Raw genomic sequence first — 115,343 nt, 5'->3', positions numbered from 1 at the left:
ACCGTGCGCGTGTTGTTGAACGTGATCTGGATGACCACCAGGTCGTCGCTGCGCTGGACGCCGAGGTACTGCCGGTCGAATACGAAGTTAGCTTCGTCGTGCTCGTTGATGAGCATGAAAATGTCGTCCGCCGGCACGTTGCATGTGTCGATCAGTGCGCGCTGGATGCCTTGCGTCAGCGCCTTGCGGTATTCGGCCGGCTTGCCGGTACGGAGTGCGATTCGGGTGAGCGGCATGAGAAATCTCCATCGGGAAAAAGTTTACGTAGCCAGAATAGGCCTCATGGACAATAATCAATAGATATCAATGCATATATCATTAATTTTCAATTGAAATGAAGGTTCTCGACCTCGATGCCGTGCGGGCGTTCGTGCTGGTGGCCGACCTGAGCAGCTTCACCCGCGCCGCCGACGCGCTCGATACCACCCAATCCGCCGTCAGCCTCAAGCTGAAACGGCTGGAAGCACATCTCGGCAAGCAGCTTCTTGACCGCACGCCTCGGCTGGTGCGCCTGTCCGGCGAGGGTCAGGCATTCCTCAAGGCCGCACGCGATCTGCTGAACGCCCATGAGCGGGCGCTGGGCTCGCTGTCGGTCGGAAATCGGCGGCTGGCGTTGGGTCTGAGCGAGCATGTGGCTGGACCGAACCTGCCCGACCTGCTCGCGAGACTAAAGGCGTACGATCCGGCGCTGGTACTGGAGTTGCATCTTGGCATGTCGGCGGCCTTGCTGGAGCAATTCGACGAGCGGCGGCTCGACGCCGTGATCATCCGCAACGAGCCAGAAGAAACCTCGCGCCACGACGGAGAAGCGCTTTTCACCGAACCGATCGCATGGCTGGCCACGCCTGACTGGCTGCCGCGCGTGAACGAACCGTTGCCGCTTGCGCTGCTCGCCCCACCCTGCGCCGTCCGCGCGGCGGCGCTGCGGGCGCTGAATGAAGCCGGTATCGCGTGGAACGAGGCGTTTATCGGTGGCGGGGTGGCCGCCGTCGGCGCTGCGGCGGCGGCGGGAATTGCGGTTTCACCGCTGGCGCGGCGGGTGGCGCCGCGCGGCTTGGTCGACGTCGGCGCAAGGCTTGGATTGCCTGCGTTGCCCGCGTCCCGTGTGACGCTGCATTCGCGAGTGCGCGACGCGCGCTCGCTGGAGACGTTGAAGCTGGTGGTGAACGGCCTGGAAAGCGCTTGAGCCGCCTGACGCGCGGCGCTAGCCGGCGTCAGCGCAGGATCGGCGGCAACTCGCGGCCGGACGCGGAAGGTGTCGTCCTGACGCTGGCGGAGCCCGATGTGTCGGCGACCTTTGTCGTCGCTTGCGGGCGGCTGCTTTTCGCTGCGAAGCTTTGAGCTTTCGGCTGACGTTGCTGTGCGTCTTTCGACGGCACCATCACAACAGAAACCCGCCGCGGTTTGGGCTTTTCTGGTGCCGGTTTCGATGCAACTTTAAGCGTTTTTTTGTGCACCCCGCCGGCCTCGCACTGCGCCAACTGCCTCCGCGTTTGCGTGACGTCATGCTTCGGCGCCTTGACGACCGGCTTCCGCTTCTTCACGTTCATCGAATGCTGACTGGTTTCAGGCGGATTCCAGACTTCGATGTACTGGCCCGCCGCCATCGCCGCACTGGAAAACAAGCCGACGGCCACTGCTACCATGACTGCTCGCACACCCATCTCCTGATCTTCGATTGAATGTCGGGGCGCGATTATACCCACGGCGGAAATTGAAACGGACAACTCATCAAGCTCGAATCTCGTCGAAATAGCGTCGCACCCACCGGCCACGGCCGCCGGCCTGCCCGTCGAAAAAGCGCGCGCGCATGTACCATGACATCTGAACCGTCCCTCCCGACCAGCCATGCACCCGGCAGCCAGTGAACCGACCCGTACCTACGGGATGCCCGAACGCAGCGACCGCCTCGATTTCTATATCCGCGATCAGACGACGCGCCCGGCGATCACCGAGCCGCACCGTCACGACTACTTCCAGATCCAGATCAACCTCGGCGGCGACACGGTGCAACGGATCGGCGGCGCAAGGCGCCCGTTTCCGCGCGGCGCAGTCGCCTTTATCCTGCCGTACCGGCTGCATCTGATCCCGCATCCGCCGGAATCGCGCTTCATGGTCATCAACTTCTCGCAGCAGTTCCTGCGTGCCGACCTGGAAGACGATCCACTCGATCTCGAAGACGTATCCGTGCATCGCGCCGTCGAACTCGCACCGTTCCGCTTCCAGGAGTACCTCGATTTCGTGCTGACGGACGCAGATCTGGCCGAAGTGCGTCAACTGCTTGCGCGCATGCTCGAAGTCGACGGCGCGCGCGGTTTCGGCGCCACGGCGCTGCTGCGCGGCTATCTGCTGCAATTGATCGGTATCGTCTGCGCGCGACACGCCGAACCGCTGCAGCGCCTCGCCGACAGCGAAAAGCAGCGCACCGGCCGGCGCGATGCGCTGGCCCGCGTGATGCGGCACATTCGCGCGCAGATCGCGAGCGACGAGCTTTCGCTGACCAGCGCGGCCGCCGCCGCGTTCCTGTCGCCGAACTATCTCGCGCATCTGATCAAGAAGGAAACCGGCCGGACCTTCACGGAACTCGTCACCGACCGGCGAATGGCGCTCGCGCAATCGCTGCTTGCGCACAGCACCAAACGGGTGGGCGAGATCGCCCAGGCGGTCGGATTTCGCGACGAAGCCTATTTTTCCCGGCGTTTCCGGCGAACCACGGGCATGTCGCCGAGCGACTACCGCAACGCGCACCATGCGACGGCCGATACGCAGCCATCGACGGCGGCAAACCCGGCAAATGCGGCACATCCGGCGAGGCGGGACCCGCCGGCGAGGCCAGCGCCACGTCGGGCGCGAGCGTAATCCAGTCCAGAAAATCCACACATCCTTCGCCGGTCGGCGGGCGATGGGCTGCTATCTTTGTCTCATGGACGTGCCGGTTGCCGCCACGCATGCCAGCACGCGTCGTTCATCCCAATCGAGACCAGAAGATGACTGCTTACGTCGTACCTCAACCCGAACAGCCTTCCGTCGAAGTCGCCGGCTCGTCGAGCCGATTTCCCGTGCGCCGGGTCTTCTGCGTGGGCCGCAACTATGCCGACCACGCCCGCGAAATGGGCGCGGACCCGGACCGCGAACCGCCGTTCTTCTTCACCAAGCCCGCTGACGCAGTCGTCGCGGCAAGCGGCGTGGTTCCCTATCCGCCGCTGACGTCGGACCTGCATCACGAAATCGAACTGGTCGTCGCGATCGGCAAGGGCGGACAGTCGATTTCGCCTGACAAGGCGCTGGATCACGTCTGGGGTTACGGCGTCGGCGTCGACCTGACGCGCCGCGACCTGCAGGCCATCGCCAAGAAACAGAGCCGTCCGTGGGACTGGGCCAAGGGCTTCGACGCGTCGGGTCCGGTTACGCCGCTGCTTCCGGTTGAGAAAACCGGCCATCCGGGCACGGGCCGCATCTGGTTGTCGGTCAATGGCGAAGTCCGTCAGCAAGGCGATCTCAACGAAATGATCTGGCCGGTGGCCGACATTATCAGCTACGTTTCGCAGTCGGTGGCGCTCAAGCCTGGCGACCTGATTTTCACGGGTACGCCCGCTGGCGTCGGCGCTCTCCAACCGGGCGACAAAGTGACGGGCGGCGTGGACGGCGTGACGGAATTCGCGTTCGAAGTAGGCGCTGCACCGCACTAAGGCGGGGCCGGCAACAGGAAGACAGAAAACCGGGGGCGCGGCCAGCACACCGCGCCCGGTTCGTGCCGGTGCAAAACCGCCCCGTAGACCCGCAAGTGATTCCGTCAATCCTTGCATAAATCCATAAATGGACTAATATTGGCCTAGAGTTCAATTAAGGACTAAAGCCATGTCCAACGCTGCCCGCGCCCTTCCCAACGAGCGACCGCTACCACGACCCGCTGGAGAGCCGTCGCTGACCGAAATGTCGGCGGCCGGCCTGCGCGCCTTCTTCAGGATCGCGCGCGACTGGGATCTGAGCGCCGACGAGCAGATCGTCCTGCTAGGGTCGCCCGGCCGCTCCACCTTCTTCAAATGGAAAGCCGAACCGCAGACGGCGCGGCTTGGCCGCGACACGCTCGAACGCCTGTCGCTGCTGCTGGGTATCTACAAGGCGCTGCAAATTCTGCTGCCGCAGCCGTCCGCAGCCGATACCTGGATCAAGCGCCCGAATAGCGCGCCGCCGTTTGGCGGCCGGCGCGCGCTCGACCGCATGCTGGCAGGCAATATCAGCGATCTCGTGGCCGTGCGCCAGTATCTCGACGCCATGCGAGGCGGCTGGGCGTGACTTCTCCGCACTGGCAGGCCCGCTGGCGCGCCGCGCCGCTCGACTGGTCGCCCGCGTATCGGGTGATTCCCACACGTTTTCCGGCTGTAAACCTGTTCGACCGCGTCGCATCGCCGGACGATTTCGAGGCGCTCTATGCGCTCGAAGCAATGACCAACGACCGGCTGCGCACCGAAGTCGGCGAACTGGATCTCGTGCCGCCCGAAGAGCGACGCTTCGGCCCCGGCTGGGGGCCCATCATGGCGGCGTTCACGCATCTGAATCCGCTCGGCAGCCGCTTTTCCGACGGCACGTATGGGGTGTTCTATTGCGCCCGGTCGCGCGCGACGGCGATCGCCGAAACCCGCTATCACACGGGCAACTTCCTCGCGGCGACGAACGAACCGCCACTGCGGCAACAGATGCGTCTGTACACGGTGATCGCACGCGGGGAAGTGGCCGATCTGCGCGACGACCCGTCGCTCGATCCTGCGGTGCTGTCGCCGGAAGACTATGTCGCCGGGCAGTCGCTGGGCCGCGCGGTGCGAACGGCGGGCGTAGCGGGCATCGTGTACCCGTCGGTACGAGACAGCGAAGGCGAGTGTCTCGCTGCGTTCAGGACGACGCTGCTGCGCGACTGCCGTCATGCGGCGTATCTGGAATACAACTGGAACGGCAGCGCCGTCGACATGGTCTTCGAACTGAATCAGGTCGGCTGAACGCCACCTCTCGCACAGCCGAAAGGACGGAACAGGTCAGGGCAGCGCCAGCGCAGCCGCGCCTTCGGCACGCGCGGCATCGACCGTCACCTGCCAGCGACGGGACCTGCGCGCTTCGACGATGGTCAGCTTGCCACCCGGCCCGAACGCGCCGGTGTCGATGAACACCTGCGAGCCGATCTGCTGCAATTCGCGCATCGGCGTGTGACCGCAATAGGTGAGCGAGAGCCCGCGCTGCCGCTCGGGGTCGCCATTGCCGATCGCCAGTTCGCGGCCCCACAACAGTCTTTGGCGAGCCTCGTCGGAAAAGACGCCCGCGTCGAGATCGGCATCGGAGCCGAAGAACTCCGCATGCAGAACATTGAAGCGCTCACTACCACTGCCGACCACCCGCGCGAGCGGCAACGTGCGCAACTTCTCCGCGTAGTGCCGCAACCGTTCGTCAGGCAGCGCTGCAGCCCACGAGCCGCCGATTCCATACCACCATTGCCGCCGCAAGCGGCCTTCGGCGACCGCGATCAGTGTGTCCTCGTGATTGCCGAGCACCGCGTGGAACCATGGCTTCTCGAGCAGCGCCAGCGCCTCCTCGGACTGCGCGCCACGGTCGACCAGGTCGCCCACTGAGAACAGACGGTCACGCGCCGGATCGAATTCGATTTCGTGCAGCAGATAGCGCAACGCATCGACGCAGCCATGCAGATCGCCAACGATAAAGTCGCGACCCGTCCGGTTGGTCGAGTGATGGCAAACGTCAGTGACGAGTGTTGAGTCCATAGCACAATGATAGTGCCATGAGCAATTCCCGTATGCGCGTTGCCTATCGTTCCAGATCTGCGCACAGCCGCTGAACATCGTTGCGGCAAAGGATTCGTAAGCGGCCCGCGAGCCGGACGGAAGTCATCCAGCAATCTCTACCCGACGCTCGCGCATCAAAGGTCATTGTGGCGCTGCACGCAGCTTCGAAACCTGATCGACGGTGACCGTCGACTGCGGATTGCCGAACTGTTTCGTCACATAATTCGTGATCGCTGCCACCTGATCATCGGTGAGTTCACCGGCGAATGATGGCATCAGCACATCGGCGGTTTTCGTCGTACGACTGACGCCATGCAGGATGACCATCGCGAGGTTATTCGCGGTCGCCGCGCCCACCGTGCTGTTGTGGATCAACGATGGATACGCACCCGGCGCACTCGCTCCAATCCCCTGGCCGGTCCAGTGATGACACGTCGCGCAGTTTGCGACGAACAGTTGTGCTCCGTTGACGCCGCTGATCTTTGTGCCGCGCAGGCTGATGACGTCGTTGGCGGGCTGCCCCCACGTATCGCGCCGACGCACTTCGCCGCCGCTGATCGCGGGCACCGATCGCATGTAGATAGCAATCGAGCGAAGGTCTTCGGCGTTCAGGTATTGCGTACTATCCGCGACAACGTCCGCCATTGGCCCAGCCGCGCCCGCCCGTCCCGGTACAACGCCGGCGGACAGGTAGCTGACCAGATCGGCATCGCTCCAGTTGCCGATGCCGCCCGTCTTGTCAGACGTGATATTGAAGGCATGCCAGCCGGCCTGCGTCGCACCCGCAAAGCGCTCGCTCGTCTTCAATCCCTGGGTGAAATTGCGCGGCGTGTGACATTCCTCACAATGCGCGAGCCCCTGAACCAGATACGCGCCGCGATTCCATTGAGCGCTCTCTTTCGGATCGGGAACGAAGCGCCCTTCGGTGAAGTTGAACAGATTCCAGAACAGCATCAGCCAGCGCTGATTGAACGGAAACTTCAGGTCATTGCGCGGGGGCGTGTAGTGGACCGGTACGAGCGTATTCAGATACGCACGGATGGCGAGCACGTCATCCTCGGTGACCCTGGTGTATTCCGCATAAGGAAACGCCGGATACAGCCGTTCGCCGCCCTTGCCGATGCCTTCATGCATCGCGCGCAGGAAATCGGCATCCGTCCAGCGGCCGATACCCGTGTCCGGATCGGGCGTGATGTTCGGCGTGTAGATCGTGCCGAACGGCGTGTTGATCGGCAGTCCGCCCGCAAACGGGCGGCTCCTGTCTGACGTGTGACAGGCGATGCAGTCGCCTGCGCGTGCAAGATATTCGCCGCGCTTCACGAGACCCGGCGAAGCGAACGCCGCGCCGCCCTGCGATGCATCCTGCGCGAACACAGCCGTGACCGATGCTTCACGTTGCTCATCCGGATCGTTCGATGCATGCCACGCGAGGTATAAGGCAAACACAGAGAAAACAGCAGCCAGCGAAGCGATGCGCAAGCGGTCGCGACGCTGAATCTGGATTTGCATCTGCGCACCCGGCCCGGCCGGCTGCACGCGAGACGTTTTTTTCGTCATGGTGGCTCTCCGTCGGGGTTGGGTCAGATTTCGCGCTTCAACTTGTCGGCAAGCCTCAACGACAGCGCCGCGATCGTCAGCGTGCAGTTCACCGACGCCGCAGTGGGCATCACCGCACTGCTCGCGATGAACAGATTCGGGTGATCGTGCGTGCGGCAATCCGCGTCGACGACCGAATCCGCTGCGTCGCTGCCCATGATCGTCGTACCCATGATGTGATTGTTGGGCGCGAAAGTATCGTCGAACGACACTTCAGTGCCACCGAAGAGGTTCGCGATCTGCGCGTAAAGTTCGTGCGTGTTCGCCGCGCTCTTCTTCACGTAATCGTTGATCGAGTAATAGATCTCCGGCTGCGGAATGCCGAGCGGGTCCTTGTGATCGGCCGACGGAACGATGCGGTTTTGCGGCTCCGCAAGATGCTCATGGAAGCTGTTGATGTTCAACGTGCGTGATGCCCGGTCGCGAATCTGCCGGTCGAGTTCGGCGCCCGTCAGACCTTTCTGCAGCAGGTCGGCGGTGACGGACATCGTCGGCACACCGTTCGACAGGTGCAGTTTCTTCGCTGCGTAATTCGAGCGGAACGCGCCGTCGCGGAAGTTGACGATCGACGTCATCTCCATCGGCCCGCGCCCTGGCCACAACGGCTCATTGGAGAGGAAGGTCACGCCGGTACCCGGATGATCCATCAGGTTGCGGCCGACCTGGTCGGAGCTGTTGCCGACACCATGGGGAAATTTGTCCGACGTGGACATCAGCATCAGTTTCGGCGTCTCGATGCCGTTTGCCGCCAGCACGAACAGCTTGCCCGTCACGCGCGTGCTGTTGCCGTTCGGATCCTTGTAGTGCACTGCCGTAACAAGCCCCTTCTCGTCCGACTCGATCCGGTACACGACCGCCTGCGGAATCAGTTTCGCGCCGGCCTGCTCGGCCTTTTCCGCATGCACGACGCCGTTGTACATCGCCGCGATCGGGCAGATCGGCATGCAATTGTTGTTGCCGCAACAGGTCGGGCGCGCATCGTACGGACGGCTGTTGCGCGCGACCGGCTCGGGTACAACCTTGAAGCCCTGCGGGTTCAGCACGTCGGAGAAACGCTGGTCCATATACGACAGCGGCAACTGACTCATCGGATAGGGCTTCGAGCGCGGCGAGCCCAGATCGATCGACGTCTCAGGACCGGACACACCCAGTTGCACCTCGGCTGCGAAGTACCACGGCTCAAGCGCTTCGTACGGGATCGGCCAGTCGCGGCCGACGCCGTACAGGCTCTTCAGCCTGAAGTCCGAGGGCAACAGGCGCCACGCCGCCGCGGCCCAGTGCCACGTCGTGCCACCGACGAGCCGCACGTACTGCGAGTTGTAGGGGTAGTCGCCTTTCTGGATCAGATAGTTGTTCGCGGGGGCGTACTCGGGATGCGGCGCGTAAGGGGTCGAGGGATAGGGCGTTGCGAAATCGGACTTCGTGGGGGAGTTGCGGAAGTTCTCGACGATCTGCCAGCGCGGGATGCGCGGCCCCGCCTCCAGCAGGACGACCGACGCACCAGCGAGCGCCAGTTGATGCGCGACGAGACCGCCCGCCACGCCTGAGCCGACCACGACGATGTCAGCGGAAACTGAATTTGCCATTGCTATCCTTTACTGCTGGCTGATCGACTCAGGCATTGCCAGGCTTTTGCGCCCAGTAGAACGGCACGTCGCGGCAATACGACGGGATCGTCAGCACGTCCTTCACCGGATCGAACATCAGCGCGCGTTCGTACGCCACCACCTGCACGTGAGGCATGTCGCCCACGAGGCCGAGATACCACGCCCGCATGATCGCGCCGACCGCTTTCGCAAGCGGCGGCTGATCGACCTGCAAGGCTTGAATGACGGTATCGGAGGGCACGCCGCCGTGGGTTTGCAACCAACTGTTGAGCGCGGCGACGTTCTGCGGAAACTGGCTGTCGGCTTTCGACAGGGTGCCGTAGACACGCTGGCCCAGCACTGGGTCGAAGCTGCTGCGACCGGTCAGGTGCTGCGACAGCGCGAGAAAGGCATCGAGGCCGCCGCCAGCAGGGGCGTCGGCAAACGCGGGAGAAATGCCCGGCATCCCGAACGGCTGGCCGAAGCGGCCTGCCGTCGTGAAGGTGAGCGCAGCAGCACCTGCGCATGCACCGAGGACCCAGGCGCGGCGCTTCGCCGATAGCGGTGCTGCAGGTGCGTCGTTCTGACGAACATCTGTCATGGGGGCTCCAGATGATGTTTATGTGTCAGCCTGCAACGCGGCAGCGGTCCGGTCACCGCCACTGCTGCCATCCTGCAGGCCGCCTGCCCCAAACCCGGTCCGCGCCGCTTTTTTTTGCGGTCTATGGTTTTGTGGTCGCATGACGCGCACATGTCACCGACATCGAACAGACATCGAACAGACATCGAACGCGCGGTGGGCGAGAGGCGCCCCGCCTGCAACCCGATCCATCTCTCATCCCTGACACTGGCCTTTCAGTCGAAAGGCCAGTGTCAGGCCGACGCGAAAGACTATAGCTGTCGCGTGACCATTCGACAAATCGCGTCCGAACATAACGGTAGAATCGACCACCCGTTCAACGCCTGCTGCCGACACGCGAATCCTTCGCAGACAACCTCTTACATCAATGCAAATGAACCTTTATCCGCAGGTGCTTCGCAACCGGCCACGCATGGTCATCGGACTGATCGTGGGTGTGCTCGGCGCGTTGCTGATACCCATGACGATGCGCCCCACGGTTCGTGTGCTCGTCGCCTGGGACCTTGCCGTATGGACCTATCTCGCGCTCATCTGGTTCCACATGGCCTTCGCCGAGCACAGCAGCCTACGCGATCTCGCCGCGCGCGAAGACGAGAATGCGGGCGTCGTGCTGATCGTGATCTGCGTCGCGACGATCGCTAGCATCGCCGCGATCGTGCTGGAACTCGCGACGGTCAAAAGCGTGAAGGGCGGCCTCGGTGTGTTGCACTACCTGCTGACCGGCATGACGCTGATGGGCGCGTGGTTCATGATTCCGACCATCTTCACGCAGCACTATGCCCGGCTCTATTACGGCCCCGGACAGACGGAGACGCCGCTCCGCTTCCCCGACCACAAGCTCGAACCGGATTACTGGGACTTCCTGTACTTCTCGTTCACGATCGCCGTGGCCTCGCAAACCTCGGACGTCGTGCTGCGCTCGCGCTCGATACGGCGCGCGGCGCTCGCGCAGTCGATCCTGTCGTTCTATTTCAACGTCGCGGTGCTCGGCCTGTGCATCAATATCGCCGCCGGGCTGCTTGGCTCGTGATAACCTGACCTGACGTAAAGGCGCGGCATCGTGGCCGCCGCGATTGTTCAAGCGGCGGTGCCCCCGCTCATTTCCCGGTATCCGTGTAAAAGCCGCGCATCGACCGCAGGTTTTACACGCTCCCCCTCCCGCCCCATCTCCGTCACACTCGCAGGCAAATCAGGCACTTACCAAGGGGTTCGGAACAGCAGGTCGAAGGCATGGCCGCATACGCGCTGCGCTTCCCGACTCTGGTCTACACCCGCCGCATTGCACCCCTTGATGCGTCGGGCATTTTTCATATTCCTTCCCGCGCGCTATCAAACAGTCGGCGACGAATTCTTGACATTGATTTACACCTACCTTTCCGCCTTCCGTGTTTGTATACGCCTTCTTTCCGTAGGGAATCGTTAACCAACCATTCAACAGAGGGCGCAAACCAGCATGCCTATTCCTGCATACATGTGGCTTAAGGACGACGGCGGAGCAGATATCAAAGGCTCCGTTACGGTTCAGGGACGTGAGGGAAGTATCGAAGTAATCGGATTCGGTCACGGCGTGAATCTCCCGGTCGATAACAAATCCGGGGAGATTACCGGCTCTCGCACCCATTCCCCGATGTACCTCGAAAAGGAGTTCGACGCCTCCAGTCCTTACCTGTATAAGGCCGTATCCAGAGGGCAATCGTTGCAATCGGCAGAGCTGAAGTGGTATCGAATTAACGACGCTGGCCAGGAGGAACTGTATTTCGTCATGCTGATGGAGAGTGTGAAGGTGGTCGGAGTGAATCCCGGAATGGCAAACACCAAGCTCGCCGGAATGTCACAACTCAATCATACCGAGTCGGTCTCGCTAATGTATGAGCGCATTACATGGCACTACACCGACGGCAACATCAAGTTCACGGACAGTTGGAGCGAGCGGTCCTGATCATGGCGCTACAAGGGAAATTCGTAGTCGATAATACTCCGACCTTGACGTTAGTTATGTTTGGTGTAGGGAGATTCCCAGCTTTCTCGGGTGACGGCATTTACCGCAACCGGGGTGGATGTACGGCCCTCCAAGATAACGGCCCAATACCGTCCGGGAAATACTGGATCGTTGATCGACCAAGCGGCGCCTTTCGATCTCAAACAGAAGCGCTTGTCAAAGATACATGGAATAGCGTGTGGGGAGCACCGACACATCATGACGAGTGGTTTGCGCTGTACCACGATGGTAAGAAAATTGACGACTATATGTGGATCAACGGAGTCAGACGCGGAAATTTTCGACTTCATCCAGCAGGCGGTCAAGGACGTTCATTGGGTTGTATCACGCTACCGAGCAAGGCAGATTTTCAAAAGATCCGGACGGCACTGTTACATACGAGTAAGATTTCTGTCGGCACTTCCGGACTGAAATCATATGGCTGGATTGAGGTTGTCACATATGGTAACTCTTGCCCGTAGATCATTTAAAAGCATTGCATTTATTATAATTTTATTGTTCTCCATAAGGTTTATATATGCCCCTTTGTCACTCATTCCTATATGGAACGAGCATTACTCACTCATTGTCTCCGAATTATTAGGATTTCATGATATTGAGATGTTCGATGTTATATTTGGAATGTCCATAAGTCTGCTTATTGCCATCTCTATCTATATTTCACTAATGAAATTATATCAGCGCCATCTAGCAAAACGCAAAAATGCATCCATACCATAAATGAGAAGTCCAGCCCCTTTCCCGAGCTGAGTCGCCATGCAATTGACGACACTTGCCTGCAGACTTTGCAAGCTACTTCTCCTTTTCGCATTGTTTTTGCTATCAGTGCGATATGTCCACACTTACCCATCATCCATGACGCTGGAGCAGCAGCAATTATTGATCGAAATTTCCGACAAACTCGGAGTGACCGATTACGAGCTGCTTTATATCGGAGCAGTGATAACCATAGACCTCATTGTGGCGATCGTTCTCTATGTGATGATCATGAAAATCTGGCGCCGTTGCAGGTCAAAGAGCCGACGAGCGTTGGAACACTAACATTCATTTCTGGCCAGGATTCGCGCAGCAGATCATTCACGAGTACGACGAGCAGTTTCGGTCTTCAGGTCGTTCAGGAATATCTGCAAGGTAGTGCGAGCACGCGAACGCTGGCCGCGCGTCACGGGGTTGGGCGCACGGTGATCCGGCGCTGGGCGTCGAGCTACCGGGAACATGGCCTGGCCGGACTGCGCAGGAAAGTCAGCGACTACGACGCCCGGTTCAAGCCGCTCCGCTTCCCCGACCACAAGCTCGAACCGGATTACTGGGACTTCCTGTACTTCTCGTTCACGATCGCCGTGGCCTCGCAGACCTCGGACGTCGTGCTGCACTCGCGCTCGATACGGCGCGCGGCGCGCGCGCAGTCGATCCTGTCTTTCTATTTCAACGTCGCGGTGCTCGGCCTGTGCATCAATATCGCCGCCGGGCTGCTTGGCTCGTGACAACCTGACCTGACGTAAAGGCGCGGCATCGTGGCCGCCGCGATTGTTCAAGCGGCGGTGCCCCCGCTCATTTCCCTGCATCCGTGTAAAAGCCGCGCATCGACCGCAGGTTTTACACGGACCCACTCCCGCCCCATCCGCGCCATACTCACAGGCGCGGCTTTCTCCCGTCTCTCCCGGTTGGCACAGCGTTTGCTGGAGACCTTTGGTCGACCCAGGCCGGACCCGCGCCACCGCCGTCCAGCATGGCCTTGCGAATTCCTGTCAGGCGACATGTCGATCTTTGCACTACATTGACCTGTACGCGCCCTCGCCTGACGCATCCCGGTCAGGCGAAGACACGGCATCCGGCCCTGGAAGCCCAACGAGCGATGTGATCGCACAGCACGTGCATCCACAGCGCAGCAGGACGAACCTGGAACACGACCGATGGAAACTCCACACGCTTCCCTTGCGTATGCGCCGCGGATCTATTTCCTTCACCCCCTTCTCGTCGGGCCGATCGAGGCCTGGGCCGCCCAGTTCGGGCATGCTGCGTCGCTCGGCTTCGATCATGTGCTGATTGGCGCGCCGTTCCAGCCCGGGCGGGCTGGTCACGGTCAGATCGTCGCGGATCATGACCGCCTGCATCCGGTCTTCGACACGCAGCAACCGGCAAGCGAAGCGCTGCACGAGCTTGCCGAAGCTGCCCGCGAGCACGGTCTCAAGCTGCTGCTCGACATCGTGCCCGATCGCGTCGCCGCCGATGGCAAGCTCTTCAGCGAGCATCGAGACTGGTTTCACCCGTTTGAGCCCGAAGAAGCCCGGCTCGACCCGCGCCACGGGCACCGGGAAGACAACGTCGCGTATGCGAATTTCGCGGCCGATGGACCCGGGGCGCGACTGGTCGACTGGTGGACGCAGAAGCTGGTGTCGCTGGCGGCGGCTGGTGTCGGCGGTTTTCGCTTCGATTCGCCGCATAGCGTGCCCGCCGCCCTGTGGCAGCGGCTCGGCAGCGCCGTGCGCACGCAGCATCCCGGTGTGCGTTTTCTGGCCGCCACGCCCGGCCTTGCCCGCAACGATCTGCTGGCGCTCGAAGGCGCGGGCTTCGACAGCGTGTTCTCGTCGGTACGCTGGTGGGACTTCCGCGCCGCCTGGCTCACCGAAGAACACGCGACGCTCACCCGCATCGCCGCCCCCATCGCGTTCCCCGAACCGCCGTACGGCACGCGGCTCGTGGCCGATCTCGCCGATATACACGATGCGGGCGCCGTCGAGCGGACGTACCGACGCGCCCTGAATACCTCGGCGGCGGTCGGCACCGGCTGGCTGATGCCGATGGGTTTCGAATACGGCCTCGCGCTGCCGATGTCGTACACGCGCGGCAGCGAAGCCGACTACGCGGCCGCGCGGCAGTCGGCACGCTTTGACCTGTCGAAGAACGTCACACACGCGAACGCGCTCCAGCGCAACGTAGAGCCGCTCGCCACCGTCGGCGAACTGCGCGCGCTGAGCGGCCCCGGCGCGCCGGCCACCGTGCTGCTGCGCGGCAACCGCGCCGATCTGCGCGACGCCAGCGAGGCCGTGCTGATCGTCGTCAATCCCGATCGCGACATCCCGGTGCATGTCGACCCGGCGGGTTTCCTCGACGGCGTACCGGGAAGCTTCACCCGCTTCGTCCCGCTCGACACGGATGCCCGCAGCGTACCCGGCTCGCTGCAGCCGTTCACGCTGAAGCCCGGCGCGTGCCGCCTCTTCGGCGCGACGCCGGAGAACCCTGTCGTGCTCGCCCCGCCCATCGACAAGGCGACCAACAAGCTTAGCGGCCACAAATCGGTGCTGGACGCGATCGCCGCGCCGCGCGTGGCGATCGAAAGCGTGAGCCCGTCGTGCGACGGCGGGCACTTCCCGGTCAAGCGGGTGGTGGGCGAACGCGTCGAGGTGAAAGCGGCGATCTTCGCCGAAGGCCACGACAAGATCGCGGCCGCCGTGATCTGGCGCGCCGCCGACGAAACCGCCTGGCAAGAAGCGCCCATGCACCCGGCAGAGCCTCCCGGCCTCGATCTGTGGGCCGCACGCATTCCACTCGAACGCGTCGGCCGCCACGAATTCACGGTGATCGCGTGGCGCGACGACTACGCATCGCTCGTCGAGCACGTGCAGAAAAAGCTCAAAGCCGGGCAAACCGTCGAACTCGAAATCGAGGAGGCGAGCCATCTGTTCGCGCTCGTCCTGGCGGAGGTCGAGACGGCAGAAGGCGCGCTCACCGAGCCGCTCGCGCATCTCGTCAAGGAGTTCGCCAAGACCGATGCAGCCGGCCGCGTCGAACTGCTGCTCGCGCCCGCCACAGCGCGTGCGGTCATGGCCGCGCGTCATCGGCCGTTTCTCGGGCGCGATCCGGTCGTCTACCGGATCGAAGCCGAGCGGACCGCGGCCCGCTTTGCGAGCTGGTATGAGATCTTCCCGCGCTCGATGAGCGACGATCCGAACCGGCACGGCACCATCGCGGACGTCATCGCCAAACTGCCGCGCATCCGCGACATGGGCTTCGACGTGCTCTATTTCCCGCCGATCCACCCGATCGGCGTCACGAACCGCAAGGGCCGCAACAACACGCTGAACGCCCAGCCTGGCGACGTGGGCAGCCCGTACGCGATCGGCGGCAAGGAAGGCGGCTACACCGCGGTGCACCCGGAACTGGGCACGCTCGACGACTTCAGGACGATGCTTGCCGCCGCGCATGAGCACGGTCTCGAGATCGCGCTGGACTTCGCCATTCAATGCTCCCCCGACCACCCGTGGCTGAAGGAGCATCCGACATGGTTCGCGTGGCGCCCCGACGGCACGCTGCGCTACGCGGAAAATCCGCCGAAGAAGTATCAGGACATCGTGAACCCGGATTTCTACGCACACGACGCGAAGCCGGGCCTGTGGCTTGCGTTGCGCGACGTGATCCTGTTCTGGATCGAAGCGGGCGTGCGGATCTTCCGCGTCGACAATCCGCACACGAAGCCGCTGCCGTTCTGGGAGTGGATGATCGCCGACGTGCGCGCGCGCCACCCCGACACGATCTTCCTGTCGGAAGCGTTCACACGGCCGCGCATGATGTATCGCCTCGCGAAGGTCGGTTTCTCGCAGTCGTACACCTATTTCACGTGGCGCGAATCGAAGCGCGATTTCACCGACTATCTGACCGAACTGACGCAGAGCAACGCGCGCGAGGTGTACCGGCCGAATTTCTTCGTCAATACGCCGGACATCAATCCGCGTCATCTGCAGTCGTCGGGGCGCGCGGGCTTCGTGATTCGCGCGGCGCTCGCCGCAACGCTGTCTGGCCTGTGGGGTGTCTACAGCGGTTTTGAACTTTGCGAGGCGGCAGCGCTGCCGAACAGCGAGGAATATCTCGACTCCGAGAAGTACCAGCTGCGTGCGTGGGACTGGCACCGGCCAGGCAACATCATCGGAGAGATTACGGCGCTCAACCGTATCCGCCGCGCGAACCCCGCACTGCACACCCATTTGAATATCACGTTCCTGCCCGCGCACAATGAACATATCCTGTTCTTCGAGAAAGCGACCGAAGCGCGCGACAACGTGATCATCGTCGCGGTCAACCTCGATCCGTTCAACGAACAGGGCGCGGATATCGAGCTGTCATGGGCGACGTTCGCGCACTGGCATCTGCACGATCAGGCGGCGATCGAAGTCGTCGACCAGATGACCGGCGAGCGTTTCGAATGGTACGGCCGATGGCAGCACATACGGCTCGACCCCGGTGTGCGGCCGTTTGCGATCTGGCGCATCGCCCCCACCGGCGGGCTGCCACGCCCTGGTCCCGAGCCCGCCAGCGAGACGGACAGCGGGTTCGACTTCCCGAATGAAGGTGCGACATGAAACGCGACGATTCTCCCGAAGGCACCTCGCACGCGCACACGAGCGCCGCGACGTCTGGCGGCAGCGCCAGAGCGGGCAAAAGCACCGCGCGGCGCGGCAAACCGTCGGCCCTGCACGACGATCCGCTCTGGTACAAGGACGCGATCATCTATCAGGTGCACATCAAATCGTTCTTCGACGCGAATAACGACGGCGTCGGCGATTTTCCGGGGCTGATTGCGAAGCTCGACTACATCGCCGAACTCGGTGTCGATGCGATCTGGCTGCTGCCGTTCTATCCGTCGCCGCGCCGCGACGACGGCTACGACATCGCCGACTACCGCAATGTGCATCCGGATTACGGCAGCCTGTCCGACGTCAAGCACTTCATCCAGGAAGCTCATGCGCGTGGCCTTCGCGTGATCACGGAACTGGTCATCAACCACACGTCGGATCAGCATCCGTGGTTTCAGCGCGCGCGGCGCGCGAAACCCGGTTCGAACCAGCGCAACTACTACGTGTGGTCCGACACCGACCAGAAATACACCGAGACGCGGATCATCTTCATCGACTCGGAGCCGTCGAACTGGACCCACGATCCCGTCGCGGGCGCGTACTACTGGCACCGCTTCTACTCGCATCAGCCCGACCTGAATTTCGATAATCCCGCCGTGCTGCGCGAGGTATTGCACGTCATGCGCTTCTGGCTCGACATGGGCATCGACGGGCTGCGGCTCGATGCGGTGCCGTATCTCGTCGAACGTGAAGGCACGAACAACGAGAACCTGCCGGAGACGCATGCCGTCCTCAAGAAAATCCGCGCGACCATCGACGCGGAATATCCGAACCGGATGCTGCTCGCCGAAGCGAACCAGTGGCCGGAAGACGTGAAGGAATATTTCGGCGACGAAGACGAATGCCATATGGCGTTCCACTTCCCGCTGATGCCGCGCATCTACATGTCGATCGCGAGCGAAGACCGCTTCCCGATCACCGACATCATGCGGCAGACGCCGGACCTCGCCGAATCCAACCAGTGGGCGATTTTCCTGCGCAATCACGATGAACTCACGCTCGAGATGGTCACCGATTCCGAGCGCGACTATCTGTGGAATACCTACGCAAGCGATCGCCGCGCACGGCTGAACCTCGGTATTCGCCGCCGCCTTGCGCCCTTGATGGAGCGCGACCGTCGCCGGATCGAACTGATCAATTCGCTGCTGCTGTCGATGCCCGGTACGCCCGTCATCTATTACGGCGACGAACTCGGCATGGGCGACAACATCCACCTCGGCGACCGCGATGGGGTGCGCACGCCGATGCAATGGTCGTCGGACCGCAACGGCGGTTTTTCGCGCGCCGATCCCGAACAGCTCGTTCTGCCGCCTGTGATGGGTGCGCTGTATGGCTTCGATGCGGTCAATGTCGAAGCGCAAAGCCGCGATCCGCATTCGTTGCTGAACTGGACGCGCCGCATGCTCGCCACCCGTCGCGCGAAACAGGCGTTCGGTCGTGGCGGCATCCGCTTCCTGAAGCCGGAAAACCGCAAGATCCTCGCGTATCTGCGCGAAATGCCGGGCGAACCGGCAATCCTGTGCGTCGCCAATCTGTCGCGTGCGCCGCAGGCCGTCGAACTCGATCTGTCGGAATTCGCCGGTGCGGTGCCGATCGAGATGACAGCCGACTCCGTCTTTCCCGCGATCGGCCAGCTGACCTATCTGCTGACGTTCCCGCCGTACGGCTTCCTGTGGTTTCTGCTCTGCTCGGGTGGCCAGCGCCCGACATGGAGCCAGGCGCACTCCGAGCCGCTGCCCGAATTCGTCACGATCGTGATCCGCGAAGGGCAAACCGGGCCGACGCCCGAAAACGTCCGCCTGCTCGAATCGGAAGTGCTGCCGTCCTGGCTGAGCCGCCGCCGCTGGTTTGCATCGAAAGACCAGAAGATGCGCGCCGTGCGCCTTGCCGCGCTGACCACGATCCCCAACGGGGGCTTTGCGTTCACCGAAATCGAGGTGGACGTCGGCGACCATACCGAGCGTTACGTGGTGCCCATTGCGATTACATGGGGCACCGACACCACGACGCCGCTCTTCATGCAGCTCGCGCTCGCGCGCGTGCGCCGCGGCCGCAACGTCGGGCACCTGACGGACGCGTTCTCACTGCCGCTGTTCGCACACGGCGTGCTGCGCAAGATGCGTGAGCGCGCGGCCGTCCCGACCGTGCAGAAGAGCGAAATCCGCTTCGTGCCGACCGAGCGCTTCGACGAACTCCGCGAGCTGGGCGAAATGCCTGAAATCCGCTGGCTTGCCGCCGAGCAGAGCAACAGTTCGCTCGTGATCGCGGATGCGGCCGTGCTGAAGCTGGTGCGCCGGCTGGTCGACGGCGTCCATCCGGAAACGGAAATGAGCCGCTATCTGACGGAGATCGGCTATCAGAACACCGCCCCGCTCTACGGCGAAGTCGTGCGCGTCGATCCGGCGGGCGTGCCGCATACGCTGGCGATCCTGCAAGGCTTCATCGACAACCAGGGCGACGCGTGGAACTGGGCGCTCGACTATCTGCGCCGCTCGGTCGATGAACTCGCGCTGGCGGTCGACGGCAGCGAAGCGTCGTCGGACCGCGCTAACGAGGAAGAAGCCATCGAAGGCTATCGCACGTTTGCCGGCATCATCGGCAAACGGCTCGGCGAACTGCACGTCGCGCTGGCGTCGCCCTCGGACAAATCCGCGTTCGCCCCTGAGGAGGCAACGGCGGAACAGGTCAAGGCATGGACGGACGGCACGCAGTCGATGCTCGCCGCTGCGCTCGACGTCCTGAGCGAACGGCTCGACCCTCTCGATAACGACACCCGCGAACTCGCGAAGAGCCTGCTCGACCGCCGCACCGCGTTGACGGCCGCAGTCGCGCAACTCGTGCCGCCGGAGGCGAATGCGCTGCGCATCCGCATTCACGGCGATTTCCATCTGGGCCAGGTGCTGGTGGCGCAGGGCGACGCCTACCTGATCGACTTCGAAGGCGAACCGGCGCGCACGCTCGAAGAGCGGCGCATGAAGTCGAGTCCGCTGCGCGATGTCGCGGGCCTGTTGCGCTCGCTGTCGTATGCAAGTGCCGCGGCGCAATCCACCACCGAAAACGCGCCGCAGCAAACCGCCGATCGCAAACGTGCCCTTTTCGACCGCTTCCGCGGCTTTGCCGGCGAGGCGTTCCTCGACCAATACCGGACAGCGGTGGCGGACTCCCCGCAACCACTCGTGGCACCCGACTTCGAGGAAGCCTTGCTCAACCTGTTCCTGATCGAAAAAGCCGCCTACGAAATCCGCTATGAAGCGGCCAACCGGCCCACCTGGCTCGGCCTGCCGATACGCGGACTGGCCTCGCTCGCGAGCCGTCTGCTCGGCGACACGGGCACGCCGCACGACGCACCGGCAGCTGGCCCGAAGGCCGGAGGCGACGATGAATGACCGCGACCCGACCATCGGTCTGAGCCCGCTCGACATCGATGCGCTCATCGAAGCCCGCCATCCCGATCCGTTCTCGCAACTCGGCCTGCACCACACCGACGCCGGGCCGGTCGTGCGCGTTCTGCTGCCGAACGCATCGCACGTCACGGTGATCGCGCGCGACGACGGCCGCGCGCTCGGCGAACTCGCGCAGATCCGCTACGGGCTCTTCGCGGGCTTCGTCACCGAAGCGGTGCCGTACCGGCTGCGCGTCGACTGGCACGGCACACCGCAGGAAATCGAAGACACCTACTCGTTCGGCAACGTCCTATCCGACGAAGCATTGACGCGGCTGTCGCATGGCGATCCGTACGCAGTGCTCGAATGTCTCGGGTCGCGGCCGGTCACGCACGACGGCGTGCCGGGCGTGCGTTTCGCGGTATGGGCGCCGAATGCGCGGCGGGTCTCGGTGGTGGGCGACTTCAATGCCTGGGACGGACGCCGCCATCCGATGCGTCTGCGTCATCATGGGGGCGTGTGGGAACTGTTCGTGCCGCGCATCGGCGCGGGCACACGCTACAAGTACGAAATGCTGACGCGCGATGGCCACCCGCTGCCGCTGAAGGCCGATCCCTGTGCGATGCAGACCGAGCGGCCGCCCGCAACAGCGTCCGTCGTCGCGCACGTCGACGAGGTCGAACAGTTCGTATGGACCGACGGCGCATGGATGCAGTCGCGCGCGGGCAAGCAGACCCCGCAGTCGCCGATCTCGGTCTACGAAGTGCATGCGGAGTCGTGGCTGCGCGTCGCGGAAGAAGGCCGGCGCGGCCTGACCTGGTCCGAACTGGCGGACCGGCTGATTCCGTACGCGAAGGGTATGGGTTTCACGCACCTCGAATTCATGCCGATCGCCGAACATCCGTTTGGCGGCTCGTGGGGCTATCAGCCGCTCTCGCAGTTCGCGCCCTCGGCTCGCTTCGGCCGGCCAGAAGCATTCGCCGACTTCGTGAACCGCGCGCACGAAGCGGGGCTTGGCGTCATCCTCGACTGGGTGCCCGCGCACTTTCCGAACGACGCTCACGGGCTCGTCGAATTCGACGGCACACCGCTTTACGAGCATGCCGATCCGCGCGAAGGCTATCACCAGGACTGGAACACGATGATCTACAACCTCGGCCGCAACGAGGTGAGCGCGTTCCTGGTGGCATCGGCGCTGGCGTGGTTGAAGCGCTATCACGTAGATGGTCTGCGCGTCGATGCGGTTGCGTCGATGCTGTACCGCGACTATTCGCGCGCCGCCGGCGAGTGGGTGCCGAATATCTACGGCGGCCGGGAAAATCTCGAATCGATCGCCTTTCTGAAGCGCCTGAATCATGAGGTCCGCCACATGCCCGACGTGCATGGCGCAATCACGATCGCGGAAGAATCGACGGCATGGCCTGGCGTCACGGCGCGCGTCGAAGACGGAGGCCTGGGGTTCGACTTCAAGTGGAACATGGGCTGGATGCACGACACGCTCCACTACATGCACGAGGATCCGGTCCACCGGAAGTACCACCATCACAACATGACGTTCGGCATGGTCTACGCGTATTCGGAGCGCTTCGTGCTGCCGCTTTCGCACGACGAAGTCGTGCACGGCAAGGGGTCGCTCCTTGGCAAGATGCCGGGCGACCGCTGGCAGCGCTTCGCGAATCTGCGTGCGTACTTCGGTTTCATGTGGACGCATCCGGGCAAGAAGCTTCTCTTCATGGGCGGCGAATTCGGACAGATGGCCGAGTTCGATCACGATCAGTCGCCGCACTGGCATCTGCTCGACGACCCGCTGCATCACGGCGTGCAGAAGGTCGTGCACGACCTGAACCGCCTCTACGACGAAGAGCCCGCGCTGCACATGCTCGATAGCGACCCCGGCGGCTTCGAATGGCTGATCGGCGACGATAGCGGCAACAGTGTGTTCGCGTACCGGCGCGTCGATGGCGCGGGGCGCGAACTCGTGGCGGTGTGCAACTTCACGCCGGTGCCGCGGCTCGGTTATCGCATCGGCATGCCGCGAGCCGGACGCTGGAGCGAAGTGTTCAACAGCGACGCGAGCGTGTATGGCGGCTCCAACCTCGGCAACAGCGGGCTCATTTATACGGAGGAAGTCGCGAGTCACGGCAAACCGCAATCGGCCGCTCTGGTGCTGCCGCCGCTCGCCACGATCATCCTGCGGGCGGACTGATGCCGCCCGCCAGGCGCCGCGCGCGGCGCGGCTCGGGTGCGTGCCCGCCGGGACTTCCCGATAGCGAACGAATCAGAACAAGGAACGGGAAACATGTCGCATGCATTGCCCGACCGGTTGTCGCCGGGCTCACCCTATCCGCTCGGCGCAAGCTGGGACGGTCTCGGTGTGAACTTCGCCGTGTTCTCGGCGCACGCGCATCGGATGCAACTGTGTCTGTTCGATCCCACCGGTCGCAAAGAACTGACCCGCTTCGACCTGCCCGAAAATACCGACGAGGTGTGGCACGGCTATCTGCCCGGCGCGCATCCGGGCACCGTCTACGGGTTTCGCGCGGACGGTCATTATCAGCCGCAGCACGGCCACCGCTTCAATCCGCACAAGCTCCTGCTCGATCCGTACGCCCGCAAGCTCGTCGGCCAGTTCCGCTGGTCGGATGCGCTGTTCGGGTACCGCGTGCATTCGAACCGGCTCGACCTGTCGATCGACCGTCGTGATTCCGCGCCGGCGATGCCGAAATGCGTCGTGATCGACGAAGCTTTCGACTGGTCGCACGATGTGCGGCCGAATACCCCCTGGGGGGAATCGATCGTCTACGAAGCGCATCTGCGCGGCGTCTCGATGCTGCGCCCCGGGCTTCGCCAGCACGAACGCGGCACGTTCGCCGCGCTCACCTCCCCCGAGTTCATCGACCATCTGTTGAGGCTCGGCGTCACCGCTGTCGAATTGCTGCCGGTGCACGCATTCCTCAACGACCGCTTTCTCGTGAGCCGCGGCCTGCGTAACTACTGGGGCTACAACACGGCCTCGTTCTTCGCGCCAGAGCCGTCGTATCTGTCGGTGCATCGTCTCGACGAAATGCGCATCGCCGTGCGTCAGCTACATGCGGCGGGGATCGAGGTGATACTCGACGTCGTCTACAACCACACCTGCGAAGGCAACGAACTCGGCCCGACCGTCTCGTGGCGCGGCCTCGACAACGCCAGCTACTATCGCCTGATTCCGGGCGACGAACGGCATCACATCAACGACACCGGCTGCGGCAACACGCTGAACTTGCCCCATCCGCGTGTGCTGCAGATGGTGATGGATTCGCTGCGTTACTGGTCGACGGCGTTCAACATCGACGGCTTCCGTTTCGATCTCGGCGTGACGCTCGGCCGCGAGTACAGCGGCTTCGATCCCGGCTCCGGCTTTTTCGATGCGATCCGCCAGGACCCGGTGCTGTCGCACCGCAAGCTGATTTCCGAACCGTGGGACATCGGCCCGGGCGGCTACCAGCTCGGCAACCATCCCCCGGGCTTCTCCGAATGGAACGACCGTTTCCGTGACACGGTGCGCCGATTCTGGCGCGGCGACGCCGGCCTGCGTCCCGATCTCGCGGCGCGCCTGACCGGTTCCGCCGACCTCTTCAACCGGCGCAGCAGAAAGCCTTGGGCGTCGGTGAATTTCGTGGCGTCACACGACGGCTTTACGCTGGCCGATCTGGTCTCGCACGAGCAGAAGCACAACGAGATAAACGGCGAAGACAACAACGACGGCCACAACGAGAACTGCAGTTCGAACTGGGGTGTTGAAGGTCCGACCGACGATCCGGACATCGTCGAAACGCGCGCCCGCGTGGCGCGCTCGATGGTCGCGACGCTCTTCACGGCGCTCGGCACACCGATGTTTCCGGCTGGCGACGAATTCGGCCGCACGCAGCAGGGCAACAACAACGCCTACTGTCAGGACAACGAGATCTCCTGGCTCGACTGGGAGCGCGCGACGTTGCCGAGCGGCGCGCGGATGACGGAGTTCGTCGCGCGCGTGATTGCGCTGCGCAAGCAGCATCCGCTGCTGCGCGAGACGCGCTTTCTGTCCGGCGACCACGAAGTGCTGCCCGGTCTCTACGATGTGGGCTGGTTCGATGAACGCGGCGAGCCGTTGACGATCGAAGCGTGGCAGGACCCGGAAGGACGCGCGCTCACGTTGCGGCGCGCGGGTCCGGATCTGAGTGACCAAACGGAAGTATTGTTGTTGATGTTGAACGCGAGCGGCGAGGCGCTGACGTTTACCCCGCCTCCGCCGCACCTGGAATGGAATGTGCTCCTCGACACGGCTAATCCGGACGCGCCGCCGCGTCCGTTGACGACCCCCGTGCTGGATTTGGCCGCCCACGCGCTCGTCATACTGGCTGCGCTGCCTGTCGGTGATGCGGACTGGCAGGCTGGCTGGCGCGCGGGCGCGCAGTACGGCCCGCGCCTCCTGACCGCGCTGCCGCCCGACCCCGGCACGCAGACGCACGATTGAGGCGGAGCGCAGACACCGCGTGAGAGGCCCGATGGCGGGGCCCGGTTGTCCAACCGAATGGTGATGAATCATGTCTCAAATTCCTGTCGACCCGCATACGCACCATCATGCGCACTGCCTGCCATTTGGCGCCCAGCTGCTCGGCGCCGGCCGCGCGAAGGCGCGCACGCGCTTTCGCTTCTGGGCGCCATCCTGCAAGGCGGTGACGGTCGAGATCGAGGGTGGGGCGCCGTCTGCATCGGTTGAGATGACGTCGAGCTGCAATGGCTGGTTCGAAACGGAGATCGCGTGCGGCGCGGGCACACTGTATCGCTACAAACTCGACAACGGGGTCCGCGTGCCCGATCCCGCCTCGCGCTTTCAGCCGCAGGATGTGCATGGTCCGAGCGAAGTGATCGATCCGCGTGCGTACCGCTGGCAGCACACGCACTGGCACGGCCGGCCATGGGAAGAGACTGTGCTGTACGAGCTGCATGTCGGCGCGCTGGGCGGCTATGCGGGGGTGATGGAGCGCCTGCCGGCGCTCGTCGAGCTGGGTGTCACCGCCATCGAGCTGATGCCGCTGAACGATTTTCCCGGCAGCCGCAACTGGGGTTACGACGGCGTGCTGCCCTACGCACCCGATTCATCGTACGGCCGGCCGGACGAACTGAAAGCATTGATCGACACGGCCCACGGCTTGGGCCTGCAGGTGTTTCTCGATGTGGTCTATAACCACTTCGGTCCGGACGGCAACTATCTGCATCAATATGCCGGGTCGTTCTTTCGCGAAGGCACGCATACGCCGTGGGGTCCCGCAATCGATTTCGCGCGTGTCGAAGTCAGTGAATTCTTCTGCGACAACGCGCAATACTGGATCAACGAATACCGCTTCGACGGCCTGCGTCTCGACGCGGTGCACGCAATCGACAACGACGCCTGGCTGCGCGATTTTTCCGATCACGTGCGCGCCTCGGTTCAGCACGGCCGGCATGTGCATCTGGTGCTGGAAAACGAGCGCAACACGGCCAGCCTGCTCGACACGCATTTCACCGCGCAATGGAATGACGACGCGCACAACGCGCTGCACGTGCTCTTGACCGCCGAACACGAAGGTTACTATCGCGCGTACGCCGACCGGCCGATCGAGCGTCTCGCGCGCGTGCTCGGCGAAGGCTTCGGCTACCAGGGCGACCCGTCGCCGATTCACGACGGCCGGCCGCGCGGCGAGCCGAGTGGCCATCTGCCGCCGACGTCGTTCGTGATGTTCCTGCAGAATCACGACCAGATCGGCAATCGCGCGCTCGGTGAGCGGCTCCGTTCGCTGTGTCCGCCCGACGCGCTGCGCGCCGCGACGGGTCTGTTGCTGCTGTCTCCGCAGATCCCGCTGCTGTTCATGGAAGAAGAATACGGTTCGGAGCAGCCGTTCCTGTTCTTTACCGACCATACGGGCGAACTCGCCGACGCCGTACGCGAAGGACGTCGGCGCGAGTTCGCGCGCTTCTCCGCATTCAGCGATGAGAGCCGTCGCGCGCACATTCCTGATCCGAACGATGCGCGAACGTTTGCGTCATCGTCGCCACCGAGGGCAACAGAGCCTGCGCCCGATGCAGACGAACGGCTCGAATGGATGCACTTCTATAAATCGGCGCTCGCCGTGCGCGGAAAACTGATCACACCGCGCCTTGCCCACGCGAAACCGCTCGGCGCGAGCGTGCTGTCCGCGCAAAATGGCGCACACGCCGATGCGCTCGTCGCACGCTGGCGGCTCGGCGACGGCCAGACGCTTTCGATTGCGCTCAACCTGTCGAGCAACAGCGTGCCGCTCACCGAAGCGCCTGCCGGCAAGGTCGTTTTCGAAACGCCGCCGCGGGTACGCGATTCCATTGCAGCCGGGGAATTGCCGTCGTTCTCGTTCGTCGCATGGCTGACGGGCGACATCAGCGAATACGCGATTGGGCACGATGCGCGCAAGGTCGCCAAACGGGAGCCCCACGCGTGAACGCCTCCAGACGATCCGGTGATACGGTCGAAAGCCTCGCCGCGCATGCGGGTTTCGAAGTCGAGTGGCACAACGCGCACGGCGAGATAGCACGTGTCCCCGAGCGCACGCTCACCGCACTGCTCGAACGCATGGGCCTGCCATGCAGCAACCCGGCGCAGTTAAGGCATAGCGTGACCATGCTCGACGCCGAAACCTCGGGACGCCGGCTCCCGCCGCTGATGACGGCCGAATGCGAACGCGGCATCGCCCTGCCGGCTGCGGCGGTGAAATCGGGTAGCCGCTACCGGATCGAACTCGAAAGCGGCTCGTTGATCGACGGACGGTTCACGGCGCCCAAAGGCGAAGCAGCATTGCTGTCACCGATCAGCGAAACGGGCTATCACACGCTCATCATCAATGAACAGCGCGTCACACTCGCTGTGGCTCCCGCGCGCAGTTATACCGTCGCCGATGCATGGCGCGCCCTGCACGAAGATGCCGCCGGCACGCCGCCTCTATGGGGCATTGCGGCTCAGCTCTACGGGCTGCGCCGCGTGGGCGATGGCGGTATCGGCGACTATTCGGCGCTCGCGACGCTGGCGATCGAAAGCGCAAGACGCGGCGCGCATGCGCTCGCGATCAGCCCGACGCACGCGATGTTCAGCGCACAGCCGCAGCGCTTCAGTCCGTATTCGCCATCCTCGCGTCTGTGGCTGAACGTCACGCACATCGATCCCGCCGCCGTGTTCGGCACAGAGGCCGTGCACGCAGCGCTGGAAGCGGCGCACGCAAGCGAAGCGTGGTCCCGGCTCGAAACGTTGCCGCTGATCGACTGGCCCCAGGCTGTGCCGCTGAAACTCAAGGTGCTGCGCACGCTGTTCGAGCAGTTCTGCGTCCACGACCGCGCCCAGGACCTGCCGCGCGCGCTCGAATTTCACGGCTTCTGCACGCGGGGCGGACGCGCACTCGAAGATCACGCACGCTTCGAAGCCTTGCAGGCGGCCCAGCTCGCGCAAGCGGAAGGCGACGGCCACTGGCGCAACTGGCCTGAAGCCTTGCGCGACCCGCGCAGTCCCGAGGTCGAAGCGTTTGCGCTCGAGCATCGTCATGAAGTCGAATTTCATCTGTTCCTGCAGTGGCTCGCAGCGAAGGGACTGTCGCATGCCCAACATGCGGCCCGTGATGCCGGGATGGCAGTCGGCCTGATCGCGGACCTCGCAGTCGGTTGCGACAGTGCCGGGAGTCACGCGTGGTCGTATCGCGACGAGATGCTGACGGGCGTCTCGGTCGGCGCGCCGCCCGACCTGTTCAATCAGGCGGGTCAGGCGTGGGGCCTCACCACCTTCTCTCCGCGCGCGATGCGCACACAGGGTTTCGCCGCGTTCATCGACATGCTGCGCGCGGCGTTCGTCCACGCGGGCGGCGTACGCATCGATCACATCCTCGGCCTGCGACGCCTGTGGCTCGTGCCGGAAGGCGAGCCCGCGCGCAACGGCGCGTATCTGCGCTATCCGCTCGAAGACCTGCTGCGCCTGATCGCCCTCGAATCGTGGCGGCATCGTTCGATCGTCATCGGTGAAGATCTCGGCACGGTGCCGCCGGGTTTCCGCGAGCGTCTCTCCGAACATGGGCTCTCCGGCATCCGCGTGCTGTGGTTCGAACGCAGCGGCTGGGGCGGAGGATTCAAGGCCCCGCGGGATTGGGACCGTAATGTGGTGTCGACCACCACGACGCACGATCTGCCGACCGTCACCGGCTGGTGGCGTGGCGAGGATATCGACTGGCGCAACCGCATCGGACAGACGGCCTTGCGTGCCGACGGCCGCGATCCTGTGGCGCTCGCGCAAGCGGAGCGCGCCGCTGATCGCGATGCGTTGTGGCGGGCCTTTCAGCAGGCCGGCGTCGCCGCAGCCGATGTGCCCGCGCCTTCGACAGACAATGCGCCCGTCGATGAAGCACTGGCGTTTGTGGCGGCGACACCCGCTACGCTCGTCACGTTCCCGCTGGAAGACCTGCTCGGGCTTGCGGATTCGCCGAACCTGCCCGGCTCGATCGACGAACATCCGAACTGGCGCCGCCGCGTCGCACAGAGCATGGACGAACTGTTTCGCGACGCGACCTTCTGCGACCGCCTGCTCGCGGTCGGCGAGGTGCGCGCCCCTTCGTCCGGCGCTTCCTCCTCCTCTCCATCGCCCGACACGCCATGACCGTTCCCCGCGCCACGCTCAGACTTCAGTTTCACAAGGACTTCACGTTCGACGATGCACTCGCGCACGTCGGGTACTTCGCTGCGCTCGGAATCAGTCATCTGTACGCGTCGCCGGTTACCACCGCTGTACCCGGTTCGACACACGGCTATGACACGGTCGATTACAGCAAGGTCAGCGCGGAACTGGGCGGCGAGGCGGGCCTCAAGCGTCTGGTCGATAAGCTGCACGCGCACGACATGGGGTTGATTGTCGACGTGGTGCCGAATCACATGGGCGTCGGTGGCTCGCACAATACCTGGTGGCTCGACATCCTCGAATGGGGACGGCATAGCGCGTATGCGCGGTACTTCGACGTCGACTGGCATTCGCCGGATCCGGCCTTGCGCGGCAAGGTGCTCGCGCCGGTGCTCGGCGCATCGTACGGTGACGAACTCGCCGCGGGCCAGATCGCGCTGCGTTTTTCGGCAGACAGCGGGCGTTTCGTCATCGCGTACCACGATCATGTGTTCCCGGTCTGCCCGATCGAGTACGCGAACATCCTGAAGGGTGCGGACCGCGCCGATCTCAGCGCGCTCGGCGAGCGCTTTGAAGGGCTGACCACCCAGCCCGCCGATCAGCCGCGCGCGGCTGAGGCCCGCGCGGCGCTGTGTGAGTTCGTCGCGCAGAACGGCGCGCCGGCCATCGAGTTCGCTCTGGAAACTTTCGATCCCCGCGACCCGGTCACGCGCGACCGTCTGCATCGTTTGCTCGAACGGCAGCACTACCGGCTGGCCTGGTGGCGCACCGCCGCCGATGAAGTGAACTGGCGGCGCTTCTTCGACATCAGCGCACTGGCGGGCTTACGTGTCGAGCGTCTGGAAGTGTTCGACGCGGTCCATGCGCTGATTTTCCGGCTGTATGCCGAAGGAGTCATCGACGGTGTGCGCATCGATCATGTCGATGGGCTCGCCGAGCCGCGCGAATACTGTCAGCGCTTGCGTCAGCGGTTGAGCGAATTGCGCGAAGGCAATCCCTATCTCGTCGTCGAGAAAATCCTTGGGCGCGGCGAGCCTTTGCGCGACGACTGGCCCGTCGACGGCACGACCGGCTATGACTTCATGAATGACGTCGGCGCGCTGCTGCACGATCCGGCGGGCGCGGAAACACTGGCGGCGACGTGGTCGGAACTGACCGGCCGCAGTGCGTCGTTCGCCGATGAAGCCTTGCAGGCGCGGCGCAAGATCCTCGCGGAGAACCTGCCCGCGGAACTGGATCGCGCAGCCCGTGCGTTGCATCGCATCGCGCGCGATCAGCTCTCGACGCGCGACTTCACGTTCACGGCGATCCGTCGCGTGCTTGGCGAACTCGTCGCGCATTTTCCGGTGTATCGCATCTATCCGCAGAACGGCATGCGCAGCGAGGTCGATAACCTCTACTTCGCACAGGCCTTCGATGCCGCGAAGCAGACGCTGTCACGCGCCGACCACGGGATACTGGAGCGGATCGGCGAGTGGCTGGGCGGGCCGCCGTCCGATGATAGTGGCGCAGGACGGCCACAAGCCGCGCCGCAATCGCACAACGGCGGCAATACGGCCAACTCTGCGGCCAACTCCGCGCCCAACCATGCAGGCTCGTCGCGACGCACTGCGCAAACGCTTTTCTCGCAGCTCACCGCGCCGGTTGCCGCCAAGGCCATCGAAGATACGGCGTGCTACCGCTACGGCCGCCTGCTGTCACGCAATGAAGTCGGCGCCGATCCGGGCGAATTCGCGCTGACGGTCGAGCAGTTTCATGCAGGCAACCTCGAACGGGCGCGCCGCTTCCCGCACGCGATGCTGGCCACCGCGACGCACGATCACAAACGCGGCGAAGACGTGCGTGCGCGCCTCGCCGTCCTGAGCGAGATCGCCGAGGACTGGAGCGCGACGTTGCACGCGTGGTCGACGCTCAACGCACCGCATCGTCGTCGCGTGCCCGACGACAACGCTCGCAACTGGGCGCCCGGCCCTGACGCAGAGGCGATGCTGTATCAGACACTGGTGGGCTGCTGGCCGCCGGGCCTCGCGCCGGATGACGCGGACGGCGTGAAGGCGCTGGCCGAACGCGTCGCACGGTGGCAACTGAAGGCGCTGCGTGAAGCGAAACTGCGCACGAACTGGCTTGCGCCGGATGAGGCCTTCGAGACCGCCTGCCGCGATTTTCTGTTCGATATCGTCGCGCCGCGGCGGCGTGACGGCTTCCTGCGCGAACTGCATGCGTTCGTCGAACGGATCAGCCGGGCCGGGGCGATCAACAGCCTGCAGCAGACCGTGCTGCGGCTGTCGTCACCGGGCGTGCCCGATCTGTATCAGGGCACCGAGTTGTGGGATTTCAGCCTGGTCGACCCAGACAACCGCCGGCCTGTCGATTTCGCGAGACGCCAGGAATGGCTCGTCACGACGCCTCCGTCGGAACAGCTTGCCAACTGGCGCGATGGACACGTGAAGCTCGCCGTCGTGCAGCGGCTGCTCGCTTTGCGGCAGCTCCAGCCGGCGCTGCTCGGCAACGGCGTGTATCTGCCGCTCAAGGTACGCGGCCGCCAGGCCGCACATGTGATCGCGTTCGCGCGCCGCTATGGAAATGCCTACGCCGTCGTGATCGCGACGCGTCTCGCGGCTTCGTTGCTCGACGCACGCAGCGAGCTGCCGCTAGTCGACACCGCCCGGTGGGAGGACACCGCCATCGAAATGCCGGAGGCACTCGCCTCGCGCGCCCTGTTCGACTGCCTGAGTCCTGCCGCGCCCAAGGTCGACGACTCAGGGCTGCTGCATCTGCACGACGCACTCACGACCCTGCCTGTCGCCGTGCTGGTCGAAGAAGGCGTGCCGCCCGTATAAGGCTTCTGACAACTGCACACGCCCGACCCTGATAAGTCTGTCCCCCAACGCTGCGGGGCTGCCTTGGCCTCGACGCACAGGCAATCCGTCCTGCCACGGCCTCTCGGGCTGCCTTGCCGGGCGCCGCGATAGCACAGATGCACCTGAATGACGCTCGTCAGTGCCCGTTGCAGAACACGGCCGTCAGCACGAGCGGGACGACCGGCCGGATGGCGGCGTCGCTGCCCGCCTGACGTGCGCGCGCCTCCACTGTTTCGGAAGGACCGAAGATGACGACGCCATACGCCGAGTCCCCAACCGGCTGACCGCTGCCCCGCCTGAACATCTCGTCGTCGTGCTGGTATCCGAGAACGGCGTAGACCCGATAACCAAATGCCGTCAGATCGCTGCCGCGCACCGGCCGAAATACATTGACCGAGTTCGCCTCGACGCGCATCGGATTCGGGTCGATATATTGATCATCCAGAAGCGCGGCGACAAATGCGTGCGCGGACGATTTGCAGTCGAGCTGATCATCGAGCGCATAGGCATGACACAGCAATGGCGTGAGACCTGCAGTGATTGCAGCAAGCATGCCACGCGTGTTGAGGGCGGCCCTGGTCATGATGGCTGTGCAAAAGGTTCCGACCCGGCTCACCGTATCACGTCTGTATGAGAATGTCTTTACACCGGCGGGCACGCCCTGCGGCTCGCGGCGGCGGCCCGCGGCGATCTACCGGGCGTGCCGGCGTCGCGGCAGCGGCCGCACCGGTTAACGATTTCTTCATGATGCGTCCATCGCAATCTCCGCCGTCTGATCGCACAATCAAGGAAGCGAGTCAGGTTCGACACCGTGCCCGGTTTCGTTCCGAATCGCCGCTCCGGCCAGCCATCTGTTGACCGTGCCCGCATTCCCTTGCTGGAGTCAATCAACATGAAAACGCTTCGATTCGTAGCGATCTGCGCCGCCGCCCTCTCCTTTGGCCAGGCCTGGGCGCAAGACAAACCCGTGCCAACCAGCACGCCACCGACCACGCAGGACGTCGGCGGCTCCGTTACCGGAACGGCCGGTCAGTCTGGATCCACCATGAAAATGACACAACCGATGTACCAGGATTCCATGCACCAACAGCAATATGGAGATCAAAGAGGCTGGCAGAACAACATCTATCACGGTCGCTAAAATGCCCATTGATTGTGCGTCCCGTCTGCGTCCGTTCGGCCTCGAGGCCGAACGGACGCGATAACGCCCAACCTTGGGCGGCGCGTGTAACAGCAACGCACGAACGATGCCAGAGCGCCGCGCACGCCCGGCGCCTCGGTCAGATCAATAACCGATACTCTTTTCGATGCTGCGGAACCTGCCCATCGACCGGTAGCGATGGAACCACGCATTCGTGCGCAGTTCGCACAGGCGCGGCGAGCGCTCGGCGCGTGCCGCCTCCAGCCAGTGAAACATCTCGTCCGGCTGCGCGAGCCGCGCATACAGTTCCGCAAAAAGAAACGGTGACGTGTAGCGCTTTGCGCGTCTCACCTGCAAGTCCTGCAGATACCATTGAAGAACCCGTTGATAGCCGCCCGAATCCCAAAGTGTGCGAATGGTCTCCGCTCTCGCAAATTCGTTGCACCGCGTCAGCGCATCGACAGTCGCTTCGATCGCTTCCTCGTAGCGTCCCTCCACTTCGAATGCTGTCGCCAGCAGCTGACAGATCAGTGGCGAGCGCGAACCCTGGCTGGTGCTCAGGTACTCCCGGATCACTTCCTCGAACTGGCCCGCCTGCACGAGACCGAATACGCGTGAGCCTTCACACCCCAGCGGATCGACCCGCTCGGCGCGCTCGAACTGCGCCCGGCCTTCCGCGTCCCGTCCGAGTACCAGAAGAAGTCGCGCGTACAGGCGGCTGGTTTCCGCGTGGCTCGGGTTGAGCCGCAAGGCCTCGAGGAACTCCGCTTCCGCACGGCGCCAGTCCCAGTCATAAAAGTAGTAGACACCGGCCAGCGCCTGATGCGCTTCCGGAAGGTTCGCGTCGAGTTCCAGTGCGCGAAACGCCGCCTCGCGCGCTTTCGGGTAGCCCTGCGACGCCGCGTAGAACCCATGCGTCGCGGTTGCCCCGAAGACATTCGACACGCCGACATACCCAAGCCCGTAAGTCGGATCCCGTTCGATCGCATTCTCGAAGTAGCTGAGCGCGCGAATGAAGTCCTCGTCGCTCAGGTCGTGATGTGCGGCGAAGCCGGCATCGAAATTCGCGCGACGGGTCCAGAAGTACCGGCCACGCAGGTAGGCGTCGTGCGCGACCGGATCAACCGGCAACCGTCTTGCGAGCCTGTGCCGCTGCTGCTCCGCAAGCGCAGGGGATACTTCCAGGGCGAGCGCCGTACCGACTTCTTTCTGGATTTCCAGCGCGCCTCTTGCCCTCGGCTCGTGCGCGCGACTCCAGATCTGTACCTGGTCGATGCAGCGAATCAGTTGCGCCAGTATGCGCACCCTTCCGGCATCCCGCATCAAGGAGCCTTCCAGCACGTAGTCAACCGACAGTTCGTGCGCGATTTCCGCAATGCTCTTGCTGACCCGCCGGTAGCGGGCGGCGGTCGTCCTCGCGATGACGAGAATGCGCTCAGGATTGAGCATGCCGAGGTTCGCCGAGGTCTCATCGGCAAGCGCGTCGCAAAATGTGTTTTGCCCCGAGTCGCCGGTCTGGTTTTCGAATGGCAGAACCAGGACCCGAACGGCTTCCTCCGGAGGGTGCAAAGGCTCCTCGGACGAGGCATTCACGCCGTTCAGGCGATAACCCTTTCCTTTCACCGTAACCAGATGCTGCGGGTTGGCGGGATCTTCATCCAGCGCCACGCGGATCTTGCGAATCGCCGTATTGATGCTGTTGTCCGTTGCGCGAAACGTATTGCCGCCCCATAGCGCCTTCGCAATATCGGTGCGCGTGACGAGCTGTCCGGTGCGAGAGGCCATCAGGATCAGCAACTCCATCGGCAGGCGCTCGAGGCGGATTTCCTGGCCCGCGCGCCGCAGTTCGTAACGCTGGATATCGAGTTCGCTATCCGCAATCCGCACGAACTCCTGCTTGCTCATTTTCGCTCCTGAAGCAGCGATTCATGGTTCGCTTCAAACATTCCGCCCTCCCTGCGCGTGCGCACCATGAGTGCTCCCCCCGTGCTCGCGACAAAAGTCGTCCAGCGCTGGCGGGCGGTCATTGCCTCGTTCCGGATCGTAAGCGAATCGTCGATCATGCGACCCTCGATGTCGATGAACGCAGCGAAGATACATCGCGATTCCCTCTGAATATTCTGGACGACAATCGGCTCTTTCCAAAGCCTTTCGGAGCAATCTCTTCGTTCTTCGCCACACTTGCCAAGGGGAGCAATGCGCGCGCCCTCGCAGTCTGGCGCGCGTTGTCTGCATGCAGGCATTCGTGAGGAATTGCGGAAAAGCGTCCAGACGGGCAGACTGCGCGAGACGCGTCTCAAGCCGTTCCTGCACCCGGCGAACCTGTGGACACGAACGATCCTCCTCTGCACCCGCCGGACGCCTTGTGCGTCCACGCGCAGGACGCGAGGCTCGTCTATGCGCCGATGGGGACACGCGCATGACACCCTTGCGCACACTTGCCCAAATCTGCCGGGAGGCCGCTTCGGCGCTCGGCCGTGAACTGACGGCCTGGAAAACCTCCCCGGCGCGCGCGACGTTCGGCACGGAAGCCATGCTTTCGGTTGCACTATCGGTTGTACTCGCCAATGCGTTGCATCTGACGAACACCTGGTGGGCGGCGATCAGCGGCTTCGCGGTCATGCAGACGAGTTTCCCCGACTCCGTAAAGCGTGCCTTGCACCGCATCCTCGGCACGGTATTGGGGGCATGGCTGGGCACGATGGCGGGCCCCTGGATCGGCGACCGACCGTGGCTCTTCGTGCCGGTGCTGGGTCTCATCGGCGGTATCGCGATATATCGGGCCAACGGGTCCAGATTTTCTTATACCTGGATTCTGGGTGCGGCAACGGCGCTCATGGTGACGTACGAAGCGCATGAACTTGCGTCGCTCAAATCGACTGCCGCTTTTGCCATCTTGCGGGTCGCCGAGGTGGTCGTCGGAACGCTTGCCTGCGTGATGGTATCGGGCGCGTTTCACGTCGGACAACTCTGGTACCGAAGGCGCGCGCCGGCAGCGGCTCCGGCGTCGGCCGATGCGCCCGGCGAAACGTTCTCGCCAGCCGCTGTCGCCCTGGCTCCAGCTCCTCCTGCTCCCCAATCATCGCGCCCGGCACGAATGCTGCTCGGCATGCAGGGCGGGCTGGCGATTGCCGTCCTCGCCGCCCTGACTTATGTTCTGCATCTTCCCGGCTTCGCACAGGCGATGGTGACGACGGTCGCCGTGCTGATCCTGCCGGCCGCCATGCTCGTCAGCCGGGCCCGACGGCCGATCTTCGAAAGAATGGTTCACCGCTTCGCGGGCTGCCTGCTGGCCGGCGTGATCGGTGTAGCGCTGCTTCCGCTGATGCAGGGACAGGTGGTCCTGTGCGTGCCCGCGCTCGCGCTGGGCGTGTGGGCGGGATGTCATGTCCAGACGGGCCAGCAGGGTGCAACCTATATCGGACGCCAGTTCACGATCGCATTCATCATGGTTTTCGTGCAGGACCATCACTGGTCGGCCAACCCGGTACCTGCGCTGATGCGGTTATCCGGCATCCTGACCGGAATCCTCGTTCTGGCAGCCGTGATGGTCGCGACCAGCAAGCCGCTTCCGGTCCTGTCGCAGGGCGGCACCGGCCACTGATACCACCGGGTGCCGGCATTGCGCGCCACGGCCACTTGCGATGCGCACAGTCAGGCGAGCTTCAGCAACATGTCTGCCAGCGCGCCGGGCGCGCTGATCATCGCGTCGTGTCCCGTCCCGATCTCGTCCCACACCCAGCCGTCCTGGGCCCGTAGTTCTTGCAGGCGCGGATCTGGACTCATTGCAGAGCGACCCGGGGAACGCCGCTTTTACAAAACCTCTCTCGCGTCGTGTGCATGATTTATGCAAAAACTCATCCGCTCATATACATTCGAGGTTCCCGTCCATGGCCTTCGTTGTCAATGCAACAAGGCAGCGATGCATAAGGGGAAACGACGGCTATCGCCGCATACACGCCGCTTCTGGCCTTGCCGTTGAATATCGACAGTCAACTGGAGAAGAAAGATGACGCTCTTACCTGCAAAGAAAATGGCTATCGTGCTGGCATCCGCCGCGTTGACCTTCGGGGCGATCGCTCCTGCAATCGCGCAAAGCAGCGGAGCATCCGCTGGCGGCGACACTAACGCTGTCGCGCCTGCGTCAGCGGCGAAGCCGACCAAGGCGGAGCGCAAGGCCGCGCGCAAACAGGCCCGTGCGAAGAAGAATGCCGAGCTGAAAAAGCTGGAAGCTGCGGGCTACAACCCGTCGCAAAACGATCCGAACTACCCGACCAATCTGCAGAACGCGCAGAAGAAAGCGGGAATCGGCCAGGCCGCGAGCCAGTAAAAGTATGGTTCGAGCGGGCGCGTGACGGCCAACGCGCCCGCCTTTACGTCGCATTGGCCACGAGGCGTGTCATCAACTCTGCCTTCGTCCGCTTGCTGCCGGTGTATCGTGACTGGCGTGGCCCGCGCACCGCGCGCGAGGGTCGCGATACACGCCCGGAGTCCGCATGAAGCAAAGTCTTTTGATCACCGACGTGCGACTGCCCGACGGCGCCCGCGTGGACATATCGATCGCCGATGGCCACGTCGAGGCGATCGGCCCGGCGCTCACCCGCAAACCCGGCATCGCGCACGAACAAGGTGGCGGCGCGCTGGTACTGCCAGGTTTTGTCGAAGGCCACACGCATCTCGACAAGACCCACTGGGGCATGCGCTGGTATCGCAACCAGGTCGGTGCCATGCTGACCGACCGGATCGAGAACGAACGCCACTGGCGCGCGAGCACGACGCACGATTCCGGCGCACAGTCCCTGGCACTCGCACGCGCGTTTCTTCATGCAGGTACCACGCGCCTGCGTACTCATGTCGATATCGACACCCAGGCAGGCCTGCGTCATCTCGAGGGCGTGCTGGCCACGCGCGACACGTTGAGCGACGTCATGGAGATGCAGATCGTCGCGTTCCCGCAGTCGGGCATGCTGATCCGCCCAGGCACCGATACGCTGCTCGAGCGCGCGCTGGGCGCGGGGGCTGACGTACTCGGCGCACTCGACCCCGCGCTGATCGACGGCGATCCCGTCGCATCGCTGAACGTCACATTCGACATCGCGCAGCGGCATCAGAAGCCCATCGATATTCATCTCCACGAACCGGGGGAAATCGGCGCGTTCACGTTGAAACTGCTGCTGGACCGCGTCGAAGCGCTCGGCATGGAGGGCCGCGTGGTGGTTAGCCACGCGTTCTGTCTCGGTGCGTTGCCGGAGCGCGCACGCGATGGACTGTTAGCGAGGCTCGCCGACCTGCGCGTGTCCCTGCTGACCACCGCGCCGCCGTCGGTCCCGGTGCCGCCACTCAAGACGTGCATTGCAAAGGGCGTGACGATCTTCGCGGGAAACGACGGCATACGCGACACCTGGTCGCCTTATGGCACGCCCGATATGCTCGAACGTGCGATGCTGGTCGGCATGCGCTACGACCTGCGCCGCGACGACGATCTGGCCATCGCATTCGATTGCGTCAGCGCCGCTGCGGCACAGGGATGCGGGTTCACCCGCTACGGGCTGCATGCAGGCGCGCGGGCTGACCTCGTTTTGCTCGACGCGGATACGATTGCCCATGCGGTCGCCGCGCGGCCGCCACGCAGGCTGGTGGTCGCCAACGGAAGGATCGTCGCGCGTAACGGCGAAGGCAGCGATGGCACCAGCCAATGAGCACCCTGCGGCCAGGCATTTGCCGGGTCCCGCGGAACATGTGAGTCGATAACGCCTTTCGGCAAGGAGACATTCCCGCCATGAGCAAAAACCCTCTGGATGCGCTTGCAGAACTCGGACTCGAACTCCCGGCACCAGTCGGGCCGCTCGGCTCGTACCAGACTGTCGTGGCTTCCGGCGATCAACTGTTCGTATCCGGGCTTGGGGCCTTCAAGGATGGCAAGCCCGTGACTGGCAGGGTCGGCGACGACCTGTCCCTTGCCGACGCACAGGAAGCAGCGCGACTCACGATGTTGATGATCCTCGCGTGTGTACAAGAGGCGTGTGGACTTGAAAAGATCGAGCGTTGCCTGCGCCTGACCGTCTACGTGCGAGCAAAGAAATCGTTCATCGATCATCCGAAGGTTGCCAACGGCGCAAGCGATATCCTGCTTTCGCTGTTCGGCCCTGACAGGTTGCCCGCGCGCAGCGCGATCGGCGTTCACACGTTGCCGATGGGCATTCCCGTCGAAATCGACAGCATCTTTCAGTTGCAACGATAGCCGCGTCAGTCGTCCTTACAAGACGCGTATGCCGCTGCACGCGACGCGCCTGTCAACGCTATGCATCGCACGTGATGCTTCAGTGATGCTTCAGCAAGGAGCACTTATGTCGCAAGACTCCAGAAAACGTAGCGGAGCAATTCGCGTTGCCGCTGTCAGCACATGGCTGCTCGCGTCCTGCGCTGCGATCGACCACCCTGCGGTTCCGTCCGCGCTCAAGCCCGCCGATGCGCAGCGCACCGTTGCATCGCTCACCGCATCGGGCGTGCAGATATACGTTTGCAAACGCGACCAGAACAATCAGCTGGCGTGGGCATTCAAGTCCCCGCAGGCCGACCTGTATGACGGATCCGGCAAGCTCGTCGTCAAACACTATGCGGGTCCGAGCTGGGAAGCCCCCGACGGCAGCAAGATCACCGGCAAGGTGCTGCAACAGGCCCCGAATACGGGCGAGCCCGGCAGCATTCCGCTCCTGCTGTTGCAGGCGACGAACGCTGGCGGTCCGGGCCTGCTCGGTTCGGTGCGCTACGTGCAACGCCTGAACACGCGCGGTGGCATCGCGCCCCCTCAGCCTTGCACGCAGGAAGGACAGGAAGGCCGGAGCCCCTATCTCGCCGACTACGTATTCCTCGAATAAAGCCGCCTCAGAGCGCGACCGCTCTGAAGCGTGCCCTCGACCTCACTTCAGGCTTCCACGTTCAGACCGTTGCAGTCACCGGTGCGACCGCTGCCGGATCGCTGATACTCGGCCGCCCTGTTTCGACGTGACCCGCGAGCCGGCGAACGAAGGTGTCGTCGTCGTTGCTGGTGACCGTGAGGTCGTACCAGTGATGGCTCGCCGCGAGAATCCACGGCTCGTCGGCCTGGCCTCCCGGCGGCACGACCACCGGGCGCGGTTGCGCACCATAAGCATTGTCGGCAACTGAAAGTCGCGCGGGACCCTCGCCGCGATTCGTGAACCGCAGGAACACGTTACCGTTGGCGACGTCGTAGTGCACCCTGACCTCGGGCAGCGCCGGCTTGTCGTGCCCGCTCCTGCCAGGCGCCTGAGTCTGCGCCTGACTCGCGGCGTTGCCAGCAAACTGCCGGACGAAACCATTCGGCCCGTACACCGTGAACGCGTAGATACCGCTGGTGGACGTCAGATCGAACGTCTCCTTCAACGACTTGCCTGCCTCGACGGTATAACGCCACGGTCCATCGTTGCGATTCGTCGCGTACACATAGAAGTGCGCACCCTGATCGCCCGTATTGCCGAATTCGATCACGAAGCTGTTCTGCTTCCCGTCGATGCGTCCGTTCGCATGCAGCTCGTATGGCAACGGACGGGCGAAGCGGATTCCGGATTCCTGAGGATCGATCGGGCCCGGCGTCGCGGGAACGGCCTGCGCAGGCTGCGTCGCGCACTGGTTGTCGGCCATGCTCTTGTAGTTGCTGGTATCCGGCAGCGGCGGGATTTGCGCGTCGGGCGTGCGGAAGTCGAACGCCGAAGTCAGGTCGCCGCACACCGCGCGACGCCACGCCGTAATGTTCGGCTCGTGCACGCCGAAGCGCGCTTCGATGAAGCGGATCACCGACGTGTGGTCGAACACCTGCGAACACACGAAACCGCCCTTGCTCCACGGCGACACGATCGTCATCGGCACGCGCGGCCCGAGGCCGTATGGCAGGTTGTCGTCGGTGTAGCTGCCGCCACGGCCAGGATTCACGACGTTGTGGATCTCGCCGTCGGTGGTGACCGTCGACAGGCCCTGTGTGCGCGAGGTCGCCGGTTGCGGCGGCACGATGTGGTCGAAGAAGCCGTCGTTCTCGTCGTACATGATGAAGAGCACCGTCTTGCTCCACACCTCGGGGTTCGCGGTAAGCGCATCGAGAATCTGCGACGTATATTCCGCCCCGTACGCCGGCGTGTACTTCGGATGCTCGGAATAGGCAGCCGGCGGGCACAGCCACGAGACTTGCGGCAGCTTGCCGGCGAGCACGTCGGCCTTCAGGTCGTCGATCGTGCGCACTGTCTGCGCGCGTTCGTACAGGGGTGAGCCTGGCTGGGCGTTGATGAAGTTCGTGAAGTTCTGCAGGATGTTGGTGCCGTAGTTGCCATTCAGCGGATCTGCACCTGTCAGGCCCTGCTGGTAGATCTGCCACGAAATGCCCGCGGCCTGCAGCCGTTCCGGGTACGTCGTCCACGATAGCAACTGCCAGGTCGGCGGCCCGTCGCCGTCGACGTAATCGTTGTTGTCGAGCAGCGGGCCGCCCAGCTTGCCGGTGGGGTCGACCATACCGGTCATCAGATACGAGCGGTTCGGGTGCGTCGGCCCCGGCAGCGAGCAGAAGTAGGCGTCGCACACGGTGAAGGCATCGGCGAGCGCGTAGTGGAAAGGAATGTCGCTGCGCAGGTGATAGCCCATCGTCATATCGGTCTTGTTCGCAGGCCACTGGTCGTAGCGGCCCGCGTCGATCGCGGCATGAGTCTTGTACCAGGTGTGATCCAGATCGCCGACACACTGCGCGCTCGTCGTCTGTGTGTTCAGGTGGAACGGCAGCACCGGCTTCGTCGCATCTTCCTTCGACGGCTGATACCACACCGGCTTGCCGCCTGGCAGCGGAATCGGAAAGCGGTCGTTATAGCCGCGCACGCCGCGCAGGTGGCCCATGTAGTGGTCGAACGAGCGGTTCTCCTGCATGAACACGACGATGTGCTCGACATCGCGGATCGTGCCGGTACGCGACGCCGCGGGCACGGCAAGCGCGTTTCTGATCGATTCGGGAAATGCGGTCAGCGCGGCAGCGGCGCCGGCAGACGACGCTACAGTTTGCAGGAAACGGCGACGGCTATTCGAGGTCATTTCTTATCACCTTCTTCTGGAGAAAAGGATAGCGCGATGCAGGCACGCGCGTCGGCTGGTCTGTCAGTTGCTGTTTTCGCCCGGCGCGTAGTGCATCACGGGGGCGATCTGCCGGCTGTCGGCGGCGAGGCTCGCCTGCACACCGGTGACGGCGCCATCGGACGAGGCGTCGGCGGCTGTAGCTGGACCGGCCAGGACGGAGGAAGGCACTGCCGTGCTTGCGGCAAGCGAATTCGCAGGCGAAGGGGCAGCCGAAGGGCTCACAGCCTGCGACACCGGGATCGAACTGACCTGCGCGGCGTTGTTGCCCGCAGCCGTGTCGTCTGGACCGCAGGCAGTTAACGCAACCGTTGCAGTTGCAACGAGTAAGGCCGTCAGCGTGGAGGAGATGGCGTATCCGGTCATTGGCGTGTCCCGTGCTTCAATCAACTCGACGATGGCGGGCCACTGGAGATTGCGCCGCCCGTTACTGGGACGCAGTCTCCATCCTTACGAAGAAAAAATTGTGAAACGTTTGCGGGAAGGCGAATATTCTTTTTTCGTTTGTTTTCGGAAGGTTAGAGGAAAGCATAATGAAATAAACGCGCCGATGGCCAACCCGATAAAATCGAACTCTGCCCGGCCGATGACGTCCACCCTGGATGACAACCATGACGCGCGTTGAAATGCCATTCGACCCAGCCCGCCTCGAAGACGAGTGGCTCGAAGCGGACGGCGCCGGCGGCTTTGCGTCGGGCACTGTCGGCACGGCGCGCACGCGCCGGTATCACGCGCTGCTGCTCACGGCCACCCGGCCACCGGCCGGACGCATCGTGCTCGTCAATGGAATCGAAGCCTGGCTCGAGCGCGATGGCGAGCGCTATCCGCTGACGATGCAACACTACACCCCCGATGTGATTTTTCCCGATGTGTCCGGCAGCCTGCTGGACTTCGATACGACACCGTGGCCGACATGGCGCTTCCAGGTCGACGCTCGTACGGTGCTCACGGCCGAAGTGTTCGTCGCGAAAGCGGGCAGCGAGACGGTGTTGCGCTGGGGCCTGCAGCGAAGCAGTGGAATACACGGCGACTTCACGCTGAAGGTTCGGCCCTTGTTGTCCGGCCGCGACTATCACGCGTTGCATCACGAGAATCCCGCATTCAACTTCGACGCCATCCCAGACTCCGAAACACAACCGGACGCCGCGCGGATTAGCTGGCAACCGTATGGCGATCTGCCTTCGATCCACGTATCGACCAACGGCGCCTACACGCACGCCCCCGACTGGTATCGCAACTTCTGCTACGTTCGCGAACGCGAACGCGGACTCGATTTCACCGAAGACCTCGCCACGCCCGGCGTGTTCTCGTTCGACCTCGCAAAGAACGACGCGCTGATGATCCTGAGCGCAGGCACAGCAAACGCGAAACCCGCAGGCGAACGCGCTGGCGAACTCATCGACATCGAGCAAAAACGACGCGCAGCGTTCGGCACGCGACTGCAACGTTCAGCGGACGCATACGTCGTGTCGCGCAACGAGGGCCGCACGATCGTCGCCGGATATCCGTGGTTCACCGACTGGGGACGCGACACGTTCATCGCGATGCGCGGGTTGCTGATCGCATCGGGACGTCTCGCGGATGCGGAATCGATTCTGCTCGAATGGACCGGCACGCTGTCCGAAGGCATGCTGCCTAACCGCTTTCCCGACTATGGCAGCGCGCCCGAATACAACTCCGTCGATGCGTCGCTGTGGTTCGCCGTCGCGGTGCACGACTATCTCGCAACGGGACACGCCTCGAGCGAGACGCGCACTCGCCTGCAACAGACCGTGGACGCCATTCTCACGGGCTATGCGCGCGGTACGCGCTTTGGCATCGTCGCGGACGCTGACGGTCTGCTGAGCGCCGGCGTGCCTGGGGTGCAGTTGACATGGATGGATGCAAAAACCGGCGACTGGGTTGTGACGCCGCGCATCGGCAAACCGGTCGAGGTTCAGGCGCTGTGGATCAACGCATTGCGCATTGCAGCGCAATGGAATGCACACTGGCGCGACATCGAAGGCGAGGCCACGCGCTCGTTCAGTACGCGCTTCATCGATCCGTCGACGGGCGCGCTATTTGATGTCGTCGATGTCGATCACGTAGCAGGAACGGTCGATCGTTCGTTTCGGCCGAACCAGATATTTGCGGTCGGCGGCTTGCCGTTCGCACTGCTCGAAGGCGCGCCGGCGCGCGCGGTCGTCGATCAGGTTCAGGCGCATCTGCTCACCCCGCCCGGTTTGCGCACACTGGCCCCCTCCGATCCGGCCTATCGTGGACACTATGGCGGCGGCGCACTCGAACGCGATGGGGCCTATCATCAGGGCACCGTATGGCCTTGGCTGCTGGGGCCGTTCGTCGAGGCATGGCTGCGCGTGCACGGCATGAATGGCGTCAGCCGTGCCGAAGCTCAGGCGGGTTTTCTGGCGCCGCTACACGCGCATCTCGACCACGCGGGCCTCGACCACCTGTCCGAAGTCGCCGACGGCGACGCGCCGCACACGCCCGGCGGCACGCCCTTCCAGGCATGGTCGCTAGGCGAGTTGATGCGGCTGGAAAAACTGCTGGCCACCGACAGCCAGGGGTAGCGCAAACCGCGCTACGATGTGGGTCTGACCGCCGAGGCCAAAGCAAAAGGACACCCGTATGTCACCGCTGCGCGCCGTCAATCTGCTCGAGACCACCGAAGGCTCCCGCCTGTACTCTCCCGAATGCGCCCGCTGGCAGCGCTGGGGCCCCTATCTCAGTGAGCGCCAGTGGGGCACGGTGCGCGAGGACTACAGCGCGAACGGCACGGCCTGGGACTATTTTCCGCACGATCATGCGCGCAGCCGGGCGTATCGCTGGGGCGAGGACGGTATCGCCGGTTTCGGCGACGACACGCTGAGCTGGTGCGTCTCTCTCGCTCTGTGGAACGGCCATGATGCGATCCTCAAGGAGCGCCTGTTCGGTCTCACGAACGCGCAGGGCAATCATGGCGAGGACGTCAAGGAGCTGTACTTTTATCTCGACGGCACGCCTACGCATTCGTACATGCGGATGCTCTACAAGTACCCGCACAGCGCCTTTCCGTACGACGACCTGATCCTCGAAAACGCGCGGCGTGGCGCTCAGATGCCCGAGTACGAAGTGCTCGATACCGGCGTATTCGACGACGAGCGCTATTTCGACGTTCAGGTCGAGTACGCGAAGCACACCGCCGACGACATCCTGATGCGCATCACCATCGAGAATCGCGCCGATCAGGCCGCCTCGCTGGACGTGCTGCCGCAGATCTGGGCGCGCAACAAGTGGTCGTGGAAAGGCCTGACCGACAAGCCCTCGCTCGCAAGAAGCCCTTCCACGCATGGCGAGCCGCATCTGGTCGGGCGACAGCACGGCCATGAGCCGATCATCGTGACAGCGTGGACCGGGGCTTCGAAGGACACGACGAACGCGCCCGAGGTGAACTGGGTCTTCTGCGAGAACGAGACCAACGTCAAACGCCTGTTCGGCATGGACGGCGCCGGGCCGTTCAAGGACGGCTTCGACGACTGGCTGATCCATCGCGACGCCGGCGCGGTGCGGCACGACGCTGGCACGAAAGCCGCCGCACATGTGCATCTCGACCTCGTGCCGCACGGCCGTGCGGTGGTCATGATGCGCTGGCGTCCCGAGTCGACGTCGGACGCGGCGCCCCTCGACGCCGACGGACTGTTCGCGCGCCGCATCGCGGAAGCCGACGAGTTCTATGCGGCCCTGCAACATGAGATGGACGATCCGGATGCGCGTCTCGTCCAGCGCCGGGCGCTCGCCGGCATGCTGTGGTCGAAGCAGTATTACCAGTTCGACGTCCAGCGCTGGATGGACGGTGACCAGGCGCAGCCGAAGCCGCCAGCCGGCCGCCGCAACGGCCGCAACGCCGACTGGCGACATCTGTGCAACGCGGACATCGTATCGATGCCCGACAAGTGGGAATACCCGTGGTACGCGTCGTGGGATCTGGCCTTCCACGCAGCGGCATTCGCGCTGATTGATCCGGCGTTTGCGAAACGTCAGTTGCTGCTGCTCGTCAAAGACCGCTATCAGCACCCCAACGGACAAATTCCGGCCTACGAGTGGGCTTTCAGCGATGCCAATCCGCCGGTTCATGCGTGGGCGGCCTGGCGCGTGTATGAGATCGACCGCGCCATCACCGGCAAAGCGGATCGCGATTTCCTGGAACTGGTGTTTCACAAGCTGCTGCTGAATTTCTCGTGGTGGGTGAACCGCAAGGACGTCGCTGGCCACAACATCTTCCAGGGTGGTTTTCTCGGGCTGGACAATGTCGGCATTTTCGATCGCTCGTCGCCGCTGCCAACCGGCGGCCGTGTCGATCAGGCCGACGGCACCGCATGGATGGCGGCCTATGCGCTCGACCTGATGCGCATAGCGCTCGAACTCGCGTACACGAACCACGTCTTCGTCGATATCGGCGTGAAGTTCTTCGAACACTTCCTGTACATCGCCGAGGCGGTCAGTTGCGAAGACGGCTGCGAGACGGGTCTGTGGGACAGTCTGGACGAATTCTTCTACGACAAGCTGCGGCTGCCCGACGGCACCAATGTGCCGCTGCGCATCCGGTCGATCGTCGGCCTGATTCCGCTCTTTGCCGTGCACGTGCTCGAGCAGCGTCTGCATGGCGATCTGCCGGGATTGCGCGACCGGCTGGTCTGGTTCCTCGAGCATCGCCCCGATCTCGCGAGGCTGGTGTCGCGCTGGAACGAACCCGGCAAGGGCAACAGCCTGCTGCTGTCGCTGCTGCGCGGGCACCGCATGAAAGCGCTGCTGCGGCGCGTCCTCGACGAATCCGAGTTTCTTTCCGACCACGGCGTGCGGGCGCTCTCGCGTGTGCATCGCGATCAACCGTTCGTGTTCCAGCACGACGGCAAAAGCTTCTGCGTCAAGTACCTGCCGGCGGAATCGGATTCGCGTGTGTTCGGCGGCAATTCGAACTGGCGCGGCCCTGTGTGGATGCCGGTCAACTATCTGCTGATCGAGTCGCTGTACGAATTTCACCGCTATTACGGCGACGATTTCCGCGTCGAGTATCCGACAGGATCAGGACAGAAGTTTTCGCTCAATGAGATCGCGGACGAACTTGCAAGACGCGTCACGACGCTTTTCCTCAAGGACAGAAACGGCCTGCGCCCGGTCATGGGCGCTTACCCGTTGCTGGAGGCCGATCCGCGTTCGCGCGATCTCGTGCTGTTCCATGAGTACTTTCACGGCGACAACGGCCGCGGCGTCGGCGCATCGCATCAAACGGGCTGGAGCGGACTCGTTGCGCTGCTGCTGCAGCCTCGCGAGATGGGACCGTCCGGCAACGTGCCGATCGCAGGAGAAGCCGAGGTGGAACTGGCGACAAAGTGACCGGTTCGCCGGCATGACCGGAACAATATGCGTCAACGGCTGCCCGGCACCACATAGCGGCATGCCCTGCACGCGGGTTTCGTCGACGTTTTGAACTGTGCGGCTGCGAGCACGGTCTTTCCTATATCGCCCGACCCATGGCTCACAGGACCGGATTTCATGTCGACTACTCCGAACACCCCTGAATCAGCAACTCACACAACCAGCGGGACCAACGACTCCAAGGTGCGCCCAGGTTCTGCGTCGAGCACACCATCGGCAGCCGGCAAACATCCGGCGCCGCCCTGCACGCTCGTGATCTTTGGCGCGGGCGGCGATCTCACGAAACGCCTGCTGATGCCGGCGCTGTACAACCTGTCGGTCGACGGTCTGCTCGATGCCGGCATGAAGATCATCGGCGTCAATCATGGTCAGCGCGAAACGGCAGCCTGGCGTGACGATCTGAAAAAGTCGCTGCAGCAATTCGCCGCCGACAAGGCCAGCACGTTCCACACCGCCCAGTTCGACGAAAAAGCATGGGACTGGATCGCTCAGCGCCTCGAATACATGGCCGGCGAATTCGAAACCGACGACACCTTCACGAACCTGAAGCAGCGGATCGACGCAAAGCCGGGCAGCAACGTAATCTTTTACCTCGCGGTAAGCGCGCGCTTTTTCAAGCCGATCTCTGAACATCTGGGCAAGGCGGGATTGCTAAAGGAAGGGGACGGCGGCGGCTTTCGCCGGCTCGTGATCGAAAAGCCGTTCGGCACCGACCTGGCATCGGCACGCGATCTCAACGCCCACATCCTGGGCTACGCGAAGGAATCGCAGATCTACCGTATCGATCACTTTCTCGGCAAGGACACGGTGCAAAGCATTCTCGCGGTGCGCTTCGCCAACGCTCTCTTCGAGCCGCTCTGGCGTCGCGAATACCTCGACCACGTGCAGATCACGGCGTCGGAAACGATAGGCGTCGAGGGGCGCGGCAAGTTCTATGAGCAGACCGGCGCGTTCCGCGACATGGTGCCCAACCATCTCTTCCAGCTGCTCGGGATGGTGGCGATGGAGCCGCCGAATTCATTCGATGCAGAAGCGGTGCGCGACAAGAAGGCTGACCTCTTCGATGCGATTCAGCCGCTGACGCGCGCCGATGTCGTATTCGGGCAGTACGAAACAGGCCCCGCAGGCCCGGGATATCGCGAAGAACCTGACGTCGCCGCCGACAGCCACACGGAAACCTATGCCGCAGCGCGTGTGTTCGTCGATAACTGGCGCTGGGCCGGTGTGCCGTTCTACCTGCGCACGGGCAAACGGATGGCCGCACGGCGCACCGAGATCGCCGTGCATTTGAAGACGGTGCCGTTTCGCCTCTTTCGCGACACAGCGGTCGATACGCTGACACCGAATGTATTGACGCTGCGCATCGACCCGACACATGGCACAAGCTTCGACTTCAACGTGAAAGTGCCGGGACCTATGATGCAGATCGGTCCCGTTCAGTCGGCGTTTAACTACAGCGACTTTTTCGCGGAAGGCGCCAACGTCGGCTACGAAACGCTTTTGTACGACTGCATGCTTGGCGATGAAACGCTCTTTCAACGAGCGGACAGCATTGAGACGAGCTGGGCCGCCGTGGAGAACGTGTTGCATCCGAAGGACGGTCCGTTGCCAGTGCATGGTTATCCGGCCGGAAACGCTGGCCCTGAGGAAAGCGATCAGTTGCTCGCGCGTGACGGACGCACATGGCGCCCGCTCTCACCCGCACGCGAGAAAAAGTAACGCGGCACACAACATGAGGGGAATAACGTGGCGACACGCAAGGCAAAGACCAAAAGCAGCACTGAACAGATTCTGGCAATCGACGTTGGCGGCACGGGTCTGAAAGCCGCCATCATCGACCCAGCCGGGCAGATGAAGACCGAACGCGTGCGCGTGGCCACGCCGCATCCGTGCACGCCGGAACAGCTCGTCGATACGCTCGTCACACTCGTCGAGCCGCTCGTTGCCCAGTATCCCGCGACGCAGATCTCAATCGGCTTTCCCGGCGTCGTACGCAACAATCGCGTGCTGACGGCGCCGCATTTCGGCCTCGAGGGATGGCACGACATTCCGCTTGCCGACATGCTGGCAAAACGGCTTGGCGGACTGCCCGTGCGTATGATCAACGATGCCGAGATGCAGGGCTTCGCCGCGATCGAAGGTGAAGGCATCGAGTTCGTACTAACGCTCGGCACCGGCGCGGGCACAGCCTTGTTCCGCGATGGCGAATTGATGCCTCACCTCGAACTCGCCCATCATCCGGTCAGCAAGGGCCGCGCTTACGACGAGTACATCGGCGACGCTGCACGCAGGAAGGCGGGCAACAAGCGCTGGAATCGTCGTGTCGAGAAAGTGATCGATATCCTGGCGTCGCTCGTGCATTACGACAGGCTGTGGATCGGCGGCGGCAACGCAGCACGACTCACGATCGATCTGCCCGCGAATGTTGCGATCGTCTCCAACGAAGCGGGCATCGAAGGCGGCGCGAAGCTGTGGCATCCGCGCTCAGTGCGCGAGACGCGCCAATTGCCCGAGGCCAACCAGCGCACCGGGGTGTTCGGATAAGCGCTGATGAGCGGGCGGTCTTTGCCGCCTGCGCCCGCGCTTCTGCGTGGCATCTACAGCGCGTATCCAGGTCGCGCCTTCATTTTCGGCCAACCAGATACTGGGCACCCTCGGGTCCATAGCGCTCCGAATGCGGCACGTTCGCGGCCAGATGGAACACGTCACCGGCCCGATACGCGCGCTCGGCGCCGTCCTGGCTGATGTGCAGTTCGCCGTGGAGAATCAGGGCTTTGGCTTCGAACGGATGCGTATGGGTCTCCATGACGCCGGGTTCGCGCATCACGGTGACGACTTCATCAAAACCTTCGTTCTTGAGGATGTCGACGAATTCATCGCGGGTCATATCGCCTCCCAATCGAAATAGCGGCCCTCGCTACGGGCATTCGAGATTATTCAAATGTACCGGGAAAACGCGCGATCTGCTGCGAACGGCCCGCCCCCTCGCGCACTGCGGCGGAATCGCCCTGAGCCGAAGACGCTTAACCACCTTCGTCTTCGAATTGCTTCGGATACACCCGGACAAGCACGATGCGCGGGCCCTTCATCTTCTTGACGACGACGTCGAAGCGGTCGAACGACACACGCTGTCCCTCAACGGGCAGATCGTTGAGCAACTGAATCACCAGTCCGCCGACCGACTCCGCGCGCCCTTCGTCGATATCGATGCCGAGCGCCCGTTCCAGCGATACCACCGGCAGGCTGCCCTTGCCCATCAGCGTGCCGTCGTCCATGCGGGTCCAGTCGGCGTCGCCCTGACGGAACTCGTCGTGAATCTGCCCGACCAGCGCGCCGAGCAGGTTGTCGAGCGTCAGAAAACCGATCGGCTTTTCGCCCTTGTGGCCGACCAGCGCCAGATGCGGCGCGCCCTTGCGAAAGCGCCGGAACAGCTCCAGCGCCGGCAGGTTCGGCGTGACGTACTGCACCGGCCGTACGTACTTCGACAGATCGTCCAGCGTGCTGCCCGCGTGACGCGCGAGCAGCACATCCTTCAGGTGAATCATGCCGGCGATGCGCTCGCCCGACGCGTCCTCGAATAGCGGATAACGGCTGAAGCGGTGGCGCGCAACGATCTGCATGTTGTCGCGCAGTGGCAGATCGCGTCGCAGGCCCACCATCTCGTACGCGGGACGCATCAGGTCCGACACGGTGAGGCGGGAGAAGTCGAGCGAATGCGCGAACGTGTTCCACTCCTCCTGGCTGTACGCCGCGCTCGCCGCGGCGATGCTGCCCGCAGCGCCATCGCGGCGCCCACGCAGAATGAGCTTGAGTTCCTCGTTCGAATAGTGGCTGTCGCCGCCATGATCCGCCGTCAGTCCGGCAATGCGCAGCACCGCGTTAGCGCTCGTGTTGAGTACCCAGATCGCCGGATACATGGCCCAGTAAAAGCCGTACAGCGGCATCGCCACCCACAGCGAAATCTTTTCGGCCTGACGGATGGCGAGCGACTTCGGCGCCAGTTCGCCCACCACGATATGCAGGAACGAAATGCAGGAGAACGCGAAGAACAGCGAGATCCCATGGATCAGCGGCGGCGATTCGATGCCGAGCACCCTGAACACGGGAGTGAGCAGTTCCGCGAACGCCGGCTCGCCGATCCAGCCAAGACCCAGCGATGCGAGCGTAATGCCAAGCTGGCAGGCGGACAGATAGGCGTCGAGTCGTCCATGCACTTTCGCGAGCAGACGTCCGCGCATTCCGTGTTTGGCGGCGAGGGTCTGCACGCGTGTCTGCCGCAGCTTCACCAGCCCGAATTCGGCGGCGACGAAGAAGCCGTTGAGTGCAACGAGCAGCAGCGCACCGATGAGGGCGACGACCTGAATCAAGGCGGAAGGCTCCAAAAACAAAAGTCGTCAGTATAGAGCGCGAAAGCAGAATGAAAGCAGATGCATGACAGCGGGCGGGCCTGTGCGGCCATCAGGAGGCGCGCGGAATGCGCAGCGTGAGTGTGTCTTCCTTCTGCTCGAACTGGCCGCCGTGTGCTTCCGCGATGCGCTTGCACAGCGCCAGCACCCAGGCGATCCGCCCTGCTTCGCGCGGTTCCAGCGCCTGGCGGCGCGCGAACGCTTCGAGCAGATGCGCAACTGCAGGATCGCAGAGCGCGTCGGCGGTCGAGGTGAAGCTGGCGGATGCGTGCCATGTCGAGGCGTCGGCGGTGCAGGCGAGCATCACGGTGGCCTCGCGTGCGCTCGATTCCACTGCATACGTCAGCATCAGCCACAGCGCCTGCGCGAGTCGCTCCTTGTCGCCATTGAGCGTTTCGTCTGCGAGGGGTGAATTGACCGCAATCGTGACCCCGCGCGCGCCTGCCAGCGCGCCGCGCACTTCGCCGGCGGTTGCCTCGATCATCGGCCGCAGCGCAAACGGCGCGCGGGTGAGCGCGAGTGATTTCGTCTCAGTCCGCGTGGTATCGACGATGCTCTCCAGCAACCTCACCTGCTGTTCGACCCCGCTGCGGATGCCGCCGAGCGCGCGTTGAGCGGTCGCATCCGCGGTATCGACCTTGCGTTCGAGCACGTACGCCCAGCTATGAATCGCATTCAGCGGGCTGCGCAGATCGTGCGATACGAGCGACAGCACGTGATCGCGCATGAAAAGCGCCGTCTCGGCGCACAGATGCGCGGTGCGTTCAGATCGCGCGGAGGAGCCTTCGGGGCCGGTTGCCGGTTGGTCAATACCGCGGGGAAACGTCGTCACGATGAATATCCTGATGCGCGAGGCGGGGTCTGGAGCGAACACACATTATAGGCACGGCCGGCGGCGCATCTGCCTCAACAACGACATCGTCCGGATTTCCTGGGACCGGTCGGGCTATCTGCCCGGCATGCTGCCAACGCGCCTACAATGTCGCTTTTGAACGATTTGTCTGAAGGAGTTCCTCATGTCGATTGTGACGACCGAATCGGGTCTCAAGTACGAAGATCTGACCGAAGGCACGGGCGCCGAAGCACAGGCCGGTAAAACGGTCAGCGTGCATTACACCGGCTGGCTGACCGATGGCCAGAAGTTCGATTCGAGCAAGGACCGCAATGACCCGTTCGCCTTCGTGCTGGGCGGCGGGATGGTCATCAAGGGCTGGGATGAAGGCGTGCAGGGCATGAAGGTCGGCGGCGTGCGCCGTCTGACGATTCCGCCGCAACTCGGCTACGGCGTGCGCGGCGCGGGCGGCGTGATTCCGCCGAATGCGACGCTCGTGTTCGAAGTGGAACTGCTGGACGTCTAAGTCCGGTTCGACAATGGATCACCACGCAGCCATCACAGCGCCGACCGTTTCGTTGCGCCGCTATGGGGCAATTGAAGCGTCGGATGTGCACGACTTCCATCAGGTCGTGCTCGGCCTCGATGGCTCGATGGTCATGGCCGTGGACGGCGTCGGCCAGGAGATCGACAGCCGTTCTGCGTGGCTGATTCCTGCGGGCGCCCGTCATGATTACGCCGGAATCGGCGAGAACCGGCAACTGGTGCTCGATCTGCCCGCGGCGTCGCTGGCGGTGCCGGAACGGCTCTTCGACCGCTCGCGAGCCGTCGAGATCGATGGCTCGCTCAAGCAACTCGTGCGCAGCATCGCGGCTAGCGCGACGGGCGGCACGCATGCGGGCGACGAAGCCCACACACGACGGTTCTACTGGGATGCCGCTGCGCGGCTGTGCGCTGCGATTCTTTCGGATGCAGGTGCGACGGGCATCAAGGCAGGGGATGTGCCTGCCGCAGGACTGGACTTCGCCCGCATCGACCGCTGGTTGCGCGCGCATCTGTCCGAGCCGCTACGCATTGCCGATCTCGCAGCGCATTGCGGCTTTGGCATGCGGCGTTTTCATCAGCTGTTTAGCGAAGCCTTCGGCGAGACGCCGCATCGCTATCTGCAGCGCTTGAGGCTCGATACGTCGGTGACACTGCTCGCCGATCCGCGCTATACGCTTACGGATATCGCGTTCGAAATCGGCTTCGGCGACCAGAGCGCGTTCACGCACGCTTTCACGCGGCGTTTCGGATTGGCGCCCGGTCAGTGGCGTGCGCTGCGGCATTGAAGCGCCGAAGCGGCGCTTTCGGTCCATGACGATGTCAGCGCGCGATCCGGATCAACCCGATCGGCGCTGACGGCGCCATGTAAAGACCCAATCAGCCAGCCAGACCGCGTGCGAGATCGCCGCGGATATCTTCTGCATTTTCCAGACCCACGGCGAGACGAATCAGTCCTTCCGTGATGCCTGCTGCCGCGCGCGCTTCCGGCGTGACACGGCCATGTGTCGTGGTAGCCGGGTGCGTGATGGTCGTGCGCGTATCGCCGAGGTTGCCGGTAATCGAGCAGATCTTCGTGCTGTCGATCACGCGCCATGCGTTTGCGCGCATCGCTTCCGGCGTGTCGCCTTTCAGTTCGAACGACACGATCGCGCCGCCGGCTTTCTGCTGCCGTTTGGCGATCGCATATTGCGGATGCGATTCGAGCCCGGGGTAAAACACGCGATTCACGGCCGGATGCGCTTCGAGCCAGCGAGCGATTTCAAGCGCGTTCTGCGACTGCTTTTCGACGCGCAACGACAGCGTTTCCATACCCTTCAGCAACACCCACGCGTTGAACGCAGACAGCGTCGGGCCTGCGCTGCGCACGAACGGAAACACTTTTTCCATGATGAACTGCTTCGAACCCACCAGGGCGCCTCCCAGCACGCGGCCCTGACCGTCGAGGAACTTGGTCGCCGAATGCATCACGACGTCCGCGCCCAGTTTCAGCGGCTGTTGCAGCGCAGGGCTACAGAAACAGTTGTCAACGACGAACAACGCATTCGCGGCCTTGGCAATTTTGCCGACCGCTTCGATGTCGGCGATTTCGGTCAGCGGGTTCGACGGTGTTTCGAGGAAAAACATCTTCGTCTCAGGACGCACCGCCTCTTTCCACGCATCGAGGTTCGTCGGATCGACGAAGGTTGTCGTGATGCCGAACTTGCTGAAGATCTGCGAGAACATGCCGAGTGTCGAACCGAACAGGCTCTGCGAGCTCACGAGATGATCGCCCGCCTGCAACGCCGACATGACGACCGACATGATCGCGGCCATGCCCGAAGCCGTCGCCATGCAGGCCTCGCCACCTTCGAGCGCGGCCAGACGGTCCTGGAACATCGTGACGGTCGGGTTTGTGAAGCGCGAATACGTGTAATAGTCCTCGGAGTTCTTGAAGCGGTCGGCGGCTTCGGCGGCGCTCGCGAAGCAGAAGCTCGACGTCAGGAAGATCGCTTCCGAGTGCTCGTTGAACTCGCTGCGCAGCGTGCCCGAGCGTACGGCGAGGGTGTCGAAGTTGAGAGAGTCGTCCATGTTCTTTCTGTTTCCGTTTTTCAGGCTGGGTTGATCGTCGTGCGGCTTTGCAACAAACCAGGCAACGACAAACGACAGCGACAAAAAAGCCCGCTTTGCGTCGGCATAAGCGGGCTTCATGTGCGGGGAAAGCTGGAGCGGCGGCGGCGTGTTGCTGATTCTCCACCGTTCGCTTTAGCTGTTTTGGGTTGCCCCGCGTCCGCAAGCTGAGATCAAATCGACGCAAGCCATCATGCTAACACGCGTGGCGCACCGCGTGAATGCAGCGATCGCGCCACGCATCGCGCCTTACTCCACCGACAGTTGCAGGTGCAGCTGCGAACGCGCCGTGCCACCGTCGATCGCTTCGCTGGCCGCATCGCGATCCGACTGGGCAGCCGGGGCAAGACGCGCCGTTTCGATGCGATCGAGGTATTCGGTCGTGATATCGCCGGTGATGTAGTTGCCGTCGAAGCATGACGCCTCGAACTCCTTCAGCGCCGGATTGATATCGCGCACGGCCTGTTTCAGCGCCTCGACGTCCTGGTACACAAGGTGATCCGCGCCGATCATGCGCGCGACTTCCTCGTCCGAGCGGCCATGTGCGACGAGTTCGCCGCGCGTCGGCATGTCGATGCCGTAGACGTTCGGGAACTTCACCGGCGGCGCCGCCGACGCGAAGATGACCTTTTTCGCGCCTGCATCGCGCGCCATTTGCACGATCTCGTGCGAGGTCGTGCCGCGCACGATCGAATCGTCGACGATCAGCACGTTCTTGCCCTTGAACTCGATGCCCATCGCGTTGAGCTTCTGACGCACCGACTTCTTGCGCACGGCCTGGCCGGGCATGATGAACGTACGGCCGACATAACGGTTCTTGAAGAAGCCTTCGCGATACTCGACGCCGAGCTTTTCCGCGACCTGCATCGCCGCAGGGCGCGACGAATCGGGAATCGGCATCACGACGTCGATCTCGACGTCAGGCAGTTCGCGCTTGATCTTCTCGGCGAGATAGTCGCCCATGCGCAGACGCGCGTTGTAGACCGGCACGCCATCGAGCACCGAATCCGGACGCGCGAGGTACACGAGTTCGAAAATGCACGGGTTCAGACTCGGGTTTGTCGCACATTGCTGCGTGTGCACGTTGCCTTCGAGGTCGATGAAAATTGCTTCGCCCGGCTCCACGTCACGCACGAATTCGAAGCCGATACCTTCGATCGCCACCGATTCCGAGGCCAGCATCCACTCGACGCCTGCAGGGGTTTCCAGCTTGCCGAGGCACAGCGGACGGATACCGAACGGGTCGCGGAACCCGACCAGCCCGAAGCCCGCGATCAGCGACACGATCGCGTACGAGCCGCGCACCCGACGATGCACCCCCGACACCGCCTTGAAGAGCGCGGCCGGATCGAGCTGCAGACCCGAACTGGACAGCTGCAGTTCGTGCGCGAGCACGTTGAGCATCACTTCGGTGTCGGAATTGGTGTTGATGTGGCGCCGATCGATGCGGAACATCTCATCTTTCAGTTGCTGCCAGTTGGTCAGGTTGCCGTTGTGAGCGAGGATGATGCCGAACGGCGCGTTCACGTAGAACGGCTGGGCCTCTTCTTCGCTCGACGCGGAACCGGCGGTCGGGTAGCGCACCTGGCCGATGCCGGAGGTGCCTGGCAGGCTACGCATGTTGCGCGTGCGGAACACGTCGCGCACCATGCCGTTGGCCTTGTGCATGTGGAAGTTGCTGCCGTTCGCTGTCGCGATGCCGGCGGCGTCCTGACCGCGATGCTGCAGGAGCAGCAGGCTGTCATAGATCAGCTGGTTGACCGGGGATTGAGAAACTACGCCTACGATGCCGCACATGGCATGTCCTTCAAAGGTACAAAATTCGTAACGGCGGCGGCCGGTGCTGGGGAAGCAGCCGGATTGCGCCGGAGTGCTGCGCACTTCCTTCGACTCCCGCCTGATCGTCACACACGGACGTAAGCAGCGAGTGTCTCGGGAAGCAGCGGTTTCAGTTTCTGTACACCTTTCTCGGCGTAGGGCCGGAGCAAGGCGTGTTGCCAGAATTCCTGCTGGGGCAGTTCGGTCAGTCCCGCGAGCGCGACCAGAACCAGCACCAGTACGACCCCGCGCACGAGGCCGAACATCAAACCCAGCGAGCGGTCGACGCCGCTCAGGCCCGTCGCCTGCACCAGCCGGCTCAGCAGCGCGTTCGCTACCCCGGCCACCAGCACGACGCCGATGACGATCAACGCAAACGCGATCAGCCACTGGGTCAACGCCTCACCTGGCCACGTCGCGGGGATATAGGGCACGACGTAACCGACGAAGCGGCACGCAATCACAAAAGCCGCTATCCAGCCAATCAGCCCGAATATTTCGGACAAAAATCCGCGCCACGTTCCGCGCAGCGCCGACAGGCCGATCACCGCCATTACAGCGTAGTCGAAGGCAGTGAACATTGGCGACTTACTGTGCAGCGCCGTTGTTCGCGCCTGACGTCAGGCCCGCTTCACGAACCTTCGCAATCGCCGCCGAAGCCGCCGCACGGTCTGCGAACGGGCCAGCGCGCAACAGCGTATGCATCGAGCCGTCGGCCTGCTTCCGACGTTCGGTATATGCGGGCACTCCGGCCGCTTTCAACTTCGTCGCCCAGTTGCGTGCGCCGGCGTCATCCGGAAACGAGCCGAGTTGCACGGCAAAGCGGCTGCCCGCCGGCGCGGCCGGCGTGCCGGAATCGGCGTCGGCGGCTGCTGCGCCCTGGGTTGCGGTGTCAGCGGCTTGCGTGGATTTCCCAGGCTGTTTCGCCTGGGCCTGGGCCGTCGGCTGGGCCGGGGGTGTCTGGGACGGCGTCTGCGGTTTCGTCAACTTCGCGGCAGACGCTGACGCAACGTTCGCGGTTTGCGTTGTGGCTGATGCAGCCGGCACCTTCACAGCCGTGTCCGTTTTGGGCGCCGCTGGCGCGAGGCCTGATGCCGCCATTGCCGTGGCAGCGGCCGGGTTGTCCGGCGCGACGCCCGCCTGAGTATCTTCGCTGGTCGCGCTCACCTTCGGGGCAGGGCGACTCGGAATGTCGATCGAGATGTCGTCGGTGACGGGCTTCGGGTGCGAATCGAGCACCATCGGCAGCACGACCACTGCGGCTACCACCAGCGCAATCGCGCCGACCAGCCTGCGCCGTGCCCGCTGCTTTTCGGGGAGCGAGGGGTCGAGCAGCATCGCATCGGCGTCGCCGGCCCGCTCCGTGCGGCGGGTTCGCCGCTCCACCCGCTCGCCGCGGGTGGCCCTGCTGGTACTGGAGTTTGCGCCGCGCCGGGTAGGCGCGTCGTCTTTCTTGCCGAACGAGAAAAGTCCCATGAATGGCCTGGTTCGAGGCTGCGCGCGTTCAGTGTTGCTGCGTTTTACGGTAGGCCATGACACCCGCTACCGTATAGAAACTGCCGAAAACCACGATTCTATCATTGTCGGACGCGCGTTTTAACGCGTCTTGGAAGGCTTCAGCGGGCGAATCGAAGCGATTTATGCTGCTATCCGGACCATCCATTACGCCCGCTTCGCGCAGGGCGGTTTCCAGATCCGCAGCGGATGCGCCGCGCGGCGTCGGCAGATCCGTCACGCACCAGTGATCGATCTCGCCCTTCAGATGCGCCAGCACGCCCGCGATATCCTTGTCGCGCATCGAACCGAACACGGCGTACGTGTACGGAAAGAAGCCCATGTTGCCCAGATTCTGCGCGAGTACCGCCGCCGCGTGCGGATTGTGTCCGACATCGAGGACGATTGAAGGCTTGCCCGGCAGCACCTGAAACCGGCCCGGCAATTCGACGTTCGCGAGGCCGAGGCGGATGTCCTGCGCGGACACCGGCAGTCGGTCGCGCAGCGCTTCCAGGCCGGCAAGAGCCGCCGACGTATTGATCAGCTGATTGGCGCCACGCAACGCCGGATAGGCGAGCGCCGAGCGCCGCATCGTGCGCCCAACGTAATTCCACTGCTGCCGCTCGCTGCCCGCCTGGGCTTCATAGCGGAAATCGCGGCCAACCAGCCATAAATCGGCGCCGATGCTTTCCGCGTGATCGATCAGCGTCTGCGGCGGCAGGGGGTCGGCGCAGATGGCCGGCTTGCCCGGCCGGAAGATGCCGGCCTTTTCGAAGGCGATTTTTTCGCGCGTATCGCCCAGGTATTCGGTGTGATCGATGTCGATGCTCGTGATGATCGCGCAGTCGGTATCAAGGATATTGACCGCGTCCAGCCGGCCGCCAAGGCCGACTTCAAAGATCACCACGTCCAGCCCACGCGACGCGAACAGATGCATGATCGCGAGCGTCGTGAATTCGAAGTAAGTCAGCGAGACTGGCTCCGGCAAGCTCAGACGGGCCTTTTCGACGGCGTCGAAGTGCTGCAGGAGCTCTGCGTCGGTCGCATTCTGGCCGTTCACCCGGGCCCGCTCGTTGAACGACAGCAGATGCGGCGACGTATGGCAGCCCACCGTGTATCCGGCGCGCAGCAGGATCGTCTCGAGGACGGCGCACGTCGACCCCTTGCCGTTCGTGCCACCGACCGTGATGACCGGGCAGTCAAACGACAACTGCAACGCATCGCGCACCTTGCTGATACGGGACAAACCCATGTCGATGCCGACAGGATGCGCGGATTCAAGGTGCGTGAGCCACGCGTCGAGGGTCGGGAATGAGTTCATCGGATGAAGCGGACGGGGATAATTAAACAGCGAGGCCGACATTATCCCGGAAACGACAGCGCGCCGCTTGATTGCTCTCGCGGCGCGCTTTTTGATGCGGCTTACCGACGTCGCTTTATCGCACGACGGCGTGCCCAGTGGCAGGTCTACGCCTTAGGCCACTGCGTCGGCAGGCAGGCGGGTCATCAGCGCCATCAGTTGAGCAAGTTCCTCGCGCAGCTTGCGACGGTCGACGATCATGTCGATCGCACCCTTCGTCAGCAGGAATTCGGCGCGCTGGAAACCTTCCGGCAGCTTTTCGCGGACGGTCTGCTCGATCACGCGCGGACCGGCGAAGCCGATCAGCGCCTTCGGCTCGGCGATCACGACGTCACCGAGGAATGCAAAGCTCGCCGACACACCGCCCATCGTCGGATCGGTCAATACGGAGATGAACGGCAGCTTCGCTTCCGCAAGCTTCGTGAGCATCGCCGTGGTCTTTGCCATCTGCATCAGCGACAGCAAGCTTTCCTGCATCCGGGCGCCGCCCGATGCGGTAAAGCAGATAAACGGCACCTGCTGCTCGAGCGCGTTCTGCGCGCCGCGCACGAAGCGTTCGCCGACCACCGAACCCATCGAGCCGCCCATGAACGAGAACTCGAAGTTCGCCACCACCACCGGCAGCGTGTGAATTGCGCCGCCCATGACGACCATCGCGTCGGTTTCGTCGGTGTCTTCCATCGCCTCTTTCAGGCGGTCCGGATACTTGCGGCTGTCCTTGAACTTGAGCGCGTCGACCGGCAGGATCTCCTGGCCGATTTCATAGCGGCCTTCCGGATCCAGCAAGCCGTCGAGCCGCTCGCGCGCGCCGATGCGCATGTGGTGGTCGCACTTCGGGCAAACATGCAGATTGGCTTCGACGTCGTTGCGGTACAGCACCGCTTCGCACGACGGGCATTTGATCCAGAGACCTTCTGGAATGCCCTTGCGGCTTTTCGGATCGGTTTGCTTGATTTTCGGCGGCAGCAGTTTGTCGAGCCAGCTCATGTTCTTTCCTTCAAGGGTCTTCTTCTATGCGCAGAGCGGCGGGACCTGCCCGCCGCCACACGAAAGACGACAAAAGTGAGTGTTATCGCGCGGCCGTGCTCACGCTGTCCACCGCCCGACGCACTTCCGCGATGAAACGCGTCAGGGTGTCGGCAGCAGCTTCGGGCGCGGCCTGTTCCAGCAATTGCACGATACGGCTGCCGATTACGACGGCATCGGAGACTTCAGCCACGGAGCGCGCCGTCTGGGCGTCCCGGATGCCGAAACCAACGCCCACCGGCAGGGGAACGCGCGACTTGATGGCCGGGATTTTACCCGCGATGCTGGAAACGTCCAGATTTGCCGCTCCGGTGACCCCCTTGAGTGACACATAGTAGACGTAGCCGCTCGCGATCTTGCCGACTTCCGCGATGCGGTCGTCAGTCGACGTCGGCGCCAGCAGGAAGATCGGATCGATGCCGGCGGAACGCATTTTTTCGGCGAAGATACCGGACTCTTCGGGCGGGTAATCGACCACCAGCACACCGTCGACGCCGGCATCCTTGGCAGCGGCGGCGAACGCATCCGCGCCCATCCGCTCGATCGGATTCGCGTAACCCATCAGCACGACGGGCGTCTTGTCGTCGCGTTCGCGAAAGCGCTTCACATCCGCCAGCACGTGACGCAGCGACACGCCGCGCGCGAGAGCACGTTCCGACGACGCCTGGATCACCGGGCCGTCGGCCATCGGGTCGGAAAACGGCACGCCAAGTTCGATGACGTCCGCGCCGCCGGCGGCGAGCGCGTGCATGAATTCGACCGTGCGGGCCGGATCGGGATCGCCTGCCGTCATGAACGGGATCAGGCCTTTCTTGCCCTGCGCGGCCAGTGCCGCAAATGTGTTCTTGATACGGGACATGGAATTTTCTCGGGAATCGTTTAACTGCGCGATAGCTGTGCTCGGACCGTGGCGGCTCAAGCGGTTTCGGCCGAAGCCGCCACCGATGCCGGCGCGGCCGCACTGACGCGTTCGCGCGCTATTGCGCAGTAACTTTCATTGATCTCATAGCCGACGAATTCGCGCCGCTGACGAGCGCAGGCGACTGCTGTGGTGCCGCTGCCCATAAACGGGTCGAGTACGCGCCCGCCCGGTGGACAACTCGCGAGCACCATACGCTCGACGATTTCCAGAGGCTTCTGGGTCGGATGATCGACTCGCTCGGCATGTTGCCGATGCAGCCGTGATACCGACCAGACATCCTTCGGATTATAGCCAAGCTCGAGCCACTTGCTGCCTTCGAACAACTTGCGCGAACGCGCCTTCTTCGTGACGGCATCGTACGGGATGCGGACGGGATCGAGATCGAAGTAATAATCCTTCGATACCGCGAAAAAGCCGATGTTGTCGTGCACCGACGTAAAGCGGCGGGTCGTGCCCCCCATGCTCGGCACGCGCCGGTCCCAGATGATTTCGTTGACCATCGTGAGCCTCGACTTCAGGAAACAGAAGATTTCCGGCGCGTATTGCCAGGTGCAGAAAATGTACAGCGAACCTGACGGCTTCAGCTTCGGAATCGCCAGATCGAGCCAGTGACGCGTCCAGGTGAGAAAGTCCTCGCCCGAACGCATGTCCGAGTCGTTGCCATAGTCCTTGCCGAGCCCATAAGGCGGATCGGCGACGATCAGGTCGATCGATCCATCTGGCAGGTTCACTGCATCGGTCAGAAAATCGCGGTTCAACAACTCGATGCCACCCGGCACCCTTGGCAGTGAATCGCCAAAGGGCGCCGAGGGCAACGCCGGAGCCTCGACGGCTGCAGCCGCCTCGGCGTCTTCAATGGTCGGTTCCGGCTCGTTGAACTCGTCGCGCATCGTCGGGGCGCTCAGAACTTGATGCCCGATCGCTCAGCGACCGTATGCATGTCCTTGTCGCCACGACCCGACAGGTTGACCAGAAGGTACTTGTCCTTCGGCAACGTCGGCGCGAGCTTCGCCGCATAGGCGAGCGCATGACTCGACTCCAGCGCTGGAATGATGCCTTCGATCCGGCAGCAGTCGTGAAACGCCTTCAGCGCCTCATCGTCGGTGATACCGACGTACTGCGCGCGGCCGCTGTCCTTGAGCCACGCGTGCTCCGGCCCGACGCCGGGGTAGTCGAGACCAGCGGACACCGAATGCGTCTCGATGATCTGACCGTTTTCATCCTGCAGCAGATAGGTGCGGTTGCCGTGCAGTACGCCCGGGCTACCGGCGATCAGCGATGCCGCGTGACGTCCCGTATCGATCCCATCGCCCGCTGCCTCAACGCCGATCAACTGCACCGATTGATCATCGATGTACGGATAAAAGATCCCCATCGCATTCGATCCGCCGCCGACGCATGCAATCACCGCATCCGGCTGACGGCCGACGAGTTCGGGCATCTGCACCTTGCATTCGTCGCCGATCACGCGCTGAAAGTCGCGGACCATCATCGGATACGGATGCGGACCCGCCACCGTGCCGATGATGTAGAAGGTGTTTTCGACGTTCGTGACCCAGTCGCGCATCGCTTCGTTGAGCGCATCCTTCAGCGTGCGCGAGCCCGATTCGACGGGCACGACGGTCGCGCCGAGCAGCTTCATCCGATACACGTTCGCGGCTTGACGACGCACGTCTTCCGAGCCCATGTACACCACGCATTCCATGCCGAAGCGCGCGGCGATCGTCGCCGTGGCCACGCCATGCTGGCCTGCGCCGGTTTCCGCGATCACGCGTGGCTTGCCCATACGCCTCGCCAGCAGCGCCTGGCCGATCACGTTATTCACCTTGTGGGCGCCCGTGTGGTTCAGGTCTTCGCGTTTCAGGAACACCTGTGCACCGCCGAGCAGTTCGCTCCAGCGCCGGGCGTGGTAAATCGGGGAAGGACGGCCAACAAAATGCTTCAACTCACGCTGATATTCAGCGATAAAGTCGTCATCCTGCTGGTATTTTTCGTAGGCTGCGCGAAGTTCATCAAGCGCATGAACCAGCGTCTCTGCGACGAACACGCCGCCATACTGGCCGAAATGGCCTCTTTCATCGGGCAAGTTATACATTTGTTTCACTCTTTCTCAGTGTGCAGCGCCGGTTCCTGTTGAAACCGAGAGCGCCGCCTGTATCACCCGGCATCCGCTTCGCGCACCGCGCGTACGAATGCCGCCATCCGGGCGTGGTCTTTCACGCCCTTCGCACCCGGCACTTCGATGCCGCTCGAGACATCGACCGCGTACGGGTGCAAGCGATGGATGGCATCACTGACGTTTTGCGCGTTCAACCCACCACTCAAAACGCCCTGACGCGCGAGCTCTGGAGAAATAAGTGACCAATCGAAAACCTTTCCGCCGCCGCCGTAGCCCTCGACGTGTGCGTCGAACAGGAGGGCGCTGGCTGCTGAATAGTTAAGCGCCGATTTTACCAAATCGGCCCGCTGAGTATCAGCCCCGACGCGCAATGCACGCAACCAAGGCAAACCCGCAATGTTCGCCAGCGTTTCGCATTGTTCCGGTGTCTCGTCGCCATGGAATTGCAGCAAGGTAAGCCGTGCATTGCTGGCGACCTCACGCATCCATTCATGAGACGCATTGACGAAGAGTCCGACCACCGACACGAACGGCGGGATATCGCGCGTCAGGTCGACGGCCTGCGCTACCGTCACGGAACGGGGGCTGGGTGGATAGAACACGAGACCGATCGCATCAGCGCCAAGACCGATCGCGTGTGCGATGTCTTCCGCTGTCGACAGGCCGCACAGCTTGATGCGCGTACGGTGCGGGCGTGGCGCCGCCTGTGCTTCGGTCGACGGCAAACTGGAGGACTCAGGCTGGGATGGGGTCATGATTCGGGTTGCGTCCATACGGCGCTCCACGGCACGCTGCCAGCGTGCGCGGCGGGCACCGCGAATTCCTCAGGATAGCCGACCTGCGCGAGGTACAGGCCGTCTGGCATGAAAGTCGGCGCGGCGTTGTTGCGGTCGCGGTTCGCGAGGACATCGGCCAGCCAGCTGGCCGGCTGGCGTCCTCGTCCAACTGCCACGAGGCAACCCATCAGGTTGCGCACCATGTGGTGCAGAAACGCGTTGGCGCGAAAGCGAAAGTGAATGAAATCGCCCTGCTGCCGAACGTCGATCTGATACAGATGCTTGACCGGCGTCTTCGCCTGACATTCCGATGAACGGAACGCCGAAAAATCGTGTTCGCCGATCAGGCAGGCGGCCGCGGTGCGCATCGCTTCGACGTCGAGCGGGGTGTGGATCCAGCCCGCGCGCCCGTCCAGCATCGGCGAGCGGACCGGGTGCACGTACAGCACATAGAAGTAGGTCCGCTCGAACGCCGAGAAGCGCGCATGAAATGCTTCCGGCATCGGCTGCGCCCATTGCACGGCGACAGTCTTTGGCAGGAACGCATTCGTGCCGCGCACCCACGAAAACGGCGCGCGATCGAGCTCAGTATCGAAGTGCACGATCTGTCCCAGGCCGTGTACGCCGGTGTCCGTTCGGCCAGCCACAACGGTCTGCAAGGGCGTCTGAGCGAATTCGCGCAGCGCACGTTCCAGTTCGTCCTGCACGGTCTTGCCATGCGGTTGTGACTGCCATCCGCAAAATGCGGCGCCGTCGTACTGGATCCCTAACGCAATCCGCATCACGAAAGCGGCGCGAGCGTCGACAGCAAGGCGCGAGCCTCGCTGCGTGTGGCGGCGTCGTTCGATTCGATCACTTCGTTGATCAGCGCTCGAGCACCGGACAGATCGCCCAGTTCGATGTATTCGCTCGCGAGTTCGAGCTTGTTGCGGGCAATTTTCGCGATGTCTGCCGGGGTGAATGCCGGCAGCGGTTGCGCCGGGCTCGGAGGCAGTTCGAGGTCGAAATCGAGTTTCAGCGCGCCAAATGGCATCGCGCCGAGCCCGGCAACCGCTGCCGAACCTGCCGTGCCGGCTTCGATTTCCTCGGATACATGTGAGGCTCCGGGCGGCGGGACGATCGCCTGCCGCGCCGTGATCTCCGGCGCGACGACGGGCTGGGTCGTCAAGGGTGCCGGCGACGAGGTCCCGTCGAACGATGCCGGCGACTCCGTGCGCGGCGGCAAAGGCATATCGAGACTGCCGAGGGCCTGGAACGCATCGCGCGGGAATTCGATCGGGTGCGGCAGGCCCAATTCGCGCGCATAGGCGCCGCCATTTGCCTCGTGGTCGCGCTCAAAACCCTGTTGTTCCAGCTCCTCGGACTGAGCCGGCACTTCGTGGTGGATCTCAGCGCCCGCTTCAGCGTGCGATGCCTGTTCAGCGTCCGCATCAGGTTGCCCGAACTGAACGCGATCGTCGCGCAGCACGGGTTCTTCAGGCTGTCGCTCCACGGGCTGAACCGGTTCGTCATGCTGAACCAGCGCTTCCAGTTGGACCGGATAGTCCGGTTCAGCGCGCGCCCCGTGCTCAAATGGGTCTTCCTGCGGCGCTACAGGAGTCTCTGGGGTCGCGGCGGACGACCCGGGTTCGAGGTACTGCTGCACCGGCTCACTTTGAAGACCAGAACCTACGTACTGGACACCCTCCTCGTCCTGTTCGTCGGCCGACGGATCAGTCTGCTCTTGCGGGAGGGCGTCGGCGCCCAGTTCTGAGGCGGCAGCCAGGCTTGCCGCACCTGTTGCGTCGGCCAGCGTCTCGGCGTGCCTCGTTGCAGGCGGCACGTGCTCGTGTACGGACCCCGCCGCGGGTGTTGCAATCTCACCGTGATCTGCGACCGAACCTTGATCGCGCGCCGCTTCGTCCTCGTTTGCACCTGCCGCTGCGGCCTCATCATTCGCCGCCGTGCGACTACGGCGACGACGCGCCGCCAGGCTCGCGATCAACGCAATCACCGCCGCGATGCCGCCCGCAACGGCAGCAACCACTGGCTGCGACAAGCCCGCCATCCCGCTACCGGTTTGCGGGGTGCTCACAATCGCGGCCGAGGCAGCCGTCGCGCGAGGCGCCACGCCGACGCCCGTTGCCTGTCCCGACGGTTGGACGGCCACTCCGCTACCACCCTGCGGCGCCTGCTTCGACGTTCCAATGCCGTGTTTCTGCAGTTCCATCAACACCCGGTTTTTCAACGCAAGCAATTGCTGGAGGCTCGAAACCGGCGCACGAACCTGCGATGCGGGCTGAGGCGCTGCAACCGCCGGGGCCACGCCAGCGCTGGACGCGCCTTCGACTGGAGCACTCGCGGCCGGCTGAATCGCGCCAGCCCAGACATGTGCACCGCTTGCCGCCGATGATGCAGCGGCTTGCGCAGCCTGCGACGCCACACCAGCTGCAACCGACGAAGCTGCCACGATTGCCGGAGCGCTCGCCGAAGCCGGAGCATTCGCGACATTCGCCGTCGCCGCACTGGTGGAAGCCGGCTGGCTGGCTGTTGCGGCCGAAACGGCAGCAGATGATGCAACCACAGGTGCCGACGAGGCTACCGGGCCGGACACCCCTGTCGCGGCCGAAGCCGCAGCGGCTCCGCTCGCCGCGACGCCCAGCGTATCGAGCGACGGCACATTCAGCACCGCGCCGAGCTTCAGGCGGCTCGGATCGTGTCCCATGAACGCGCCGGGATTAGCGTCGAAGATCGCCTTCGCCGCACGCGCCATCGTCGCGCGATCATGCGACTGAGTAAGCGCAATCGCCACATCGTTCAGCGACTGCCCCGGATGCACCGTGTACTGAGCGTCGGACTCGACGACTGCCGCTCCGCTTGCTGCGCTCGCCGGGTCGGCCGGCGCGGCATGGGCGGCGCCTGCACCAGTCAGCGCAAATGTGAAGGCAACAGCCGCCGCCATGCAGGCTGAACGCGCGGCACGGACTCGAAATGCCGCTGCACGGGGGGAATGAAATCGAACGATCATCGGGAGCTCTTGCGCGTGGTCGCGCTGCCCATTTTGGGGGTTGGATGGAAACAAGATTTCGAGCACACAATGAAAAAAGCGCCGCGCAAGCGCGACGCTTTTGAATTTTCTACGCGTCGTAACGGCGTAGTTTACTTTACTTGTCGAGCAGAATGCGCAGCATCCGACGCAGCGGTTCGGCCGCGCCCCACAGCAACTGGTCGCCGACCGTGAACGCCGACAGATACTCCCCACCCATCGCCAGCTTGCGCAGACGGCCGACCGGCACCGTCAGCGTGCCCGTCACCACCGCCGGCGACAGATCGCGCATCGACGCTTCGCGCTCATTCGGCACAACCTTCACCCAGTCGTTGGCCGACGCGAGGATGCCGTTGATCTCGTCGAGCGGCACGTCCTTGTTCAGCTTGATCGTCAGTGCCTGCGAGTGGCAGCGCATTGCGCCGATCCGCACGCACAGGCCGTCGACCGGGATCGAACCCGGCGTGCCCATGGCCGGCTTGCCCAGAATCTTGTTGGTTTCCGCGCCGCCCTTCCACTCTTCCTTCGACATGCCGTTGCCGAGATCCTTGTCGATCCACGGAATCAGCGAGCCGGCCAGCGGCACGCCGAAATGATCCGTCGGCATGCTGTCGCTGTTCATGGCGGCCAGCACGCGGCGGTCGATGTCGAGAATCGCCGACGACGGATTCGCGAGTTCTTCCTTCACGGCGCCGTGCAGCGTACCCATTTGCGACAGCAGTTCGCGCATGTTCTGCGCGCCCGCGCCCGATGCGGCCTGATACGTCATGGCCGTCATCCAGTCGACGAGGTTTTCGCGGAACAGGCCGCCGAGCGCCATCAGCATGAGGCTGACCGTGCAGTTGCCGCCGATGAAATTCTTCTGGCCCTTAACGAGCGCGTTCTTGATCACGTCGAGGTTGACCGGATCGAGAATGATGACCGCATCGTCCTTCATGCGAAGCGACGAAGCCGCGTCAATCCAGTAGCCGTTCCAGCCTGCTGCGCGCAGCTTCGGGAACACTTCGTTCGTGTAGTCGCCGCCCTGGCAGGAAATGATGGCGTCGCACTTCTTCAGGTCGTCGATGTTCGACGCGTCCTTGAGCTTCGTCTCGTTTTTGGCGAACGACGGTGCATTGCCGCCCGCGTTGCTGGTGCTGAAAAACACCGGTTCGATCAGATCGAAATCACCTTCCTGCTGCATACGATGCATCAGGACACTGCCGACCATGCCGCGCCAACCTACGAGACCTACGTTCATGACTTCATACCCTTCGAGTGGATGCTTCCCCGCAACTTTGCCCGGCGTGACCGCGCGGGGAAGACGGGCGGGCACGACGGACGATCAGCGCTTCGTGATCGTTTTCGGGGTAATCGCTTTAATGAGCGTTTTGATGGTAATGGCGAACTCAACCGCACGGGCCGTTTTGCCGTGGAGGTTCGAAATCGAGGAGATTTGAGGAAACTTCGCCATCGCTAGAGTCTACACGAAAAACGCAAACTGGCGGCCCAATCGGCCACTTTACGCGCGAAATGGCCACTTCAGGACCAATTCGCGCTTTAATGCCCGTTATTTCACGACAACTGACCGCTTACAGCGCCGCCAAAACCGCATCGCCCATCGCCGCCGTGCCCACCTGCCTGCAGCCGGGCGTGAGGATGTCGCCAGTGCGGTAGCCCTGCTCCAGCACCTTCTTCACCGCGCTTTCGATACGATCGGCCTGCTCCGCCTTGTTCAGCGAATAACGCAGCATCATCGCGGCCGACAGGATCGTCGCCAGCGGGTTCGCCACGCCTTTTCCTGCGATATCCGGCGCCGAACCATGGGACGGCTCGTACAAGCCTTTGTTGTTCTTGTCGAGCGAGGCCGAGGGCAACATGCCGATCGAGCCCGTCAGCATGGCGGCTTCGTCCGACAGGATGTCGCCGAACATGTTGCCGGTCACGATGACGTCGAATGACTTCGGCGCCTTCACAAGCTGCATCGCCGCGTTATCGACGTACATGTGCGACAGCTCGACGTCTGCGTATTCCTTCGCGACGTCGATCATCACGTCCTTCCAGAGCTGCGAAGTCTCGAGCACATTCGCCTTGTCGACCGACGTCAGCTTCTTGCCGCGCTTTTGCGCGGCCTGGAACGCGACGTGGGCGATGCGGCGCACTTCCGGCTCCGAATAACGCATCGTGTCGAAGCCTTCCTTCGCACCCGCGAACGGACCATCCGGCGCCTCGCGCACACCGCGCGGCGAACCGAAGTAAATGTCGCCGTTCAGTTCGCGGACAATCAGGATGTCGAGGCCCGAAACGATTTCTTCCTTCAGCGACGACGCGCCCGTGAGCTGCGGATAGCAGATCGCCGGACGGAAGTTGGCGAACAGCTGCAGATGTTTGCGCAAGCCGAGAATGGCCTGCTCCGGGCGCAGTGCGCGTTCGAGCGAGTCGTACTTCCAGTCGCCAACCGCGCCGAACAGGATCGCATCGGCGGCCTTGGCCAGCGCGAGCGTCGATTGCGGCAGCGGGTGCCCCTGCGCTTCATATCCCGCGCCGCCAACGGGCGCTTCTTCAAGCTCGAACTTCTCGTCGAGCGCGTTCAGAACCTTGACTGCTTCCTTGACGATTTCCGGACCGATGCCGTCGCCGGGCAACACTGCAATCTTCATTCGAATTCCTTGCCTGTTTTTGTGAGTACTGTGACGCGTTCGACTTTCCGATCACACGTCAAAAGCGCGCGTCAGCCGACGATGCGGTGATTCAGCCACGGCTGCTTTGCAAGCCGCTCCGCTTCGAACTGACGGATCTTGTCCGCGTGACGCAGCGTGAGTGCAATGTCGTCGAAACCGTTCAGCAGACAGTACTTGCGGAAGGCTGCCACGTCGAACGGGTATTCGGTGCCGTCGCCCACGCGCACCACTTGCGCTTCGAGATCGACGGTCAGTTTGAAGCCGTTGAACGCGTACGTTTCGTTGAACAGGTGGTCCACCTGCAATTCGGTCAGCACGATCGGCAACAGGCCGTTCTTGAAGCAGTTGTTGTAGAAGATGTCCGCGAAACTCGGTGCGATCAGCGCGCGGAACCCATACTGCTGCAACGCCCAGGGGGCATGCTCGCGCGAGCTGCCGCAGCCGAAATTCTTGCGTGCCAGCAGGATCGACGCGCCTTGATAGCGCGGCTGGTTCAGGACGAAATCCGGATTCAGCGGACGCTTCGAATTGTCTTGACCCGGCTCGCCGTGATCGAGGTAACGCCACTCGTCGAACGCGTTCGGACCGAAACCGCTGCGCTTGATCGATTTCAGGAACTGCTTCGGAATGATCGCGTCCGTATCGACGTTCTCGCGATCGAGCGGCGCCACGACGCCGGTGTGTACGATGAATTTATCCATGACGCTTGCGCCTGTTCAAAACCGGTCGATACGCCTTCGCACCACCCGGAAGCGAAGGCCGTATCGCCGGCAACAATCAAAAAACGCTTCTATCTGCCGAGCGCTCGCCGACGCTCATTTTTCCGCGTGGTTGCTGATGGATCCGCCGAGGTGCTGCAAGTCCTCGCCGAAGCCGTGCATCGTGTTGCATCCGGTGAGACCAAGCAGCGCAGCCGCAAGCGACCCCAGCGCAAGGCGGCGCAACCACGTGATCCGATTAGTGCTTTTCATCATGCAATTCATCCCAGCTTGCGAATATCCACGAAATGTCCTTCGATAGCCGCCGCTGCGGCCATCGCGGGGCTCACGAGGTGGGTACGGCCACCCGCGCCCTGACGACCCTCGAAGTTGCGGTTCGACGTCGACGCACAACGCTCACCCGGTTCGAGCCGGTCGGCATTCATGGCGAGACACATCGAACAGCCCGGTTCGCGCCATTCGAAACCGGCGTCGGTAAAGACCTTGTCGAGGCCTTCGCGTTCCGCCTGCGCCTTCACGAGGCCCGAACCCGGCACCACCATCGCGAGACGGATGTTCGGCGCGACGCGGCGACCCAGTTTCTTCACGACGTAAGCGGCAGCACGCAAATCTTCGATGCGCGCGTTCGTGCACGAGCCGATGAAAATCTTGTCCGGCTTGATCGACTCGATCGGCAGATTCGGTTCGAGCGCCATGTAATTCAATGCGCGCTCCATCGCGTCGCGCTTGACGGGATCCTTCTCGCGTTCCGGATCCGGCACGCGGCCATCGACCGATGTCACCATCTCCGGCGACGTACCCCACGTAACCTGCGGCACGATCTCGGCCGCATTCAGTTCGACCACGCGGTCGAACTGCGCACCGGTGTCGGACTTGAACTGCTTCCAGTATTCGACGGCGTGATCCCACTCGACGCCTTCCGGCGAGAACGGACGGCCCTTCAGGTACTCGACGGTCGTATCGTCGACCGCGACCATGCCCGCGCGCGCGCCCGCTTCGATTGCCATGTTGCAGACCGTCATACGGCCTTCCATCGACAGCGCGCGAATGGTCGAGCCACCGAATTCGATCGCGTAGCCCGTCCCGCCCGCCGTACCGATCAAGCCGATGATGGCAAGCACGATGTCCTTCGCGGTGCAGCCGCGCGGCAGCGGTCCTTCGACCTTGACGAGCATGTTCTTGCTCTTCTTCTGCAGCAGGGTTTGCGTGGCGAGCACGTGTTCGACTTCCGATGTACCAATGCCATGTGCAAGCGCGCCGAACGCGCCGTGCGTCGACGTGTGCGAGTCGCCGCAGACGATCGTCATGCCCGGCAGCGTCGCGCCCTGCTCCGGCCCGATGATGTGCACGATGCCCTGACGCAGATCGTTCATCTTGAACTGCGTGATACCGTAGGCGTCGCAGTTGGCGTCAAGCGTATCGACCTGCAGCTTCGACACCGGATCAGCAATGCCATGGCTGCGATCCGTTGTGGGTACGTTGTGGTCCGAGACCGCCAGATTCGCGCTGATGCGCCACACCGGACGCTCAGCCAGCTTGAGGCCGTCGAACGCCTGCGGGCTGGTGACTTCGTGCAGCAGGTGACGGTCGATATAGAGAAGCGTCGTACCGTCGTCTTCCGTGTGGACCACGTGCGTGTCCCACAATTTGTCGTAGAGAGTCTGTGCCATGGTATGCGGGGGTAGTAATGACTGCGGGCAATCCGTGTTCGGTCGATTATGCCACGCAGATGACACCCTTTGCTTACCCGTTATCGAGAAAAGCGATAAAAAACAGGGAGTTGGGTGGTAGTGCCGATACCTGTATCGACGTTACCCGGCAAGCGCGCGAGCGCGCGTTGCGGACGTTGTACTCCCGCCTGCAACACGTTGATTGCACTACAGTTCGAAGCCCATCTGCGCTCGCCCGAGCGCCGTGAGATCGCTTTCCTGAGCGCGCCCTGTGAAGTCGGCCTCGAAGTGGTCTGCCGGGAAATCGGGCGGACTCTCGCCGCGCAGAAAGCTGGGCAGTTGCCGCTTCAGATATGCCTCGTTCTTTGAGCACCATGGCGCTGATGAGATGTACATCACGTTGCTGTAGCCGCTGCCGCGATGCACGTCCTCGACCGAATGCACGACGTCGCTGTGCCAGAACACGGCGTCGCCTGCCTGCATGTGGGGTATGGGCGTCACGGCTTCGAGCAGCAGGCTGTGCCATTGCGCGTTGATCGACAACGCCCGGGCCGGTTGTGCGCCGCACAGTTCGTCGTCGGGTACGTCGTCCTGCAACGCACGCAGCACAACGTACGCCATCGCGTTCGCCATCGGAACCAGTTGCAAGGTGCCATCGCCGGGGCCTTGCGGCGTCAGCGCGGTCCAGCCCTGGAACGTACGGAACATCGAACACACTGCGGGCGACGGAATCTCCTGCACGTCCGGCCGGAACGCGGCGTCGAACGGATCGTAGGCGCGCCAGTTGCCAGACAGCACGTGGCGGTACACCTGACGAAAATTCGGATCGAGCCACCGTTCGACGGAACCACCGTCCGTATGCGGCGAAAGCCCCAACGATTCCGAGCCCGGCGGCCGCCGACGCAAACGGTCCGCGTACACGGGCACACGCTCCGGATCGAAGTGCTTGCGCCCTTCGCTCTCCGAGCGCCACAGACGATTGAGGAACACACGCGTATTCGTCAGTTCCTGCGACTGCCTCGCCTCGATCTGGGGCTTCGACCAATAGACACCGTAGATCTGCGGCTTGCTCGACGACAGCGTCCCGAAGTATTTGTCTTCCGCCCGATTGGCGAGCCTGTCATCAAGATGGTTGCGCTCGACGTACTGGCCGATTTCGTCGTTCCAGTCATTCGCCTGCCGCGGATCGAATACGCGGCGCACCACACATGCGCCGCGAACCTTCACCTGTTCGATCGTGCGTAGATCGACCTCACCTGCGGCAATGGCCGCGTAATCGAGCGTCGGAATCGTCCCGACGCCTCGATCCCGGTCTCGCAGGATCGCTTCGACCTGTTGCTTGATCGCGCCTTCGACTTCCTGAAACACCTGTCGGTAGCCAGGCAGTGCGGCGCGTAACGCACGCTTGGTGGAGCAGATCGCGGCCGGCAGGTCGTCGACGATGAGTGGCATGGTATGTCTCCGTGTTTACGAGTCGTGTACACGAAGATTAGGCAGTCTCTCCGCTCAGCAGACATACTATCCTGCCTGTGATAGATACAATTCAGACATTCGCTGCACATTCCACCGTAGCGGGATTCTGCCCATGAAACCGCAATATGAACGCGTCACGATGCCGGACGGCTGCTCCGTTCGCGTCTACCATCGACAGCTCGCCCAGATTCCGTTCGAGTGGCACCACCACCCCGAATACGAACTGACGCTGACGATGAACAGCCGCGGACGACGTTTCGTCGGCGACCACATCGCCGGTTACGACGGCGACGACCTGGTGCTCGTGCCGCCGGATATGCCTCATACGTGGTCGTCGACGGAACGGATCGATACGGACGCGCCACAGGTGGCGGTCGTCGTGTGGTTCAGCGGAGACTGGGCGCGGCGAATGGCAGATTGCTGCCCGGAATATGCGCCGTTGCACAAGCTGTTGCGCCGCGGGGCGCCTGGCTTGAGCTTCGGCCCGACGGCGGCCGCCACGATGCGTGCGCGGCTGCAGGCGCTGCTCGACGCGTCGCCACGCGTACGCCTCGCCGCAGTACTCGATACGCTCGTCGAACTCGCAGACGCCGACGCTCTGCCGCTGGCGTCCCCATCGGTTCACGTGAACGCGGGGCATGGCTCGCGCCGCCCCATCCCGTCCGGCGACGCCCTGGCGCGCCAGAGCACGTCGTCCGAAGCCGAGCGCCTGAATCGCGTGCTCGATCTTCTCGATCGCCGCTTCAACGAGCCCCTGCGCATCGCAGAACTTTGCGCAGTGGCCAATCTGTCCGAGCGCTCACTGCACCGCTATTTCATCCAGCACGTGGGGGAAAGCGTCGGGCGCTATCTGGGCCGTCTGCGAATCGGCTATGCGACGCGCCAGTTGACCGACACCGGGTGGCCCATCTCGGTGATCGCCGCGAAGGCAGGCTTTCCGAATCTCGCGAATTTCAACCGGCAGTTTATGGCGACCCGCGGCATGACGCCGAGCGCCTGGCGACGCTTCTTCGAAATGCATGGACACACCCCTCAAGCTGCCGCCGGTCAACCGACACTCGAAACGCGCTCGCCTTCGCTCGAGCGCGCAAGAAACCGGTCGAAGGCGTCATAGCTACAAGTACGCGCGACGACGCGCAATACAAAAACGCCCCAACGGAGTACCCGTTGGGGCGTTTTTTATCAGACGTTTGTCGGTGAGTCCTGGCGAAGCCCGCCAGACACTCGCCGGCCAGACAACCGATTAACGCTGGTCGATCGACTTCGCTTCACGCGGCGTTTCGCCAACGAAAAGCTGACGCGGACGGCCAATCTTCTGTTCCGGATCGGCAATCATCTCGTTCCACTGGCCGATCCAGCCGACCGTGCGTGCCATCGCGAAGATACACGTGAACATCGACGTCGGAATGCCCAGCGCGCGCTGCACGATGCCCGAGTAGAAATCGACGTTCGGGTACAGCTTGCGCGACACGAAGTATTCGTCTTCCAGCGCGATCTTTTCGAGCGCCATCGCCAGCTTGAACAGCGGGTCGTCGTGCAGGCCCAGTTCTTCGAGCACTTCGTGGCACGTTTCGCGCATCAGCTTCGCACGCGGATCGTAGTTCTTGTACACACGGTGACCGAAGCCCATCAGCTTCACGCCCGAGTTCTTGTCCTTCACCTGTCTGATGAACTCAGGAATGTTGTCGACCGAGCCGATTTCTTCCAGCATGTTCAGCGCGGCTTCGTTCGCCCCGCCGTGCGCCGGACCCCACAGACAGGCGATACCCGCGGCGATACACGCGAACGGATTGGCGCCCGACGAGCCGGCCAGACGCACGGTCGAAGTCGAAGCGTTCTGTTCGTGGTCCGCGTGCAGGATCAGGATGCGGTCGAGCGCGCGCACCAGCACGTCGTTGACCTTGTACTCTTCGCACGGGTTCGAGAACATCATGTACATGAAGTTCGCGCTGTACGACAGGTCATTCTTCGGATACACGAACGGCTGGCCGATGCTGTACTTGTACGCCATCGCGACGAGCGTCGGCAGCTTCGCGATCATGCGGATCGCCGACACTTCGCGGTGACGCGGGTCGTTGATGTTCAGCGAGTCGTGATAGAACGCCGACAGTGCACCAACCGCGGCGACCAGAATCGCCATCGGGTGCGCATCGCGACGGAAGCCACGGAAGAAGAAGTGCATCTGCTCGTGCACCATCGTGTGCTTCGTGACAGTGTTCACGAACTCTTCGTTCTGCTGCCTGTTCGGCAGCTCGCCCTTCAGCAGCAGATAGCAGGTCTGCAGAAAGTCGGCGTTTTGCGCGAGGTTGTCGATCGGGTAGCCGCGATACAGCAGTTCACCCTTGTCGCCGTCGATGTACGTGATCGCCGAATTGCACGCCGCCGTCGACATGAAGCCCGGATCGTACGTGAACTTGCCGGTCTGGCCGTACAGTTTGCGGATGTCGATTACATCCGGGCCCATCGTGCCCTTGTAGATCGGCATTTCAACGCTCGGCGAGTTGTCGCTGAACGATAGCGTGGCTTTAACATCTGACGGGGTCATAGCACATCCTCAATCGAAGTATGGAAACAGGGTTTCGATAATTGCACGCCTGGACACAACAACCCTGCGCGCGCGTGACGCTCACACAACGCGCAACAGCTCCAGCACCCGTTTGACGTCCGGGTCGGCAAGGTCGCCTTCCGGTTCCTTGCGCGCGAGCAGCAAGTCCATCAGGTCGTTATCGCTCAGCTCAAGCAGGCGCGTGAGGGCGCCCACATCGGCATCGCTGAGGTCATGCTCATATCGGCTGAAAAAACGCTCGAAGATCAGATCGTTTTCCAGCAAGCCGCGCCGCGCGCGCCAGCGAAGACGCGCGCGGCGTAGAGGGTCGGACTGATGCGAGGATCCGTCCATCTCAGACAGCACGGCGAACCATCAATTCCTTGATCTTGCCGATCGCCTTCGTCGGGTTGAGACCCTTCGGGCACACATCGACACAGTTCATGATCGTATGGCAACGGAACAGACGGTAGGGATCTTCCAGGTTGTCGAGGCGTTCACCCGTCGCCTCATCGCGGCTGTCTGCGATAAAGCGATAGGCTTGCAACAGGCCAGCCGGACCGACGAACTTGTCCGGATTCCACCAGAAGCTCGGGCACGACGTCGAGCAGCTTGCACACAGAATGCATTCGTACAGGCCGTCGAGCTCGTCGCGTTCTTCCGGCGACTGCAGGCGTTCCTTTTCCGGCGGCGGCGTATCGTTGATCAGGTACGGCTTGATCGAGTGATACTGGTTGAAGAACTGCGTGAAGTCGCAGATCAGGTCACGCACGACGGGCAGGCCCGGCAGCGGACGCAGCACGATCTTCTGCGGCAGGTCGTTCAGGTTCGTCAGGCACGCGAGGCCGTTCTTGCCGTTGATGTTCATCGCGTCCGACCCGCACACGCCTTCACGGCACGAACGGCGGAACGACAGCGTTTCATCGACGGCTTTCAGCTTGACGAGCGCGTCGAGCAGCATGCGTTCATGCGAGTCGATCTCGATCTCGTACGTCTGCATGCGCGGCGCTGCGTCCTTGTCCGGGTCGTAGCGGTAGATTTCAAATGTTCGCTTGGCCATTTTTCAGGATCCTTAGACTTGGCTTAGAAGGTACGCGCTTTCGGCGGAACCGATTCGACGGTCAGCGGTTGCATGTGAACCGGCTTGTAGTCGAGGCGGTCGCCTTCGCTGAACCACAGCGTGTGGCGGAGCCAGTTTTCGTCATCGCGATGTTCGAAATCGCTCTGTGCGTGCGCACCGCGGCTTTCCTTACGCGCTTCCGCCGATACCATCGTGGCGCGCGCCACTTCGATCAGGTTCGCCAGTTCGAGCGCTTCGACGCGTGCCGTGTTGAACACCTTCGACTTGTCCTTCAGGTGGACGTTGTCGACGCGCTCAGCCAGTTCGCGGATCTTCTCGACGCCTTCAGCCAGCAGTTTCGATGTACGGAACACGCCAGCGTGTGCCTGCATCGACGCGCGGATATCGCCCGCGATAACCTGCGTGTATTCGCCCGACGACGACTTTTCCAGCGTGTCGAGACGCGACAGCGCGAAGTCGGCGGCGTCTGCCGGAAGCGGCTTGTGCTCCTTGATTTCCTTCACGTGCTTGACGATGTGGTTGCCAGCAGCGCGGCCGAACACCACCAGGTCGAGCAGCGAGTTCGTACCCAGACGATTCGCCCCGTGGACCGATACGCACGAGCACTCGCCCACGGCGTAGAAGCCGTTGACCGGATCTTCATGACCCTTCGACGTGCCCACGACCTGGCCGTGGATGTTCGTCGGAATGCCGCCCATCTGGTAGTGGATGGTCGGCACGACAGGGATCGGCTCCTTGATACAGTCGACGTTCGCGAACTTCAGCGCGATTTCGCGGATCGACGGCAGACGCTTCATGATCGTCTCGGCGCCGATGTGCGACAGGTCGAGCAGCACGTGATCCTTGTTCGGACCCACGCCGCGGCCTTCCTTGATTTCCTGGTCCATCGAACGCGACACGAAGTCACGCGGCGCCAGATCCTTCAGCGTCGGTGCGTAGCGTTCCATGAAGCGCTCGCCGTTCGAGTTACGCAGAATGCCGCCTTCGCCGCGCACGCCTTCGGTAATCAGCACGCCCGCGCCGGCCACGCCGGTCGGGTGGAATTGCCAGAATTCCATGTCCTGCAGCGCGATGCCCGAACGGGCTGCCATGCCGAGGCCGTCACCGGTGTTGATGAACGCGTTCGTCGATGCCGCGAAGATCCGGCCCGCGCCGCCCGTGGCGAACAGCGTGGTCTTGCCTTCGAGGATATAGACGTCGCCGGTTTCCATTTCCAGCGCGGTGACGCCAAGCACGTCGCCATCGGCGTCGCGGATCAGGTCGAGTGCCATCCATTCGACGAAGAACTGCGTCTTCGCCGCAACGTTCTGCTGGTACAGCGTGTGCAGGAGCGCGTGACCGGTACGGTCAGCCGCCGCGCAGGCGCGTTGCACCGGCTTTTCGCCATAGTTCGCGGTGTGGCCGCCGAACGGTCGCTGATAGATCGTGCCGTCCGCGTTACGGTCGAACGGCATGCCCATGTGTTCGAGCTCGTAGACGGCGTTCGGTGCTTCACGGCACATGAACTCGATCGCGTCCTGGTCGCCGAGCCAGTCGGAACCCTTGATCGTGTCGTAGAAGTGATAGTGCCAGTTGTCTTCGCTCATGTTGCCAAGCGATGCGCCGATGCCGCCCTGCGCCGCGACCGTGTGCGAACGCGTCGGGAACACCTTCGACAGCACGCACACCGACAGACCCGCACGCGCGAGTTGCAGCGAAGCACGCATCCCCGAACCGCCTGCGCCGACGATGACCACGTCGAAACGGCGACGCGGCAGAGAATTCTTGATTGCAGCCATTCTTTTACACTCTCCAGAGAATCTGCGCAGCGTAGCCCGCACACGCGAGCAGCCAGACGATCGTCAGCGCCTGAAGGAACAGACGCGTGCCAACGGGCTTCACATAGTCCATCCAGATATCGCGGATACCCACCCACGCGTGATAGAACAGCGACAGCAGCGTGACGAACGTGGCGAGCTTCATCCACTGTGTGGCGAAGATCGACGCCCAGCCGTCATACGAAAAGTCGTGCGCGCCGAAAAACCAGACGAGCAGGATGACGGTATAGATCGCCATGATGGCGGCGGTAATGCGCTGCGCGAGCCAGTCGCGCAGGCCGTAATGCGCGCCGACGACAAGGCGCTTCGGGCCGATTCCGTTATTGGCTGCCATTTTTTAGAATGCTCCGAACAGTTTGAGCGCAAAAGCAAGAGTGAGCACAGACGAGACGACGAGCACCACGATCGACGTCTGCTTGCCGCCTTCCTTGGTGACCGCGCGGTGGGTGTCCATCACGAGGTGACGGATGCCGGCGCAGAAGTGAAACAGGAAGGCCCACGCGAGAACGAGCGTGATGAGCTTGACGACGATGTTGGAGAGGAAACCCTTGAAGACTTCGAAGCTGAGTTCGGAAGTCAGGCTTTGATCGAAGAGGTAAAGCAGGAACGGAAGGAAGATGAAAAGCAGCCCACCGCTAACGCGATGGAGAATCGACACACGTCCCGCTAGTGGGAGACGGTACGCCGTCAATATCTGCCCGATGCCGATGTTCCGGAATTCCGGCCTCGGTTTTTTTACGGCTTCAGCCATGCTAGACCCCTACTATGTAGTCACACTAATCCGCAATTTTAGCGCCTTTTTATATCGCGCTGCAGCGAAAAACCACTCAGGACAGTTGCAGCACGTGCGATAAAGACGACTAAAGAAGGCCCGCGCGACACGCGCAACGCCTTCGTCTCAACTCAAATCGTTCTGATAGTAATACCCGGTTGTGACATACCATCCGCGCCGCACTTCAACGGGGCGATCTCCATAGGTATAGGACACCCGCTCCACAGACAACAGGGGAAATCCAGCCGGCACATGCAGAAGGTCCGCCACACCGGGATCAGCGGCGACCGCGCGGATCTTCTCGGACGCGCGAATCATGCGCGTCCCGAACTCCGTCTCGAACATCGCATAGAGGGGCCCCTTGTATTCCGAAAGACGCTCGAGCGTAAGCCCGCGGAACACCACGCCGGGCAGCCAGATCTCGTCGAGCACCGTGGTTTCGCCGTCGAACTGCAGCAATCGCTTGATCAGCACGACAGGATCGGCCGGCTTCAGGTCGAGCTGCCGCGCGATGTCCGCCGAGGCCCGCAACCGGCGGCACTCCAGCAACTGGCTGACGTGCGGATGTTCGACGCCGTCATCGGCCAGCAGTCTGAGGAAGCGAAACTGGGCCCGATCCTCGTTGTGCGTCGCAACAAAGGTGCCCTTGCCCTGGCGGCGGACCAGCAGGTTATCGGCGGCCAGTTCATCGATGGCCTTGCGCACGGTACCCTGGCTCACCTTGTAACGCGCCGCGAGTTCGACTTCACTGGGAATGATTTCCCCAGGCTTCCACTCGCCGGACTCGAGGCTCTGCGTAATGAGCCCCTTGATCTGCTGATAGAGCGGACTGAAGGTCGGCGCGGGCGCGACTTCCCCAGCGCCCGCCGGGCCAATCGGATTCGCGGTGCTCGCCTGGTTCGAAGTCATGCGCGCATTTCATCATAAAGGCCAGTCCGTCGTCCAGATCTTTCCCCGCAATACTTATGTCTTATATAAGACATAAGATAATGTTGACTTTGCGTCGCCCGACTCCTACACTCCTTGTCGAGCAAGGGTTTGCGGGTTGTCCGGCAGTACTTTTTTCTGCCCGGATGCCACCTTCTGAAGGCCACCCTGTCGCACGCCGTCCCCTCATGCAGTCCAGGTTTCGATCCGCCCGTCAGCACCTCGCGAGACGCCTCCGGAACACGCTGTTGCAGGGCTCGCGTCATGGAGCAGCCGTCGCAGCGTACCCCGTTTCCCGCTCGGCCGCACAGGCGCAGATTTTTCGCCATGGCGGCGTCGCCGCAGCGCGCCTTCCGGTTTCCTTACGGCCCTCGCGCGCCGCGATTTCCGCCGTGTTTAACCACGCTTCGAGTAACGCGCATATAGAATGGCGTTTTCCCCTAGCGTCTAACGCATCGTCCTGGAGATTTCTCAATGGCTAAGCCCGCAAAGCGCGTTGCCGTCACTGGCGCCGCAGGTCAAATCGGTTACTCCCTGCTGTTCCGCATCGCCAATGGCGACATGCTCGGCAAGGACCAGCCGGTGATCCTGCAGTTGCTGGATCTGCCGCAAGCGCAAGCCGCCGTCAAAGGCGTCGTGATGGAACTCGAAGACTGCGCGTTCCCGCTGCTCGCGGGCGTCGTGGTTACTGACGATCCCAAGGTTGCCTTCAAGGATGCCGACGTCGCCCTGCTGGTCGGCGCCCGTCCGCGCTCGAAGGGCATGGAACGTAAGGACCTGCTGTCGGCAAACGCCGAAATCTTCACCGTGCAGGGCAAGGCGCTCAACGAAGTCGCCAGCCGCGACATCAAGGTGCTGGTGGTCGGCAATCCGGCCAACACCAACGCGTACATTGCGATGAAGTCGGCGCCGGATCTGCCGAAGAAGAATTTCACGGCCATGCTGCGTCTGGACCACAACCGCGCGCTGTCGCAACTCGCAGCGAAGTCGGGCAAGCCGGTCGCTTCGATCGAAAAGCTCGCCGTGTGGGGCAACCACTCGCCGACGATGTACCCGGATTTCCGCGTTGCCACGGCTGAAGGTCAGGACCTGACCAAGCTGATCAACGACGAAGAATGGAACCGCAACGTGTTCATCCCGACCGTCGGCAAGCGCGGCGCGGCGATCATCGAAGCGCGCGGCCTGTCGTCGGCAGCGTCGGCGGCGAACGCGGCGATCGACCACGTGCGCGACTGGGTGCTCGGCACGAACGGCAAGTGGGTCACAATGGGCATTCCGTCGGATGGCTCGTATGGCATTCCGGAAGACATCATCTATGGCGTGCCGGTTACGTGCGAAAACGGCGAGTACAAGCGTGTCGAAGGCCTCGCCATCGACGCGTTCTCGCGCGAGAAGATGGACCACACGCTGAACGAGTTGCTTGAAGAGCGTGACGGCGTCCAGCATCTGCTCGGCTAATCGCTGATGCAGACGAACCGGGGCTCCGTTGCTGCGCGACGGGTTCCGGTTTTTCACGTGCGAATGCGTGCAGTTCGCCTCGTTCATCGAGACGCCTCCATGCCCCGCACCTGATCCGAATGCGCTTTGCCTGTCTTGTGCCACCCATGGTAGCCAACACGCAGAGCGCGCCCGAATCAGTTTTTTCAACAGACACCCACGCCACTGACGCCGAAGATGCGCGCCCTCACCCCCGCCGAAGTGCTGTTTGACGGCGAAGCGCCGCCCGCAGTTCTGCCTGCCTGCGATCACTACGCCGGCAGCGAAAGGCTGATGCTGAAATCGCTGGCGCTGCAGCAGGAACTGGGCCCGGTGTTCGACATCACGCTCGATTGCGAAGATGGCGCTCAGGTCGGTCGCGAAGCGGAGCATGCGGAACTGGTTGCGTCGCTGCTGGGCAGCGAACATGACCGTTTCGGCCGCGTCGGCGTGCGGATTCACGATTTCCATCACGCGCACTGGCGCGACGACGTGCGTCTCATCCTGCGCGCCGCGAAGCGCGCGCCTGCGTACATCACCCTGCCGAAGATCCGCAACGTCCCCGATGCCGCAGAGATGTGCGCGTTCATCGAAGCGGAGCGGCGCGAACTCGGTATCGCACAGGCTGTGCCCGTTCAACTGCTGATCGAAACGCACGGTGCGCTCGCGCGCGTGTTCGACCTTGCTGCGCTGCCAAACGTCGAAGCGCTGAGCTTCGGGCTGATGGACTTCGTGTCCGCACACGATGGCGCGATTCCCGACACGGCGATGCGCTCGCCCGGCCAGTTCGACCATCCGCTCGTACGGCGCGCGAAGCTTGAAATTGCCGCCGCGTGTCACGCGTTCGGCAAAGTGCCGTCACACAACGTGAGCACCGAGGTGCGCGACATGAGCGTGGTCGCAAACGACGCCACCCGGGCCCGCAACGAGTTCGGCTATACGCGGATGTGGAGTATCCATCCGGCGCAGATTCCGGCGATCGTTTCGGCCTTCGCGCCACGCGACGAAGAGATCGCGACCGCCACCGAAATCCTGCTGGCCGCGCAGTCCGCCCAGTGGGGCCCGACGCGCCATCGCGACACGCTGCACGACCGCGCGAGCTATCGCTACTACTGGTCGGTGCTGCGCCGCGCGCGCTCGACTGGCCGCGCCGTGCCCGCCGACGCTGCGCCGCTCTTCGCGACATCCGTTGCGGCCGGGGGCGCAGCATTGTGAACATGATCACCGGGAACGTATTCGGCAAGACGACTTTTCGCAAGACCATCGCGGCCGCCAGGCCACGGGTAATCGACGCGCTGTTCAACCATAAGAAGTGAGCGGGCACTAAGGAGATTGCTGGAGATGAGCGAGACGAAGCAAGGCGCTGTGGCAGAGCAAGCCGGCACGGGCTTCAAACCGAAGAAATCCGTGGCGCTGTCGGGCGTGACGGCGGGCAATACGGCCCTGTGCACGGTCGGCAAGACCGGCAACGACCTGCACTATCGTGGCTACGACATTCTCGATATCGCGACGACCTGCGAATTCGAAGAAATCGCCTACCTGCTCGTACACGAAAAGCTGCCGACGCAGGCCGAACTCACCGCCTACAAGCGGAAGCTGAAGGCGCTGCGCGGCCTGCCCGCGAACCTGAAAGCCGCGCTCGAATGGATCCCGGCGTCGGCGCATCCGATGGATGTGATGCGCACCGGCGTCTCGGTGCTCGGCACCGTGCTGCCCGAGAAAGACGACCACAACCTGCCCGGCGCGCGCGATATCGCCGACCGGCTGATGGCCTCGCTCGGCTCGATGCTGCTCTACTGGTATCACTACTCGCACAACGGCCGGCGCATCGAAGTCGAAACCGACGACGATTCGATTGGCGGCCACTTCCTGCATCTGCTGCACGGTGTCGAACCGTCGAAGTCGTGGGTCGACGCGATGCACACGTCGCTGAACCTGTACGCCGAACACGAATTCAACGCATCGACGTTCACCGGCCGCGTGATTGCGGGCACGGGCTCGGACATCTATTCGGCGATCACCGGCGCAATCGGTGCGCTGCGCGGCCCGAAGCACGGCGGCGCCAACGAAGCCGCGTTCGAGATCCAGTCGCGCTACCAGACGCCCGATGAGGCCGAAGCCGACATCCGCCGCCGCGTCGAGAACAAGGAAGTGGTGATCGGCTTCGGTCACCCGGTCTACACGATTTCCGATCCGCGCAACAAGGTGATCAAGGAAGTCGCGAAGAAGCTGTCGAAGGAAGCGGACAACCTGAAGCTCTTCAACATTGCCGAGCGCCTCGAATCCGTGATGGGGGACGCGAAGAAGATGTTCCCGAACCTCGACTGGTTCAGCGCCGTGTCGTATCACATGATGGGCGTGCCGACCGCGATGTTCACGCCGCTCTTCGTCATCTCACGCACGTCCGGCTGGAGCGCGCACATCATCGAGCAGCGCGTCGACAACAAGATCATCCGACCGAGTGCAAATTACACCGGACCGGAGAATTTGAGATTCGTGCCGCTAAATAGGAGAAAATAGCGTCCGCTGTGCGCTGTCGAAGCGCGTGCAGTTTGACCCTGGCGGCCGCGCGGCGCGCCGTCCACCGTTTAACTGATATTAGATAGAAGGGCTTTTCCATGAACAAACTGCTGATCGCCACCGTTGTTGGTGCACTGTCCACGACGATGCTGGTCGCGGCTCCCACCGCATTTGCACAGGACACGACCGGCGCGGCGACGCCGAAGGCACCGGCCCCGAAACACCGTCTGATCAAGCGCAAGCCCAAGGCCAACGCTACCGAAGCGAAGGCAGATCCGGTCCCGGAAGGCTCGGAAAAGTGGTCGTGTAACGAAGGCCTGTCGTTCGACATGAAGGGCGACATGAAGCGCGACCAGGTCGTCACGGTTCACTGGGGCACGAAGAACTACAACCTGCCGCGTGAAACCACCACGACGGGCGCCGACCGCTTCCACGACTCCGCTACCGGCATGGATCTGGTCGTCATCCCGACCAAGGCCATGCTGTTCTCGGACCATGACGGCTCGCGGCTCGCCGACGAGTGCAAGAACGCCGCCATGGTGCAAGGCGCGCCGGCTCCGACGCAATCGAACCAGTTGAACAAGACGAACTGAGTCGTCTCCACCGGGAAGCCTCGATGTCCGCACCGATCTCCAACGTCCGGCCCGCTCCAGACAAAGTCCTCGTCGATATCGTCGACTATGTTCTGGGGTATCGGATCGACAGCCAGCTCGCTCTAGACACCGCGCGCAACTGCCTGATCGACACGCTCGGCTGCGGACTCGAAGCACTCACCTACCCTGCCTGCACCAAGCTGCTGGGACCAATCGTGCCGGGCACGATCGTCCCCAACGGCGCGAAGGTGCCGGGCACGTCGTTCCAGCTCGATCCGGTGCAGGCCGCCTTCAACATCGGCGCAACAATTCGCTGGCTCGACTTCAACGATACATGGCTGGCCGCTGAATGGGGCCACCCGTCGGACAACCTCGGCGGCATCCTCGCCACCGCCGACTGGCTCTCGCGTACCGCCATCGCCGCCGGCAAAAAGCCGCTGACGATGAAAGACGTCCTGATCGGCATGATCAAGGCGCACGAAATTCAGGGTTGCATCGCGCTCGAAAACTCGTTCAACAAGGTCGGGCTCGATCACGTGCTGCTGGTCAAGCTCGCTTCGACCGCCGTGGTCGGCCAGTTGATCGGGCTCTCGCGCGATGAACTGATCAACGCGGTGTCGCTCGCGTTTGTCGATGGACATTCGCTGCGCACCTACCGTCACGCGCCGAATACGGGTTCGCGCAAGTCATGGGCCGCCGGCGACGCGACCTCGCGCGCCGTGCGTCTCGCGCTGATCGCGAAGACCGGCGAGATGGGCTATCCGTCGGTGCTGACGGCAGCGACGTGGGGCTTCTACGACGTGCTCTTCAAGGGCAAGGCGTTTCAATTCCAGCGTCCCTACGGCACGTATGTGATGGAAAACGTGCTGTTCAAGATCTCGTTCCCGGCCGAATTCCACGCGCAAACGGCCGTCGAAGCCGCGATGACGCTGCACGGCCAGCTCGCCGGGGCAGGCAGGACGGTCGATCACATCAAAAAGATCACGATCCGCACACACGAGGCCGCGATCCGCATCATCGACAAGAAGGGGCCGCTGGACAACCCGGCTGACCGCGATCACTGCATCCAGTACATGATCGCCGTGCCGCTGATCCACGGCCGCCTCACGGCTGCGGATTATGAAGATTCGGTCGCCCAGGATCCGCGCATCGATGCACTGCGCAACAAGATGGAATGCGTCGAAGACACGCAGTTCACGAAGGATTACCACGATCCGGAGAAGCGTTCGATCGCCAATGCACTGACGGTCGAATTCAACGATGGTTCGAAGTTCGACGAAGTTGTCGTCGAATACCCGATCGGTCACAAGCGTCGCCGTGCCGACGGTATCCCGCTGCTGGTCGAGAAGTTCAGGACCAACCTCGCCCGTCGTTTCCCGGCGAAGCAGCAACAGGCGATTCTCGACGTTTCGCTCGATCAGGCAAAGCTCGAAGCAATGCCGGTCAACGAATATGTCGATCTGTATGTGATCTAGTTAGAAACGTAGCGAAGTCATTTCCTCGAAAACCCCAGGAAAAAACCATGGCACACAATCTCCACAAAACGCTCAAGGAATTCGACAGCGGTTCCGGCAAAGCCAAGTTCTACTCGCTGCCGCAACTTGGTAAGGCACTGGACGTCAAGATCGATCGCCTGCCGGTTTCGATCCGCATCGTGCTGGAATCGGTGCTGCGTAACTACGACGGCAAGAAGATCGCCGAAGAACACATCGAGCAGCTCGCGAACTGGAAGCCGAATGCCGCACGCGTCGACGAAATCCCGTTCGTCGTGTCGCGCGTCGTGCTGCAGGACTTCACCGGCGTGCCGCTGCTCGCCGACATCGCCGCGATGCGCGGCGTTGCACAGCGCGTCGGCAAGAATCCGAAGTCGATCGAGCCGCTCGTGCCGGTCGACCTCGTCGTCGACCACTCGGTGCAGATCGACCACTTCCGCGAAAAGAACGCGCTCGACCTGAACATGAAACTGGAATTCCAGCGCAACAACGAGCGCTACCAGTTCATGAAGTGGGGCATGCAGGCATTCGACACGTTCAAGGTCGTGCCGCCGGGCGTCGGCATCGTTCACCAGGTGAACCTGGAATACCTCGCACGCGGCGTGCACAAGAAGGCTGACGGCGAAGACACCGTGTACTACCCGGATTCGCTCGTCGGCACGGACAGCCACACGACGATGATCAACGGCATCGGCGTGGTCGGCTGGGGCGTGGGCGGTATCGAAGCTGAAGCCGGCATGCTCGGCCAGCCGGTGTACTTCCTGACGCCGGACGTCGTCGGCGTCGAGCTGAAGGGCAAGCTGCGCGAAGGCGTGACGGCGACCGACCTGGTGCTGACCGTCACCGAACTCCTGCGCAAGGAAAAGGTCGTCGGCAAGTTCGTCGAGTTCTTCGGCGAAGGCACGAAGTCGCTGTCGCTGCCGGACCGCGCGACGATCGGCAACATGGCGCCGGAATACGGCGCAACGATGGGCTTCTTCCCGGTCGACGAAAAGACGATCGACTACTTCAAGGGCACGGGCCGCACCGACGCCGAAATCTCCGCTTTCGAAAGCTACTTCAAGGCGCAGAAGCTGTTCGGCATTCCGAAGGCCGGCGACATCGACTACACGAAGGTCGTCACGCTCGACCTCGGCACGGTTGCACCGTCGCTGGCAGGCCCGAAGCGTCCGCAAGACCGCATCGAAATCGGTAACGTGAAGTCGACCTTCAGCGACCTGTTCTCGAAGCCGGTCGGCGAAAACGGCTTCGCGAAGAAGCCGGCTGACCTCGAGGCGCAATACACGACGAGCAACGGCGTCAACGTGAAGAACGGCGACATCCTGATCGCCGCGATCACGTCGTGCACGAACACGTCGAACCCGAGCGTGCTGCTGGCTGCGGGCCTGCTGGCCAAGAAGGCTGTGGAAGCCGGTCTGACGGTTGCACCGCACATCAAGACTTCGCTGGCGCCGGGATCGCGCATCGTCACCGAGTACCTGACGAAGACCGATCTGTTGAAGTACCTCGACAAGCTCGGCTTCACGCTGGCCGCTTATGGTTGCACGACCTGTATCGGTAACGCAGGCGACCTCACGCCGGAACTGAACGAAGCGATCACGAAGAACGACATCGTCGCGGCTGCGGTGCTGTCGGGCAACCGTAACTTCGAAGCGCGTATTCACCCGAACATCCGCGCGAACTTCCTGGCTTCGCCGCCGCTCGTCGTGGCTTACGCAATCGCCGGCAACATCACGCGCGACCTGATGACCGAGCCGGTTGGCAAGGGCAAGGGCGGCAAGGACATCTACCTGGGCGACATCTGGCCGACCAGCGAAGAAGTCAACGAGCTGCTCAAGTTCGCACTCGACGCCGACGCGTTCCGCAAGAACTACGCGCAGCTCACGAAGAAGGGCGACCTGTGGAGCAAGATCGAAGGCGAAGAAGGCCAGGTTTACGACTGGCCAAAGTCGACCTACATCGCTGAGCCGCCGTTCTTTGGCAAGGACTTCTCGATGACGCCGGCCGACAGCATCGCAGCGGTCAAGGGCGCTCGCGCGCTCGGCATCTTCGGTGACTCGGTGACGACCGACCACATCAGCCCGGCAGGCTCGATCAAGGAAGACTCGCCGGCAGGCAAGTGGCTGAAAGCAAACGGCGTGCAGAAGCCCGACTTCAACAGCTACGGCTCGCGCCGCGGCAACCACGACGTCATGATGCGCGGCACGTTCGCAAACGTCCGGATCAAGAACCTGATGATCCCGCCGAAGGCAGACGGCACGCGCGTCGAAGGCGGCCTGACGATTCACCAGCCGGACGGCGAACAGATGTTCATCTACGACGCCGCGATGAAGTACATCGCAGACGGTACGCCAACTGTCGTGTTCGCGGGTGAAGAGTACGGCACGGGCTCGTCGCGTGACTGGGCAGCCAAGGGTACGCAACTGCTGGGCGTGAAGGTCGTGGTCGCACGCAGCTTCGAGCGGATCCACCGTTCGAACCTGGTCGGCATGGGCGTGTTGCCGCTGCAGTTCAAGGGCTCGGACAGCGTCCAGTCGCTCGGCATCACCGGCGAGGAAACGTACGACATCGAAGGCCTCGGTAGCGATTTCAAGCCGCAGCAGGAAGTGACGCTCGTGATCCACCGCAAGGATGGCAAGGAGCAACGCGTGCCGGTGCTGCTGCGTATCGATACGCCGATCGAAGTCGACTACTACAAGCACGGCGGGATCCTGCCGTTCGTGCTGCGCTCGCTGCTGGCAGCGTAAGCGTAAGACTGTTTTGCAGGTGCTGCGGCCCTTCAGGGCTGCAGCAATTTATGAAGCCCGACCTGGTCGGGCTTTTTTTTGTCTGCGGGAGACAAAGGCTGATGTCAGTTGGCCCGGAACGCGTCGGGGATGTCGGTCACCTGTTCTGCGTCAGCCGGGCGTTCCAGTCGCTGTCGTCGATTGGGACGGATTGATACGTGACCGTAAATGCGAGAGATTGCCGGGACGACAGATCAGCCCACTGAGCAGGCAGGTTACCTGGTCTGGACGGCTCCTCGTCTCCCGATGATCACGGAAATACCTCCGGAATTGCCAGCCCGCCTTCGATCCGCGCAAGCAGCGGGTTCATGGTGCAACGCCCCGTTCGCTGACCTGCCGCATCAGCACCCTTACCTGCTCCACCAGATCGTCCATCGTGCTCGTCATGATTGCCTGCGAGGTCAAGTTGGCTTTTTCGAGCCCATTCATCAGTCCGTGCGCACCGACAAGACCGACAGCACCGCCAAGGCGATGCAACTGATCGCGTACGCCTTTGGGATCTTCCTTGCGACGAAAAAAGTCCAGTTGCGCCAGATCGTCTTCGACGGATTGGCACCAGTCCCTCGCGAACGCTCGAAGATCGATACCGTGCGCCTCCAGCGCATCGAGCTCACGGAGATCGAACACGTCAGGTTGCACGCTCCGCACATCTGCTGCGGCCGACAGAAACGTTGGCGATGCGCCGCACGGGAGTAGTCGCCAGAGACAGCTTCGCAGTACGTCGAGCGAGGCCGGCTTGATCACGACTGCGTCGAACGGCGAGTCGGGGCCCGCGTCAGCGTACTTCATGTCCTCGCGACCGGTCAGTAGTACGATCGGAATCGTTGACATTTCGCGCACACGCCTCGCGAGTTCCGCACCGCTCATCTGAGGCATGTGCAGATCCGTCATCAGCAGGTCGAAGCATCCGTCCTTCAGCGTATCGAGCGCTTCGGCCGCGGAAGCGAGCGTCACGCAGGACAGGCCGAGACCTTCGAACTGGATTGCGAGGACCGCGCGGTTGACCGAATGGTCGTCGACCACGAGAATACGCGCCGGCAATATCGGCAACGGCAACGAGCTGGTCATGTACCTGCGCGCCCGTCAGTCGATCAGCTTGTGAAGGGAGGCGAATTCGATCAGCGCGACCAGTGACGATAGCCCAAGCTTCTCCTGAATCCGCGTCTTGTAAGTGCTGATCGTCTTGTCACTGACAGACAGGCGGACTGAGATCTCCTTGTTGCTCACGCCGCGCGCGAGATACTGAAGCACCTCCACTTCACGCGGCGACAGTCTGCTGAGTCCGCCGCCACCGCGCAACGTGCCGGTGAGATCGGCAGGGAAGCAGTCGTAGCCGAAAAGGATCGTTTTCACCGCGGTCAGCAGTTCGCCGACCTCCCTGCCTTTACCGACATAACCATTCGCGCCGGCAATGCGGGTATGACTGGCCATAACCTGCTCCGGTTTGGCAGAAAGAACCAGAATGCGGATTTTGTCATCCTGCGAACGAACGCGCCGGATCAGCGAAAGACCATCAAGACGCGGCAGGTCAAGATCGAGAATGATGAGATCCGGCTTTTCAGCCAGAGCGATTTTCAGACCGCTCTCACCGTCTCCAGCTTCGCCGATTACCTGCAGTTCTGCATCAGCGCTCAGAACACGGGACAAGGTTCCGCGAACAATCGGATGATCGTCGACAACAGCGATTCGTTTCATTTGTCTGTCTACTTGCTCGATTACCGGTGACCTGGCTTCTTTTCACTACTAATATGGATACCTTATTACACCATTTGATACTAACAGGCACAAGCGCGAGTGACTCACCTCGAATTGTAGGATTTTTCTCTTTTTATGTATGATTATCCCTACGGACACGAACGCAATTCAGGATTGAAGATTCGCAATTAATTTTTTAACTTCAATAAGTTATTCTGAATATCTGATAAATCCTAAAGCCCGCGCCTGGCGTCCGAAACATCAACTGAACGGCGGTTCGATCGCCCAGCACACCGTGCCAGGCGATCCCCTGTCACACTACTGTGGCGATGTCAGAGCTGACGATCGCGATGCTGGCGTCGCCGCGCGACCGCTACGCTCGAAATCCAGCTCCACACGACGATTGGGTTCAAGGCACTCGATCAGCGCCTCGCGGTTTCGATCGTTACATTGGACGATCGGGCGATCCTTGCCGTGGCCGTCCGCATTCATCGGGAGCGTCACACCCCTGCTCTGCAGATAGCCCATCACCGTTTCGGCACGCTTTCTGGACAACGAGCGGTTGTAGCTATCACTGCCGAGACGGTCCGTGTAACCTTCGATGCGGATAGCCGTCACGTCATCGACCTTCTTCAGATCGCCGACGAGCTGCTCGAGCTTCGCCTTGCCCGCCGGCAGCATGCCGGCCAGGTCGCCACGGTTGAAACGGAATGTGGCGTCGCCATGCAACGTCATCCTTTCGGGAACGTGTACGACCGGTGGCTCCGGCACCTTGCAGGCCACGAGTGCGGCAGCGATGCCCGGCATGCCTTTCTCCACGCCGTCGACAATGCGCTGGCTGGCGTCGAAATTACGCGTCCACGCTTCATGCCCGGCGTGGATGAGTTCGACTTCCGAGCACGCCGTCAGGCGCTGTGCTTCCACGCAGGTCGGAAACGCCGGCGACGTCTTCGCGGCAAGGATCTGCTTCCACAGATCCGGGCGCACCGTGACGGCCGTCCGGAGATCGGGATTGTCGACCTGGAGTCCGTTTCCCGTTTCGAGTGCCGTCGTCATCCGGTTGGCCTCTCGCAACGCCTCCTCGACGAAGCCCCAGCCATCGTGCCGCAAACGCTCGTTGCGGGCCGCGTCGAGCCAGCACTGCGCCTTCTGGCCGAAATAGTTGTCCTTGCGCGTACCTGGCGCGTTCAGACGCTTTTGCACGTCGTTCAGCATGGCGCCGTTTTGCGCGCCGCCGTGCGTCGCGATCCATTCCGGCGTGACAGCGCCGGCCAGACGATCCTGCGTCGTCCCGAATCCGTTCTGCAGGACAGTGGGGTCCTGAATCTGGAGACGGTCGCGCGTCGCGGTAGAAGAACAGCCCGCGACCACCGCGGCAAGCGCGATCGCCATCAGTGAATACCTCATGTGTGTCTTCCATCAGAGATGGGGCGCACGGAAGATTGCCGTGCGCCCCGTGCCAGCTAACGTCTCAAGTTACTGAGATCGACCTGCAGCAACCGCTCAGCTGCCAAGCACAATGCCGAGGCCAGCGCGGACGATCGTGCTGTTGCCACCGGCGCTCGACACGCCGAGGTTGTAGTTGACCGTCCCCTTCTCGTTCCAGCGCGATACGCCGATCCCGATTGCTGCCTGACCTCGATAGCCGGCGACACCCGCGTTGAGCGTCGTGCGGCCGGGCAGGTACGGCGTGACGATGTTCAGTGCTGCGGACGACGCAATCCCGCGGCGGAAGTCGCGGTCCATATCGTGCATGGACTGGTAGACACCGTTGATCGCACCGCTCATCTGACCGACGTTGACGGCGTCTGTGGGCGCTGTGCCAGCCGCCACATTGGTGATCTGACGCTCCGCGCCAGCGGCCCCCACCGAGACGGAGTTGTCGCGATCCGCGACCGAGTTCGCGCCGAGCGCTACGGAGTTCGACGCTGGCGCGGACGATCCGGCACCCAACGCCACTGAATGATCACCGCTCGTCGTCGTACCGGCGCCGATCGCAATCGCCGCCGCGCCGGGCGCCGACGCGCCGTTGCCGATCGCGATGGAATCCGTACCGCTCGCGGACGCTGGCGTACCGCCTGACGGGTCGCTGCTGCTGCCGATGCTGATGTACGTATTGCCGGTGCCGGCTGCGATGTTGTCCACTGCGCTCTGCAGGCTGGAGAACTGCGAAAAATTGACGGCATCGTTGGCTTCGGTGCCGGCCGCGACGTTTGTCAGCTTCACCGGGTCGTGACCTGCGCCGCCCAACGTCACGGTGTTCTGGCTGGCGTCGTCGTATTGAACCCCGTTCGGACCCGCGCCGCCATTGCCGCCATCGCTGCCGCCGGCGTAATTGGCGACATACGACTGCATCTGGCTGAGGTTGACCGCATCGAACGCATCCGTGCCCGCGGCGACGTTCTTCAACTGGGTCGGCGTCCCGCCCGGGTTGAATGTCACTGCGCCCTTCGACCGATCGTCATAAGCGACAAAGGCATTGGTACTCTCGCCCGTCACCGGATCGACGGTGAGACCGGCGGCCTTCAGCTGCCTGAGATTGACCGCGTCCGTGTCAGCGGTTGCATCGGCGACGTTCGTCAGCACGACTTCACCAGGTGCGTCTCCGCCGAGCGTCAGCCTGTCATGCGCGGAGGTGTCGTACAGCACGGCGTCCGGCGAACCTCCCGCCGACGCAGCGTCAAGGGCTGAGCCCAGATCGGTGTATGTCCGTCCGCCGACCTTGTAGGACGGAGCCTTGATCGTGCCGTCGCCGTTCACATCCGCGCCGCCACCGAGCGCCGCCGTCACGCCCTTCAACTGGGCCACGTTGACCGCGTCATAGTCCGCCGTACCGGCGGCCACGTTGACGATCTGGCGTTGCAGCGTCGCGCTGCCGACCGAGATCGTATCGGCACGATCCGCGACCGCACCAGCGCCGAGCGCAACTGCGTTGCTCACGTTCGCGGAAGCGTTGGCGCCCAGTGCGACCGAGGTGTCCGCCGTCGCGTTTGCATTGCCGCCGATCGCGACCGCGTCCGTGCCAGTTGCCGACGAATCCACCAGCGTCGAATTGGCATGGAAATACTTCACGCCCGCGCTGCCATTGCTGATGTTGTTCACCGTGTTGGTGAGATTGGTGACATCGCCGGCGACGTTGGCGACGTTCTGGTTGGTCTCATAGAGCTGCGAACCGTTGACTGCGTCCGTGCTGCCCGCACTCAGCGTCGCGGCCGACAGGCCGGTGATGCTCGTACCGCCTGCGCCTTTCAGCGTGATCGTGCCTTTCGACGCGTCGTCGTATGCAACGAACGAGTTCGTCGCATTGCCGCTGTCGTCGAGGTCTGCGCCCATCGCCTTAAGCTGGCTGACGTTCACTGCATCGGTGTCGGACTTGCCTGCTGCAATGTTCGCCAGCGTGACCGGGGTAGCGGCACCGACGCCACCAAACGTCACCTTGTCGTGCAACGATGTGTCGTACTTCACGCCGTCCACCGCACCAGAAGCAGCTTTCGAATCGACGGCGACAAGTGCTGCGCCGACGTCCGAATAGGTCGTGCCGTCAATCGTGTACGTCGGCGCCTGGATCGTGCCGTCGGCATTCACACCTGCACCACTGCCCAAGGCCGCTGTCATACCTCTCAGCTGGCCAACGTTCACGGCGTCGGTATCCGTCGTGCCTGCCGCCAGGTTGACAAGCTGGCGCTGCGCGGCGCTGGTGCCAACAGATACCGTGTTGGCACGGTCTGCGATCGAATTGGCGCCAAGCGCCACCGCACCCGCTGCGCTAGCTGTCGAGCTGGCGCCAAGTGCCAGTGCATTGGTCGCCGCCGCGCTAACGAATACGTTAGTGCCGATCCCCGCGGAGTTTTCACCCAGCACGTAGCTGCTGGAACCAATCGCGACCGTGTTGACGCCCTCTGACTTCGCATAACTGCCGATCGAGACGCCATTTGTGGCATAGGAACTGGTCGTGGCGTTCGCGCCGATCACGGTCGCACCTTGCGCAATCGCACCCGCGCCTGCGCCGACGGCTGTCGTGTCCAGGCTCATTGCGCTGGAAGCCGCGCCGATGGTCGTCGAATTCACGCCGAACGCGGTGGCCACGGGGCCGATTGCCATCGCGTTCGTGGCCTTCGGATCCGCATAGGTCACGGCCCCTTGCGTGACGCTGTCGCTGACGGCGATATAGCTTGTCACCGGTGGAGAGGCGAGGATAGATCCATCCATTGGGGCCGCGAGAGCCATTTGACCTGGCGGGATTTGCCCTGACGTTGGAGCAATATTGGTCAGTTCCACCGCCAACTGCTTTTGCAATGCCGTGAGCTGGCCTACTGTGGCCGCATCGGTCACATTCGTGCCGTCCGCCACGTTGGTGATCCGCCTCTCGCTGCCCGGCGCTCCAATCGACACCGTATTCGCCTCCGATGTGGACGAATTTGCGCCGATGGCAATCGAATTGTCGAAGAGAGAGCGCGCGCCTGAACCGATAGCCACTGACCCGGAGTGGGTCGCCAATGCACCACCGCCGATCGCGATCGCATTGTCGCCGGTTGCAACGGTCTGGCTGAACGTCGATGTCACCTTGACGTACTTCGTCATCTGATCCAGGGCAGAGCCGACGTCTGAGAACGTCTGCTGCCCAATCACATAAGTTGGACTTGTGACGTTGCCGGATTCGTCGACCGTTGAACCGCCGCCAAGTGCAGCCGCCACGGTGCTGGCCGTGTTGTAAAGCTGCGAACCGTTGATTGCGTCCTTGCTGCCTGCCGATACCTGCCCTGCGGCGAGGTTCGTCAGGGTCACAGGGGTGGTCGCGCCGATGCCGCCGAACGTCACGCTATCGTGCGCCGGTGTGTCGTATTGGACGCCATCTGCGGAACCCGTCCCAGCCTTCGCATTTACCGCCGTCAGTGCCGCGCCGACGTCGTTATACGTGTTGCCGTCCAGCGTGTACGAGGGCTTCGTGATCCTGCCATCCGCGCCGACCGTCGAGGCACCGCCCAGTGCGTCCGCCACGCTGCTGGCCGTGTTGTACAGCTGCGAACCGTTGACCGCGTCCGTGCTGCTTGCATTCACTGTCGCGGCCGACAGGCCGGTGATCCGCGTGCCGCCTGCGCCCCTCAGCGTAACCGTGTCTTTGGACGCGTCGTCGTATGCAACGAACGCGTTCGTCGCATTGCCGCTGTCGTCGAGGTCTGCGCCCATCGCCTTCAGCTGGCTGACGTTCACCGCATCGGTGTCGGTCTTGCCTGCTGCAAGATTCGTCAGCCTCGTGCCGCTCGCGCCCCTCAGCGTAACCGTGTCTTTGGACGCGTCGTCGTATGCAACGAACGAGTTCGTCGCATTGCCGCTGTCGTCGAGGTCTGCCCCCATCGCCTTCAACTGGCTGACGTTCACCGCATCGGTGTCGGTCTTGCCTGCCGAAATGTTCGTCAGCGTGACGGGGGTAGCTGCACCGACACCGCCAAATGTCACCTTGTCATGCACCGGTGTGTCGTATTTCACGCCGTCCACCGCGCCATAAGCAGCTTTCGAATCGACGGCGGCGAGTGCTGCGCCGACGTCGTTATACGTGTTGCCGTCCAGCGTGTACGAGGGCCGGGTGATCTTGCCATCGGCGCCGACCGTCGAGGCACCGCCCAGTGCGTCCGCCACGCTGCTGGCCGTGTTGTACAGCTGCGAACCGTTGACCGCGTCCGTGCTGCCCGCATTCAGCGTCCCGGCCGACATGCCCGTGATCCGCGTGCCGCCTGCGCCCCTCAGCGTAACCGTGTCTTTGGACGCGTCGTCGTACGCAACGAACGAGTTCGTCGCATTGCCGCTGTCGTCGAGGTCTGCGCCCATCGCCTTCAGCTGGCTGACGTTCACCGCATCGGTGTCGGTCTTGCCTGCCGCGAGGTTCGTCAGCGTGACCGGGGTAGCTGCACCGACACCGCCAAATGTCACCCGGTCGTGTGCCGAAGTGTCATACACCACCGCGTCAGGTGACCCGCCACCCGGCACCCCTGCAATTGCAGCATTCAACTGGTTGAGGTTGACCGCGTCCGTGCCCGAGGTGCCTTCGGCCACATTGATGATCTGACGCTGCGACGTTGTCGTACCTACCGATACCGCATTCGCGCGATCGGCGATCGAACCGGCTCCAAGCGCAACCGATCCCGCGCTGACCGCATTGGCGCCTGCGCCGATCGCAACCGCCTGAGCAGACATCGCACCGGCATTGGCTCCCAGCGCCGCTGAATCGGTTGCGAGAGCGCTCGCTCCGCGCCCCACTGCCGTCGAGTTAGTACCGCTTGCCGACGCCCATGGACCGGCCGCGACCGAGTCGCCGCCATCGGCGCGCGCATCGCTTTGCGGCACGTCCTGGAGTGAATTCGCGCGGAAGTACCGCGTGCGCTGGTTCAGTTGCCCAAGGTTGACGGCATCCTTATCGCTCTTGCCGTCAGCGAGATTGGCGATGCCGGTGCCGCTCATGTCGGCACCGGCCTGGAAAGTGGCGGCGCCGGTCGTGGTCGTCGCGCCGCGCAGCGTGATTCCGGCCGGACCATAGAGGGTGATTGAACCCGCATCGCTGCTGGCCAGTTTGCCGACCATGATGTATGCCGTCGAGCCGTTGTTCACGTCGTTGTTGCCCGAGTTCTCCTCCTCAATGATGACCCCACTGCCTCCGCCGCAATTAGCGCCCCCGAGACTGCCAGTCGCGGCTCCCCACTTCGTGCCATCCCATGCCTTGCCGGTACCTGCGTCCACCCACTGACTGCTGGCCGCCTCGGTCCCGTTGCCGGCACAGTTCACGATCGACCCCGCAAACGCCGCCGGCGCAAACGACACCGCTCCAGCGCCCAGCACAACCGCAGCCGCGCGCCCGCGTTTCGCGGCTCCCTTCCGTTTGGCCTTGCTCAATTCGGATACGGCCACCCACGCGCCCACCGCTTCATTCCAGACAGACTTATGTATGTTGTTCATCGCCCTTGCAACCTCAAAAAATACCAGTGAATTTCGTGTTCTTCTGCAACGTGCGACCTGTTCTGCAAAAGTCCGCTACCCGGAACCAGGTATGACTACTGCTTCGAGGACTCTTACCGCGTACCAGCAAGCCGTTCTATCGCGTAACAAATCTATCCATCGATCGATTCCGTTTAAATCGGAATGTCCTGAACTGACGTAGGAATGTTCCCGATTAGTTGCCTGCAATTCCGCTGGCAGGAAATAAGCGGTTGCGAAGCATTGCTTTCAAACGATTAGCATCCCATAACAGTCGTAACGAATCTTATGACAGACAACGCAACTGGACGACGGATGGGGGGAAGATCAATTCGCCCGACTGAGCATCCGTCATTGACGCAGATAAATCCCGATACAAGCCCCGGAAATTTCTGCAACCGTGGCGTCCCGGACCACTCCACACTCGCCGCCACGCTCTTTCAAAAAAAGAACCTGCAAGGCAGTCATTGCCTTTATCTCGGTTAACCAATACCGGCACAGATTTATCCGTACTGGATTGGCTTGCAACCGGGCAAGTGGGTATTGATGACCAGACGAAGCGCTGGATGATCGTCCACAACCAGCAGAGTAGCCAACCGATATGCCCTCACGAGTGCCTGTGGTTCAAGCCGCGAGGCAGGAGACGCGAGGCGTCCGCTGCCGTGAGCATCGCGAAACGCTCACGCGGAAGCATCGCTTTGCCGCGCTCATTGCGACAGTTTCGTCAGCTTGAACTGCACTGTGCAGCGTAGCGTCCACATCATTCGCGTGGATGCGGACATCCCCTTTGTTCCGTACGATTTTTCCTACATCACACGAAGATCAGAAGCTCTGTCGCGCCAGGTCGCTCAGGTGGTCGACCATTCGAGCGTGCATCGCTGGGTGATCAAGCTCGTACCGTTGTTTCGAAACGATGCATATGATGAGGAAAGGCAGATGAAAGCTGATGACATCGCGCAAACTACTGCCGGGCAGTTCTATTCGTTGGTCAAATAAGGAATCCCCACCATGACGCAACTCTCTTGCCTTGCCGACGCTATCGCGACACAAGCACTGCGGGTTTGTCTGTCGTTGACGCGGTCATTCTGGTTCGTTACTTTTGTCTAGTCACAGAACAACCGTCGAGCCGTGATTGATGGACGCCAGCTATGAGACGACCCGAGAAATTGAAATTGAACTGAATGGCTCGCGCTATCGCGGGCGGTATCGGGTGATGAGTGGCACGGTAATCGTCTACTACGAGAGCGAAATCAAGTTTGCGCAGTACGGCATGGACCGGCCGGAATTGGTCGCAAGGTGGTTGTTGACCGACCTGTCACGCCGCGACGAAATCCAGAAGAAAAAATCCGGTCGCGGATAACCCACACTGTGGTCAGCGCGGGGCACTGCAGCGAACGGGTCACCCTGCATTGGGCAGCATGTTGTCCGTAGGCCTATCACTGCGAGCGCAATGGAGCCGTGCGGCGAGCGACACATGTCGCAGCAGATGCCCGGCAAACATCATCTTCCGTTCCTGCGTGCGCAGGGGATAATCGGGATGCCTTTGGCATTCGGGATTTCTGAGAGTGGTTCTCTACACCCATTCTTCGATATGATTCTCGCGTCTGCCCGTGCGTTACCGATACGAGGATGTCACCGATTCCATGACGCGGCGCGCCACGGCCGCGCTTTCGAATACCGGAGCATTGAAATTCGGGTCAGGACTACCGACCTCGGCGTGTGCCTGACGTTATATCGCCGGGGTCCAGCGTCCTCCCCCTTTATCGGCATCGCCCTGCAAAGTAGTTCCTACGAGGACTCTTCATGCGTTTTCCATTACGTCGAACTTTCGCGTCTGCTGTTTTGCTCATCGCCGCGCAGACAGTTTTTGCTCAAACCCCGAAAACCGTCTTCATCGAGAGCCTGACCTGGACCGAGTTGCGTGACCAGGTTCAGGCGGGCAAGACCACCATCATCATCCCCATCGGCGGCACCGAGCAAAGCGGTCCTGACGTCGCGCTGGGTAAGCACAACGCGCGGGTGGCCGTGTTGTCACAGAGAATCGCGGAGGGACTGGGCAATGCGCTCGTCGCACCGGTCATCGCCTATGTGCCTGAGGGAAGCTATGCACCGCCGACATCCCACATGCGCTTCCCAGGGACCATCACCATATCGGATGACGTGTTTGAAAAAACGCTGGCGTCTGCCGCCAACAGTTTTGCGGTGCATGGGTTCAGGAACATCGTCTTTCTAGGCGATCACGGCGGCTATCAGAACGACATCAAGCGAGTCGTTGCCCAGCTCAACAAAGCATGGTCTGGGTCGACAACGCGGGCCTTCGTACCACCGGAATACTATGGCACCAGTTCGGATGGTTACGCACAGATCCTACGTCAGCATGGCTTGCGCGATGACGAGATCGGCACGCACGCGGGACTCGCGGACACCTCATTGCTGCTTGCAGTCGAGCCGAAAATGGTTCGGCTGGATCGACTGCGAAGCGGTCCGAAACTCGGACCGGCCGACGGTGTCTATGGCGGCGATCCGCGACACTCGACAGCCGAACTCGGCCAGCTGGGTATCGATGCGATTGTGTCGCGGACGATCGATGCCATCAGGAAGGACACGGCGGGTCGCTGACAGGACGTCAGCATTTGACCCGTCCTCCAATCAATACGCCGCCCAATGACGGAATTCACCATGCCCCCACGTTTTCGTAATTTGTCGCTGCTGATGTTGTCCGTTGGTTTGGCAGTAGCTGGCTTGTGTGCCACCGGTATCTCGTCCGCTGCGCCGGCTATTGCGACCGTGCCTGGTATGCCGCCGGTGGTGGACGCGCGCAATCTGTACAGCGAAGCGGGCACCGGTCACCTCAGTTCAGCAGTAGCAGGGGCGTTGACACGGGTTTATGTGCCGAATCTGCGCTCGAACGACGTCTATGTGATCGATCCGGCCACGCTCAAGGTCGTCGACAGGTTTCACGTCGGTTACAGCCCGCAACACGTCGTCCCGTCATGGGATCTGCAGACGCTGTGGGTGGCCAACAACGCCGAAGGTCGACCGGACGGCAGCCTGACACCGATCGATCCGAAGACGGGCAAGCCCGGCAAGGAGGTGATGGTCGACGATCCCTACAACATGTACTTCACGCCGGACGGCAAGGAAGCAATCGTGGTGGCAGAGGCGCACGCGCGACTCGACTTTCGCGATCCGCATACGATGGCGCTGAAATCGAGCCTTCCCGTCCCGGAGTGCAAGGGCATCAATCACGCCGATTTCTCGATCGACGGCAAGTACGCGCTTTTCACCTGTGAATTCGGCGGAAAGCTGGCCAAGATCGATCTCGTCGAGCGCAAGGTCGTGGGCTACCTTCAACTCGAGAGGAAGGGTATGCCGCAGGACATTCGTGTCGCACCGGACGGCAAGGTGTTCTATGTTGCCGACATGATGGCCAATGGTGTTTTCCTGGTCGACGGCGACAGCTTCACGAAGATCGGCTTTGTCCCAACCGGCGTCGGCACACACGGGCTGTATCCGGCTCGGGATGGAACAAAACTGTACATCTCGAATCGCGGCTCCAATCTCGTTCACGGACCACGCCACGGCAAAGGGAGTGTGTCGGTGCTCGACTTCGCGACGCGCAAGGTCCTGACGACCTGGCCCATTCCGGGAGGCGGCAGTCCTGACATGGGCAACGTCAGCGCAGACGGCAAGACATTGTGGCTGTCCGGCCGTTTTGACGATGTCGTCTACGCGATCGATACGACAACCGGCTCCGTCAAATCCATTCCGGTTGGCATGGAACCCCACGGTCTCACCGTCTGGCCGCAACCGGGCCGCTACTCGCTGGGCCACACCGGGAATATGCGGTGATCTGTAACGGGCAACCGGGCTGCGCCCCTGATCGAACAATGCCGCGCGATCGAGTCGTTGCCGCCTTCGAACCCATCTGCCTCTCCATCGTGGCCAGTACGGTCATCGGATGAGGGAAGGCCGGTGGGGCTAAGGCCGCCATCCCAGCGGCGACCTTAAGCACCGGAACCGGCTGCAGTCAGAACACGATATTGGTGCGCACCCCCACCACCGCTTCATTGCCGATCCGTTGCGAGGGATTCTCCGGGTTGGGGATCCCGCCCGCCGGTCGGAAAAAGTACTGGAAATCGGCCTGCAACTGCCACCACGGCGTGACCTGATACTGGTAGGTCGCCTCGACGACGGTTTCAGCACTGCGCGACGGGTACCCCGGTGTCGTGAACGAGGCCGTGTCGCTGGCGAGATCCTGGGCATGCGCGCCGATCTTCGCGTAGCCGACCGCCACGCCGACCACATCGTTGTCGCGCCCCTTGAATGGCGCCTTGAGCGTCACACCGGCATTGACGCCCAGGTCGACCAGGTTGCGGTCGCCCGGCGCGCCCATGATTCTGGCAAACACACCCACCGATTGCGGGCTGTCCGCGCTCGGGCGCCAGACCATCTGGTCGGCAACCGCGTAGAAGCTGTAGTTGCCCTTGTGAGTCTGCGGGATGCCCGTGCTCGCGGGATTGGCGAGCGACAGGCCGGTGTTGTCGACCCGCTGATCGTCGAAGTGCTCGGTGTTGTACCAGAAGCCCAGCTTGTACGTGCCCGGCAGGCCCGCCGGTTGCGGATCGGACGCGTTGGGCGGCGGCTGGTTGATCGTGTACTGCACTTCGCCGATGAAGAGCGCGCCGTTACCCAGGTTGAAGTTGGTGCCATGGCGATTCAGTTGCTGTGGATCGCCCACACCATTGCCCGCCGGATTGCCGTCGAAGACGCCGGCCAGCACCGTCCATGCATCAGCCGGTTTGGCGCGCACGCGCACACCCAGCGATGAAAGCGGATAGGCCGGCCCGCCCGCCGGCATGTTGACCGACGGCAGCACCGGCCAGCCGAACGTCGCGTTCATGAACGGGGTGGCGTACTGGCTTATCATGAACTCCTGGTCGAGGCTCTGCTGGCCGACCTTCACATCCGCCTTCCCACCCAGCAGCGACTGCTGATACCAGAGTTCCCACAGCCGCGTCGTGCTGTCGGCTTCGATACCGCTCGCGTTCTGCAAGGTGAGCAGGTTCCGCTGGGTCAGATTGGTGCCGTGAATCTGCAGACCCGAGACGTTGAACGTACCGCCCGGCAGGCCGACCGCCTTGTCCGTATCGACGACGATGCCGAACTGGGTCAGCCCGTCGTAGGCGCCGCCCCGTTTGACGCCGCCCGACAGGTTGTTCAGATATTCGCTGGTTTCCTGCAGGTTGAACGTCACGCCGTAGTTGCCGAGCCACGTGCGCAACCCGCCCATATCGCCGAACAGGTTGGAACGGTCCCAAAAGCCTGTCGGTGCCGGCGGCGTCTGGTCGGATTTCGCGGCCGGCGCTCCGGCCGCAGGCGACGACGGCGCCTCAGTCTGGGGCGGCGTCGAGGCGGGCGCGGCTTCATCGGCAGTCTGCGCGAAGGCGGCCGGCGCGACGCTGAGCGACAGCAGGAAGGTCAGGCTGACCGGTGCACCGGAGAGCAGGAGTTTGGTCTTGAGTCTTTTCTTCATGACAGGTCGATGCAAGGTCATCCGGCGGAACGGCCGGTTCGTTCATGGATATGACGCGCGAAGTGTGGCGGGAGCGTGAATACGCTCCGCATTCACGAAAACCACCAACTCAGCCGTAACGCGCTGCGCAGTTCTCTAGCGACGGGCGACGTGGACAACATCGCGACCAGCGCGATGGCGGCGACCATCAGCGCGAGGATCGCGTAGCCGGTTGGCGTCAACGGATTGCCGGCATAAGCAAGCCGCAGCGCTGCGCGCGCGACCCTCTTCCCGGTGCGGCACAGTGGCTTGAGGGTGCGGGCGCGAACGCTGCCCGCATGCCGGCGTTCGCCGGTGTCGCGAGCAATCGTCCGATCGACGGAAGGCGCGACGAGACAATGCCCACGCGCCGCAATCCACAGGGCAACGCACTGCGCACGAGGCAGGCGCGCCGCCCCGCCGAAAGACATGACAAATCGTTTGACGAGCATAAGCCCACTCCCGTCCAGCCCGGCAAAGCCGGGCGACGTGTGAAGACGTGACTGCGCCTCGCAAGCGGACTTGCGACAGGCGGTCGAACCAAGGAAGCGTGCTGCTGACAGACCGGCACAAAGCCAGTCAGTGATGAAGCGCGCTAACCCGACTGATGCGAGCTAGCGGCTAAGGAAGGTTCCTGCGGCCGCTATCCCGCGATGACGTCGCCGGCGCAGGCCGGCATCGGACTACCACTACTGGAACATGCGTCCACGAGGGACTCCTTTAGATGAGACGGGCGGATTGTAGTCGGCACGCGCGCAAAGCCGCAAGTAAAAACCGCATAAAAACATCGCGAGTTGAATCTTTCCCAGCGTCAGATCAGAACGAGTTCGCTTCGCATTCAAAGCGATAACCGCCTCCTTTCGAAGGCGTCGTCTTCCTGTCATTTTGAAAGAATTAAAACGTAATACGAACCATCGATTAAAACCGGTAGCACAGGGTTCACGAATATCTTCGCTCTGCTTAAGAAGCATGTTGACTTCAACTTGGGAAGCCTCCTAAACTTGACAAGTTTTCACAAACGGGGCTGATGCCTTGGACACCTGCAGTAGTCGACCTTCGAAAAATCTCACTGCCTGACCGGCAGGACGTCCGCGCTTACCCTTCAAAGCCGCCGTCTTGCCAGCAGGCAGACGGTGCGCGCCGCAGTATCTCTCTCCGTGCACCTTGATTAGCGTCAAACGGCCACAGCGGGCCGCAGCAGGCCACAACTGGCCGCAGCGATTGCGCATGTCCGTATGGCACCGCGTCGCGAGCTTGCGCTCGTGGCAGCGTTCGTGCGCGTCCCGTTGATTCAGCGGGGCTCGCACGAGCGTGAACAGACACACGCGTAGCAGACGCGTGTGCAGACGTGCGCCCCAGACGCCAAAGGAGCCGCCATGCCCGACAGTGACAGTTACCCCATATGCCGCTCACCTTTATTTTTGCCTGAGGGAAGCGAGTAGACGTCCGTCGCCGCGCGCAACGCGCCCGACCTCCGTGTCTGCTGGCTTTCCGCGAACCGCGTTAAGCCCAACGCACGGAGAAATATCATGACCTTCGGCCTCCTCCTGTCGCAACTCCCGCACATCCAGGAATCGCGCGTCCACTACGACGCCATGCTCGCGCTACACGCCCGCGAACGGCATCGGGTTGCCGCATTCTGGCTGCGCCTTAAAGCACTTCTTTCGTAACTTCCCGCGAGCTTTCCGCCATACGCAAGCGACACATTCGTCGGGCGACCTGTTCGCTGTCGTTCACGCCCGACGAATTACTCCTTTACGTATGCCGGAGACACGGGTTTTCTTTCAACAATCAGACCACGCGAAGAAAATAAAATGTCCACTCCAACACAGGTCTCCACCGTGCGCAGCGCCGTACTCGATGACGCCCACCTCGGCGACATCAAGGGGGCGCTCGGCACCATCGCCCACCACGACACCGCCCCGCGCACCAGCTGGTGGGCGCGCTTTCGAACGCTGCTCGCCATTCTCGGCCCCGGTCTCATCGTCATGGTCGGCGACAACGATGCAGGCGCGTTCGGCACCTATACCCAGGCGGGGCAAAACTATGGCACCACCCTGCTGTGGACCATGCTGCTGCTCGTCCCCGTGCTGTTCGTCAACCAGGAAATGGTGCTGCGGCTCGGCGCCGTCACGGGGGTCGGGCACGCGCGCCTCATCTTCGAGCGCTTCGGAAAATTCTGGGGGGCGTTCAGCGTCGTCGACCTGTTCATTCTCAACGCCTTGACCATCGTGACCGAGTTCATCGGTATCACGTTCGTGCTCGACTTCTTCGGCGTCTCGAAGATCGCTGGCGTGTGCATCGCCGCGGCGCTCACGATGGCCGCCGTCAGCACCGGCAACTTCCGCCGTTTCGAACGCTTCGCGGTGGCGCTGTGCGTGCTGAGTCTGCTGCTGGTGCCGGTGCTGGTGTCGATCCATCCGCCGGTCAGCCAGATGGCGCGCGATTTCTTCATTCCGAACTGGCCCGCCCACTCCAAGCTCTCCGACGTCATGCTGCTGGTTATCGGCATCGTCGGCACCACGGTCGCGCCATGGCAGCTGTTCTTCCAGCAGAGCTACGTGGTGGACAAACGCATCACGCCGCGCTTCATGAAGTACGAGAAGGCCGATCTCTGGATCGGCATCGTGTTCGTGCTGATCGGTGCAGTAGCGATGATCTCCTTCTGCGCGGCGCTGTTCGATGGAAGGCCCGAGTTCGGTAATTTCACCGACGCAGGTGGCGTGATCGCCGGCCTGGAAAAATATGCGGGGCGCACGTCGGCTGCACTCTTTGCCGTGGCCCTGTTTGACGCCTGCATCATCGGCGCCGCCGCGGTGTCGCTGTCGACTGCCTACGCCATCGGCGATGTGTTCAAGATCCGGCACTCGCTGCATCGCGGCGTGTCGGACGCGAAGGGCTTCTATCTGGTGTACTTCGTCATCGTCGCCGCGGCCGCGACACTGGTGATGATTCCGGGCAGCCCGCTCGGCCTTTTGACGATGGCGGTGCAGACGCTCGCGGGCGTGCTGCTGCCGAGCGCCACGGTGTTCCTGCTGCTGCTCTGCAATGACCGGGCGGTGCTGGGCCCGTGGGTCAACTCGAAAAAGCTCAACCTGTTCACGGGCGCCGTCATCTGGGTGCTGGTCATGCTGTCCATCATCCTGACCGCGTCAGTGCTGTATCCGGATATCACCGGTGAGACGATGCTCGAAGTGCTGGTGGGCGGGACGCAGCTGGCCGTCATTGGCTACGTCGTCACGATTGCGCTCCGCAAGCTGCGTCATGACCCGGCGGACGGAAACGTGCAGACGTATCCGAAGGACGCGCGCGCGACGTGGCGCATGCCGCCGCTGGACGAACTGCCGCCGCCGAACCTCACGCTGTCCAAGCGTGTCTGGATGGGCGTGTTGCGTGGTTATCTGGTGCTGGCCGTCGGCCTCGTTATCGTGAAGGTCGTGCAGATGAGCTTCCTGAAATAAAACAGGCTGCGGCGCGGTCCGTAGCTTGCAGACGTTATCGCGGCACAACCCGTAAAAGAACCGAGGCCGACCATCGCAACGGAGGTCAATACGCTGATCGTCGCGAGCATCCACACGGCGCGTGCGCGAGAGACCGACGTGCGGTGCCCCGGCGAACAGCAGGATTCAATAGACGCTTGAAAATCAGAAGTTGCTACCTACGTGGCATCCACCGAATGCCGCACCGTTGGTCGCAGCACCGCCACAACCGAACAGACCGCAGCCGGCGAGAAGAAACACCGCTGCGGCAAGCAGACTGACTAACCGGGAAGGGAATCGCATCGCAATAGATTTAAAAAGTCATGCTGACAAAACCCGTGAAAACGGGCGCAAGGTTCGGGCGGAAGGGTCAATACAGCCTTCAGCGGCCACTCTTTTCGGGTCAATTGCTGTGGGGTCCGCCGTGCAGTCCAGATTCGCTCTCAAAAATGCGGCCTCAAGCCATCCGAACCGATCACGGTGATCGGTAGCAGGCCTATTCAATACATGCGGCGCACATACTTTACCAGTCTCCGACCGATCACAGTGTCAAGCTTCGCAAAACCGAAATCCTAAAGATGATGAGTTTTGAAACTTGGAGCCTAAGTATCGGTGCGTGTGGCGCTCCTATGCTTGTTGCAGACCCGGATGGATAGACTTGTGTTGTAAACGGCACGGTCCAGTTTCCGGGACTGTGACGTAGCTGGACAACCCGCACCTTTGTGTGCGGGTTTTTTTTTACTATCGGAGGCTGAAATGAGCCTTGGCTCAAACGTTGTATGTGTACGCGAACACATGGGATGGGAGCATCCAGAATTCCTCTATCGTTTCGTACCAGCGGGCGCGAGCGAAGCGGAAAGGCGCAGGTATCGCGACAGTCTTTACTCACTCGAAGCGCGCAAGCAGCGCACATCCTGGATACTGACCCGCATGCTGCCCGTGCTGCGGATTAGCGCCGATACACTGCAATCGGACGATCTGACAGGGCAGACGCCGGACGGCCTTACGGCATTGCGGGAACGGTACGCGGGGCCGCCTATGGACCCGCTGACGGTTCTGGTCAACCGGTTATGCGACGGTGCAATACCGACGCCGGACGAATACGAAACCGCGATGGCGCAGGCAACGAAAGCGGGACAGCAGGAACGGGTGACGCGCCTGCTTGAAGGAATCCCGGCAGAGCGGGACAAGTGGTTACGTGAAGCGAAAGCGCGACGCGTCAACCACCGTAGATCGCACCTTTAACCTCAACGCAAGCCCGCGTATAAGGCCCCGACGTAGCGGGGCCTTTGAACGTTCCTACTACTTACCGTCGCAACACTTGTTCGGGCAGTCAGGTTCGAATGAAATTTCAACACGTCGCCCGTTCTCAACGTCACGATGCGAATAGACGCGTGCGCCTGTCTTGACTTCTCCACGGAGGAAGTCAAGTTTTCCGAGCAATGCCATGCCAGTGCTTAGGCGCTTCTTCGCAAGATTGGCAGACTCGCGCTCGTCTTCTTCGGCGTGGCCGCTTACTAAGGTGCTTTCGCTGGTTTTATGGTTGGCGTATGCGATCTTCTGGTCAACAACCCAATTTGCGATCCGGATAATTTCTTCGCTCGGGATTTCATCGCTATTCTTGGAGAAGTAGATGTCGAAATTCTCGCTAGCCGTGCATGCGAGAACCGATGAACTTGAAACAAGCAGCGCGATGGCGAAGGTGTAGGATTTAAGCTGCATAAGTGACGTATCCGGCAATACTGTCTGCGTTGTCGATGGCTTGGTCTGGATTCTCTGCGCCGAGCGTGGCGGCTGAAACGGCCAGCAACAGCGGCGCGAGCACCAGAAGGCTGTGTTTCATGTTCATCTGTGAATATGCAAAGCCCCGCCGAAGCGGGGCCAACGCTTTATTCATCGTTGTTAGGCTTTGTCAATTCGTCAAGCCTGTTTTTTGTGATTCTGGTCATGCAATCCCAAAAATCAACAAAGCGCAATGACGCTTGGCCTACCGAATAAACATCAGAATAACAATCATTATCCCTGTATAATTCCCAGTTCATCTGGGCCCTTTTAAAAAATGGCAACGCAGCAGGCTCCCCGTATGCGCCATTCTCTTTGTCGTCCTCTTTTAGGGTTTTTTCGATCAATAAAACCCTCGCATTTAAATCAGAAATAGTGTTTTCATATTGAAAATGAGCGCAAGCAGACAAATCCATTGTGTTAAGCCTTTCATTTTTACAATATGACGCAATTTGTGCGCGAGTTTTCCCCGAAAAATAAACATTCGAAGGTTCAGCTTTCTTATAGTCGAACGCAGACCCATAAATCGAAGATGAGGCATACACGGCATTAGCAACGAAAAGCAGAGCAAACAATATACTAGTGACGCGCATCATAATTCCCCGCTTCAAAAAGCCGGGCCTCTAGGGGGCGGCGCCACGGAATGCGTTTAGCGACAAACTCCCTTATGATTTCAGGAATTTTGTAATACTCACCTTTATTAATAAAATCCGCGAGATACGTTGAGCGATTTTCGGGAAACCACGCATCCCCCTTTCTATGATTGGGTCCGGTGTTGTAGAGGACTGAAACGAGTGCATCGTATTCGTATTGATGCAGTGGTAGCCTGACATCACGATTAATCGCATCCTCAATCGGGCGCAAATTAATTTCGAAGAAGCTCCTGCAACGATCAACCGATATAACATCGCCGATTTTTAGATTATCTTGCGGCAGCACCTTATGTCCAAGCCCAACCGTAGGAATTCCGTAGCCGTCGTCATAGACCTTTACAATAAATCCATCCACAACCGGCTTGCCTTTATAGGTTCCATTAACCACGCCACTTTCGAGAACGGCCATAAATGTATAACCTTCCCTCGAAAGCTTCCACGGCTTACCGTGGCGATCGCAAGATACATTTACGTTGGAATTTGGGTCTGTGTTAGTCATGCATTCGTGCAGTGCATCAGTCATTTTTGCTCCGTAATGTGAATTGCGATGATAGACGAATCGTTATGCAGATTCGCGGTGTCCAAGATAAATGCGAACGCGTTTCGCGCCGTCTGTTTCGTGGCGTTCAGCCAATACGCGATTTTTTCCGCATGGACAATAAACAGGGTCCAGGTCTTTCACCATTGCCTGGCCTTCGTCCATCCAGTTATGGGCGGTGCCGCCGACTCGCCATGACCCCTTGCAATTACCGCACGTCGCCAGGTCTTCGGCCAGCGCGAAGGCCCGGCCGTCTTCGTTGTACCAACTTGACGAAGGCCCCAGGATGCTACCGCCGGTTGTCGTCTTTTAGTGCAAGCCTTTCTGACATGCTTACTCCCTGTGGCCTAAATAAAAGGCGATCTTTTGCGCATCGTCCGTTAGGTGTCTCGCGGTGCGGCCCGCGCTGTCCGTTGTGCCGTGGATCAGTTTGCCACCCGGCAGGCGTACCGTGGAATACGTCTCCGCGAGCGTCGTGTTCAACGTCACTCAACATCTGTACTCCTTATCTTAAAATACCTGTTTCGCATAAACGTTTTACTTGCCGCTTATGTCTGGCAGATTAAAGGCGAAGCAAGCTGATACTGCAATAGGGTATCGTGGTCGGGTCGGCCAAAGTGTCAACCTTTGTCAAGGCTCTTGCGCTCGCTGTCTAACCGCACGCGAGCCTGAACGGGTGCTACGGATGCGTTTGCGAGCAGCTTCTGGCGCGTTTCCAACGGCAAATGGGCCTGTTGCCGGCCCGACACGCCTGAGTTGACCGGCGCCTGGGAACGGGGATGGGTGATCATCACCGGATGATCGTCAACTTGAATGAATCACAGATCCGCGCCCTGGACCAGGTGCGCGCCGTCCTGGACGGCACACAGACGCTCGACTTTTCTCCCGCCGCAAGCCCCGGCGAACGCCACGAATGGGTTGCATCGGTGCTGCGCCGCTTGCGCTATAACCAGCTCAAGCGGCCTCATCGTGGGCTCGTCCTGCGCTATCTGCGGCGCTTCAGTGGCTTCAGCCGGGCTCACATGACACGGCTGGTGCAACGCTGGATGCTCGGGCACAGGCTCGCGTGGGTGAAGGGCACGCCCGCGAATGCCTTTGCCCGCCGCTACACGGATGAGGACGTGTTCACGCTCGCCGAGACCGAGCGCGAATACGGCAGGCTTTCCGGCCCGGCAATGGTCGTGGTGCTGCGCCGGATGTATCAGGTCTACGGCGACGAGCGGTTCGAGCGCCTGCAGCACCTTTCAGCATCTCACCTGTACAACCTGCGCCGCTCGCAGGCTTATCGCCTGCATCACACGACCTACACGAAGACCCGGGCGAACCCCAAGGGCGCGGCTATCGCCGTGCGCCGGGCTCCTGCGCCAGAGAACCGCCCCGGTTTCATCCGCATCGACAGCGTTCATCAGGGCAACACCGAGGATCAGCGCGGCGTGTACCACATCAATGCCGTCGACTGCGTCACGCAATGGGAGGTCGTTGCTACCGTGCCGACACTGGAGCGCGAACACCTGCTCCCGGTACTGCGCGACATGATTGACCAGTTTCCATTCCGCATCCTTGGCTTTCACAGCGATGGTGGTTCGGAGTACATCAACCACGAGGTCGCCAGGATGCTCAAGGAGCAACTCATCGATTTCACCCGCTCACGCCCACGGCACTGCAACGTCAACGCACTGGCCGAATCCAGGAACGGCAATGTCGTGCGCAGACAGTTTGGCTATGCGTACATACCGGCCGAGTGGGCGAAGCAGTTCAATGCCTTCTGCGTTGATCTGCTCAATCCTTTTTTGAACATGCACCGGCCCTGTCTGTTCGGCACCGAGGTCCCTGATCCGAAGAAGCCGGGCCGCACCCGTCGGGTCCATCGGCACGAGGACGTCATGACGCCCCTCGAAAAGCTCGCCAACCTGCCAGACGCGGGCCGCTTCCTGCGCGAGGGCATCACGCTCGATCAACTGCAGCAGCGGGCGCGCAGCCAGACCGATGTCGAAGCTGCCCGTCAGGTTCGCGAGGCTCGGGAACGTCTGATGGGCAAGGTTGCTGGCCAGACCCAGCCCCGGTATGCCGACGTGTGGAGCTTTGCCCGATCCCGCAGCGCATAGTCTGCGTCACTCTACTCGCGAGGGGGAAGCCACTACGGGCTACGCCCTTCGCGGCTTCCCCCTCGCAACCGACGTCCCCGTACCATAGAATGCAGCTCCCTTTAACGATCACCCAACCCCACGTCCTCCGACCTTTACAGGCTCCTTTGAGTTTTGGAAAGTACTCCTGTGTTCATGCAATCGTATGAAGGAGATAGAGAAATCAATGACTTGCCAGGAATACGAATGACATGGGATGAACATTGGCGCAAACAGGGAGGGTCGGCCGTCAGTTGACCGCAGCTGCGACGGCCTTACGCTCTATCTTCAAGTCCGGGGGGCGCGAGCCTGGCGAGCGCGATGTCGATTCGTCTGGCCTTGGCGTCCACCGCCTCACGACGCTCTTTTCGCAGGACGGCACGACGAACCAGCGAACCTCCGCAAGCGCGCTCGACCCAAAGACGGACTTCAGTCAGGCGGCCACCGCGCGCGCCGCATTCCTGCCGCGCAGCCATTCAAGCGCGAGCAGGAGAGACGTCGAGAAGACAATCAGGATCGTCGCAAGCGCGGCGATCGTCGGGCTGATGTTCTCGCGGATACCCGTGAACATCTGACGCGGCAACGTCGTCTGATTCGCACCGGCGAGGAACAGCGTGACCACCACTTCGTCGAACGAGGTAGCGAATGCAAACAGCGCCCCCGAAATCACCCCTGGCGCGATCACCGGCAACGTGATGCGGAAGAACGTCTTCACCGGATTCGCCCCGAGGGAGAGGCTCGCGCGCACCAGGTTGTAGTTGAACCCCTGCAGCGTCGCCGCCACCGTCGTCACGACGAACGGCACGCCCAGCGACGCATGCGCCAGAATCAGCCCGATGTAGGTATTCGCCAGCCCGATCGGCGCAAAGAACAGATACATGCCGACACCCACCACCACCACCGGCACGATCATCGGCGAGATCAGGATTGCCATCAGCAGCGCCTTGCCGCGAAAATTCGCCTTCGTGAGCCCGATGGCCGCGAGCGTGCCGAGGAACGTCGCCACGACCGTCGCCGAAGGCGCCACGATAAAGCTGTTCTTCGCCGCCATGCGCCACTCGTCCGAAGCGATCAGGTTCTGATACCAGCGCATCGACCAGCCCGGTATCGGATACACCAGAAACGTGCTCGACGAGAACGACAGCGGCACGATCGCCAGCACCGGCAGGATCAGATACAGCAGCGTCAGCACGGCCAGCCCGCGCAGCGCGAAATACCACACGCGTTCAACCAGCGACGTATGCGGCGCAAACAACGGTTTCGAGAGTTTCATCGCAGTCTCCGTGCGCGCTCAGCCGAGGCTCAGTGACGAACGCGTGAAGCGTCCATAGATCACATACAGCACGAGTGTCGCGGCAAGCAGCAGCCCGCCGAGCGCACACGCCATGCCCCAGTTGATCGTCACGTTGGTGAAGTACGCGACGTAATAGCTGACCATCTGGTCGTTCGGTCCGCCCAGCAGCGCGGGCGTGATGTAATAGCCGATCGCCAGGATGAACACCAGCAGCGCGCCGGCGCCGATGCCGGGATACGTCTGCGGCACATACACGCGCCAGAACGCGGCGAACGGATGGCTGCCAAGCGAGATGGCGGCCCGCTGGTAGGTCGGCGGAATCGACTTCATCACGCTGTAGAGCGGCAGGATCATGAACGGCAGCAGGATGTGCGTCATCGAGATATACACGCCGACGCGGTTGAACAGCAGCGCAAGCGGTGCCTGGATCAACCCGCTGCCGATCAGCGCCTTGTTGACGAGACCCTCGCTTTGCAGAATCACGATCCACGCGGCAACGCGCACCAGGATCGATGTCCAGAACGGAATCAACACCAGAATCATCACGAGGTTGGCGCGCCGTTCGGAAAGCGTCGAGATCCAGTAGGCGAGCGGATAACCGAGCAGCAGCGCGCACAGCGTCACCACCGCGCCGATCACGAACGTGCGGCTGAAGACGGCGAGA

The 115,343-nt window shown here is 62.4% G+C and carries 96 protein-coding genes and 2 pseudogenes (2 of these 98 cut by a window edge); 45 read left to right on the top strand and 53 right to left on the bottom strand.

Annotated elements, in window-relative coordinates:
* A protein-coding gene (locus P3T23_RS03425) for a tautomerase family protein (protein WP_429314766.1) crosses the window boundary here: on the bottom strand, positions 1–236 show its 5' portion. It extends 148 nt beyond the left edge of the window; only the first 236 of its 384 coding nucleotides appear in the window; the start codon lies at positions 234–236; its stop codon lies beyond the left edge, outside the window.
* A 98-nt stretch (positions 237–334) separates the two neighbouring features.
* Between P3T23_RS03425 and P3T23_RS03420 the strand changes: the two genes are divergently transcribed.
* On the top strand, positions 335–1,186 hold the full coding sequence (locus P3T23_RS03420; protein ID WP_429314765.1) for a LysR family transcriptional regulator: 852 nt from the start codon (positions 335–337) through the stop codon (positions 1,184–1,186).
* Positions 1,187–1,214: 28 nt separating this feature from the next.
* Here the strand turns inward: P3T23_RS03420 and P3T23_RS03415 are convergent, their stop codons facing one another.
* Positions 1,215–1,658: a hypothetical protein gene (locus P3T23_RS03415; protein WP_429314764.1), complete on the bottom strand. Its 444-nt coding sequence runs from the start codon at positions 1,656–1,658 to the stop codon at positions 1,215–1,217.
* 229 nt (positions 1,659–1,887) lie between these two features.
* Here P3T23_RS03415 and P3T23_RS03410 point away from each other — a divergent pair, with 229 nt between their 5' ends.
* The 4 genes from P3T23_RS03410 (at position 1,888) to P3T23_RS03395 (ending at position 4,994) form a co-directional block, all read left to right on the top strand.
* Positions 1,888–2,859: an AraC family transcriptional regulator gene (locus P3T23_RS03410; protein WP_429314846.1), complete on the top strand. Its 972-nt coding sequence runs from the start codon at positions 1,888–1,890 to the stop codon at positions 2,857–2,859.
* A 128-nt stretch (positions 2,860–2,987) separates the two neighbouring features.
* A complete protein-coding gene (locus tag P3T23_RS03405) occupies positions 2,988–3,689 on the top strand; it encodes a fumarylacetoacetate hydrolase family protein (RefSeq protein WP_429314763.1) in 702 nt (233 codons plus the stop codon).
* Between the two features lie 169 nt (positions 3,690–3,858).
* Entirely contained in the window at positions 3,859–4,296 is a 438-nt protein-coding gene (locus tag P3T23_RS03400) for an MbcA/ParS/Xre antitoxin family protein (protein ID WP_429314762.1), read from the top strand.
* Positions 4,293–4,994: an RES family NAD+ phosphorylase gene (locus P3T23_RS03395; RefSeq protein ID WP_429314761.1), complete on the top strand. Its 702-nt coding sequence runs from the start codon at positions 4,293–4,295 to the stop codon at positions 4,992–4,994. Before P3T23_RS03400 ends, P3T23_RS03395 begins: the two co-directional genes overlap by 4 nt.
* 36 nt (positions 4,995–5,030) lie before the next feature.
* Here P3T23_RS03395 and P3T23_RS03390 read toward each other — a convergent pair whose 3' ends face one another.
* The 4 genes from P3T23_RS03390 to P3T23_RS03375 all read right to left on the bottom strand — a co-directional run bounded on the left by P3T23_RS03390 (position 5,031) and on the right by P3T23_RS03375 (position 9,572).
* The gene (locus P3T23_RS03390; protein ID WP_429314760.1) at positions 5,031–5,768 is read right to left on the bottom strand and encodes a metallophosphoesterase; all 738 of its coding nucleotides are present in this window, start codon (positions 5,766–5,768) and stop codon (positions 5,031–5,033) included.
* 162 nt (positions 5,769–5,930) lie between these two features.
* Positions 5,931–7,346: a c-type cytochrome gene (locus P3T23_RS03385; RefSeq protein WP_429314759.1), complete on the bottom strand. Its 1,416-nt coding sequence runs from the start codon at positions 7,344–7,346 to the stop codon at positions 5,931–5,933.
* Between the two features lie 23 nt (positions 7,347–7,369).
* Positions 7,370–8,971: a GMC family oxidoreductase gene (locus P3T23_RS03380; RefSeq protein WP_429314758.1), complete on the bottom strand. Its 1,602-nt coding sequence runs from the start codon at positions 8,969–8,971 to the stop codon at positions 7,370–7,372.
* 28 nt (positions 8,972–8,999) lie between these two features.
* A complete protein-coding gene (locus P3T23_RS03375) occupies positions 9,000–9,572 on the bottom strand; it encodes a sugar dehydrogenase complex small subunit (protein WP_429314757.1) in 573 nt (190 codons plus the stop codon).
* Between the two features lie 406 nt (positions 9,573–9,978).
* Here P3T23_RS03375 and P3T23_RS03370 point away from each other — a divergent pair, with 406 nt between their 5' ends.
* The 12 genes and pseudogenes from P3T23_RS03370 (at position 9,979) to treY (ending at position 31,930) form a co-directional block, all read left to right on the top strand.
* A complete protein-coding gene (locus P3T23_RS03370) occupies positions 9,979–10,641 on the top strand; it encodes a DUF1345 domain-containing protein (protein ID WP_429314756.1) in 663 nt (220 codons plus the stop codon).
* Positions 10,642–11,064: 423 nt separating this feature from the next.
* A complete protein-coding gene (locus P3T23_RS03365) occupies positions 11,065–11,550 on the top strand; it encodes an Hcp family type VI secretion system effector (RefSeq protein WP_429314755.1) in 486 nt (161 codons plus the stop codon).
* Positions 11,493–12,071 carry a DUF2778 domain-containing protein gene (locus tag P3T23_RS03360; RefSeq protein WP_429314754.1) on the top strand — a complete coding sequence of 193 codons (579 nt, stop codon included), beginning with the start codon at positions 11,493–11,495 and terminating at the stop codon, positions 12,069–12,071. Before P3T23_RS03365 ends, P3T23_RS03360 begins: the two co-directional genes overlap by 58 nt.
* A 324-nt stretch (positions 12,072–12,395) precedes the next feature.
* Positions 12,396–12,839, top strand: a pseudogene (locus P3T23_RS03355) (transposase); the annotation flags it as partial.
* Between the two features lie 39 nt (positions 12,840–12,878).
* Positions 12,879–13,094, top strand: a pseudogene (locus P3T23_RS03350) (DUF1345 domain-containing protein); the annotation flags it as partial.
* Between the two features lie 429 nt (positions 13,095–13,523).
* The gene (locus P3T23_RS03345; RefSeq protein ID WP_429314753.1) at positions 13,524–16,967 is read left to right on the top strand and encodes a maltotransferase domain-containing protein; all 3,444 of its coding nucleotides are present in this window, start codon (positions 13,524–13,526) and stop codon (positions 16,965–16,967) included.
* A complete protein-coding gene (treS, locus tag P3T23_RS03340) occupies positions 16,964–20,407 on the top strand; it encodes a maltose alpha-D-glucosyltransferase (RefSeq protein WP_429314752.1) in 3,444 nt (1,147 codons plus the stop codon). The genes P3T23_RS03345 and treS overlap by 4 nt, the downstream gene beginning before the upstream one ends.
* A complete protein-coding gene (gene glgB, locus P3T23_RS03335; protein ID WP_429314751.1) occupies positions 20,400–22,610 on the top strand; it encodes a 1,4-alpha-glucan branching protein GlgB in 2,211 nt (736 codons plus the stop codon). Before treS ends, glgB begins: the two co-directional genes overlap by 8 nt.
* Before the next feature lie 93 nt (positions 22,611–22,703).
* Positions 22,704–24,902 (top strand): glycogen debranching protein GlgX, encoded by a 2,199-nt coding sequence (gene glgX, locus P3T23_RS03330; RefSeq protein ID WP_429314750.1) that lies wholly within the window; start codon positions 22,704–22,706, stop codon positions 24,900–24,902.
* Between the two features lie 70 nt (positions 24,903–24,972).
* On the top strand, positions 24,973–26,883 hold the full coding sequence (gene treZ / locus P3T23_RS03325; protein WP_429314749.1) for a malto-oligosyltrehalose trehalohydrolase: 1,911 nt from the start codon (positions 24,973–24,975) through the stop codon (positions 26,881–26,883).
* Complete coding sequence (malQ, locus tag P3T23_RS03320; RefSeq protein ID WP_429314748.1) at positions 26,805–29,072, top strand: 4-alpha-glucanotransferase; 2,268 nt, start codon at positions 26,805–26,807, stop codon at positions 29,070–29,072. Before treZ ends, malQ begins: the two co-directional genes overlap by 79 nt.
* A complete protein-coding gene (gene treY, locus P3T23_RS03315) occupies positions 29,069–31,930 on the top strand; it encodes a malto-oligosyltrehalose synthase (protein WP_429314747.1) in 2,862 nt (953 codons plus the stop codon). The genes malQ and treY overlap by 4 nt, the downstream gene beginning before the upstream one ends.
* Before the next feature lie 157 nt (positions 31,931–32,087).
* Here treY and P3T23_RS03310 read toward each other — a convergent pair whose 3' ends face one another.
* Complete coding sequence (locus P3T23_RS03310) at positions 32,088–32,534, bottom strand: hypothetical protein (RefSeq protein ID WP_429314746.1); 447 nt, start codon at positions 32,532–32,534, stop codon at positions 32,088–32,090.
* Between the two features lie 309 nt (positions 32,535–32,843).
* On the opposite strand from P3T23_RS03310, the gene P3T23_RS03305 reads away from it, so the two are divergent.
* Entirely contained in the window at positions 32,844–33,092 is a 249-nt protein-coding gene (locus tag P3T23_RS03305; RefSeq protein ID WP_429314745.1) for a hypothetical protein, read from the top strand.
* Positions 33,093–33,236: 144 nt separating this feature from the next.
* Here the strand turns inward: P3T23_RS03305 and P3T23_RS03300 are convergent, their stop codons facing one another.
* Both P3T23_RS03300 and P3T23_RS03295 read right to left on the bottom strand, forming a co-directional pair.
* On the bottom strand, positions 33,237–34,997 hold the full coding sequence (locus P3T23_RS03300; RefSeq protein WP_429314744.1) for a winged helix-turn-helix domain-containing protein: 1,761 nt from the start codon (positions 34,995–34,997) through the stop codon (positions 33,237–33,239).
* Complete coding sequence (locus P3T23_RS03295; protein ID WP_429314743.1) at positions 34,994–35,155, bottom strand: hypothetical protein; 162 nt, start codon at positions 35,153–35,155, stop codon at positions 34,994–34,996. Before P3T23_RS03295 ends, P3T23_RS03300 begins: the two co-directional genes overlap by 4 nt.
* A 356-nt stretch (positions 35,156–35,511) precedes the next feature.
* Here P3T23_RS03295 and P3T23_RS03290 point away from each other — a divergent pair, with 356 nt between their 5' ends.
* The gene (locus tag P3T23_RS03290) at positions 35,512–36,696 is read left to right on the top strand and encodes an FUSC family protein (protein WP_429314742.1); all 1,185 of its coding nucleotides are present in this window, start codon (positions 35,512–35,514) and stop codon (positions 36,694–36,696) included.
* 50 nt (positions 36,697–36,746) lie between these two features.
* Here the strand turns inward: P3T23_RS03290 and P3T23_RS03285 are convergent, their stop codons facing one another.
* Complete coding sequence (locus P3T23_RS03285; RefSeq protein ID WP_429314741.1) at positions 36,747–36,878, bottom strand: hypothetical protein; 132 nt, start codon at positions 36,876–36,878, stop codon at positions 36,747–36,749.
* Positions 36,879–37,101: 223 nt separating this feature from the next.
* Between P3T23_RS03285 and P3T23_RS03280 the strand changes: the two genes are divergently transcribed.
* The 4 genes from P3T23_RS03280 (at position 37,102) to P3T23_RS03265 (ending at position 39,970) form a co-directional block, all read left to right on the top strand.
* Positions 37,102–37,422 carry a DUF4148 domain-containing protein gene (locus tag P3T23_RS03280; protein WP_429314740.1) on the top strand — a complete coding sequence of 107 codons (321 nt, stop codon included), beginning with the start codon at positions 37,102–37,104 and terminating at the stop codon, positions 37,420–37,422.
* 166 nt (positions 37,423–37,588) lie between these two features.
* The gene (locus P3T23_RS03275) at positions 37,589–38,791 is read left to right on the top strand and encodes an amidohydrolase family protein (protein WP_429314739.1); all 1,203 of its coding nucleotides are present in this window, start codon (positions 37,589–37,591) and stop codon (positions 38,789–38,791) included.
* An 80-nt stretch (positions 38,792–38,871) separates the two neighbouring features.
* Entirely contained in the window at positions 38,872–39,333 is a 462-nt protein-coding gene (locus P3T23_RS03270) for a RidA family protein (RefSeq protein WP_429314738.1), read from the top strand.
* Between the two features lie 106 nt (positions 39,334–39,439).
* Positions 39,440–39,970, top strand: a complete 531-nt coding sequence (locus P3T23_RS03265) for a DUF3455 domain-containing protein (protein WP_429314737.1) — start codon at positions 39,440–39,442, stop codon at positions 39,968–39,970.
* Positions 39,971–40,031: 61 nt separating this feature from the next.
* Here the strand turns inward: P3T23_RS03265 and P3T23_RS03260 are convergent, their stop codons facing one another.
* Both P3T23_RS03260 and P3T23_RS03255 read right to left on the bottom strand, forming a co-directional pair.
* Complete coding sequence (locus P3T23_RS03260) at positions 40,032–42,179, bottom strand: phosphocholine-specific phospholipase C (protein ID WP_429314736.1); 2,148 nt, start codon at positions 42,177–42,179, stop codon at positions 40,032–40,034.
* Between the two features lie 63 nt (positions 42,180–42,242).
* A complete protein-coding gene (locus P3T23_RS03255; RefSeq protein ID WP_429314735.1) occupies positions 42,243–42,389 on the bottom strand; it encodes a hypothetical protein in 147 nt (48 codons plus the stop codon).
* Between the two features lie 4 nt (positions 42,390–42,393).
* Here P3T23_RS03255 and P3T23_RS03250 point away from each other — a divergent pair, with 4 nt between their 5' ends.
* From P3T23_RS03250 to P3T23_RS03240, 3 genes are read left to right on the top strand one after another with little or no spacing between them, the layout of a single operon-like run.
* Positions 42,394–42,843 carry a hypothetical protein gene (locus tag P3T23_RS03250; RefSeq protein ID WP_429314734.1) on the top strand — a complete coding sequence of 150 codons (450 nt, stop codon included), beginning with the start codon at positions 42,394–42,396 and terminating at the stop codon, positions 42,841–42,843.
* Entirely contained in the window at positions 42,830–44,788 is a 1,959-nt protein-coding gene (locus tag P3T23_RS03245; RefSeq protein ID WP_429314733.1) for an amylo-alpha-1,6-glucosidase, read from the top strand. The genes P3T23_RS03250 and P3T23_RS03245 overlap by 14 nt, the downstream gene beginning before the upstream one ends.
* Positions 44,789–44,846: 58 nt before the next feature.
* Complete coding sequence (locus tag P3T23_RS03240; RefSeq protein ID WP_429314732.1) at positions 44,847–47,591, top strand: MGH1-like glycoside hydrolase domain-containing protein; 2,745 nt, start codon at positions 44,847–44,849, stop codon at positions 47,589–47,591.
* Between the two features lie 32 nt (positions 47,592–47,623).
* Here P3T23_RS03240 and P3T23_RS03235 read toward each other — a convergent pair whose 3' ends face one another.
* Entirely contained in the window at positions 47,624–47,752 is a 129-nt protein-coding gene (locus P3T23_RS03235; protein ID WP_429314731.1) for a hypothetical protein, read from the bottom strand.
* Here P3T23_RS03235 and zwf point away from each other — a divergent pair.
* Together zwf and P3T23_RS03225 are read left to right on the top strand one after the other, a co-directional pair.
* On the top strand, positions 47,751–49,352 hold the full coding sequence (gene zwf, locus P3T23_RS03230; RefSeq protein ID WP_429314730.1) for a glucose-6-phosphate dehydrogenase: 1,602 nt from the start codon (positions 47,751–47,753) through the stop codon (positions 49,350–49,352). The genes P3T23_RS03235 and zwf overlap by 2 nt on opposite strands.
* Positions 49,353–49,379: 27 nt before the next feature.
* A complete protein-coding gene (locus P3T23_RS03225; protein ID WP_429314729.1) occupies positions 49,380–50,177 on the top strand; it encodes an ROK family protein in 798 nt (265 codons plus the stop codon).
* 79 nt (positions 50,178–50,256) lie between these two features.
* Here the strand turns inward: P3T23_RS03225 and P3T23_RS03220 are convergent, their stop codons facing one another.
* From P3T23_RS03220 to P3T23_RS03210, 3 genes are all read right to left on the bottom strand, one after another.
* Positions 50,257–50,520: a cupin domain-containing protein gene (locus P3T23_RS03220; RefSeq protein WP_429314728.1), complete on the bottom strand. Its 264-nt coding sequence runs from the start codon at positions 50,518–50,520 to the stop codon at positions 50,257–50,259.
* Positions 50,521–50,656: 136 nt separating this feature from the next.
* Complete coding sequence (locus P3T23_RS03215; RefSeq protein ID WP_429314727.1) at positions 50,657–52,000, bottom strand: hemolysin family protein; 1,344 nt, start codon at positions 51,998–52,000, stop codon at positions 50,657–50,659.
* 91 nt (positions 52,001–52,091) lie between these two features.
* Positions 52,092–52,871 carry a sensor histidine kinase gene (locus P3T23_RS03210; RefSeq protein WP_429314726.1) on the bottom strand — a complete coding sequence of 260 codons (780 nt, stop codon included), beginning with the start codon at positions 52,869–52,871 and terminating at the stop codon, positions 52,092–52,094.
* Positions 52,872–53,055: 184 nt separating this feature from the next.
* Here P3T23_RS03210 and P3T23_RS03205 point away from each other — a divergent pair, with 184 nt between their 5' ends.
* Positions 53,056–53,397: an FKBP-type peptidyl-prolyl cis-trans isomerase gene (locus P3T23_RS03205; RefSeq protein ID WP_133665834.1), complete on the top strand. Its 342-nt coding sequence runs from the start codon at positions 53,056–53,058 to the stop codon at positions 53,395–53,397.
* 13 nt (positions 53,398–53,410) lie between these two features.
* Complete coding sequence (locus P3T23_RS03200) at positions 53,411–54,202, top strand: helix-turn-helix domain-containing protein (RefSeq protein ID WP_429314725.1); 792 nt, start codon at positions 53,411–53,413, stop codon at positions 54,200–54,202.
* A 91-nt stretch (positions 54,203–54,293) separates the two neighbouring features.
* Here P3T23_RS03200 and P3T23_RS03195 read toward each other — a convergent pair whose 3' ends face one another.
* The 18 genes from P3T23_RS03195 to P3T23_RS03110 all read right to left on the bottom strand — a co-directional run bounded on the left by P3T23_RS03195 (position 54,294) and on the right by P3T23_RS03110 (position 74,564).
* Positions 54,294–55,484 carry an O-succinylhomoserine sulfhydrylase gene (locus P3T23_RS03195; protein WP_429314724.1) on the bottom strand — a complete coding sequence of 397 codons (1,191 nt, stop codon included), beginning with the start codon at positions 55,482–55,484 and terminating at the stop codon, positions 54,294–54,296.
* A 288-nt stretch (positions 55,485–55,772) separates the two neighbouring features.
* Positions 55,773–57,320: an amidophosphoribosyltransferase gene (gene purF / locus P3T23_RS03190; protein ID WP_429314723.1), complete on the bottom strand. Its 1,548-nt coding sequence runs from the start codon at positions 57,318–57,320 to the stop codon at positions 55,773–55,775.
* A gap of 107 nt (positions 57,321–57,427) precedes the next feature.
* A complete protein-coding gene (locus P3T23_RS03185; protein ID WP_429314722.1) occupies positions 57,428–57,922 on the bottom strand; it encodes a CvpA family protein in 495 nt (164 codons plus the stop codon).
* Positions 57,923–57,929: 7 nt separating this feature from the next.
* Positions 57,930–58,817 carry an SPOR domain-containing protein gene (locus tag P3T23_RS03180; RefSeq protein ID WP_429314721.1) on the bottom strand — a complete coding sequence of 296 codons (888 nt, stop codon included), beginning with the start codon at positions 58,815–58,817 and terminating at the stop codon, positions 57,930–57,932.
* Between the two features lie 28 nt (positions 58,818–58,845).
* Complete coding sequence (gene folC, locus P3T23_RS03175; protein ID WP_429314720.1) at positions 58,846–60,156, bottom strand: bifunctional tetrahydrofolate synthase/dihydrofolate synthase; 1,311 nt, start codon at positions 60,154–60,156, stop codon at positions 58,846–58,848.
* 153 nt (positions 60,157–60,309) lie between these two features.
* Entirely contained in the window at positions 60,310–61,182 is an 873-nt protein-coding gene (accD, locus tag P3T23_RS03170; protein WP_429314719.1) for an acetyl-CoA carboxylase, carboxyltransferase subunit beta, read from the bottom strand.
* A gap of 82 nt (positions 61,183–61,264) precedes the next feature.
* Positions 61,265–62,080: a tryptophan synthase subunit alpha gene (gene trpA, locus P3T23_RS03165; protein ID WP_429314718.1), complete on the bottom strand. Its 816-nt coding sequence runs from the start codon at positions 62,078–62,080 to the stop codon at positions 61,265–61,267.
* Positions 62,081–62,136: 56 nt separating this feature from the next.
* Positions 62,137–63,033, bottom strand: a complete 897-nt coding sequence (locus P3T23_RS03160) for a DNA-methyltransferase (protein ID WP_429314717.1) — start codon at positions 63,031–63,033, stop codon at positions 62,137–62,139.
* Between the two features lie 11 nt (positions 63,034–63,044).
* Entirely contained in the window at positions 63,045–64,238 is a 1,194-nt protein-coding gene (gene trpB / locus P3T23_RS03155; protein ID WP_429314716.1) for a tryptophan synthase subunit beta, read from the bottom strand.
* A gap of 62 nt (positions 64,239–64,300) precedes the next feature.
* Entirely contained in the window at positions 64,301–65,017 is a 717-nt protein-coding gene (locus P3T23_RS03150; protein WP_429314845.1) for a phosphoribosylanthranilate isomerase, read from the bottom strand.
* Positions 65,014–65,820 (bottom strand): tRNA pseudouridine(38-40) synthase TruA, encoded by an 807-nt coding sequence (gene truA / locus P3T23_RS03145; RefSeq protein WP_429314715.1) that lies wholly within the window; start codon positions 65,818–65,820, stop codon positions 65,014–65,016. Before truA ends, P3T23_RS03150 begins: the two co-directional genes overlap by 4 nt.
* Complete coding sequence (locus P3T23_RS03140; RefSeq protein ID WP_429314714.1) at positions 65,820–68,045, bottom strand: FimV/HubP family polar landmark protein; 2,226 nt, start codon at positions 68,043–68,045, stop codon at positions 65,820–65,822. The genes truA and P3T23_RS03140 overlap by 1 nt, the downstream gene beginning before the upstream one ends.
* Positions 68,046–68,181: 136 nt before the next feature.
* Positions 68,182–69,303, bottom strand: coding sequence for an aspartate-semialdehyde dehydrogenase (gene asd / locus P3T23_RS03135; protein ID WP_429314713.1), 1,122 nt, complete (start codon positions 69,301–69,303; stop codon positions 68,182–68,184).
* Between the two features lie 331 nt (positions 69,304–69,634).
* Entirely contained in the window at positions 69,635–70,702 is a 1,068-nt protein-coding gene (gene leuB, locus P3T23_RS03130) for a 3-isopropylmalate dehydrogenase (protein WP_429314712.1), read from the bottom strand.
* A gap of 71 nt (positions 70,703–70,773) precedes the next feature.
* A complete protein-coding gene (leuD, locus tag P3T23_RS03125; RefSeq protein ID WP_429314711.1) occupies positions 70,774–71,424 on the bottom strand; it encodes a 3-isopropylmalate dehydratase small subunit in 651 nt (216 codons plus the stop codon).
* Between the two features lie 114 nt (positions 71,425–71,538).
* Positions 71,539–71,694 carry an entericidin A/B family lipoprotein gene (locus P3T23_RS03120; RefSeq protein ID WP_429314710.1) on the bottom strand — a complete coding sequence of 52 codons (156 nt, stop codon included), beginning with the start codon at positions 71,692–71,694 and terminating at the stop codon, positions 71,539–71,541.
* An 8-nt stretch (positions 71,695–71,702) separates the two neighbouring features.
* The gene (gene leuC, locus P3T23_RS03115; protein WP_429314709.1) at positions 71,703–73,112 is read right to left on the bottom strand and encodes a 3-isopropylmalate dehydratase large subunit; all 1,410 of its coding nucleotides are present in this window, start codon (positions 73,110–73,112) and stop codon (positions 71,703–71,705) included.
* 207 nt (positions 73,113–73,319) lie between these two features.
* Positions 73,320–74,564 (bottom strand): DUF1479 domain-containing protein, encoded by a 1,245-nt coding sequence (locus tag P3T23_RS03110; RefSeq protein ID WP_429314708.1) that lies wholly within the window; start codon positions 74,562–74,564, stop codon positions 73,320–73,322.
* A gap of 133 nt (positions 74,565–74,697) precedes the next feature.
* Here P3T23_RS03110 and P3T23_RS03105 point away from each other — a divergent pair, with 133 nt between their 5' ends.
* Positions 74,698–75,699 (top strand): helix-turn-helix domain-containing protein, encoded by a 1,002-nt coding sequence (locus P3T23_RS03105; RefSeq protein ID WP_429314707.1) that lies wholly within the window; start codon positions 74,698–74,700, stop codon positions 75,697–75,699.
* Between the two features lie 129 nt (positions 75,700–75,828).
* Here the strand turns inward: P3T23_RS03105 and gltA are convergent, their stop codons facing one another.
* From gltA to P3T23_RS03070, 7 genes are all read right to left on the bottom strand, one after another.
* Positions 75,829–77,130, bottom strand: a complete 1,302-nt coding sequence (gltA, locus tag P3T23_RS03100; protein ID WP_429314706.1) for a citrate synthase — start codon at positions 77,128–77,130, stop codon at positions 75,829–75,831.
* An 81-nt stretch (positions 77,131–77,211) separates the two neighbouring features.
* Positions 77,212–77,484, bottom strand: coding sequence for a succinate dehydrogenase assembly factor 2 (locus P3T23_RS03095; RefSeq protein WP_429314705.1), 273 nt, complete (start codon positions 77,482–77,484; stop codon positions 77,212–77,214).
* A gap of 1 nt (position 77,485) precedes the next feature.
* On the bottom strand, positions 77,486–78,190 hold the full coding sequence (locus tag P3T23_RS03090; protein WP_132383613.1) for a succinate dehydrogenase iron-sulfur subunit: 705 nt from the start codon (positions 78,188–78,190) through the stop codon (positions 77,486–77,488).
* 23 nt (positions 78,191–78,213) lie between these two features.
* Positions 78,214–79,989 carry a succinate dehydrogenase flavoprotein subunit gene (gene sdhA / locus P3T23_RS03085; RefSeq protein ID WP_429314704.1) on the bottom strand — a complete coding sequence of 592 codons (1,776 nt, stop codon included), beginning with the start codon at positions 79,987–79,989 and terminating at the stop codon, positions 78,214–78,216.
* A gap of 4 nt (positions 79,990–79,993) precedes the next feature.
* On the bottom strand, positions 79,994–80,362 hold the full coding sequence (gene sdhD, locus P3T23_RS03080; RefSeq protein ID WP_429314703.1) for a succinate dehydrogenase, hydrophobic membrane anchor protein: 369 nt from the start codon (positions 80,360–80,362) through the stop codon (positions 79,994–79,996).
* A gap of 3 nt (positions 80,363–80,365) precedes the next feature.
* The gene (gene sdhC, locus P3T23_RS03075; protein ID WP_429314702.1) at positions 80,366–80,779 is read right to left on the bottom strand and encodes a succinate dehydrogenase, cytochrome b556 subunit; all 414 of its coding nucleotides are present in this window, start codon (positions 80,777–80,779) and stop codon (positions 80,366–80,368) included.
* A gap of 147 nt (positions 80,780–80,926) precedes the next feature.
* Entirely contained in the window at positions 80,927–81,709 is a 783-nt protein-coding gene (locus P3T23_RS03070) for a GntR family transcriptional regulator (protein ID WP_429314701.1), read from the bottom strand.
* Between the two features lie 492 nt (positions 81,710–82,201).
* On the opposite strand from P3T23_RS03070, the gene P3T23_RS03065 reads away from it, so the two are divergent.
* From P3T23_RS03065 to acnA, 6 genes are all read left to right on the top strand, one after another.
* Complete coding sequence (locus P3T23_RS03065) at positions 82,202–83,185, top strand: malate dehydrogenase (protein ID WP_429314700.1); 984 nt, start codon at positions 82,202–82,204, stop codon at positions 83,183–83,185.
* Between the two features lie 216 nt (positions 83,186–83,401).
* Complete coding sequence (locus tag P3T23_RS03060) at positions 83,402–84,418, top strand: HpcH/HpaI aldolase/citrate lyase family protein (RefSeq protein WP_429314699.1); 1,017 nt, start codon at positions 83,402–83,404, stop codon at positions 84,416–84,418.
* Positions 84,419–84,544: 126 nt separating this feature from the next.
* Positions 84,545–85,723 (top strand): bifunctional 2-methylcitrate synthase/citrate synthase, encoded by a 1,179-nt coding sequence (prpC, locus tag P3T23_RS03055; protein ID WP_429314698.1) that lies wholly within the window; start codon positions 84,545–84,547, stop codon positions 85,721–85,723.
* A 98-nt stretch (positions 85,724–85,821) separates the two neighbouring features.
* Positions 85,822–86,316, top strand: a complete 495-nt coding sequence (locus P3T23_RS03050) for a hypothetical protein (protein ID WP_429314697.1) — start codon at positions 85,822–85,824, stop codon at positions 86,314–86,316.
* Positions 86,317–86,339: 23 nt separating this feature from the next.
* The gene (locus tag P3T23_RS03045) at positions 86,340–87,791 is read left to right on the top strand and encodes a bifunctional 2-methylcitrate dehydratase/aconitate hydratase (protein ID WP_429314696.1); all 1,452 of its coding nucleotides are present in this window, start codon (positions 86,340–86,342) and stop codon (positions 87,789–87,791) included.
* 47 nt (positions 87,792–87,838) lie between these two features.
* Positions 87,839–90,556, top strand: coding sequence for an aconitate hydratase AcnA (acnA, locus tag P3T23_RS03040; protein WP_429314695.1), 2,718 nt, complete (start codon positions 87,839–87,841; stop codon positions 90,554–90,556).
* Positions 90,557–90,901: 345 nt separating this feature from the next.
* Here the strand turns inward: acnA and P3T23_RS03035 are convergent, their stop codons facing one another.
* The 4 genes from P3T23_RS03035 to P3T23_RS03020 all read right to left on the bottom strand — a co-directional run bounded on the left by P3T23_RS03035 (position 90,902) and on the right by P3T23_RS03020 (position 99,238).
* Complete coding sequence (locus tag P3T23_RS03035; RefSeq protein ID WP_429314694.1) at positions 90,902–91,663, bottom strand: response regulator; 762 nt, start codon at positions 91,661–91,663, stop codon at positions 90,902–90,904.
* A gap of 15 nt (positions 91,664–91,678) precedes the next feature.
* Positions 91,679–92,290: a response regulator gene (locus P3T23_RS03030; RefSeq protein WP_429314693.1), complete on the bottom strand. Its 612-nt coding sequence runs from the start codon at positions 92,288–92,290 to the stop codon at positions 91,679–91,681.
* 318 nt (positions 92,291–92,608) lie between these two features.
* Complete coding sequence (locus P3T23_RS03025) at positions 92,609–93,697, bottom strand: OmpA family protein (RefSeq protein ID WP_429314692.1); 1,089 nt, start codon at positions 93,695–93,697, stop codon at positions 92,609–92,611.
* Positions 93,698–93,793: 96 nt separating this feature from the next.
* Positions 93,794–99,238 carry a YadA-like family protein gene (locus P3T23_RS03020; protein ID WP_429314691.1) on the bottom strand — a complete coding sequence of 1,815 codons (5,445 nt, stop codon included), beginning with the start codon at positions 99,236–99,238 and terminating at the stop codon, positions 93,794–93,796.
* Between the two features lie 759 nt (positions 99,239–99,997).
* On the opposite strand from P3T23_RS03020, the gene P3T23_RS03015 reads away from it, so the two are divergent.
* The 4 genes from P3T23_RS03015 (at position 99,998) to P3T23_RS03000 (ending at position 103,108) form a co-directional block, all read left to right on the top strand.
* Positions 99,998–100,252, top strand: a complete 255-nt coding sequence (locus P3T23_RS03015; RefSeq protein WP_429314690.1) for a hypothetical protein — start codon at positions 99,998–100,000, stop codon at positions 100,250–100,252.
* 139 nt (positions 100,253–100,391) lie between these two features.
* Positions 100,392–100,616, top strand: coding sequence for a hypothetical protein (locus P3T23_RS03010; protein WP_429314844.1), 225 nt, complete (start codon positions 100,392–100,394; stop codon positions 100,614–100,616).
* 443 nt (positions 100,617–101,059) lie between these two features.
* Entirely contained in the window at positions 101,060–101,875 is an 816-nt protein-coding gene (locus P3T23_RS03005; RefSeq protein WP_429314689.1) for a creatininase family protein, read from the top strand.
* A 93-nt stretch (positions 101,876–101,968) separates the two neighbouring features.
* Positions 101,969–103,108, top strand: coding sequence for a YncE family protein (locus P3T23_RS03000; protein ID WP_429314843.1), 1,140 nt, complete (start codon positions 101,969–101,971; stop codon positions 103,106–103,108).
* Positions 103,109–103,286: 178 nt separating this feature from the next.
* On the opposite strand, the gene P3T23_RS02995 is transcribed toward P3T23_RS03000, so the two are convergent.
* Together P3T23_RS02995 and P3T23_RS02990 are read right to left on the bottom strand one after the other, a co-directional pair.
* On the bottom strand, positions 103,287–104,792 hold the full coding sequence (locus tag P3T23_RS02995) for a carbohydrate porin (protein ID WP_429314688.1): 1,506 nt from the start codon (positions 104,790–104,792) through the stop codon (positions 103,287–103,289).
* Positions 104,793–104,884: 92 nt separating this feature from the next.
* Positions 104,885–105,262, bottom strand: coding sequence for a hypothetical protein (locus tag P3T23_RS02990; protein ID WP_429314687.1), 378 nt, complete (start codon positions 105,260–105,262; stop codon positions 104,885–104,887).
* Between the two features lie 1,077 nt (positions 105,263–106,339).
* Between P3T23_RS02990 and P3T23_RS02985 the strand changes: the two genes are divergently transcribed.
* The 3 genes from P3T23_RS02985 (at position 106,340) to P3T23_RS02975 (ending at position 109,534) form a co-directional block, all read left to right on the top strand.
* On the top strand, positions 106,340–106,480 hold the full coding sequence (locus P3T23_RS02985; protein ID WP_429314686.1) for a hypothetical protein: 141 nt from the start codon (positions 106,340–106,342) through the stop codon (positions 106,478–106,480).
* A 144-nt stretch (positions 106,481–106,624) separates the two neighbouring features.
* On the top strand, positions 106,625–108,271 hold the full coding sequence (locus P3T23_RS02980) for an NRAMP family divalent metal transporter (protein ID WP_429314685.1): 1,647 nt from the start codon (positions 106,625–106,627) through the stop codon (positions 108,269–108,271).
* 774 nt (positions 108,272–109,045) lie between these two features.
* Positions 109,046–109,534 (top strand): hypothetical protein, encoded by a 489-nt coding sequence (locus P3T23_RS02975; RefSeq protein WP_429314684.1) that lies wholly within the window; start codon positions 109,046–109,048, stop codon positions 109,532–109,534.
* A gap of 57 nt (positions 109,535–109,591) precedes the next feature.
* On the opposite strand, the gene P3T23_RS02970 is transcribed toward P3T23_RS02975, so the two are convergent.
* Genes P3T23_RS02970 through P3T23_RS02955 form a run of 4 tightly spaced genes read right to left on the bottom strand, consistent with a single transcriptional unit; the run spans position 109,592 to position 111,247 of the window.
* Positions 109,592–110,011, bottom strand: a complete 420-nt coding sequence (locus tag P3T23_RS02970) for a hypothetical protein (RefSeq protein WP_429314683.1) — start codon at positions 110,009–110,011, stop codon at positions 109,592–109,594.
* Complete coding sequence (locus P3T23_RS02965) at positions 110,001–110,138, bottom strand: hypothetical protein (RefSeq protein ID WP_429314682.1); 138 nt, start codon at positions 110,136–110,138, stop codon at positions 110,001–110,003. The genes P3T23_RS02970 and P3T23_RS02965 overlap by 11 nt, the downstream gene beginning before the upstream one ends.
* Positions 110,139–110,178: 40 nt before the next feature.
* A complete protein-coding gene (locus P3T23_RS02960) occupies positions 110,179–110,664 on the bottom strand; it encodes a lysozyme inhibitor LprI family protein (protein WP_429314681.1) in 486 nt (161 codons plus the stop codon).
* Positions 110,651–111,247: a lysozyme gene (locus P3T23_RS02955; RefSeq protein WP_429314680.1), complete on the bottom strand. Its 597-nt coding sequence runs from the start codon at positions 111,245–111,247 to the stop codon at positions 110,651–110,653. The genes P3T23_RS02960 and P3T23_RS02955 overlap by 14 nt, the downstream gene beginning before the upstream one ends.
* A 794-nt stretch (positions 111,248–112,041) precedes the next feature.
* Here P3T23_RS02955 and P3T23_RS02950 point away from each other — a divergent pair.
* Entirely contained in the window at positions 112,042–113,367 is a 1,326-nt protein-coding gene (locus P3T23_RS02950) for an integrase catalytic domain-containing protein (RefSeq protein WP_429314679.1), read from the top strand.
* 451 nt (positions 113,368–113,818) lie between these two features.
* Here the strand turns inward: P3T23_RS02950 and P3T23_RS02945 are convergent, their stop codons facing one another.
* Positions 113,819–114,658, bottom strand: coding sequence for an ABC transporter permease (locus P3T23_RS02945; RefSeq protein ID WP_429314678.1), 840 nt, complete (start codon positions 114,656–114,658; stop codon positions 113,819–113,821).
* 18 nt (positions 114,659–114,676) lie between these two features.
* Positions 114,677–115,343: the 3' portion of an ABC transporter permease gene (locus P3T23_RS02940; protein ID WP_429314677.1), read on the bottom strand. Its footprint extends 605 nt past the window's final position; 667 of the gene's 1,272 nt are visible here — the last part of the coding sequence; its start codon lies off the right edge, out of view; the stop codon is at positions 114,677–114,679.

The organism is Paraburkholderia sp. GAS448 (assembly GCF_050435685.1).
Lineage (GTDB): Bacteria > Pseudomonadota > Gammaproteobacteria > Burkholderiales > Burkholderiaceae > Paraburkholderia.
The sequence above is the reverse complement of the archived record's forward strand: the minus strand, read 5'-3'. Positions and strand labels throughout refer to the sequence as shown.

Coding starts and splice junctions, on each gene's coding strand:
- zwf (WP_429314730.1), top strand. CDS start 47,751: ATGTCGACTACTCCGAACACCCCTGAATCAGCAACTCACACAACCAGC.
- malQ (WP_429314748.1), top strand. CDS start 26,805: ATGGCTGACGGGCGACATCAGCGAATACGCGATTGGGCACGATGCGCG.
- P3T23_RS03205 (WP_133665834.1), top strand. CDS start 53,056: ATGTCGATTGTGACGACCGAATCGGGTCTCAAGTACGAAGATCTGACC.
- P3T23_RS03235 (WP_429314731.1), bottom strand. CDS start 47,752: ATGAAATCCGGTCCTGTGAGCCATGGGTCGGGCGATATAGGAAAGACC.
- P3T23_RS03245 (WP_429314733.1), top strand. CDS start 42,830: ATGACGCGCGTTGAAATGCCATTCGACCCAGCCCGCCTCGAAGACGAG.
- leuB (WP_429314712.1), bottom strand. CDS start 70,702: ATGAAGATTGCAGTGTTGCCCGGCGACGGCATCGGTCCGGAAATCGTC.
- P3T23_RS03385 (WP_429314759.1), bottom strand. CDS start 7,346: ATGACGAAAAAAACGTCTCGCGTGCAGCCGGCCGGGCCGGGTGCGCAG.
- P3T23_RS03220 (WP_429314728.1), bottom strand. CDS start 50,520: ATGACCCGCGATGAATTCGTCGACATCCTCAAGAACGAAGGTTTTGAT.
- P3T23_RS03365 (WP_429314755.1), top strand. CDS start 11,065: ATGCCTATTCCTGCATACATGTGGCTTAAGGACGACGGCGGAGCAGAT.
- glgB (WP_429314751.1), top strand. CDS start 20,400: ATGAATGACCGCGACCCGACCATCGGTCTGAGCCCGCTCGACATCGAT.
- P3T23_RS03420 (WP_429314765.1), top strand. CDS start 335: ATGAAGGTTCTCGACCTCGATGCCGTGCGGGCGTTCGTGCTGGTGGCC.
- sdhD (WP_429314703.1), bottom strand. CDS start 80,362: ATGGCAGCCAATAACGGAATCGGCCCGAAGCGCCTTGTCGTCGGCGCG.
- P3T23_RS03180 (WP_429314721.1), bottom strand. CDS start 58,817: ATGGGACTTTTCTCGTTCGGCAAGAAAGACGACGCGCCTACCCGGCGC.
- P3T23_RS03370 (WP_429314756.1), top strand. CDS start 9,979: ATGCAAATGAACCTTTATCCGCAGGTGCTTCGCAACCGGCCACGCATG.
- leuD (WP_429314711.1), bottom strand. CDS start 71,424: ATGGATAAATTCATCGTACACACCGGCGTCGTGGCGCCGCTCGATCGC.
- glgX (WP_429314750.1), top strand. CDS start 22,704: ATGTCGCATGCATTGCCCGACCGGTTGTCGCCGGGCTCACCCTATCCG.
- P3T23_RS03160 (WP_429314717.1), bottom strand. CDS start 63,033: ATGCGCGACGAGTTCAACGAGCCGGAACCGACCATTGAAGACGCCGAG.
- P3T23_RS03410 (WP_429314846.1), top strand. CDS start 1,888: ATGCCCGAACGCAGCGACCGCCTCGATTTCTATATCCGCGATCAGACG.
- P3T23_RS03070 (WP_429314701.1), bottom strand. CDS start 81,709: ATGACTTCGAACCAGGCGAGCACCGCGAATCCGATTGGCCCGGCGGGC.
- P3T23_RS03240 (WP_429314732.1), top strand. CDS start 44,847: ATGTCACCGCTGCGCGCCGTCAATCTGCTCGAGACCACCGAAGGCTCC.
- P3T23_RS02955 (WP_429314680.1), bottom strand. CDS start 111,247: ATGACTGATGCACTGCACGAATGCATGACTAACACAGACCCAAATTCC.
- P3T23_RS02965 (WP_429314682.1), bottom strand. CDS start 110,138: ATGAACATGAAACACAGCCTTCTGGTGCTCGCGCCGCTGTTGCTGGCC.
- sdhC (WP_429314702.1), bottom strand. CDS start 80,779: ATGGCTGAAGCCGTAAAAAAACCGAGGCCGGAATTCCGGAACATCGGC.
- P3T23_RS03140 (WP_429314714.1), bottom strand. CDS start 68,045: ATGATCGTTCGATTTCATTCCCCCCGTGCAGCGGCATTTCGAGTCCGT.
- P3T23_RS03025 (WP_429314692.1), bottom strand. CDS start 93,697: ATGAGGTATTCACTGATGGCGATCGCGCTTGCCGCGGTGGTCGCGGGC.
- P3T23_RS03200 (WP_429314725.1), top strand. CDS start 53,411: ATGGATCACCACGCAGCCATCACAGCGCCGACCGTTTCGTTGCGCCGC.
- trpA (WP_429314718.1), bottom strand. CDS start 62,080: ATGTCCCGTATCAAGAACACATTTGCGGCACTGGCCGCGCAGGGCAAG.
- P3T23_RS03380 (WP_429314758.1), bottom strand. CDS start 8,971: ATGGCAAATTCAGTTTCCGCTGACATCGTCGTGGTCGGCTCAGGCGTG.
- P3T23_RS03060 (WP_429314699.1), top strand. CDS start 83,402: ATGCGCGCCCTCACCCCCGCCGAAGTGCTGTTTGACGGCGAAGCGCCG.
- purF (WP_429314723.1), bottom strand. CDS start 57,320: ATGTGCGGCATCGTAGGCGTAGTTTCTCAATCCCCGGTCAACCAGCTG.
- P3T23_RS03000 (WP_429314843.1), top strand. CDS start 101,969: ATGTTGTCCGTTGGTTTGGCAGTAGCTGGCTTGTGTGCCACCGGTATC.
- P3T23_RS03270 (WP_429314738.1), top strand. CDS start 38,872: ATGAGCAAAAACCCTCTGGATGCGCTTGCAGAACTCGGACTCGAACTC.
- P3T23_RS03110 (WP_429314708.1), bottom strand. CDS start 74,564: ATGCCACTCATCGTCGACGACCTGCCGGCCGCGATCTGCTCCACCAAG.
- P3T23_RS03310 (WP_429314746.1), bottom strand. CDS start 32,534: ATGACCAGGGCCGCCCTCAACACGCGTGGCATGCTTGCTGCAATCACT.
- P3T23_RS03195 (WP_429314724.1), bottom strand. CDS start 55,484: ATGGACGACTCTCTCAACTTCGACACCCTCGCCGTACGCTCGGGCACG.
- truA (WP_429314715.1), bottom strand. CDS start 65,820: ATGCGGATTGCGTTAGGGATCCAGTACGACGGCGCCGCATTTTGCGGA.
- P3T23_RS03375 (WP_429314757.1), bottom strand. CDS start 9,572: ATGACAGATGTTCGTCAGAACGACGCACCTGCAGCACCGCTATCGGCG.
- P3T23_RS03345 (WP_429314753.1), top strand. CDS start 13,524: ATGGAAACTCCACACGCTTCCCTTGCGTATGCGCCGCGGATCTATTTC.
- P3T23_RS03185 (WP_429314722.1), bottom strand. CDS start 57,922: ATGTTCACTGCCTTCGACTACGCTGTAATGGCGGTGATCGGCCTGTCG.
- folC (WP_429314720.1), bottom strand. CDS start 60,156: ATGAACTCATTCCCGACCCTCGACGCGTGGCTCACGCACCTTGAATCC.
- acnA (WP_429314695.1), top strand. CDS start 87,839: ATGGCACACAATCTCCACAAAACGCTCAAGGAATTCGACAGCGGTTCC.
- P3T23_RS02945 (WP_429314678.1), bottom strand. CDS start 114,658: ATGAAACTCTCGAAACCGTTGTTTGCGCCGCATACGTCGCTGGTTGAA.
- P3T23_RS03010 (WP_429314844.1), top strand. CDS start 100,392: ATGGACGCCAGCTATGAGACGACCCGAGAAATTGAAATTGAACTGAAT.
- treY (WP_429314747.1), top strand. CDS start 29,069: ATGACCGTTCCCCGCGCCACGCTCAGACTTCAGTTTCACAAGGACTTC.
- P3T23_RS03290 (WP_429314742.1), top strand. CDS start 35,512: ATGACACCCTTGCGCACACTTGCCCAAATCTGCCGGGAGGCCGCTTCG.
- P3T23_RS03305 (WP_429314745.1), top strand. CDS start 32,844: ATGAAAACGCTTCGATTCGTAGCGATCTGCGCCGCCGCCCTCTCCTTT.
- trpB (WP_429314716.1), bottom strand. CDS start 64,238: ATGTATAACTTGCCCGATGAAAGAGGCCATTTCGGCCAGTATGGCGGC.
- P3T23_RS03360 (WP_429314754.1), top strand. CDS start 11,493: ATGGCACTACACCGACGGCAACATCAAGTTCACGGACAGTTGGAGCGA.
- P3T23_RS03295 (WP_429314743.1), bottom strand. CDS start 35,155: ATGATCGACGATTCGCTTACGATCCGGAACGAGGCAATGACCGCCCGC.
- P3T23_RS03005 (WP_429314689.1), top strand. CDS start 101,060: ATGCGTTTTCCATTACGTCGAACTTTCGCGTCTGCTGTTTTGCTCATC.
- P3T23_RS02970 (WP_429314683.1), bottom strand. CDS start 110,011: ATGCAGCTTAAATCCTACACCTTCGCCATCGCGCTGCTTGTTTCAAGT.
- P3T23_RS03030 (WP_429314693.1), bottom strand. CDS start 92,290: ATGAAACGAATCGCTGTTGTCGACGATCATCCGATTGTTCGCGGAACC.
- P3T23_RS03400 (WP_429314762.1), top strand. CDS start 3,859: ATGTCCAACGCTGCCCGCGCCCTTCCCAACGAGCGACCGCTACCACGA.
- P3T23_RS02960 (WP_429314681.1), bottom strand. CDS start 110,664: ATGCGCGTCACTAGTATATTGTTTGCTCTGCTTTTCGTTGCTAATGCC.
- P3T23_RS03265 (WP_429314737.1), top strand. CDS start 39,440: ATGTCGCAAGACTCCAGAAAACGTAGCGGAGCAATTCGCGTTGCCGCT.
- P3T23_RS02985 (WP_429314686.1), top strand. CDS start 106,340: ATGACCTTCGGCCTCCTCCTGTCGCAACTCCCGCACATCCAGGAATCG.
- P3T23_RS03405 (WP_429314763.1), top strand. CDS start 2,988: ATGACTGCTTACGTCGTACCTCAACCCGAACAGCCTTCCGTCGAAGTC.
- P3T23_RS02950 (WP_429314679.1), top strand. CDS start 112,042: ATGGGTGATCATCACCGGATGATCGTCAACTTGAATGAATCACAGATC.
- P3T23_RS03065 (WP_429314700.1), top strand. CDS start 82,202: ATGGCTAAGCCCGCAAAGCGCGTTGCCGTCACTGGCGCCGCAGGTCAA.
- treS (WP_429314752.1), top strand. CDS start 16,964: ATGAAACGCGACGATTCTCCCGAAGGCACCTCGCACGCGCACACGAGC.
- P3T23_RS03050 (WP_429314697.1), top strand. CDS start 85,822: ATGAACAAACTGCTGATCGCCACCGTTGTTGGTGCACTGTCCACGACG.
- asd (WP_429314713.1), bottom strand. CDS start 69,303: ATGAACGTAGGTCTCGTAGGTTGGCGCGGCATGGTCGGCAGTGTCCTG.
- P3T23_RS02980 (WP_429314685.1), top strand. CDS start 106,625: ATGTCCACTCCAACACAGGTCTCCACCGTGCGCAGCGCCGTACTCGAT.
- P3T23_RS02995 (WP_429314688.1), bottom strand. CDS start 104,792: ATGAAGAAAAGACTCAAGACCAAACTCCTGCTCTCCGGTGCACCGGTC.
- P3T23_RS02975 (WP_429314684.1), top strand. CDS start 109,046: ATGAGCCTTGGCTCAAACGTTGTATGTGTACGCGAACACATGGGATGG.
- P3T23_RS03120 (WP_429314710.1), bottom strand. CDS start 71,694: ATGAAAAGCACTAATCGGATCACGTGGTTGCGCCGCCTTGCGCTGGGG.
- P3T23_RS03020 (WP_429314691.1), bottom strand. CDS start 99,238: ATGAACAACATACATAAGTCTGTCTGGAATGAAGCGGTGGGCGCGTGG.
- accD (WP_429314719.1), bottom strand. CDS start 61,182: ATGAGCTGGCTCGACAAACTGCTGCCGCCGAAAATCAAGCAAACCGAT.
- P3T23_RS02990 (WP_429314687.1), bottom strand. CDS start 105,262: ATGCTCGTCAAACGATTTGTCATGTCTTTCGGCGGGGCGGCGCGCCTG.
- sdhA (WP_429314704.1), bottom strand. CDS start 79,989: ATGGCTGCAATCAAGAATTCTCTGCCGCGTCGCCGTTTCGACGTGGTC.
- P3T23_RS03285 (WP_429314741.1), bottom strand. CDS start 36,878: ATGAGTCCAGATCCGCGCCTGCAAGAACTACGGGCCCAGGACGGCTGG.
- P3T23_RS03150 (WP_429314845.1), bottom strand. CDS start 65,017: ATGACCCCATCCCAGCCTGAGTCCTCCAGTTTGCCGTCGACCGAAGCA.
- P3T23_RS03090 (WP_132383613.1), bottom strand. CDS start 78,190: ATGGCCAAGCGAACATTTGAAATCTACCGCTACGACCCGGACAAGGAC.
- P3T23_RS03260 (WP_429314736.1), bottom strand. CDS start 42,179: ATGACCTCGAATAGCCGTCGCCGTTTCCTGCAAACTGTAGCGTCGTCT.
- P3T23_RS03105 (WP_429314707.1), top strand. CDS start 74,698: ATGAAACCGCAATATGAACGCGTCACGATGCCGGACGGCTGCTCCGTT.
- P3T23_RS03390 (WP_429314760.1), bottom strand. CDS start 5,768: ATGGACTCAACACTCGTCACTGACGTTTGCCATCACTCGACCAACCGG.
- prpC (WP_429314698.1), top strand. CDS start 84,545: ATGAGCGAGACGAAGCAAGGCGCTGTGGCAGAGCAAGCCGGCACGGGC.
- treZ (WP_429314749.1), top strand. CDS start 24,973: ATGTCTCAAATTCCTGTCGACCCGCATACGCACCATCATGCGCACTGC.
- P3T23_RS03035 (WP_429314694.1), bottom strand. CDS start 91,663: ATGACCAGCTCGTTGCCGTTGCCGATATTGCCGGCGCGTATTCTCGTG.
- leuC (WP_429314709.1), bottom strand. CDS start 73,112: ATGGCACAGACTCTCTACGACAAATTGTGGGACACGCACGTGGTCCAC.
- P3T23_RS03045 (WP_429314696.1), top strand. CDS start 86,340: ATGTCCGCACCGATCTCCAACGTCCGGCCCGCTCCAGACAAAGTCCTC.
- P3T23_RS03095 (WP_429314705.1), bottom strand. CDS start 77,484: ATGGACGGATCCTCGCATCAGTCCGACCCTCTACGCCGCGCGCGTCTT.
- P3T23_RS03275 (WP_429314739.1), top strand. CDS start 37,589: ATGAAGCAAAGTCTTTTGATCACCGACGTGCGACTGCCCGACGGCGCC.
- gltA (WP_429314706.1), bottom strand. CDS start 77,130: ATGACCCCGTCAGATGTTAAAGCCACGCTATCGTTCAGCGACAACTCG.
- P3T23_RS03280 (WP_429314740.1), top strand. CDS start 37,102: ATGACGCTCTTACCTGCAAAGAAAATGGCTATCGTGCTGGCATCCGCC.
- P3T23_RS03300 (WP_429314744.1), bottom strand. CDS start 34,997: ATGAGCAAGCAGGAGTTCGTGCGGATTGCGGATAGCGAACTCGATATC.